General features: G+C 37.1%; 126 protein-coding genes (2 of these 126 only partly in view). 43 read left to right on the top strand and 83 right to left on the bottom strand.

What is annotated here, in order from left to right; genetic code table 11:
• The 9 genes from purL to rpmH form a co-directional block, all read right to left on the bottom strand.
• On the bottom strand, positions 1-1,500 hold the 5' portion of the coding sequence (gene purL / locus U5B17_RS01795) for a phosphoribosylformylglycinamidine synthase subunit PurL (RefSeq protein ID WP_430803651.1). Its footprint begins 696 nt before the window's first position; the window shows 1,500 of its 2,196 coding nt (coding positions 1-1,500); the start codon lies at positions 1,498-1,500; its stop codon lies beyond the left edge, outside the window.
• Between the two features lie 143 nt (positions 1,501-1,643).
• Positions 1,644-2,354 (bottom strand): DUF8095 domain-containing protein, encoded by a 711-nt coding sequence (locus tag U5B17_RS01790; protein WP_430803650.1) that lies wholly within the window; start codon positions 2,352-2,354, stop codon positions 1,644-1,646.
• Positions 2,354-3,073, bottom strand: a complete 720-nt coding sequence (locus U5B17_RS01785; RefSeq protein WP_430803649.1) for a DUF8095 domain-containing protein — start codon at positions 3,071-3,073, stop codon at positions 2,354-2,356. Before U5B17_RS01785 ends, U5B17_RS01790 begins: the two co-directional genes overlap by 1 nt.
• 15 nt (positions 3,074-3,088) lie before the next feature.
• Positions 3,089-4,429 carry a tRNA uridine-5-carboxymethylaminomethyl(34) synthesis GTPase MnmE gene (gene mnmE / locus U5B17_RS01780; protein WP_430803648.1) on the bottom strand — a complete coding sequence of 447 codons (1,341 nt, stop codon included), beginning with the start codon at positions 4,427-4,429 and terminating at the stop codon, positions 3,089-3,091.
• Complete coding sequence (locus U5B17_RS01775; protein ID WP_430803647.1) at positions 4,410-5,495, bottom strand: Jag N-terminal domain-containing protein; 1,086 nt, start codon at positions 5,493-5,495, stop codon at positions 4,410-4,412. The genes mnmE and U5B17_RS01775 overlap by 20 nt, the downstream gene beginning before the upstream one ends.
• A complete protein-coding gene (gene yidC, locus U5B17_RS01770) occupies positions 5,495-7,051 on the bottom strand; it encodes a membrane protein insertase YidC (protein WP_430803646.1) in 1,557 nt (518 codons plus the stop codon). Before yidC ends, U5B17_RS01775 begins: the two co-directional genes overlap by 1 nt.
• A complete protein-coding gene (gene yidD / locus U5B17_RS01765; protein WP_430803645.1) occupies positions 7,052-7,384 on the bottom strand; it encodes a membrane protein insertion efficiency factor YidD in 333 nt (110 codons plus the stop codon). It lies immediately after the preceding gene.
• A complete protein-coding gene (gene rnpA, locus U5B17_RS01760; protein ID WP_430803858.1) occupies positions 7,381-7,716 on the bottom strand; it encodes a ribonuclease P protein component in 336 nt (111 codons plus the stop codon). Before rnpA ends, yidD begins: the two co-directional genes overlap by 4 nt.
• Positions 7,704-7,838, bottom strand: coding sequence for a 50S ribosomal protein L34 (gene rpmH, locus U5B17_RS01755; RefSeq protein WP_034969745.1), 135 nt, complete (start codon positions 7,836-7,838; stop codon positions 7,704-7,706). The genes rnpA and rpmH overlap by 13 nt, the downstream gene beginning before the upstream one ends.
• A gap of 138 nt (positions 7,839-7,976) precedes the next feature.
• On the opposite strand from rpmH, the gene U5B17_RS01750 reads away from it, so the two are divergent.
• Positions 7,977-8,582 carry a uracil-DNA glycosylase family protein gene (locus U5B17_RS01750; RefSeq protein ID WP_430803644.1) on the top strand — a complete coding sequence of 202 codons (606 nt, stop codon included), beginning with the start codon at positions 7,977-7,979 and terminating at the stop codon, positions 8,580-8,582.
• 1 nt (position 8,583) lies between these two features.
• Here U5B17_RS01750 and U5B17_RS01745 read toward each other — a convergent pair whose 3' ends face one another.
• The 9 genes from U5B17_RS01745 to U5B17_RS01705 form a co-directional block, all read right to left on the bottom strand.
• Complete coding sequence (locus tag U5B17_RS01745; protein WP_430803643.1) at positions 8,584-8,979, bottom strand: YbgC/FadM family acyl-CoA thioesterase; 396 nt, start codon at positions 8,977-8,979, stop codon at positions 8,584-8,586.
• Positions 8,976-9,500: a threonine/serine exporter family protein gene (locus tag U5B17_RS01740; protein ID WP_430803642.1), complete on the bottom strand. Its 525-nt coding sequence runs from the start codon at positions 9,498-9,500 to the stop codon at positions 8,976-8,978. The genes U5B17_RS01745 and U5B17_RS01740 overlap by 4 nt, the downstream gene beginning before the upstream one ends.
• Positions 9,493-10,272: a threonine/serine exporter family protein gene (locus tag U5B17_RS01735; protein WP_430803641.1), complete on the bottom strand. Its 780-nt coding sequence runs from the start codon at positions 10,270-10,272 to the stop codon at positions 9,493-9,495. Before U5B17_RS01735 ends, U5B17_RS01740 begins: the two co-directional genes overlap by 8 nt.
• A 95-nt stretch (positions 10,273-10,367) precedes the next feature.
• Entirely contained in the window at positions 10,368-10,844 is a 477-nt protein-coding gene (locus tag U5B17_RS01730) for a DUF4149 domain-containing protein (RefSeq protein WP_430803640.1), read from the bottom strand.
• Positions 10,845-10,917: 73 nt separating this feature from the next.
• Positions 10,918-11,730, bottom strand: a complete 813-nt coding sequence (gene prmC / locus U5B17_RS01725; protein WP_430803639.1) for a peptide chain release factor N(5)-glutamine methyltransferase — start codon at positions 11,728-11,730, stop codon at positions 10,918-10,920.
• The gene (locus U5B17_RS01720) at positions 11,717-12,922 is read right to left on the bottom strand and encodes a M48 family metallopeptidase (RefSeq protein ID WP_430803638.1); all 1,206 of its coding nucleotides are present in this window, start codon (positions 12,920-12,922) and stop codon (positions 11,717-11,719) included. The genes prmC and U5B17_RS01720 overlap by 14 nt, the downstream gene beginning before the upstream one ends.
• A 15-nt stretch (positions 12,923-12,937) precedes the next feature.
• Complete coding sequence (locus U5B17_RS01715) at positions 12,938-14,314, bottom strand: sodium-dependent transporter (protein ID WP_430803637.1); 1,377 nt, start codon at positions 14,312-14,314, stop codon at positions 12,938-12,940.
• A 122-nt stretch (positions 14,315-14,436) separates the two neighbouring features.
• On the bottom strand, positions 14,437-14,868 hold the full coding sequence (locus tag U5B17_RS01710; RefSeq protein ID WP_430803636.1) for a DUF302 domain-containing protein: 432 nt from the start codon (positions 14,866-14,868) through the stop codon (positions 14,437-14,439).
• A gap of 53 nt (positions 14,869-14,921) precedes the next feature.
• Positions 14,922-16,874: a BCCT family transporter gene (locus U5B17_RS01705; protein ID WP_430803635.1), complete on the bottom strand. Its 1,953-nt coding sequence runs from the start codon at positions 16,872-16,874 to the stop codon at positions 14,922-14,924.
• A gap of 236 nt (positions 16,875-17,110) precedes the next feature.
• Here U5B17_RS01705 and U5B17_RS01700 point away from each other — a divergent pair, with 236 nt between their 5' ends.
• From U5B17_RS01700 to U5B17_RS01685, 4 genes are all read left to right on the top strand, one after another.
• Positions 17,111-18,538: a catalase gene (locus tag U5B17_RS01700; protein ID WP_430803634.1), complete on the top strand. Its 1,428-nt coding sequence runs from the start codon at positions 17,111-17,113 to the stop codon at positions 18,536-18,538.
• A complete protein-coding gene (locus U5B17_RS01695) occupies positions 18,535-19,017 on the top strand; it encodes an ankyrin repeat domain-containing protein (RefSeq protein ID WP_430803633.1) in 483 nt (160 codons plus the stop codon). Before U5B17_RS01700 ends, U5B17_RS01695 begins: the two co-directional genes overlap by 4 nt.
• 122 nt (positions 19,018-19,139) lie before the next feature.
• Positions 19,140-19,523, top strand: a complete 384-nt coding sequence (locus U5B17_RS01690) for a RidA family protein (protein WP_430803632.1) — start codon at positions 19,140-19,142, stop codon at positions 19,521-19,523.
• A 2-nt stretch (positions 19,524-19,525) separates the two neighbouring features.
• Positions 19,526-20,611 (top strand): pyridoxal-phosphate dependent enzyme, encoded by a 1,086-nt coding sequence (locus U5B17_RS01685; RefSeq protein ID WP_430803631.1) that lies wholly within the window; start codon positions 19,526-19,528, stop codon positions 20,609-20,611.
• Positions 20,612-20,805: 194 nt separating this feature from the next.
• Here U5B17_RS01685 and abc-f read toward each other — a convergent pair whose 3' ends face one another.
• From abc-f to U5B17_RS01670, 3 genes are all read right to left on the bottom strand, one after another.
• On the bottom strand, positions 20,806-22,728 hold the full coding sequence (abc-f, locus tag U5B17_RS01680; RefSeq protein WP_430803630.1) for a ribosomal protection-like ABC-F family protein: 1,923 nt from the start codon (positions 22,726-22,728) through the stop codon (positions 20,806-20,808).
• 7 nt (positions 22,729-22,735) lie between these two features.
• On the bottom strand, positions 22,736-24,046 hold the full coding sequence (locus U5B17_RS01675) for a sodium-dependent transporter (protein WP_430803629.1): 1,311 nt from the start codon (positions 24,044-24,046) through the stop codon (positions 22,736-22,738).
• 75 nt (positions 24,047-24,121) lie between these two features.
• Positions 24,122-25,453 carry an MATE family efflux transporter gene (locus tag U5B17_RS01670; protein WP_430803628.1) on the bottom strand — a complete coding sequence of 444 codons (1,332 nt, stop codon included), beginning with the start codon at positions 25,451-25,453 and terminating at the stop codon, positions 24,122-24,124.
• Between the two features lie 190 nt (positions 25,454-25,643).
• Between U5B17_RS01670 and pgtP the strand changes: the two genes are divergently transcribed.
• The 3 genes from pgtP to U5B17_RS01655 are packed head-to-tail and all read left to right on the top strand — an operon-like array spanning position 25,644 to position 28,062.
• Complete coding sequence (gene pgtP, locus U5B17_RS01665) at positions 25,644-27,005, top strand: phosphoglycerate transporter protein PgtP (protein WP_430803627.1); 1,362 nt, start codon at positions 25,644-25,646, stop codon at positions 27,003-27,005.
• Positions 26,992-27,681, top strand: coding sequence for a M48 family metallopeptidase (locus U5B17_RS01660; protein ID WP_430803626.1), 690 nt, complete (start codon positions 26,992-26,994; stop codon positions 27,679-27,681). Before pgtP ends, U5B17_RS01660 begins: the two co-directional genes overlap by 14 nt.
• Positions 27,682-27,729: 48 nt before the next feature.
• Complete coding sequence (locus tag U5B17_RS01655; protein WP_430803625.1) at positions 27,730-28,062, top strand: SEL1-like repeat protein; 333 nt, start codon at positions 27,730-27,732, stop codon at positions 28,060-28,062.
• A gap of 26 nt (positions 28,063-28,088) precedes the next feature.
• Here the strand turns inward: U5B17_RS01655 and U5B17_RS01650 are convergent, their stop codons facing one another.
• The 6 genes from U5B17_RS01650 to U5B17_RS01625 all read right to left on the bottom strand — a co-directional run bounded on the left by U5B17_RS01650 (position 28,089) and on the right by U5B17_RS01625 (position 34,516).
• Positions 28,089-30,152 carry a TRAP transporter permease gene (locus tag U5B17_RS01650; protein WP_430803624.1) on the bottom strand — a complete coding sequence of 688 codons (2,064 nt, stop codon included), beginning with the start codon at positions 30,150-30,152 and terminating at the stop codon, positions 28,089-28,091.
• A gap of 81 nt (positions 30,153-30,233) precedes the next feature.
• Positions 30,234-31,172 carry a TAXI family TRAP transporter solute-binding subunit gene (locus U5B17_RS01645; RefSeq protein ID WP_430803623.1) on the bottom strand — a complete coding sequence of 313 codons (939 nt, stop codon included), beginning with the start codon at positions 31,170-31,172 and terminating at the stop codon, positions 30,234-30,236.
• 319 nt (positions 31,173-31,491) lie between these two features.
• A complete protein-coding gene (locus U5B17_RS01640) occupies positions 31,492-32,379 on the bottom strand; it encodes a carbon-nitrogen hydrolase (protein WP_430803622.1) in 888 nt (295 codons plus the stop codon).
• A gap of 35 nt (positions 32,380-32,414) precedes the next feature.
• Positions 32,415-33,290, bottom strand: coding sequence for a cation diffusion facilitator family transporter (locus U5B17_RS01635; protein ID WP_430803621.1), 876 nt, complete (start codon positions 33,288-33,290; stop codon positions 32,415-32,417).
• A gap of 7 nt (positions 33,291-33,297) precedes the next feature.
• The gene (locus tag U5B17_RS01630; RefSeq protein WP_430803857.1) at positions 33,298-34,266 is read right to left on the bottom strand and encodes an agmatine deiminase family protein; all 969 of its coding nucleotides are present in this window, start codon (positions 34,264-34,266) and stop codon (positions 33,298-33,300) included.
• Positions 34,262-34,516 carry a CBU_0592 family membrane protein gene (locus U5B17_RS01625; RefSeq protein WP_430803620.1) on the bottom strand — a complete coding sequence of 85 codons (255 nt, stop codon included), beginning with the start codon at positions 34,514-34,516 and terminating at the stop codon, positions 34,262-34,264. Before U5B17_RS01625 ends, U5B17_RS01630 begins: the two co-directional genes overlap by 5 nt.
• A gap of 576 nt (positions 34,517-35,092) precedes the next feature.
• On the opposite strand from U5B17_RS01625, the gene U5B17_RS01620 reads away from it, so the two are divergent.
• The 4 genes from U5B17_RS01620 to U5B17_RS01605 all read left to right on the top strand — a co-directional run bounded on the left by U5B17_RS01620 (position 35,093) and on the right by U5B17_RS01605 (position 37,413).
• A complete protein-coding gene (locus tag U5B17_RS01620; RefSeq protein WP_430803619.1) occupies positions 35,093-35,245 on the top strand; it encodes a hypothetical protein in 153 nt (50 codons plus the stop codon).
• A 115-nt stretch (positions 35,246-35,360) separates the two neighbouring features.
• A complete protein-coding gene (locus U5B17_RS01615; protein ID WP_430803618.1) occupies positions 35,361-36,014 on the top strand; it encodes an amino acid ABC transporter permease in 654 nt (217 codons plus the stop codon).
• Positions 36,001-36,669: an amino acid ABC transporter permease gene (locus U5B17_RS01610; protein ID WP_430803617.1), complete on the top strand. Its 669-nt coding sequence runs from the start codon at positions 36,001-36,003 to the stop codon at positions 36,667-36,669. Before U5B17_RS01615 ends, U5B17_RS01610 begins: the two co-directional genes overlap by 14 nt.
• Before the next feature lie 57 nt (positions 36,670-36,726).
• On the top strand, positions 36,727-37,413 hold the full coding sequence (locus U5B17_RS01605; RefSeq protein ID WP_430803856.1) for an amino acid ABC transporter ATP-binding protein: 687 nt from the start codon (positions 36,727-36,729) through the stop codon (positions 37,411-37,413).
• Positions 37,414-37,447: 34 nt separating this feature from the next.
• On the opposite strand, the gene U5B17_RS01600 is transcribed toward U5B17_RS01605, so the two are convergent.
• Both U5B17_RS01600 and U5B17_RS01595 read right to left on the bottom strand, forming a co-directional pair.
• On the bottom strand, positions 37,448-38,347 hold the full coding sequence (locus tag U5B17_RS01600; RefSeq protein ID WP_430803616.1) for a hypothetical protein: 900 nt from the start codon (positions 38,345-38,347) through the stop codon (positions 37,448-37,450).
• A 2-nt stretch (positions 38,348-38,349) separates the two neighbouring features.
• Positions 38,350-40,050 (bottom strand): hypothetical protein, encoded by a 1,701-nt coding sequence (locus U5B17_RS01595; RefSeq protein ID WP_430803615.1) that lies wholly within the window; start codon positions 40,048-40,050, stop codon positions 38,350-38,352.
• A 140-nt stretch (positions 40,051-40,190) separates the two neighbouring features.
• On the opposite strand from U5B17_RS01595, the gene U5B17_RS01590 reads away from it, so the two are divergent.
• A complete protein-coding gene (locus tag U5B17_RS01590; protein ID WP_430803614.1) occupies positions 40,191-40,520 on the top strand; it encodes a cupin domain-containing protein in 330 nt (109 codons plus the stop codon).
• A gap of 37 nt (positions 40,521-40,557) precedes the next feature.
• On the opposite strand, the gene U5B17_RS01585 is transcribed toward U5B17_RS01590, so the two are convergent.
• The 5 genes from U5B17_RS01585 to alaS are packed head-to-tail and all read right to left on the bottom strand — an operon-like array spanning position 40,558 to position 46,421.
• Positions 40,558-40,881, bottom strand: a complete 324-nt coding sequence (locus U5B17_RS01585) for a ComEA family DNA-binding protein (RefSeq protein ID WP_430803613.1) — start codon at positions 40,879-40,881, stop codon at positions 40,558-40,560.
• Positions 40,878-42,830 (bottom strand): transglycosylase domain-containing protein, encoded by a 1,953-nt coding sequence (locus U5B17_RS01580; protein WP_430803612.1) that lies wholly within the window; start codon positions 42,828-42,830, stop codon positions 40,878-40,880. Before U5B17_RS01580 ends, U5B17_RS01585 begins: the two co-directional genes overlap by 4 nt.
• Positions 42,827-43,372, bottom strand: a complete 546-nt coding sequence (gene maf / locus U5B17_RS01575) for a septum formation inhibitor Maf (protein WP_430803611.1) — start codon at positions 43,370-43,372, stop codon at positions 42,827-42,829. The genes U5B17_RS01580 and maf overlap by 4 nt, the downstream gene beginning before the upstream one ends.
• Positions 43,372-43,866, bottom strand: a complete 495-nt coding sequence (locus tag U5B17_RS01570; protein WP_430803610.1) for a hypothetical protein — start codon at positions 43,864-43,866, stop codon at positions 43,372-43,374. The genes maf and U5B17_RS01570 overlap by 1 nt, the downstream gene beginning before the upstream one ends.
• Complete coding sequence (gene alaS / locus U5B17_RS01565) at positions 43,866-46,421, bottom strand: alanine--tRNA ligase (RefSeq protein WP_430803609.1); 2,556 nt, start codon at positions 46,419-46,421, stop codon at positions 43,866-43,868. Before alaS ends, U5B17_RS01570 begins: the two co-directional genes overlap by 1 nt.
• A gap of 186 nt (positions 46,422-46,607) precedes the next feature.
• Here alaS and U5B17_RS01560 point away from each other — a divergent pair, with 186 nt between their 5' ends.
• From U5B17_RS01560 to U5B17_RS01545, 4 genes are all read left to right on the top strand, one after another.
• Complete coding sequence (locus U5B17_RS01560) at positions 46,608-47,084, top strand: glutathione peroxidase (protein WP_430803855.1); 477 nt, start codon at positions 46,608-46,610, stop codon at positions 47,082-47,084.
• A gap of 61 nt (positions 47,085-47,145) precedes the next feature.
• On the top strand, positions 47,146-48,018 hold the full coding sequence (locus U5B17_RS01555) for a Gfo/Idh/MocA family oxidoreductase (RefSeq protein ID WP_430803608.1): 873 nt from the start codon (positions 47,146-47,148) through the stop codon (positions 48,016-48,018).
• The gene (hemH, locus tag U5B17_RS01550; protein ID WP_430803607.1) at positions 48,015-48,947 is read left to right on the top strand and encodes a ferrochelatase; all 933 of its coding nucleotides are present in this window, start codon (positions 48,015-48,017) and stop codon (positions 48,945-48,947) included. The genes U5B17_RS01555 and hemH overlap by 4 nt, the downstream gene beginning before the upstream one ends.
• Positions 48,948-48,983: 36 nt before the next feature.
• Entirely contained in the window at positions 48,984-49,427 is a 444-nt protein-coding gene (locus U5B17_RS01545) for a hypothetical protein (RefSeq protein WP_430803606.1), read from the top strand.
• Here the strand turns inward: U5B17_RS01545 and U5B17_RS01540 are convergent.
• The 26 genes from U5B17_RS01540 to U5B17_RS01415 all read right to left on the bottom strand — a co-directional run bounded on the left by U5B17_RS01540 (position 49,424) and on the right by U5B17_RS01415 (position 68,940).
• Positions 49,424-51,250 (bottom strand): peptidoglycan D,D-transpeptidase FtsI family protein, encoded by a 1,827-nt coding sequence (locus U5B17_RS01540; RefSeq protein ID WP_430803605.1) that lies wholly within the window; start codon positions 51,248-51,250, stop codon positions 49,424-49,426. The genes U5B17_RS01545 and U5B17_RS01540 overlap by 4 nt on opposite strands.
• Before the next feature lie 6 nt (positions 51,251-51,256).
• Complete coding sequence (gene fliE / locus U5B17_RS01535) at positions 51,257-51,550, bottom strand: flagellar hook-basal body complex protein FliE (RefSeq protein ID WP_430803604.1); 294 nt, start codon at positions 51,548-51,550, stop codon at positions 51,257-51,259.
• Positions 51,550-52,053, bottom strand: a complete 504-nt coding sequence (gene flgC, locus U5B17_RS01530) for a flagellar basal body rod protein FlgC (RefSeq protein WP_430803603.1) — start codon at positions 52,051-52,053, stop codon at positions 51,550-51,552. Before flgC ends, fliE begins: the two co-directional genes overlap by 1 nt.
• Positions 52,054-52,062: 9 nt before the next feature.
• The gene (gene flgB, locus U5B17_RS01525; protein ID WP_230056136.1) at positions 52,063-52,497 is read right to left on the bottom strand and encodes a flagellar basal body rod protein FlgB; all 435 of its coding nucleotides are present in this window, start codon (positions 52,495-52,497) and stop codon (positions 52,063-52,065) included.
• A gap of 49 nt (positions 52,498-52,546) precedes the next feature.
• Complete coding sequence (locus tag U5B17_RS01520) at positions 52,547-53,152, bottom strand: thioredoxin domain-containing protein (protein ID WP_430803602.1); 606 nt, start codon at positions 53,150-53,152, stop codon at positions 52,547-52,549.
• Between the two features lie 21 nt (positions 53,153-53,173).
• Positions 53,174-53,629 carry an SsrA-binding protein SmpB gene (gene smpB, locus U5B17_RS01515; protein ID WP_430803601.1) on the bottom strand — a complete coding sequence of 152 codons (456 nt, stop codon included), beginning with the start codon at positions 53,627-53,629 and terminating at the stop codon, positions 53,174-53,176.
• Positions 53,630-53,636: 7 nt separating this feature from the next.
• The gene (locus U5B17_RS01510) at positions 53,637-54,377 is read right to left on the bottom strand and encodes a 4-(cytidine 5'-diphospho)-2-C-methyl-D-erythritol kinase (protein WP_430803600.1); all 741 of its coding nucleotides are present in this window, start codon (positions 54,375-54,377) and stop codon (positions 53,637-53,639) included.
• Positions 54,374-54,604: a carbon storage regulator CsrA gene (gene csrA / locus U5B17_RS01505; RefSeq protein ID WP_230056132.1), complete on the bottom strand. Its 231-nt coding sequence runs from the start codon at positions 54,602-54,604 to the stop codon at positions 54,374-54,376. Before csrA ends, U5B17_RS01510 begins: the two co-directional genes overlap by 4 nt.
• On the bottom strand, positions 54,598-55,416 hold the full coding sequence (gene truB / locus U5B17_RS01500) for a tRNA pseudouridine(55) synthase TruB (RefSeq protein WP_430803599.1): 819 nt from the start codon (positions 55,414-55,416) through the stop codon (positions 54,598-54,600). The genes csrA and truB overlap by 7 nt, the downstream gene beginning before the upstream one ends.
• A gap of 22 nt (positions 55,417-55,438) precedes the next feature.
• A complete protein-coding gene (locus U5B17_RS01495) occupies positions 55,439-57,505 on the bottom strand; it encodes an ATP-dependent helicase (protein ID WP_430803598.1) in 2,067 nt (688 codons plus the stop codon).
• A gap of 147 nt (positions 57,506-57,652) precedes the next feature.
• The gene (gene rplS / locus U5B17_RS01490) at positions 57,653-58,009 is read right to left on the bottom strand and encodes a 50S ribosomal protein L19 (RefSeq protein ID WP_230056129.1); all 357 of its coding nucleotides are present in this window, start codon (positions 58,007-58,009) and stop codon (positions 57,653-57,655) included.
• A gap of 14 nt (positions 58,010-58,023) precedes the next feature.
• Positions 58,024-58,707: a tRNA (guanosine(37)-N1)-methyltransferase TrmD gene (gene trmD / locus U5B17_RS01485; RefSeq protein ID WP_430803597.1), complete on the bottom strand. Its 684-nt coding sequence runs from the start codon at positions 58,705-58,707 to the stop codon at positions 58,024-58,026.
• Positions 58,704-59,234: a ribosome maturation factor RimM gene (gene rimM / locus U5B17_RS01480; RefSeq protein ID WP_430803596.1), complete on the bottom strand. Its 531-nt coding sequence runs from the start codon at positions 59,232-59,234 to the stop codon at positions 58,704-58,706. Before rimM ends, trmD begins: the two co-directional genes overlap by 4 nt.
• Entirely contained in the window at positions 59,224-59,469 is a 246-nt protein-coding gene (locus U5B17_RS01475; protein ID WP_430803595.1) for a KH domain-containing protein, read from the bottom strand. Before U5B17_RS01475 ends, rimM begins: the two co-directional genes overlap by 11 nt.
• Positions 59,470-59,474: 5 nt before the next feature.
• On the bottom strand, positions 59,475-59,705 hold the full coding sequence (gene rpsP / locus U5B17_RS01470; protein WP_430803594.1) for a 30S ribosomal protein S16: 231 nt from the start codon (positions 59,703-59,705) through the stop codon (positions 59,475-59,477).
• Positions 59,706-59,770: 65 nt separating this feature from the next.
• Positions 59,771-61,111, bottom strand: a complete 1,341-nt coding sequence (gene ffh / locus U5B17_RS01465) for a signal recognition particle protein (protein ID WP_430803593.1) — start codon at positions 61,109-61,111, stop codon at positions 59,771-59,773.
• A 65-nt stretch (positions 61,112-61,176) separates the two neighbouring features.
• A complete protein-coding gene (locus U5B17_RS01460) occupies positions 61,177-61,935 on the bottom strand; it encodes an RluA family pseudouridine synthase (protein ID WP_430803592.1) in 759 nt (252 codons plus the stop codon).
• Positions 61,913-63,067, bottom strand: coding sequence for a lipid IV(A) 3-deoxy-D-manno-octulosonic acid transferase (waaA, locus tag U5B17_RS01455; protein ID WP_430803591.1), 1,155 nt, complete (start codon positions 63,065-63,067; stop codon positions 61,913-61,915). The genes U5B17_RS01460 and waaA overlap by 23 nt, the downstream gene beginning before the upstream one ends.
• Before the next feature lie 12 nt (positions 63,068-63,079).
• On the bottom strand, positions 63,080-63,787 hold the full coding sequence (locus U5B17_RS01450) for a zinc ribbon domain-containing protein (RefSeq protein WP_430803590.1): 708 nt from the start codon (positions 63,785-63,787) through the stop codon (positions 63,080-63,082).
• Positions 63,788-63,796: 9 nt separating this feature from the next.
• Positions 63,797-64,519: a Nif3-like dinuclear metal center hexameric protein gene (locus U5B17_RS01445; protein WP_430803854.1), complete on the bottom strand. Its 723-nt coding sequence runs from the start codon at positions 64,517-64,519 to the stop codon at positions 63,797-63,799.
• Positions 64,519-65,373 carry a glycine--tRNA ligase subunit alpha gene (gene glyQ, locus U5B17_RS01440; RefSeq protein ID WP_430803589.1) on the bottom strand — a complete coding sequence of 285 codons (855 nt, stop codon included), beginning with the start codon at positions 65,371-65,373 and terminating at the stop codon, positions 64,519-64,521. The genes U5B17_RS01445 and glyQ overlap by 1 nt, the downstream gene beginning before the upstream one ends.
• A 213-nt stretch (positions 65,374-65,586) precedes the next feature.
• The gene (locus U5B17_RS01435; RefSeq protein WP_430803588.1) at positions 65,587-65,997 is read right to left on the bottom strand and encodes a hypothetical protein; all 411 of its coding nucleotides are present in this window, start codon (positions 65,995-65,997) and stop codon (positions 65,587-65,589) included.
• Positions 65,978-66,448 carry a DUF3972 domain-containing protein gene (locus U5B17_RS01430; protein ID WP_430803587.1) on the bottom strand — a complete coding sequence of 157 codons (471 nt, stop codon included), beginning with the start codon at positions 66,446-66,448 and terminating at the stop codon, positions 65,978-65,980. The genes U5B17_RS01435 and U5B17_RS01430 overlap by 20 nt, the downstream gene beginning before the upstream one ends.
• A 1-nt stretch (position 66,449) precedes the next feature.
• A complete protein-coding gene (purE, locus tag U5B17_RS01425) occupies positions 66,450-66,950 on the bottom strand; it encodes a 5-(carboxyamino)imidazole ribonucleotide mutase (RefSeq protein ID WP_430803586.1) in 501 nt (166 codons plus the stop codon).
• On the bottom strand, positions 66,947-68,209 hold the full coding sequence (locus U5B17_RS01420) for a peptidase U32 family protein (RefSeq protein WP_430803585.1): 1,263 nt from the start codon (positions 68,207-68,209) through the stop codon (positions 66,947-66,949). Before U5B17_RS01420 ends, purE begins: the two co-directional genes overlap by 4 nt.
• Complete coding sequence (locus U5B17_RS01415; RefSeq protein WP_430803584.1) at positions 68,209-68,940, bottom strand: chemotaxis protein; 732 nt, start codon at positions 68,938-68,940, stop codon at positions 68,209-68,211. Before U5B17_RS01415 ends, U5B17_RS01420 begins: the two co-directional genes overlap by 1 nt.
• Before the next feature lie 102 nt (positions 68,941-69,042).
• Between U5B17_RS01415 and U5B17_RS01410 the strand changes: the two genes are divergently transcribed.
• The 3 genes from U5B17_RS01410 to ydiJ all read left to right on the top strand — a co-directional run bounded on the left by U5B17_RS01410 (position 69,043) and on the right by ydiJ (position 74,416).
• Complete coding sequence (locus tag U5B17_RS01410; RefSeq protein WP_430803583.1) at positions 69,043-69,822, top strand: histidinol-phosphatase; 780 nt, start codon at positions 69,043-69,045, stop codon at positions 69,820-69,822.
• Positions 69,823-69,908: 86 nt separating this feature from the next.
• Positions 69,909-71,339 (top strand): type I glutamate--ammonia ligase, encoded by a 1,431-nt coding sequence (glnA, locus tag U5B17_RS01405; protein WP_430803582.1) that lies wholly within the window; start codon positions 69,909-69,911, stop codon positions 71,337-71,339.
• Positions 71,340-71,353: 14 nt separating this feature from the next.
• The gene (gene ydiJ / locus U5B17_RS01400; RefSeq protein ID WP_430803581.1) at positions 71,354-74,416 is read left to right on the top strand and encodes a D-2-hydroxyglutarate dehydrogenase YdiJ; all 3,063 of its coding nucleotides are present in this window, start codon (positions 71,354-71,356) and stop codon (positions 74,414-74,416) included.
• Positions 74,417-74,439: 23 nt separating this feature from the next.
• On the opposite strand, the gene U5B17_RS01395 is transcribed toward ydiJ, so the two are convergent.
• Genes U5B17_RS01395 through U5B17_RS01385 form a run of 3 tightly spaced genes read right to left on the bottom strand, consistent with a single transcriptional unit; the run spans position 74,440 to position 77,397 of the window.
• Complete coding sequence (locus U5B17_RS01395) at positions 74,440-74,811, bottom strand: cupin domain-containing protein (protein ID WP_430803580.1); 372 nt, start codon at positions 74,809-74,811, stop codon at positions 74,440-74,442.
• Positions 74,808-75,029, bottom strand: a complete 222-nt coding sequence (gene ccoS, locus U5B17_RS01390) for a cbb3-type cytochrome oxidase assembly protein CcoS (protein ID WP_430803579.1) — start codon at positions 75,027-75,029, stop codon at positions 74,808-74,810. Before ccoS ends, U5B17_RS01395 begins: the two co-directional genes overlap by 4 nt.
• Complete coding sequence (locus U5B17_RS01385; RefSeq protein WP_430803578.1) at positions 75,022-77,397, bottom strand: heavy metal translocating P-type ATPase; 2,376 nt, start codon at positions 77,395-77,397, stop codon at positions 75,022-75,024. The genes ccoS and U5B17_RS01385 overlap by 8 nt, the downstream gene beginning before the upstream one ends.
• Positions 77,398-77,533: 136 nt before the next feature.
• On the opposite strand from U5B17_RS01385, the gene waaC reads away from it, so the two are divergent.
• Positions 77,534-78,499, top strand: a complete 966-nt coding sequence (waaC, locus tag U5B17_RS01380) for a lipopolysaccharide heptosyltransferase I (RefSeq protein ID WP_430803577.1) — start codon at positions 77,534-77,536, stop codon at positions 78,497-78,499.
• On the opposite strand, the gene U5B17_RS01375 is transcribed toward waaC, so the two are convergent.
• On the bottom strand, positions 78,496-79,545 hold the full coding sequence (locus U5B17_RS01375; RefSeq protein WP_430803576.1) for a glycosyltransferase family 4 protein: 1,050 nt from the start codon (positions 79,543-79,545) through the stop codon (positions 78,496-78,498). The two genes, waaC and U5B17_RS01375, sit on opposite strands and share 4 nt — an antisense overlap.
• Positions 79,546-79,649: 104 nt before the next feature.
• Here U5B17_RS01375 and U5B17_RS01370 point away from each other — a divergent pair, with 104 nt between their 5' ends.
• The 10 genes from U5B17_RS01370 to U5B17_RS01325 all read left to right on the top strand — a co-directional run bounded on the left by U5B17_RS01370 (position 79,650) and on the right by U5B17_RS01325 (position 88,139).
• The gene (locus U5B17_RS01370) at positions 79,650-80,393 is read left to right on the top strand and encodes a lipopolysaccharide kinase InaA family protein (RefSeq protein ID WP_430803575.1); all 744 of its coding nucleotides are present in this window, start codon (positions 79,650-79,652) and stop codon (positions 80,391-80,393) included.
• Positions 80,387-81,112, top strand: a complete 726-nt coding sequence (locus U5B17_RS01365) for a polysaccharide deacetylase family protein (RefSeq protein WP_430803574.1) — start codon at positions 80,387-80,389, stop codon at positions 81,110-81,112. The genes U5B17_RS01370 and U5B17_RS01365 overlap by 7 nt, the downstream gene beginning before the upstream one ends.
• Entirely contained in the window at positions 81,109-81,855 is a 747-nt protein-coding gene (locus U5B17_RS01360) for a glycosyltransferase family 2 protein (RefSeq protein WP_430803573.1), read from the top strand. Before U5B17_RS01365 ends, U5B17_RS01360 begins: the two co-directional genes overlap by 4 nt.
• Positions 81,852-82,817: a glycosyltransferase family 9 protein gene (locus U5B17_RS01355; protein WP_430803572.1), complete on the top strand. Its 966-nt coding sequence runs from the start codon at positions 81,852-81,854 to the stop codon at positions 82,815-82,817. The genes U5B17_RS01360 and U5B17_RS01355 overlap by 4 nt, the downstream gene beginning before the upstream one ends.
• On the top strand, positions 82,810-83,865 hold the full coding sequence (locus U5B17_RS01350) for a hypothetical protein (protein WP_430803571.1): 1,056 nt from the start codon (positions 82,810-82,812) through the stop codon (positions 83,863-83,865). Before U5B17_RS01355 ends, U5B17_RS01350 begins: the two co-directional genes overlap by 8 nt.
• Complete coding sequence (waaF, locus tag U5B17_RS01345) at positions 83,849-84,790, top strand: lipopolysaccharide heptosyltransferase II (protein ID WP_430803570.1); 942 nt, start codon at positions 83,849-83,851, stop codon at positions 84,788-84,790. Before U5B17_RS01350 ends, waaF begins: the two co-directional genes overlap by 17 nt.
• A gap of 27 nt (positions 84,791-84,817) precedes the next feature.
• A complete protein-coding gene (locus tag U5B17_RS01340) occupies positions 84,818-85,723 on the top strand; it encodes an LpxL/LpxP family acyltransferase (RefSeq protein WP_430803569.1) in 906 nt (301 codons plus the stop codon).
• A 9-nt stretch (positions 85,724-85,732) separates the two neighbouring features.
• A complete protein-coding gene (locus U5B17_RS01335) occupies positions 85,733-86,506 on the top strand; it encodes a glycosyltransferase family 32 protein (protein WP_430803568.1) in 774 nt (257 codons plus the stop codon).
• 18 nt (positions 86,507-86,524) lie between these two features.
• Positions 86,525-87,763 carry an O-antigen ligase family protein gene (locus tag U5B17_RS01330; protein ID WP_430803567.1) on the top strand — a complete coding sequence of 413 codons (1,239 nt, stop codon included), beginning with the start codon at positions 86,525-86,527 and terminating at the stop codon, positions 87,761-87,763.
• 70 nt (positions 87,764-87,833) lie between these two features.
• Positions 87,834-88,139 carry a c-type cytochrome gene (locus U5B17_RS01325; RefSeq protein ID WP_430803566.1) on the top strand — a complete coding sequence of 102 codons (306 nt, stop codon included), beginning with the start codon at positions 87,834-87,836 and terminating at the stop codon, positions 88,137-88,139.
• A 53-nt stretch (positions 88,140-88,192) separates the two neighbouring features.
• Here the strand turns inward: U5B17_RS01325 and U5B17_RS01320 are convergent, their stop codons facing one another.
• A complete protein-coding gene (locus U5B17_RS01320) occupies positions 88,193-89,302 on the bottom strand; it encodes a cation diffusion facilitator family transporter (protein ID WP_430803565.1) in 1,110 nt (369 codons plus the stop codon).
• A gap of 139 nt (positions 89,303-89,441) precedes the next feature.
• Between U5B17_RS01320 and rho the strand changes: the two genes are divergently transcribed.
• Both rho and U5B17_RS01310 read left to right on the top strand, forming a co-directional pair.
• The gene (gene rho, locus U5B17_RS01315; RefSeq protein ID WP_430803563.1) at positions 89,442-90,788 is read left to right on the top strand and encodes a transcription termination factor Rho; all 1,347 of its coding nucleotides are present in this window, start codon (positions 89,442-89,444) and stop codon (positions 90,786-90,788) included.
• A gap of 211 nt (positions 90,789-90,999) precedes the next feature.
• Positions 91,000-92,616 carry a DNA polymerase III subunit gamma/tau gene (locus U5B17_RS01310; protein WP_430803562.1) on the top strand — a complete coding sequence of 539 codons (1,617 nt, stop codon included), beginning with the start codon at positions 91,000-91,002 and terminating at the stop codon, positions 92,614-92,616.
• 23 nt (positions 92,617-92,639) lie between these two features.
• Here the strand turns inward: U5B17_RS01310 and U5B17_RS01305 are convergent, their stop codons facing one another.
• From U5B17_RS01305 to mscL, 5 genes are all read right to left on the bottom strand, one after another.
• Positions 92,640-92,990, bottom strand: a complete 351-nt coding sequence (locus U5B17_RS01305) for a hypothetical protein (RefSeq protein WP_430803561.1) — start codon at positions 92,988-92,990, stop codon at positions 92,640-92,642.
• A 1-nt stretch (position 92,991) separates the two neighbouring features.
• Positions 92,992-93,801, bottom strand: coding sequence for a phosphatidylserine decarboxylase (locus U5B17_RS01300; protein ID WP_430803560.1), 810 nt, complete (start codon positions 93,799-93,801; stop codon positions 92,992-92,994).
• Positions 93,798-94,910, bottom strand: a complete 1,113-nt coding sequence (locus U5B17_RS01295; RefSeq protein WP_430803559.1) for a metallophosphoesterase — start codon at positions 94,908-94,910, stop codon at positions 93,798-93,800. Before U5B17_RS01295 ends, U5B17_RS01300 begins: the two co-directional genes overlap by 4 nt.
• 33 nt (positions 94,911-94,943) lie before the next feature.
• Complete coding sequence (locus tag U5B17_RS01290; RefSeq protein WP_430803558.1) at positions 94,944-95,579, bottom strand: Crp/Fnr family transcriptional regulator; 636 nt, start codon at positions 95,577-95,579, stop codon at positions 94,944-94,946.
• Between the two features lie 102 nt (positions 95,580-95,681).
• Entirely contained in the window at positions 95,682-96,080 is a 399-nt protein-coding gene (gene mscL, locus U5B17_RS01285) for a large-conductance mechanosensitive channel protein MscL (RefSeq protein WP_430803557.1), read from the bottom strand.
• A 139-nt stretch (positions 96,081-96,219) separates the two neighbouring features.
• Between mscL and gltX the strand changes: the two genes are divergently transcribed.
• From gltX to U5B17_RS01270, 3 genes are read left to right on the top strand one after another with little or no spacing between them, the layout of a single operon-like run.
• Positions 96,220-97,515, top strand: coding sequence for a glutamate--tRNA ligase (gltX, locus tag U5B17_RS01280; RefSeq protein ID WP_430803556.1), 1,296 nt, complete (start codon positions 96,220-96,222; stop codon positions 97,513-97,515).
• Positions 97,512-97,805, top strand: a complete 294-nt coding sequence (locus U5B17_RS01275) for a YggT family protein (RefSeq protein ID WP_230056086.1) — start codon at positions 97,512-97,514, stop codon at positions 97,803-97,805. The genes gltX and U5B17_RS01275 overlap by 4 nt, the downstream gene beginning before the upstream one ends.
• Positions 97,786-99,423, top strand: a complete 1,638-nt coding sequence (locus U5B17_RS01270; protein WP_430803555.1) for a lytic transglycosylase domain-containing protein — start codon at positions 97,786-97,788, stop codon at positions 99,421-99,423. Before U5B17_RS01275 ends, U5B17_RS01270 begins: the two co-directional genes overlap by 20 nt.
• Here U5B17_RS01270 and U5B17_RS01265 read toward each other — a convergent pair.
• Complete coding sequence (locus U5B17_RS01265) at positions 99,344-99,826, bottom strand: hypothetical protein (RefSeq protein WP_430803554.1); 483 nt, start codon at positions 99,824-99,826, stop codon at positions 99,344-99,346. The genes U5B17_RS01270 and U5B17_RS01265 overlap by 80 nt on opposite strands.
• Before the next feature lie 120 nt (positions 99,827-99,946).
• On the opposite strand from U5B17_RS01265, the gene mobB reads away from it, so the two are divergent.
• The 5 genes from mobB to U5B17_RS01240 are packed head-to-tail and all read left to right on the top strand — an operon-like array spanning position 99,947 to position 104,410.
• Complete coding sequence (gene mobB, locus U5B17_RS01260; protein WP_430803553.1) at positions 99,947-100,429, top strand: molybdopterin-guanine dinucleotide biosynthesis protein B; 483 nt, start codon at positions 99,947-99,949, stop codon at positions 100,427-100,429.
• Positions 100,426-101,289 carry a class 1 fructose-bisphosphatase gene (locus tag U5B17_RS01255; RefSeq protein ID WP_430803552.1) on the top strand — a complete coding sequence of 288 codons (864 nt, stop codon included), beginning with the start codon at positions 100,426-100,428 and terminating at the stop codon, positions 101,287-101,289. The genes mobB and U5B17_RS01255 overlap by 4 nt, the downstream gene beginning before the upstream one ends.
• Positions 101,289-101,498, top strand: coding sequence for a hypothetical protein (locus tag U5B17_RS01250; protein ID WP_430803551.1), 210 nt, complete (start codon positions 101,289-101,291; stop codon positions 101,496-101,498). Before U5B17_RS01255 ends, U5B17_RS01250 begins: the two co-directional genes overlap by 1 nt.
• Before the next feature lie 10 nt (positions 101,499-101,508).
• Entirely contained in the window at positions 101,509-103,419 is a 1,911-nt protein-coding gene (gene metG, locus U5B17_RS01245; RefSeq protein WP_430803550.1) for a methionine--tRNA ligase, read from the top strand.
• Position 103,420: 1 nt separating this feature from the next.
• Positions 103,421-104,410 (top strand): ferrochelatase, encoded by a 990-nt coding sequence (locus tag U5B17_RS01240; protein ID WP_430803549.1) that lies wholly within the window; start codon positions 103,421-103,423, stop codon positions 104,408-104,410.
• Positions 104,411-104,450: 40 nt separating this feature from the next.
• Here the strand turns inward: U5B17_RS01240 and hcp are convergent, their stop codons facing one another.
• Entirely contained in the window at positions 104,451-105,809 is a 1,359-nt protein-coding gene (gene hcp, locus U5B17_RS01235) for a hydroxylamine reductase (protein ID WP_430803548.1), read from the bottom strand.
• Positions 105,810-105,962: 153 nt separating this feature from the next.
• Here hcp and U5B17_RS01230 point away from each other — a divergent pair, with 153 nt between their 5' ends.
• A complete protein-coding gene (locus U5B17_RS01230; protein ID WP_430803547.1) occupies positions 105,963-106,397 on the top strand; it encodes a hypothetical protein in 435 nt (144 codons plus the stop codon).
• Positions 106,398-107,000: 603 nt separating this feature from the next.
• Here the strand turns inward: U5B17_RS01230 and queC are convergent.
• Complete coding sequence (gene queC / locus U5B17_RS01225) at positions 107,001-107,669, bottom strand: 7-cyano-7-deazaguanine synthase QueC (protein WP_430803546.1); 669 nt, start codon at positions 107,667-107,669, stop codon at positions 107,001-107,003.
• A gap of 74 nt (positions 107,670-107,743) precedes the next feature.
• Between queC and ybeY the strand changes: the two genes are divergently transcribed.
• Positions 107,744-108,154: an rRNA maturation RNase YbeY gene (gene ybeY, locus U5B17_RS01220; RefSeq protein WP_430803545.1), complete on the top strand. Its 411-nt coding sequence runs from the start codon at positions 107,744-107,746 to the stop codon at positions 108,152-108,154.
• Between the two features lies 1 nt (position 108,155).
• Here the strand turns inward: ybeY and mrdA are convergent, their stop codons facing one another.
• The 10 genes in view from mrdA to U5B17_RS01170 are tightly spaced (at most 11 nt apart) and all read right to left on the bottom strand, a layout consistent with a single transcriptional unit that may run on beyond the window.
• A complete protein-coding gene (mrdA, locus tag U5B17_RS01215) occupies positions 108,156-109,976 on the bottom strand; it encodes a penicillin-binding protein 2 (RefSeq protein ID WP_430803544.1) in 1,821 nt (606 codons plus the stop codon).
• Entirely contained in the window at positions 109,973-110,461 is a 489-nt protein-coding gene (locus tag U5B17_RS01210) for a hypothetical protein (RefSeq protein WP_430803543.1), read from the bottom strand. Before U5B17_RS01210 ends, mrdA begins: the two co-directional genes overlap by 4 nt.
• Positions 110,462-110,464: 3 nt before the next feature.
• A complete protein-coding gene (yihA, locus tag U5B17_RS01205; protein WP_430803542.1) occupies positions 110,465-111,079 on the bottom strand; it encodes a ribosome biogenesis GTP-binding protein YihA/YsxC in 615 nt (204 codons plus the stop codon).
• Entirely contained in the window at positions 111,076-111,558 is a 483-nt protein-coding gene (gene lptA, locus U5B17_RS01200; protein WP_430803541.1) for a lipopolysaccharide transport periplasmic protein LptA, read from the bottom strand. The genes yihA and lptA overlap by 4 nt, the downstream gene beginning before the upstream one ends.
• Positions 111,537-112,070, bottom strand: coding sequence for an LptA/OstA family protein (locus U5B17_RS01195; protein ID WP_430803540.1), 534 nt, complete (start codon positions 112,068-112,070; stop codon positions 111,537-111,539). Before U5B17_RS01195 ends, lptA begins: the two co-directional genes overlap by 22 nt.
• Positions 112,049-112,537 carry a KdsC family phosphatase gene (locus U5B17_RS01190; RefSeq protein WP_430803539.1) on the bottom strand — a complete coding sequence of 163 codons (489 nt, stop codon included), beginning with the start codon at positions 112,535-112,537 and terminating at the stop codon, positions 112,049-112,051. The genes U5B17_RS01195 and U5B17_RS01190 overlap by 22 nt, the downstream gene beginning before the upstream one ends.
• On the bottom strand, positions 112,534-113,109 hold the full coding sequence (gene hisB, locus U5B17_RS01185) for an imidazoleglycerol-phosphate dehydratase HisB (RefSeq protein WP_430803538.1): 576 nt from the start codon (positions 113,107-113,109) through the stop codon (positions 112,534-112,536). The genes U5B17_RS01190 and hisB overlap by 4 nt, the downstream gene beginning before the upstream one ends.
• Before the next feature lies 1 nt (position 113,110).
• Positions 113,111-113,956: a septal ring lytic transglycosylase RlpA family protein gene (locus U5B17_RS01180; protein WP_430803537.1), complete on the bottom strand. Its 846-nt coding sequence runs from the start codon at positions 113,954-113,956 to the stop codon at positions 113,111-113,113.
• On the bottom strand, positions 113,943-115,157 hold the full coding sequence (locus U5B17_RS01175; RefSeq protein WP_430803536.1) for a lytic transglycosylase domain-containing protein: 1,215 nt from the start codon (positions 115,155-115,157) through the stop codon (positions 113,943-113,945). Before U5B17_RS01175 ends, U5B17_RS01180 begins: the two co-directional genes overlap by 14 nt.
• 11 nt (positions 115,158-115,168) lie before the next feature.
• Positions 115,169-115,343, bottom strand: partial view of a TatD family hydrolase gene (locus tag U5B17_RS01170; RefSeq protein WP_430803535.1) — the 3' end only. It continues 611 nt past the right edge of the window; 175 of the gene's 786 nt are visible here — the last part of the coding sequence; its start codon lies beyond the right edge, outside the window — the gene reads right to left on this strand; the stop codon is at positions 115,169-115,171.

Here is a 115,343-nt window from a genome sequence, read left to right as displayed (position 1 = left end):
GCTTCCGTAATTTAGGCAGTCAGTTATCGCCAAAGGCACAGCACCGCTCATCGCGACCTTTCGACCACTTGCTGCTACAGCCATCGCTGCACCGATTTTAGGATCGACATAGTTGTGACGAGAACTGCACTCCATACCCATGGCTACGGCTTTTCCAGTCTGTTTTATGCGAATAACCGCTGCACCCAAATGCCCCGGCTGTTTTATCGTGTTTGTTTGGATATTTGCGTCGTATTGATCGTAGATGAAGCTTTTATTTAAAATGTGTGGATTGTGTAAAAGCTTCTCAAAAGCCTCTTGATTAGGCACTTTTGCGAAAGAATTTAAGCTGATACTTTTGATCTCATCAAGATATTTTGGTCGTGCGGCTGGACGATCTAGGATTGGTGCCGCCTCGCTAAGTGGCTCAATCGGTATTTCGCCTACAAGCTCATTATGCCAGAAAAGCTCCATTTTACCACTATCTGTTACTTCGCCGATGACTTCTGCGTCAAGATCCCATTTAGCAAAAATTTCTTTTATCTTGCCCTCATAGCCCTTTTTAGCGCATATTAGCATTCGCTCCTGGCTCTCGCTAAGCATTAGCTCATATGGCGTCATACCACTCTCTCTCATCGGCACTTTATCAAGGTGCATACGCATGCCGCTACCGCTTCGCCCTGCCATCTCAAAGCTACTTGATGTAAGTCCAGCCGCACCCATATCCTGAATTCCCACGATATAATCAGTCTTAAACAGCTCCAAACAAGCTTCCATAAGAAGCTTCTCGGCAAATGGATCGCCTACTTGCACGGTTGGACGAAGGCTTTTGTTTTCGTCATTAAAGCTATCGCTTGCCATGACTGCACCACCTAGTCCGTCGCGCCCCGTTTTTGAGCCGACATACATTACTAGATTACCTACGCCTTCGGCCTTGGCGTAGAAAATTTCATCACTTTTGCAAAGCCCAAGCGCAAAGGCATTTACTAAGATATTGCCATTAAAGCTCTCATCAAATCCCACTTCACCGCCAACGGTTGGTATCCCCATGCAGTTGCCGTAGTGTCCGATACCAGCGACGCTTCCCTTGATAAGATGTCTTTGGTATTTAGCAACTTTATCAGAGCCGATGAAATTTCCAAAACGAAGAGAGTTCATATTTGCCACAACCCTTGCACCCATCGTGAAAACATCGCGAAGTATCCCACCAACGCCAGTTGTTGCACCTTGATACGGCTCGATAAAGCTTGGATGGTTGTGGCTTTCCATCTTAAACACAGCTGCGTATCCACCCCCAACATCAATGACACCAGCATTCTCACCCGGTCCTTGTATGACCCAAGGTGCTTTGGTCGGAAATCCGTTTAGGTATTTTTTGCTTGATTTATACGAGCAGTGTTCGCTCCACATCGCTGAAAACACGCCAAGCTCTAATAAATTTGGCTCACGACCTAGAATTTTAAGTATATTTTCATACTCGCCGTCGCTTATTTTGTGTGCTTTGATAGTAGCCTTATCCATTTTTAACCTTGCTTTGAAATTTTTAAAGATAGTATCAAAACTTGGCTAAATTTATGATAATTTTACTATTTATATCGTGTGCGTATTTTACATAAATTAAAGACTTTTCATATTTAAATGACTAGCTAGCAAGATCTATAAATTTACTCAAAAAATGAGTAACAAAGGAAATTTAGCAAAAATCTGCCTTGCTTTTTTAAATCCTCGCCGATGACATCATCTTTAAATTTTGGATGATTTATCGTATTTAAAACATCATTTTTTAAAGTTTTGTTAGCGTAGATCTGATAATCTATGCTATCTATCTCATAGCCTTCATTAATGCGAAGTTTTGCCTCAGTAATAGTGGTAAAAAACTCATCACCCGAGCCTATCATATAGTTTGTCACACTTCGTGACGCAACTTGCTTTTTGTCTTTAAAACTTTGACAAACCGAGCCATCTTTTACGCTAAAAACCACAGTCTCTACGATACCCAAGCCAAACTCATAAAGCTTGAAATTGCCTGAGTTTTGCACTAGCTCAAAGTCGCTTTTTAAGGCAAGGTCTATGCTTTTACCGCTTTTTAAATCTATCAAAATTATACTTTTGCTGGCTGGCATAGCAAAGATAGGACCGATGCTCTTACTGGTTTGCATACCAAAAGCATTTACTCTCATTACAGCCTCGCCGATGTGCTCACCCACTTTCTGCTTATTAGCACCTGCTATAGCGTAAAACGATATGTATTCAAGGCTTGCGTTATTTTCAACATACGCCTGCCACTCTCTCACATCTTTTTTGGCTATATCACTCATAATCCCAGCACAACCCATAAATACAAGCATAGTAAGCGCAAGCAGTAATATTCTCATTATTTAATCCCTTCAATGCAAACAAAATTTCCCAAAATTCGTTTTTGCTTTTGTAAATCTTTTAAGAGAATTTTTGTAAAATTTTCACTTCTTATAGCATCATTAAACTCACCCAAACTGACCTCATTTGGATATGATACATAGCTTACTTTTGGTAGTTTTATATCGTCATCTTTTGCGATCGAAACACTCATCATAGTGGCCACAAATTTGTCGTTTGCTTTGGAGTTAAAGCCATAATAGTTTGTTACAATCTTTGTTAGAATTTCTTTATTTTCATGGTAGCTTTGACACACTGAAGCATCACCGGAACGGTAAGTAACGCTTGCTAAAACACCGCCACCAAACTGATAAAATTTAACATTTTTTGATAGATAAAGCGCTTGTAAATCGATCTTATCATGCATATTTACATAGTGATGTCCATCCGCCCTATCTTCATCAATTATGATAAAACTAAGCCCATTTATCGCATACATATCGCCGATCTTAACGGCTTTTTCGCCACTCTTTCTAAGTGCCATACCGATAATCTCACCGTCTTTTAACTCTTTAGTTTTTCTTAAATTTTCAGAGTAAAAAGCGATCTGCGATAATGTGCCATTATTTTCTATAAAATTACTCCAATCTGAGTTAAGCAACCCAGAAGTGGCTTGAGTAAAATTTGTAGCGCAACCAGTCAAAAACAACAATGCAATAATTACAAGATACTTTTTCACATTTTCCTCCTAAATTTACTTTCCAAGACAGAAATTACTAAACATTTCATCTAAAATTTCATTCCTCTCAAATGGGCGGGTAATATGTGAGATATGAGCTATGCATAAGTTTATCTCATATGCAAACAGTTCAAGCTCACTCTCATTAAGAAGCTCGAGCGCCTTTTTTATGGCATTTGCAGCGTTTTGACACGCATTTATCTGCGTGTTTGAGTTTAGTATGAGCTCATCGCTGTCTTGCGTATTTAGATACTCCTCAAGCACACTCACTAACTTTTGAGTGCTATTTTTAGCAGAAATTTTTAAAGGCTCATCTGGCAAGCAAAGTGTAAATTTTTGAGCTAGATCGCACTTGTTTATAACAAAAAATAGCTTCTTTTCACACTCTTTTAAAAGCTCTAAAATTTTTGCGTCTTGCTCATCAGCCTCGCTTGATCCATCAAAAACAGCAAGGATAATGTCCGCCTCATCAATCGCCTTTAATGAGTAACTAATGCCTATATTTTCAACATTCCCAGCATTTTTACGAATGCCAGCAGTATCAATGATACGCACTAAATGCGTGCCGATATTTAAGCTCTCTTCAACCCTATCACGAGTGGTGCCAGCCTCATCGCTAACTATCGCTCTTTCATAGCTTAAAAGCGAGTTTAAAACTGAGCTTTTGCCAACATTTGGCTTACCAATGATGGCTATTTTAAAGCCCTCTATTAGCCCAGCTCTGCTTTGACTAAGACTCACTATGCGCGATAGTTTAGCATAATTATAGCTCAAAAGCTCTGAAATTTGAGCTAACAAATCACTTGGTAAATCATCATCTGCATAATCAATGCTAGTCTCAACAAATGCCAAAGTTCGCACTAGTTCAGCCCTTAGCTCATCTACATATCGCCCTAGGTCGCCCCTCATCTGACGGGCTAAAATTTTTACCGCGCCCTCACTTTTTGCATTTATGAGCGCACTTATGGCATTTGCCTTGCTAAGATCCATCTTTTGGTTTAAAAATGCCCTCTGACTAAACTCGCCAGCTCTAGCAAGCCTAGCTCCAGCCTTTAAAAGCTCAGCTAAAATCATACGCGCAACCATAAAACCACCGTGCGTTTGAAACTCAACAACATCCTCGCCCGTAAAGCTTGCTGGCGCCTTAAAATAAAGCATTATCGCCTCATCTAAAAACTCATCATCAAAAGAGTAAATTTTTGTAAGTGTGGCGTGGCGTGGCGTAAGAGTTTGACGTTTGGTAAGTTTAAGTGCGGTATTTAGAGCATCAGCTCCGCTAAGGCGTATGATACCTATGGAGCCGATGCCATTTGCCGTGGCTATGGCGGCGATTGTGTCACTTTTTGAAGAAGTCATTTACAACTACAAATTTTTCATTTCCGTTTGATTTTATGCCGACATACTTCTCTGGAAACTTCTCGCGTAGTTTTTCAAGTGCAATTTTTACCAAAACCCCATCAAGTGGCTTAGTTTGAGCCTTTCCGTTAGTCTCTATGCGTTCTATAACGCTAAGTAAATACTGTTCTATCATTGCTTCTTGATTTTTCAAAAACTCAGCGACCTCAAGGCGGATAGATAGACCATATCTTGCATTTAGCCAGTTATGAAGCAAGTATGAGATAGCCTTATAACGATAGCCCTCTTTACCTATTAAAAGTGCCGCATCCTCTCCATCAAGCTCGACAAGAACACACTCATCATTAAATTTACTAACTTCTATTTTACTGATACTAAAACAGCTTGTATTTAAAAGCCTTGCGAGATCGATCTTTATAACTGGCAAAATTTCATCAAAATTCACAAGCTCTTTTGCTTTTTTACTATCTTTTTCTTGTACTTTTTCATCACTATCATTAGTGTTAAAGTTATCGATAATGGATGTATCTAAAATATTTTTTTTCTCATGTTTTTTTAACGCTACATCAGGTACATCAAGTTGCTTTATAACATACTCAGGTTTTGGCTCATCTAAAGTATCTTGCATATCTCCAAACGCTCCATGAGCGAGAGTGTCATTTTTTTCACTTAGGGTTTGTTTTGGTAAATTTTGATGTGACTTTTTCTTGTTTTTATTGCGGCTTCTTTTTTTCTCATCTTTTAATCTATCATGACTTTCATCTTTTTGACCACCATATTTGTCTTCTGATTGCTTTTTTTCTAAATTTTGCTCGCGCTTTTCGTGCTTATGCTCTTTTTTGTGTTCATTTTTTTCATGCTTGTTGTCTTGTTTGCGCTCATTTTTTTCAAAATTTTTATTTTTATCCTCTATTTCGGCTTCAATTATTGCATTTTTTTTAAAAAATCCAAGAAAACCAGAGCTTGGGTGCTGGATAACCTTTATATCAAGCTGTGTTACTGAGCAACCAAGCTTTTGTGCTGCCTGCTCAAAGGCATATTGCAGATTACTTGCTTCAATACGCATTATGCCTTTACCTCCGCCTTTTTATGCTTTTCAAATAGTTTGTTTACGAAAATTTGCTGAATGACCGAACAAACATTGTTAACAAACCAGTAAAGAGTAAGACCAGCTGGGAATGTTACAAAGAAAAATGTAAAAATAAGTGGCAAATACTTCATAATCTTCTCTTGCATTGGATCAGTAAATGTAGTTGGTGTAAGTTTTTGCTGTAAAAACATAGTAACACCCATAAGTACTGGTAGTATAAAATATGGATCCATAACAGAAAGGTCTTTTATCCATAGTATCCACTCAGCACCCTTTAGCTCGATCGCATTTAAAAGTACCCGATATATCGCAAAGAAAATAGGTATTTGCATAAGTATCGGCAAACATCCGCCCATAGGGTTTGCGCCATGCTTTTTATAAAGCTCCATCATATGCATATTTAGTTTTTGCGGATCACCTTTGTATTTGACCTGAAGCTCTTTCATCTTTGGAGAAAGCTCCTTAAGCTTGTTCATAGAGAGCATACCTTTGTATGTCAGCGGGAATAAAATAATCCTTATAACAAGCGTCAAAACTACAATCGCCCAGCCCCAGTTGCCAATATGATCATGCAAAAAATTTAAAAACTTAAACATTGGCTTTGCAATAAAACTAAACCAGCCATACTCAATAACATCAACAAGGCGCTCATCTATGGCTTTTAGTGCAGCATTATCCTTTGCGCCGATATATCCACTAGCCTTAAAATCCCCATCTGATCTAACGAATATAACTGAATTTTTAGCAGCATCAGCGCTCATATACACATTTAAATTTTTATCAAAACTATAAAAAAGTGTCGTATAATAGCGATCAGACGCAGCCGCGATATTTATGTCACTATATACTTCATTTGTATCTAGGTCGCCATCTTCAATTATACTAAGCTTTGAGTCTGCATGACGCAAAAGTGCTCCGTGGACAGTATAGCTATCAATCGCAACACTTGGTCTAAAGCCAGGAGATATAAAATACTCTGCATTTGTGCTTAGCTTTACATCTAAGTCGTATTTTCCATTTTCAAAGAATGTTATCCTTTTAACAACATCCAAATTTGAAAGTTTTTGCGTTAGAGTAACTGTTTTTGAGCCACTTTCCACATTTAACTCACTCACATCAGCAGTATAGTTTGTCTTAAACGCCTCATCGTTTATCACTGTATCGCTAAATCTTATCTCAAGACCAAGTGGTACACCGCCTGCGAGATTAGTGCGAGAACCATCTTCTAGCTTAAATTTTTCATCATTTAAGTAAAATTTGCTCACGCGACCAAGAGTATCAATATGAGCCTCATAGCCTTTTGACTTTACGACAACCAAAGTTTGACCTTGCGAAACCACCGTACTTGGAGCTACACTTGAGCTAGCAGCAAGCTGACTGACATTACTTTGAGGTGCTTGATTTTGTGTAATAGTTTGATTTTGCTCGCTTAAAACTTGTTTTGGTATAAAAAAATAGTCATATATAACAAAAAAAACAAAAGATAATAGGGTTGCTAGCAACACCCGTTTTTGAGTAGAAAGTTTTTCCATTTATTTTTCCTTCGACACAATGGCCTTAATAACATAAAATTTACCCACCGAATGGGGAACAAACCAAAAATTTATATTATTTTTGTTGGTTTTTGAGTATATAAATTTTGGTTTTTTTCTATAAACAATAGGATAGTCAATACCACCCTTAAAAAACTGGTTGCATCTTAGAATTCTCAAAAAAGTAGCAAAAAAAGCTAGAAAGAAGTTGTTATACTTAAACTGCCATATGGCATACTCTGAACAGGTCGGATAGTATCTGCATGAGCTTGGAGTAAATTTTGAGATATATTTTTGGTAAAATTTAAGAACAAAAAGTACGATACCTTTCATTTTAAACAGTCCAACTTTTTTAGTGACCAGCGCAAGCTCTTGTTAATTTTATCAAATGAAAGATCATTTAGCCCACTTTTTGCCACCATTATATATACACCGCTACGAAGCTCATCTGAAACATTTACAAAAATAGCTCGCAAAAGTCTTTTTGCCCTATTGCGAACGACTGCTTTGCCAACCTTTTTGCTAGCAACTACGGCTACTTTTTTCTCTGTACAAGGCTTATAAAAAAGGACGCAAACATCGCAATGCCACTTTTTTGCGTCTTTATAAACCGCCGAAAATTCTTTTGAGTCACCAAGCGACTCAAATCCTACTAAGCTGCCAATCTTTTTCTACCTTTAGCGCGTCTTGCACTAAGAACTTTACGACCATTTTTTGTTTTCATTCTAACGCGAAAGCCGTGAGTGCGTTTTTTTGGGGTCTTATGAGGCTGATAGGTTCTTTTCATTTTATTCCTTAAATTTAATATAAAAGCGTGATTTTATCAAAGCTATACTTAAATTCCTTTGAAGAAGTTTATCTGAGTTTAATTTGCATTTGATATAATCACGCCTGCTATTTTAAAATTTTTAGGATTTTTTAACTAATGCAAAACTCATTTGCGCTTGATAAGCTACTATTTTTAAAAGCCATAGGATACAAATTTATAGATCATTCAAGCCTAAATCTGGCACAAAATTTTATATTTCAAAATCTAGATGAGCTAAAAAAAGAGATAAGCTCTTGCTCGCTTTGCTACTTAAAAAATGGCTCAGATAGTGCATTTGCAGGCGATGGAGAAATCGGTGCAAAAATTTTACTGATAAGTTTTTCAAGCTCACAAATTAAAAACGAAACAGAGGCTATAAAAAGTGAGCTAAATCTTAGCAAAGATGAAATTTATGCAAGCTGTATTTTGCGATGTGAAAACAATAAAAATACACCAAATGAATGCATACAAATGTGTAAGCCATATCTTTTTCAAGAGATAAATTTATTAAAACCAAAGCTTATTATTGCACTTGGAGCAAATACACTTTTTAGTTTAATGCCAGAACTTAAAAATAGAGATATAAACTCTATACGTGGCAGTTTATTAAAATTTGCAAATACAAATTTAATCCCCACTTTTTCAACAGTTTGGCTAAGTAAAAATCCAAGTTTTAAAGCTGATTTTCAAAATGATTTGAAAAAAATAAAAACAATGCTCTAGCTTACTGCGTTACCTTAAAAAATTCTACAACATTTGATGGCATACGAACAGGCTTTGAACCGGACATAAAAGCAACCTTTATTTTGGCGCTAAAAACTAGCTCATTTTCTATCTTGCCATCTAAATTTTCACCCCTATAAATTTCTTGAAGCAATGTCGCACTCGCATTTTTACACTCAATAGTTTTAGTGCTAATGTGCAATATATCGCCTAAAAATGATGGTTTTAAAAATTTAGCATTTATCTCTGAAACCACAAAATGACCTGCGTTATCAAATGTTTTAATTCCTGCTTTAAACAAAAGTTCACTTCTTGCTCGTTCGCAAAATTTTATGTAGTTTGAGTGATAAACAATACCGCCAGCATCGGTATCTTCGTAATAAACCCTTACTTTCATCTGTATTCCTTTTTTGTTTTTAAATCACATCTAGCACCGCGCGTGGTCATGAGTGATTGCTCATAAAAGAGCAAAAGCGTAACAGAAACACCAACGCCAAGCGCGATAGCCACACCAGCAGTTGTTAGAGCATTATCAAAAAACATCATCAAAAAACCCATTTTTTCTGCACCATCTTCGCTTTTAATAAAAGAAAATAACGCAAGTATGCTCCTATAAGCATAAATTCCCGGCACCATAGGCAAAAGCGCTGGAAAGGCTATAATCTCTGCTGGCACCTTTAGTCTTTTTGCAAAAAACATACCTAAAATTCCAGCCAAAAAAGAGGCGATAAGCGTTGCTATAGTTATGTTTAAAATATTAGCCTCTATCATCAAAAAACGACTTGCGTGAGCTATAGCTGCTATTAGTGCGGAAAATACTAAAGTTCTAGCTGGCGGAGAGCTAGCATAAGCAAAGCCAAATCCAGCCACAGCAGCAAAAATGGCATCTAATATAGTACAAATGAGCAGATCAACCACCAATAACTCCTATATTTGAGATAGAAAGCGTCATATAAAAGCCAATCGCGATACACAATATCAAAATTCCCGTACTAGTAGCGCGGCTCATGCCAACTAAAATATTTTCATTTAAAATATCAAAGATCGAATTTATCATATAAATTCCTGGCATTAAAAACAAAACACTTGAACCAATGGTTGCATCAGGCGTAGATGAAAAACCAAAAAATACCCCAAGATATGCAATAAATGAGGCTAAAAAAGATACTATTATGTATTGAAGTTTGAGATTTATTTTAAATTTTGTAAGCACAAATCTAGCATAAAAACCTATAAAAGTCGCCAAAAAAACTGCTATAACACCACCAATATCTCCGCCAAAAAGACGACAAAATGCCGAATTTGCAAGGCTTATAAGAATAAGAGTTTTTATAAATTCATTATTTTTATAAGATGTTATCTCTGCAAAATGCTCTATGGCAGTTTCAAGATCAAACCTCTCATCATGGATTTGCCAACTAAGAGCACTAAGCTCAGAAATAATATGAAAATTTATAGGAAGCGGCAAACTAGTCTTTACGTATGTTCGCCTTATCGAGTTATCAAGCGGATCCATCACACTAATGGTAAAATGTTTTACAAAAATAGTCAAGCTAACATCGTATCCATAGGCTTTTGCTATCCTAGAAACACATCTATCTATGCGTGCAGTGTATGTGCCTATGCTTAGCATTTTTGCTGTGTAGTCTATCAAAAAGTTAGTTAGTGGCTGTATGTGTGGCTTTTGCATTTATAATCCAAAACTTACACTCATACTGTTTGCACAGCCTAAAAACATGGTAAAAATCATAAAAAATAGAGTAACTTTTAATACTTTTGCCATATTCACATCTCACTTTTACCTTTAAAACTCCTAACAAAAAAGAGCAAAAACTGTGCCAACATCATAAGCTTCATAACATATTCACTCGCCTTATGCATTGCATCAAATTCGGCATTTCCCTTAGTCATCGCCTCGCCAAGTGCTTGAGCTTCGATGATAAATGGGGTAAAATAATAAACAAAACTAAGCGCAAGAGACAAATTTATAGCGCTTAGCGCAAAAGCTGAAATCTTAATATGAAAGCACTCTTTAAATTTAAGCCCAACAATATCATGCAAAAATACAAATGCACTCACGCTAAGCAAGATGTAATTATACTTTACAAAAATTTGACTAATCAAAATGCCACTTTGAAAGTGCGTCAAAACGCCCTCGCCTATAAGCGATGATGGGTAAAATATCACAGGTGCGACAAACACCCCAAGCGCGATCTCGATGCCAACAAGTGCTGCCAGTAAAAATAGATAAATACTTCTCATTTTGCTCCTTTAAATTTATTAATCCGCAAAAGCTTTGCTTAATTAGTCTTTGTGTTAAAATTATCAAACTTGACTAAATCGCTCTTGCTACAAAGCCCCTATCAAGCCCAGCCAAATCCTTGTAAAACTCCGCTTTAAAACCAAATTTTACAAGCTCTTCTTGCATACTTTGCCTTTGATCATAACCCATTTCACAGGCTAAAATTTTAACGCCACGATAAGCAGACAAAGCGATAATTTGCTTTAAAATTTCATCGCCCTTTTCGCCGCCAAAAAGCGCGTTGTGTGGCTCGTTTAGCACAAAATTATCAAGCTTATAATCCATTGCGATATACGGCGGATTTGATATTATCACATCAAATTCGCCCAAAACTTCGTCCATCAAGCTTGTCTTTACAAGCTTTAGCCTATCACTCACACCAAATTTCAAGGCATTTTTTCTTGAAAGCTCGAGTGCTTTTTCGTTTATATCGGTTGCACTCATATGTAGATTAGGAAATTTTAAAAGCAAACTCACGCTTATCGCACCGCTTCCAATACCTATTTCACATACTTTTGGGTTGCTTAAGACAGATAGAATTTCAATCGCTTTTTCGACTAAAATTTCAGTCTCAGGACGAGGTATTAATACACCACTTTCACACTCAAACTCAAGCGAATAAAATACAGCCTTTCCAGTAATATATTCAAGCGGTTCGTTTTGCTTAAATCTATCTACAAGCTTAAAATACTCACTAGCATCTCTAAGCTCATCGCCACCTTTAAGATAAATTTGCTCCTTGCTTAAGCCACAAAAATGCTGCATCAAAGCACGAGCCACAAAAGCTGCACTTTCGTGAAATTTAAGCTCACTTTTGGCGTGATTTAATGCTTCATTTATCGTCATTTTCAAGCTTTGTTATACGCTCAAAAAGGCTTGGATGACTATGATAGACAAAGGCATAAAGTGGGTGCGATTTTGGGAAAGCTTTGTTCTCACTGCCTAACTTTTTAAGAGCGTTTATCATGTCGATTTTACTCTTTGTTTTAGCGCCAAACTCATCCGCACCAAACTCATTTTTTCGGCTTACAAAAGAGATAAAAGGGCTAAAAAACAGGCTAAAAATCGGTGCAAAAATCAGCATAAAAACGATAACTCCAGAGCCATTTTGTGGCAATCCCACAGCAACATAAAACTCAGCAGGAATGTTGCCAAAAACCGCAAACATCGCAAACATCATCATTGCACTCATTGCTATCATCTTAAATATATCGCCATGTTTAAAATGCCCAAGCTCATGCCCTAAAACAGCAATTATCTCATCAAGGCTAAGCTTTTTTATAAGCGTGTCAAAAAGCACAACTCTCTTCGTCGCTCCAAGTCCGCCAAAATAGGCGTTTAGGCGGTTATCACGCTTGCTAGCATCCATCACAAACACACCACTGCTCTTAAACCCAAGTCCGTCTAGTAAATTCTCAATACTGCTCTTTAATTCGCCATCTTCAAGCGGTTTTACCTTGTTAAAAAGCGGAGCGATGATGGTCGGATATATCAAATTTATAAGCAAAATAATCGCAAAACTGACACAAAACGCCCAAAACCACCAAAGTGTCCCAAGCTGCTCAATACAAAATAAGATCAGCCAAACAAAAGCCGAGCCAAAAACAAGTGTTAAGCCAAGAGTTTTTAGCGTGTCGATGATGAAAATTTTAGCCGTTACATTTGAAAAGCCGTGTCGTTTATCTTTGATAAATTTCTCATAAATCCCAAACGGAAGCTCAATGAGCGATGAGATAATGATAAAACTCATCACAAATGCGATATTTTCAGCTGTTGTGCCATTTTTAATGACTAAATTTTGCAAAATTTCAAGCCCACCGCAAACCCAAAACAAAAAGACAAAAAAGCCAAAAATCGTAGTTATGATTTCAAATTTGTGATTTACTATCTTTATTAAAGCGGCACTTTCATACTCATTTTGTGCCAAAACGACCGCAGGTTTAGTGCTTTGCATCTGTGTAAAACGCATATCAAGCACCACAAGCATAAGCTTGATAAAAAGATAAGCAATATATAAAGTTATTAAAATATTTAACATCTAAAACCTTAAAATTTATTTTAAAAAATTATCATAAAACGAGCTTACAAAAACAATCAAAATGATAAATGGTATCACAAATTTAACATACCAAAACCAAATTTCAACTACTTTTTTGTGCCTTTCACTGCCTTGTAAAATTTCTCGCTTAGCCTCTTCGCCAAGCACCCAACCAACAAATATCGCACATCCTAGTGAGGTTAGAACAAAAAATATCGTCGCACTTATCGCATCATACGCATCAAAAATATTTTTGCCAAAGATAGTAACATCTGAAAGTAAATTTGTAGCCATTAGGCTTGGTAAGTTACCTATAAAAAATATCCCACCAAGCACGATAAATATCGCCTTTTTTCGGCGAATTTTAAACTTTTCTTGAATGGTCGTGATAATAACTTCATAAATCGGTAGAGAAGTTGTAAGTGCCGCGATCATCAAAAGTGTAAAAAACGCTACCGCAAAAAGCTCGCCTGCCCACATATTTGAAAACACTATCGGCAAAGACTTAAACACAAGGCTTGGACCGCTATTTGGTTCGATACCAAATGTAAAAAGCGACGGAAATATCATAAAACCTGCAAGAACTGCGATAGCAGTGTTTAACACGCCTGTGATGAGTGAAATTTTAACTAGTCCCTCATCCTTTTTCACAAAGCTTGAAAGTGTGATCATCACGCCAAATCCAAGCGAAAGTGCAAAAAATACCTGCCCTAAAACATCGACAAAAAGTTTTGCGTTTATCTTTGAAAAATCAGGCGTTAGATAAAATTTCACGCCTTCAGCCACGCCGTCAAGGGTTAAATTTTTAGCCACCATGGTTAGCATCAGCAAAAACAGCAGTGGCATTAGGTATTTTGCTGATTTTTCGATACCCTTAACCGCCCCTTGAACCAAAACTATGTAGTTTATAAGCACAAAAACAAGAGTTGCAAAGCTGATAGAAAGTGGGTTATTTACGATATTTTGCTCGTAAAACTCACTAGTTGTTTTAAAATCAACAACCTGCGACAAGTCAAGCATACCAAAGCCAATCTGAGCGATGTAGTTTAGTACCCAACCACCAATAACCATATAGTAAGCCATAATGCCAAACGCACCCAAAATGCCCATCCAGCCAAGCAATTTCCAGCTTTTGTGAATTTTCTTACCATTTGCACTGCCACCAAAGGCATCAACTGCATTTACTTTTAGGCGTCTGCCGATGGCGTTTTCAACCAAGATCATAGGAATTCCTATCACGATCATTGCCAAACAAAATGTCAAAACATACGCTCCACCGCCATTTTGCCCCACAAGATAGGGAAAACGCCAAGTCGCGCCAAAGCCAACCGTCGCCCCTGCGATAGCTAAGATGTATGTGAGCCTTGAACTCCACGAATTTCGTTGATGCATGATAATCCTTAGTTGCGCGTTTTAAAAAGGGCAGATTATAGCAAAATAGCCTTTAAATTTAGGTTATAGCAGATAAAAAAACGGCAAAATGGGCGAGAATTTTGCTTACTCGCCAAACAAATTTACTTCGTAACAGCCTTGAAAAATTTAGTCTGAGCCTTACTTAGCATATCGATCACTTCGCATTTATCGGCGTTATGACGAGCGGCGATCTGCTTGATATCTTCATATGCCACGATCGTTTTGCCATTTTGCTCACTTATTAAAAATTTAAGTGGCAGATCAATAGCCACATCTGGCGCACACTGCATTAGCAAAGTGCCTACTTTTGGCGCTCCAAATACCACAACCTTAGTGTTTGGCATATCCAAACCAGCCTCTTTTGCAAGAGTGCTATGATCAAACACACTAAAAACTTTAACCCCAGCCTCACTGATAACGCTTTGCAACTTCTGTGCAGTTTCATCTGTACCAAGTGTGCTTTCGCCCTTTGTCAAACCAGCTGCAAACATCGAAGTTGCAAGCACAAACGAAGCCAAAATAACCTTTTTCATATCTATCCTTTTTAAAAATTTTAGCGATTATAGCTTTAAATTTTAAATAATCTTTATCCATTTCGCAAAGTTTGTAAAAACTGCATATGACGACGATACTGCTCGATGACATCATTAATTATCGTAGCCTCACTCCATCCTAAGATATCGTAATCTTGTCCGCCCTCATTTAAAAACACCTCTGCTCGGTAGTAAATATCGCTATTATCAAGGGCTTGAGTGTAATCAGGTGTATTTCTGCGAACAAGCTTTACACCATAAACAAAGTCAAGCTCCTCGCCAAGCCCTACGACTAAACGCATAAATTTCGTACTTTCATCGTGTAAAACGCTTGCCCTTAAACCATTTTGCTCAAACTCCAAGCGCAAATTTTCAAACGCCTCAGCGACAACTGAGTTTAAAAATTTATCGGCGTGTTTTTTGTTTGGAAGTGCTATGATAGCACGCAAGCGATCCTGCCATGGCTTTGAAAGCTCAGAAAGCGGCATATTTGAGATAACCTCTCTGGTTTCGCGCTTGATCATATCCACGCGAAGCGCACGAAATAGCCCAAATATAGCAAATAAAAGTGCTATCGTAAATGGCAACGCCGCAGCTATCGTCATCGCCTGCAAGCTCGCAAGCCCTCCGCCAAGCATAAGCGCACACGAAACTACGCCAATCATCACGCCCCAGAAAATTTTCTGCCAAAGTGCGGTGTTGTCCGAGCCATTTGACGAAAGCATATTTAAAATCATTGCCGCAGAATCGGCCGAAGTAACAAAAAATATCGTAACCATCAAAACTGCAATGATGCTAAGAAATTTTGCAAATGAAAATTTGCTTAAAAAGACAAAAATTGCCATCGCCGTATCGTTATTTACAGCTTGTGCAAGCTCTAAGAAGCCGCCAGAAACTAGCGAAATGGCGCTATTTCCAAAAAATGTCATCCACATAAAAGTAAAGCCAGTCGGCACAAAAAGCGCACCCACGACAAACTCTCCAATCGTCCTGCCTTTTGAAATTTTAGCGATAAAAAGCCCTACAAATGGCGACCAGCTAAGCCACCATGCCCAGTAAAGTAGCGTCCAGCCACCAAGCCATCCATCATTTGCCTTGTTATAAGCGTAAAGGTTAAATGTGTTTGAAATAAGCGTAGAGACATACTCTCCACTATTTTGCATTAGTAGCTTTAAAAGCGTTGTCGTATCACCCAAAAATAGTATAAAAAACACAAAAACGATCGCAATAGCAATATTTGTATTTGATAAAATTTTAATCCCTTTATCAACCCCAGACGCCGCTGAGATCGTAGCTAACGCACACAAAACAACCAAAAGCAAAACATGCATTGTAGGCAAACCAAAAGTATAACTAAGCCCAGCATTTACCTGAACTACACCGTATCCAAGTGATGTCGCCACACCAAAAAGCGTGGCCACGGTCGCAAAAGTATCGATCATATCGCCAATTTTGCCGTAAATTTTATCACCTATAAGCGGATAAAATGCCGATCGAAGCGTAAGCGGCAAGTTATGTCTGTAAGCAAAAAATGCCAAAATCATCGCCACGATCGCATAAACAGCCCACGCACTTATACCCCAGTGAAAAAATGTGATATTCATCGCTTGACGCGCTGCCTGTGCACTTTGCGGATCACCAGTTGGAGGATTTAGATAGTGCATAAGTGGCTCTGAAACACCAAAAAACACAAGTCCAATACCCATACCAGCAGCAAAAAGCATCGCAAACCAAGAAAGATTTGAATACTGTGGTCGCGAGTGATCGGCACCAAGCTTGATGTGTGAAAATTTTGAAAGCCCAAGTCCAAGCACACAAAGTACGATAATAGCAATCGCTAAAACATAAAACCAACCAAATTTTTCTGTGATAAAATTTTGCATATCTTTAAAGACTGCGGCTGAAAATTCTGGCGAAACTAGAGCAAACGCCGTTACTGAAAATATGATAAAAATCGATGGATAAAAGACACAAGGATTGTATTTTACCTGTTTTGTCTTAGTCATTTTGATTCCTTTTTAAGTTTATTTTTAGCTAAAAAACTCCTTTTAGATTAGCCAAAAAATAAAAATAAGTCAAATTATGCTTAAAATTTTAATATTGTTTTATAATTATAAGTTGTATAATTATAAAAAATGGTTAGATTTGATAGTTTTATTAAGAATTTTTATTATTTAAGAATATTTTTAGTCAAAAGTTTGTATAATTCACAAATAATAAAATTTATTAAAAAGGAAAAAGTATGAAACAACTTACCACCACTTCTGGCAACCCAATTGCCGATAACCAAAACTCTCTAACCGCTGGCGCACGCGGTCCAGTGTTAATGCAAGACTATCAGCTAATCGAGAAATTAGCCCACCAAAACAGAGAGCGTATCCCTGAAAGAGCTGTTCACGCGAAGGGTTCAGCAGCTTATGGCGAGCTTGAAATCACTAACGACATATCACAATACACAAAGGCAAAAGTTTTAAGCAAAGGCGAGAAAACTAAGCTTATTTTGCGATTTTCAACGGTTGCTGGCGAGGCTGGTGCAGCTGATGCAGAGCGCGATGTTCGCGGATTTGCGATCAAATTTTACACAAGAGAGGGTAACTGGGACTTGGTTGGCAACAACACTCCGGTATTTTTCCTACGCGATCCATATAAATTCCCTGATTTTATCCACACACAAAAGCGTGATCCACGCACTCATTTGCGTTCGGCAAATGCAGCTTGGGACTTTTGGTCACTAAGCCCTGAAACACTTCATCAAGTTACTATTTTGATGAGCGATCGTGGCATACCAGCGAGTTACCGCCATATGCACGGTTTTGGCAGTCACACTTACAGCCTTATAAATGAAAAAGGCGAGAGGTTTTATGTAAAATTTCACTTCAAAACACGCCAAGGTATCAAAAATTTAACCAATGAAGAGGCTGGAAAGATCATCGCAAATGATAGAGAGAGCCACCAAAGAGATCTTTATGAAAATATCGAAAAGGGCAACTTTCCAAAATGGGACTTTAAGATCCAAGTGATGAGCGAAGCACAAGCTGCAAGCGTAAATTTCAACCCATTTGACCTAACAAAAACCTGGTCTCACAAAGAGTTCCCGCTCATCGATGTAGGCGTGATGACACTAAATGAAAATCCAAAAAATTATTTCAACGAAGTTGAGCAAGCGGCATTTAGCCCAAGCAACATCGTTCCGGGTATCGGATTTAGCCCTGATAAAATGCTACAAGCTAGAATTTTCAGCTATCCAGACGCTCAACGCTATCGCATCGGCACACACTACGCACAGCTGAAAGTAAATGCTCCAAAAAGCGAAGTTAATACCTATGTCGTTGGTGGTAGCCTAAATAACGGCATGTATGATATGCCTGCAAACGCATACTACGAGCCAAACAGCTACGGCGGACACGCTGAAAACAAGACATTTTTAGAGCCTGATCTAGCCGTTGGTAGCGTAGCTCAGAGATTTAACCACCGCGAAGATGAGGATTATTACTCACAGCCAAGAGCTCTGTTTAACCTAATGAATACGGAGCAAAAAGAGGCGTTGTTTAACAACTTAGCAGCTAGCATGCAAGGCGTTGAGCGTTTCATCATCGATCGCGCACTAGGACACTTTGAGAAAATTTGCCCTGAGTATGCAAATGGCGTAAAAAAGGCACTTAAAATATGATAACCCAGCAAGAGCAAGCTCGATACAATGAGCTTTGCTTAATGGCTCTTGATTTTGCTAGACACGACGATGTAGGCTCGCTTGAGCCTATGATCGCCGCTGGTTTAAGCGTAAATTTAAAGTCTGCCAAGGGCGACACGCTTTTGATGCTTGCATCTTATAATAACGCAAAGGAGTGCGTAAAGATGCTACTCTCGCGTGGTGCCGATGTGGATCTGCGAAATGATAAAGGGCAAACACCCCTTGCTGGAGCTGCGTTTAAGGGACATCTAGAAGTAGTAAAAATGCTTGTTGAAGCTGGTGCGGATATCAACGCAAGCAACGGCATGGGTGCTACGCCATACACTTTTGCGCTGATGTTTGGACGCCGTGATGTGGCTTTGTTTTTAAAGTCACAAATGCCAAACCAAAAACAAAGCTTGTTTGAAAAAATAGCCCAAATTTTTTACAAAATTTTACCAAAAGCCACAAAGGTATAGATTTAGGCTCATTCTAAATCTATACACTTTATATAATAATTAATTTTAAATTTTAAGTTTTTATAATATTTCAAAAACTTTCTTGCTATAATGCTCTTTTATCTCAAAACAAAGGAGAAGCGATGAAAATTTTTGAAACCGAACTTTCAAAACATAGGAAGGCACACTATTCACCAGCGGTTCAGTACGGCGATGTGCTATACATCTCAGGACAGCTTAGCATAGATCCAGCAACCATGCAGCTACCACAAGGCGGAGCAAGAGAGCACGCCAAGCAAGCCCTTAAAAACCTAGAAGCCGTCATGCAACTAGCAGGCACAAAAAAAGAAGATGTCATAATGTGTAGAGTTTATACGCCGGATGTGGCATTTTGGGATGACATAGATGATGAGTACGCGAAATTTTTTGGCGCGCACAAGCCAGCTCGCGTCGTCGTGCCGACATCTGGTCTTCACTTTGGTTGCCTGGTCGAAATAGAGGCACAAGTAGCGATAAAAAAGGAGTAAAAATGAGCCATTTTGTATGTAATGAGTGTGGTAAAACAGCACCGCTTGAAAGTCTAAGCTATAAGTGCGAGTGCGGAGGGCTTTATAACCTTAACTTTACTGCACCAAAATTTTCACTAGATCTTGTTGATAAGAGCGAGTTTAGCCTATTTCGCTACCGAGCATTTTTCCCTCTTCAAAATGAGCTTTGGCGCGGTATAAGCCTTGGCGAGGGTATGAGCGCAAGCGTGAATTTTGATGATAAACTATACTTTAAGCTTGATTATGCGATGCCAACACTATCATTTAAGGATAGGGGCGCGGTTATACTTATATGGCTTTGTAAGAGTATCGGCGTTAAAAAAGTCTTGCAAGATAGCAGTGGTAATGCCGGAAACTCGGTCGCTGCATACGCCGCACGCGCTGGCATAGAGTGTGAAATTTTTGTCCCAAAAGGCACGAGCGAGAAGAAGATAAATATGATAAAAGCCTTTGGTGCTACTGCGACTGTTTTTGATGGCACAAGAGATGACACGGCTGATGCGTGCCGAAAAAAGGCACTTGATGAGGGGATTTACTATGCAAATCACGTCTATAACCCACTCTTTTACCAAGGTACAAAGACCTATGTTTATGAAATTTATGAACAGCTTGGCAGAGTGCCTGATAACTTCTTCTTGCCAGTTGGCAACGGCACGCTACTTTTGGGCTGTGAGATGGCTCTTGCCGAGCTTTACGAAGCTGGACTTATCAAAAAGCTACCAAAAATTTTCATCGTCCAAAGCGAAAACTGTGCTCCGTTCTTTGGTGCAAAAGACGCTCCTATCGATATAGTCGCAAATCCGACCGAAGCTGAGGGTATAGCCATCGCAAGACCTATGCGAGGCAAGCAAATTCTATCTAGCTCATACGCAGGCGAGCGCGAAGTCATAACGATACCAGAAAGCGGTATACTCCCAGCAAGAGCTAAGCTAGCAAGGCAAGGCTTTTATGTCGAGCATACCACAGCGGCGGTATATGCAGCGTATGAAGCATATAAAAACACTCACACTATCCACGGCGATAGTATCATCTCACTTTGTGGAGCTGGTCTAAAAAGCGAACACTAAGCACACTTTGGCTCTTTTGAGCCAAAGTCTAAACTATATACTTTGCGTTTTTGTTATTAAAATTTATAGGATTTTATAAGCTTACACCACCTCCCATAACAGTAAGGCATATTTTTCTATATTTTATTTTATTATAAAGAGTGTTTAAATTTCTAGTATCTTAAGACTGAAAAATGAGATAGTTTTGCTATTTCTTACCCAAAACTCTCAGCCACTTCAAGCACTTCAAAATACTCATTTTCAAGCATTTCAAGCCTTGATTTTGCCTTTTGTAGATCATCACTTATCTTAGAAATGCCGATTTCTTGATAAATTTTTGGATCACCCAAAGCTCTTTCAAGTTCCCTTATCTCGCTCTCTACGCTCTCTATCAAAGCTGGATGTTCGTTTAAAATTTTACTTTGTTTATAGCTTAGTTTTGCGCCAGTTTTTTGCTTTTGAGCCTGTGTACTTTCAAGTTCTCGCTCAAATTTATCAAGCTCTTTTAACTCGTCTTCAAGCTCCAAAAAAACACTGTATTCTAGGTGCTCGACGCTAATTTGTGAACCTTTAAAAGCCCAGAGTTTTTGTGCGATCTTATCGACAAAGTATCGATCGTGGCTTACGAGCAGTATTGCACCCTCAAAGCTTTGCAAATACTCTTCTAAAATGTTGATTGTAGCTATATCTAGGTCGTTTGTCGGCTCGTCAAGCACCAAGATATCATAACTTTGCGCAAACAAAAGCGCAAGTGCGACGCGGTTTTTCTCGCCACCACTTAAAACACCGATCTTTTTATCTAGAAATTCTTTCGGAAAAAGGAAATTTTTAAGATAGCCATAAACATGCATATTTCGCCCACGCACCATCACGCGGTCGCCACCATTTGGGCAAAATGTCTCAATCAAGCTCTTTTCATCATCAAGAACACTTCTACCTTGATCAAAGTAGCCGATCGCCACATCCCCACGCTTGATCTCGCCACTACTTTGCTTTTCAAGTCCGAGTAAAATTTTAAGCAAGGTACTTTTGCCACTGCCGTTTCGTCCGACGATAGCGATACGCTCGCCCTGCAAAACGCGTGCATTAAAATTTTCAAACAGGCGTTTTTCGCCCATGGTTTTGGTTAAATTTTTAAACTCAAAAAGCATTTTTTTGCGGTTTAAACTCTGCGTTTGGTTGAAATTTTTACTCGCTCTTTCAAGCTCAAGCTTTACTCGCCTTATCACGCCTGGATTTTTCTTAGCTTCCTCACGCATGGCAAGCACTCGTTCTTTTCGCCCTTCGTTGCGTTTTAGACGCGCTTTTACACCACGACGCAGCCACTCCTCTTCGCTTTTTAGTTGTTTGACAAGGGTTTCGTGGCTTTTTGCAAGGCTTTCTAAAATTTCTTGCTTTTTAGCCAGATAGTAAGCATATCCGCCGTCAAAACTGCGGATTTTCGCCTCTTCTATCTCGATGCTTCTAGTGGCTAGCGAGTCAATAAAATAGCGATCGTGGCTTATAAACACGATGGTTTGCTTCGAGTTTTTCAGCATATCTTCAAGAAATTTCACCATATACACATCAAGGTGGTTTGTCGGCTCATCAAGCAGCAAAACATCGGACTTTTTAAGTATCAAAGCTCCAAGCGCCACGCGTCTTACTTCACCACCGCTAAGCGAGCTAATAAGGCGGTTTTCATACTCTTTTAGGCTAAAATACTCAAGCACAAGCTCAATACTTCTCTCGATGTTCCAGCCGTCCTTGGCTTCGATAAATTTAAAAAGTTCATCTGATTTGGTTTGAATTTCTCGGTTATTTGGCTCATGAGCTAAAATTTCAAGCGTTTTTGCATACTCATCACGAGCATCAAAAATATCTTTAAGCTCCAAATTTAAAGCATCTTTGACACTCAGCCCATCATCAAATTTTGGAGACTGCGCTAGCATCTCGACATTTATGCCATTTTGCGTTATCACTCGTCCGCTATCGGGCTCGTAAATGCCACAAAGTAGCTTCATAATGGTGCTTTTACCGCCACCATTTTTGCCGATGATAGCGATACGCTCACGCTCATTTACACTAAAATCTATCTCTTTTAAAACCTCATTTGCCCCAAATTTTTTACTAACGCCGATTAAGTCGATAAGTGCCATTTTAGCCCTAAAATGCGATATTCATACTAAGTGCTATCACACAAAGTGTAAGCGCAAGTGGCACATAAATATACCTGCCAACCCCATACCAAAATTCACCCTGTTTTTTGTTCGCACCTGTGTTTATCTCGTCCATTATCTCATCTTTTTTTATCACCCAAAACCACGACACCGCACCGATTACTGCGCCGATCGGGATGATATAAATGCTTACAAAATCCATCCACGGACCCCAGCTAGAAATCATCTCCATATGCACACCAACACCAAGACATATCACGCAAAGCCCTACCAAAACGGCACTTCGTTTAAGATTTGGAAATTTATGTAAGACTGATTCGGCTACCACTTCGAACATATTTTGAAGTGAGCTTATACCACCAAAAATCACCGCAGTAAATAAAATAATGGCAAAAATTTGCCCACCCGGCATATCTTGTAAAATTTTAGGCAGCGTTACGAAAAGTAGCTTTGGACCAGCCGCTGGATCCATCGAGTAAGCAAATACCGCTGGTATCATCACAAATGCTGCAACGATCGCTGCAAGAGTATCAAAAACAGCTGTTTTTTTAGCGCTTGATACGATATCTTCGCTCTTTGACAAATACGCTCCATAAACGATCATTCCAGAGCCAGTTATAGAGAGTGAAAAAAACGCCTGCCCCATCGCCGATACCCAAACCATCGGATCGGTAAGCTTTGAAAAATCAGAGCTAAATATAAAATCATACCCCTTAAACGCGCCGTCTAAAAACGCCACTCGCACTGCTAAAATCAAAAATAGTATAAAAAACAATGGCATCATAATTTTGTTCGTTTTTTCAATGCTTTTTGCACCAAAAAACAGCGTCAAAAGCGTGCCAACGACAACGATAACATGAAACGGAATAACTGAGTAATCCGTAAGTGCAAAGCTTTCAAACCAAGTGTTTGTATCCACGCTCATCAAAGAGCCGTCAATCGCTTGAAAAAGGGCCTTTAAAACATAAGCGATGATGACAGCATAACCAATAGCGATGCACATCGATCCGGCCAGCGGTATCCAGCCTAAAATTTTACCCAAAGCACCTAAATTTCGCGTTTTAAAGACGTATTCATATGAGCCAAGTGTGCCAGTTTTTGCTCGTCTGCCGATCGCATACTCAGCTGAAAGCCCCACATAAGAAAAGAGTGCGATGAAAAATAGATAGACGATAAGAAATGCACCGCCGCCGTTTGAGCCCATTTTGTAAGGAAAGCCCCAGACATTTGCCATGCCCACCGCAGAGCCTACACAAGCTAGGATGAACGCCCATTTTGATGAAAAATTTCTACTCATAAGTCCCCTTTAACTTTATTAAATTTCATTTGCAAATCCAAAACCTAACCATGCAAAAGCTGTCTGTAAATTTCATTAAACAAGCCTTTTTGACTGCCATTTTCGACTTTTCCAGCGAAGCGTATTTACAAGCCCCCTGACCCACTCATCAGCCGTAAAGCCGATCCACACGCCCAAAATCCCCCAGCCAAGATAGATTCCTAAAAAATATCCAAGTGGCAGACTTAGTCCCCACATAAAAATAAGCCCTGTCAGCAATGGAAATTTCGCATCTCCGCTGGCACGCAGAGCATTTACCATCACGATGTTAAATGTCCGCCCAGTTTCAAGCACGATAGAAAGGGCAAATAGCGGCAACATTACAGACTTTAACTCATCACTTAAACTAAGCTCATCCATGATCTCAAACCGCCCAAGATACGCCACCAAAACCACAATGATCGTGGCAAAAAGTCCCCACCAAAGTGCCCTAAACGCCATTTTATAAGCCTCGTCAAATTTCATCGCACCCACCAGATGTCCGACGATAACTTCATTTGCCACGCTAATACTCGCCCCACAAAGCATAATAAGAAGCGAAATCTGAAAATATATCGTCTGCACCGAAAGGCTAGCCTCGCCCATGCTCGAAACAAAGCCAAAAGCGACCATATACTGCGCCATCCAGAGCAGGTTTTCCCCTGCACTTGGCAGTCCGACAGATAAAATTTTATTTAAAACCGCAAAATCAAGGCTAAAAAGACGCTTGATGTAAATTTTAATATTTGCAAATTTAATAAGCAAAAATGCAAGAACCAAAACGCCCACAAATCGCCCAATTATCGTGCTTATCGCAACACCGTAAAGTCCGTAGTTTGGCAAGCCAAACCAGCCAAAAAGTGCTACGGCGTTACCAAAAAGCGTTATGACATTCATAAGTAGCGACACGAGCATAACTTGCGTGGCAAGCCCATAAACCCTTAAAATCGCTGCCAAAACCATGCCAACGCCATCAAAAACAAGCGCAATACCTAGCATATGCAAATAGATAAAGCTCTGCCCTTGAAGCTCCTTTGGCACCTGTAAAAGCTCTAAAATTTCATATCCAAAAAAATATATAAAAATTGCCGAAACAGATCCAAGAAGGGCGTTAAAGCTTAAACTTGCGTGGATGATTTTCTTGGCTAGTCTTGAATTTTTCGCCCCCAAAGCCTGTGCGACCACGATCGAGCAACCCACACTAAGAAAGCTAAATATCGTCATAAAAAGATCCATAACTTGATTGCCAGCACCCATTGCACCTACTAGATGAAGGCTCACGCGAGTAACCATATATGTGTTAATAATGAGCGTGATAAAGTGTAAAAACATATCAATAAATATTGGTATGGTAAGCCTTTTAAGGCTCAAATTTTGGCTTTCGTTCATTAACTTCCTTCAATAAAAGCTAGATTTTAGCCAAATTTTATTTAAACTCTTATATCGTTTTTAAAATCTTTGGTTTAATTGGTGTTAAATCTGCATTTTTGTAAAAAATTACAAAAATTTTAAAAATTTAATTTACTTTACAACCAAAGATATGTTAAAATCGCATCTTTATAAATTTAAAGGAGTTTTTATGTTTAAATTTTTAAAAGCATCTGCACCAAGCGAGACAAAAGTTCCCGATCGTGAAATAGATGCACACTACAAAAAGCTTCGCTGGCAAGTTTTTGCAGGCGTTTTTATAGGCTACGCTGCCTACTATCTCATCCGCAAAAATTTCTCACTAGCCATTCCGTATCTTACGGATAAAACAGGCGAATACGCCACCTACGCCTACACAAAGGCCGACCTTGGTATCGTTATGTCCGTGCTTGGACTAGCATATGGTATCTCAAAATTTGTCATGGGTAATGTCTCCGATCGAAGTAACCCAAAATACTTCATCACCATCGGGCTGGTTCTTTCTGCTATCGTAACACTGATATTTGGTCTCGTGCCTGGCGTATTTACAAGCATCACGGCAATGGTTGTACTTGGCGCACTTAATGGCTGGTTTCAAGGTATGGGCTATCCGCCAGGTGCTAAAACGATGACAAACTGGTTTAGCACCTCTGAGCGCGGAGTTTGGTGGAGCTGGTGGAATGTCTCACACAACCTTGGTGGCGGACTTATCGGACCGCTTGCGCTTTTAGGTCTTGCTATATTTGGCGCATGGCAGTCGCTTTTTTACTTTCCTGCTATTATCGCGCTTTTAGCCGCTGTTGTGATGTATTTTTTGATGCACGATACGCCAGAGTCAAAGGGCTTGCCAGCAGTTGAAGAGTATAAAGGTGAAAAACACATCAAAAAGGTAGAGTCTGCACATACTTTAAGCGCCATGGATATTTTCAAAAAATATATTCTTGGCAATAAATTTCTTTGGGCGATCGCCATTGCTAATATATTTGTGTATTTCATCCGTTACGGCATAATTGACTGGGCGCCAACATACCTAAAAGAGGTTAAGCATTTCACGGTAGATAAGCAAAGTTGGGCGTATTTTATGTATGAGTATGCTGGAATTTTCGGTATGCTGGCTAGTGGATACTTAAGCGATAAGGTCTTTAAGGGACACCGCGCACCTCCTATGCTTATATTTATGGTTGGTGTTTTGATAGCCATTATTGTTTATTGGACAAATCCAGCTGGAAATGAGTGGGTAGATTACGCTTGTTTGATCGCCATTGGCTTTTTAATTTACGGTCCAGTCATGATGATAGGACTTCAAGCGGCTGACCTCGTTCCGCGCGTAGCGACTGGCACTGCAACTGGTCTAACGGGGCTTTTTGGCTATCTTCTTGGTACCGTAAGCGCTGGCTGGGTTATGGGCAAACTAGTTGATTTGTTTGGCTGGGATGGTGGATTTTACGCACTTATCATCGCGTGCTTCCTTGCATTTACATTTATAGCCTTTACCCTACTTCACAAGACATCTCGTCAGCTTGAAAGCTACTAAAAATTGGGGCGTTTTTACTCGCCCCAAACCACTAAAACACAGGCAAATTCTGCTAAATTTCAGCGATCTTGATGTAACTTTAAATTTTAAAAGCAATGTTAAAAATATGCGTCTGCGTGTCGGCAAAGACGCTAAAATTTCACTCTCACTTCCATTTTACGCTACACAAAAAAGTGCGGTTGAATTTTTACAAACGCACAAAGACTGGCTTATAAAAACTCACGAAAAAGCAAAAGATATGCTGTCAAAAGATGATGAATTTGTCTTTTTGGGTCAAGTATATAAAATAAAATTTGATGAAAATTTAAAAGAAGTTTTTATAAAAAACAATGAAATTTGGATAAAAGATACAAATATGCTTGAAAAGTTTAAAAAGAGCAAAGCAAAAGAAATTTTTATAAATTTCATAGATAAATTTAGACCAAAAATAAAAAAAGATATAAATCACATAAGCATTAAAAACATGCAAACTCGCTGGGGTAGTTGTAATAGCAAAAAAGGCTACATCAACCTAAATCTAAATCTCATACAAAAGCCGCCTATCTTGATAGAGTATGTCATATTGCATGAGCTGTCACACCTTATATATCCACATCATAAAAGCGAATTTTATGACTTTATAAGAAGTATTATGCCAGATTTTAGACAAAGAGAGATAGCACTAAACAAAAAATAATTTTTAATATGCTAAAATAGAATAAATCTCAAAGACAAAAGGATAAAAATGAGAAATTTTATGATTTTGGCTATATTTTGCGTATCTGCGCTGATGGCTCAAAATTTACAACAGCATATCAAAGAGTGTGAAAATAAAGTAGCAAAAAGTTGCTCTGAGGTAGCGGCAAAGCTCATGCAAGATGATAAAGTAAAAGCCTTTGAGTTATTTAAAAAAGCATGCAAGTTAAATGATGCAAATGCTTGCAGTGTGGCTGGTTCGTTTTTAATTGATACTCAAAATTTCAAAGAAGCAAAGATATTTTTTGATAAATCATGCGAACTTAAAGATAAACTAGGATGTGAATTTGCGCTAGATTTGGAGCGTTCTAAAAAACTATGAGAAATAGTAGCCAAAAAGCTACTATTTTAAGCTATCTCTTTTGCTTTATCACTTTTATTTTTAATCCACTGAGTCATAAAAATAAAGGCATATATACTCGCACCCATCATGTACCCTATATACTCATTTGGTATAACTGAATACTTAGCGCAAATATTTGGCACTAGCGATAGTGGAACTACTGGAATTAAAAGCAGTCTTTCCCAAAGACGAATTTTCGTAACAAAATATCCTTGCAAGATACTTGAAAAAGCAAACATACCAATGATAGCCATTGCAAATACAAGCAACATCTCAAAGGGGTTGCTCATCCAAACTATACCTTTTGCGTCAAGCGGATTTGAAGCATCAATACTTTCAATAAGCATAAGTTTATTATTAAAGAAAAATGCAAATGGCAATATAGCCGTACGAAGGTCGTAAAAAAAGCCTTGCAAGCCAACAGTTACAGGGTTTGCCTTAGCTATACCCGCTGCAGCATAGGCTGCGATACCAACTGGTGGTGTATCATCAGCCAAAATTCCAAAATAAAACACAAACATATGTGCTGCGATAGCTGGCACCAAAAAGCCGTTTTTATAGGCAAGCATTAAGATAACTGGCGCAACAAGACTTGAAACAACGATGTAGTTTGCCGTCGTTGGAAGCCCCATTCCAAGGATTAAAGACATAAGTGCAGTCAGCATTAAAATAAGCACGATATTGTTACCAGCAAGGTTTTCTACAACCTCTGAAAGAACCTGACCAAGTCCAGTAAGCGATATAGAGCCTACTATAATACCAGCAAGACCAGTTGCAATAGCGATTGTCGCCATACTTTTTGCCGCTGTTACCATTGCCCAGAAAATATCACTAAACCCAACCAAAACATCAGCTCTACTTATCTTTTGTCCTTGAGTTAATTTTTTAGTTGGTTCTTGAAAGATCATTATTAAAAACAAAAATCCAATAGCATTAAATGCTGCCGATATAGCAGACTCTTTAGCTATTAAAAGTGTATACATAAGCACAAAAATAGGAGTTAAGTAGTGGATGCCGCTTAGAAAAATTTTAAGTTTTGACTCATATTCACTATTTTTAATACCTTTAAGCCCAAGCTTGCAGCTTTCTAAATGAACGATAAAAAATAAAGATATATAACAAGCAAATGCTGGTATAACCGCAGCAACCATAACATTAGTATATGTCATGCCCAAAAACTCAGCGATTATAAATGCTGCTGCTCCCATAATAGGTGGCATAAGCTGACCATTAACCCCAGCCGCAACCTCTATCGCACCAGCCTTGGTTCTACTAAGTCCTGCTTGTTTCATTAATGGTATTGTAAAAGTGCCAACTGTTACGACATTTGCAGTTGAGCTACCACTTACCATGCCAGTTAATCCACTGGCAATAACCGAAGCTTTAGCTGGTCCTCCACGAAATTTACCAAGCAAACTAAATGCTAAATTTATAAAATACTGTCCCGCTCCAGCTCGCTCCAAAAGCGATCCAAACAAAACAAACAGATAAATGAAACTTACACTAACACCAATCGGAACACCAAAAACACCTTCAGTAGTTAAAAACATATGCCCTGCTAGTTTTTGTATACTCGCGCCTTGATGAGCTATAATGTCTGGCATATACTGACCAAAATAATCATACACCAAAAACAAAATTCCTATAATACCAAGAGCAGGCCCTAGCACACGCCTTCCAGCCTCAAGAAGTAAAAATACGGCAACACAAGCAATAATAATATCACGCTGCAAATAATCCCCTGGTCTATTTGCCAAAGCATAAAATTCTATCGCAGGATAAAGCACTGCAAGAGCAGCTATAACACAAAATACAATGTCATAAAACGGCATACCAACATGAGCTTTTTTGTGAAATTTAACAGGATATAGCAAATACACGAGCGCTATAGCAAAGCCTAAATGTAGTGAGCGAGCTATCGTGGTATTTAGTGGAAAATAGGCAATATAAAGCTGAAAAGCAGACCAAGAAAAACACAAAAATACAACCAAGTAGTTGTAAAAGCCGCCCTTTATCTCTCTGGTTTTTACTTCGACAAACTGCTCTTCATTTTCATTTATCTCTTTCATTTTGCCCCTTAAAATTTTAGAAGTAGCTCCGATTATAGCTATTTTTAAATTTTACTTCGCTTACATCGGAGCTTTTAAGTTTTATTTTAATATACCAACTTCTTTAAATACAGCTTCAGCAGCTGGATGAAGTGGCGCAGAAAGTCCCTCTACAAGGCTCTCTTTTGTGATAGCGCCAAGTGCTGGGTGAAGCGTTTTGTACTCATCAAAGTTATCAACTATCGCTTTTACAACAGCCCTAACAACAGTATCGCTTACACTTTTATCTGCAACCAAAACAGCCTTCACGCCAATAGTGTTTGTATCATGTTCAACACCCTCATAAAGACCTTTTGGTATCACACCTTTTGCAAAATATGGAAAGTCAGCAAGCATTTTGTCAATCTCTGGACCATCAACATTTAAAATATCGATCGATAGAGAATTTGCCGCATCTGTGATGTTGGCAGTTGGATGTCCTACCATATATGTATAGCCGTCTATCTTCTTATCTTTTAGCGCATGTGGGCACTCTTGAGCAGTTAAAACACCGCGGTGAGCAAGAGAATTTACATCTACGCCTTTTGCCTTAAGAACTTCAAGAGTAGTTAGTTCATTACCACTGCCAGGGTTTCCGACATTAAATTTCTTGCCAACGATACCTGTTATATCTTTAATACCGCTATCTTTTGAAACAACAAAAGCCAAAAGCTCAGGGTAGATAGACACTACAGCGCGTAAATTTGTATCAGCTGCGCCATCAAATTTATCTTTACCATTATACTTGTCAAAAACAACATCACTTTGTGAGAAGCCAAATGTTAGCTCTTTTTTCAGGACATTGTTAACATTATAAACTGAACCACCAGTTGATTGTACTGAGCACTTCATGTTTGGATCTTTATTTACCAAGCGACAAATCGCACCACCGATAGGATAGTAAGTACCGGTCATACCGCCTGTTCCTATACTAACAAACTCCTTTGCGCCAAGTGTTGAAGCCAGTAGCAAACCTGAAAGTATCAATGAACTTTTCTTCATTTTCTTCTCCTTATTTTGAAGTTGTTTCATTTTGACATTTTTATGATTTTTTTGCAAGAGCTTTTATGAAAATTTTTAAATTTTTTATAAAAATGTGTAAAAAAGTAACTTGCTTATAATTTTTTTTTATTTAAGAAAATTTTTATATTATTTTTTAAATCAACTAATTTTTTATCTAAAATATCAAAATTTAGCCACTTATAGAGTATTTTTGTTGTTTTTGATAATTTATTTTTGTGAGAAATAGATGATGTTTTTGATTGTAAGCATTTTCATACTCTTTAAGAAAAAGCTATTTTAAAGAGTATGAAATTTATTTTTAGTCTATAAATCTTTTTGTAAGCCCATTGTACGCATCAATCCTGCGATCTCGCAAGAAGGGCCAAATTCTACGCACCTCTTCGCTTCGTTTCATATCAATATCTACTAAAAAGCACTGCTCACTTTGGCTATCTGCACGCAAAATTTGCTCACCCTGAGCCCCAAAAACAAAGCTATTTCCCCAAAATCTTATGCCATCAGCCACACCAGAGCTATCAGGCTCAAAGCCCACACGATTTACAGCCACAACTGGCAGACCGTTTGCTACGGCATGACCTCTTTGCACCGCTACCCACGCTTCAAGCTGACGAGATTTTTCATCGTCGCTATCGCCATCAAACCAGCCTATCGCCGTTGGATAGATTAAAATTTCAGCCCCTTTAAGTGCCATAAGCCTAGCCGCCTCTGGATACCACTGATCCCAGCACACCAAAACACCTAATTTGCCTACGCTCGTTTGTATCGGCTCAAAGCCAATATCGCCTGGCGTAAAGTAAAATTTCTCATAAAAAAGCGGATCATCAGGGATATGCATCTTGCGGTATTTTCCAGCCACACTGCCGTCTTTTTCAAAGACAAAAGCCGTGTTGTGATAAAGCCCAGCCGTTCGCTTCTCAAAGAGTGAAGTTACCAGTACCACGCTGTTTTGCTTAGCTACTTTGCCCCAAAAAGCAACATCGCTCTCCCACTCATTTGCCAGGTCAAAAAACGCTGTATCTTCGCTCTGACAAAAATACTGCGTTTGATGAAGCTCCTGACATACCACAAGCTCGGCACCACCTTGCTTTGCCTGGTTTATTAGCTCGATCGTTTTAGCATTTGTAGTCTCTTTTGTGCCGTGAAATTTTTGCTGGATTAATGCTATTTTTAAACTATCATTTTTCATTTTTTCTCCTAAGTTTTTTTGATTATAACAAATTTTTAACTCTCATCATACGGATCAAGATGTATCGTTATTTCCCATGCAAACTCGCTAAATTTCGCCCTTATTTCATCTTCAATCTCATTTGAAACAGAGTGTGCGTCAATGAGTAAAATTTGAGAATCAAAGACCAGATGAACGCTTAAATAGCAGGTCTGTCCACTTTTTCGGCTCATAAGCGAGTGAAAGCTAGAAATTTCACTTTTTGCGTTTATCATATCCTTTATCTGTGTGGTTTTTTCGCTCTCAAGTGCCTCATCGAGCAAAACAAAAACGCTGTTTTTCATAAGAGATATGGCTTGATTTGCAATATATCCGCTAATTAGCACTCCAAAAATCGCATCAATTATCATAAATCCTGTAAATTTGACAACAATTAGTGCGACAATAACTGCTAGATTTGTATAAAAATCACTCTTATAATGAAGTGCATCAGCTTGCAAAATCAAGCTTTGAGTGCGTTTTGCATTTTGACCTAGATAATAGCTTAGCGCTCCAGTTACTATAAGCGAAAAAAACATAACGCAAAGGCTTAAATCTGTGTCTATCTCGATATTTTCGGCACCAAATTTCATCACGCTTTCATAAAATATAAACCCAGCCACACCAACTATCAAAAGCCCTTCAAACAACGCTGCTAAGGCTTCAAGCTTGGCAAAACCGAAGTTAAATTTCTCATTTGGCTTTTGCTTTGATTTTTTATAAGCTATGAAATTTAAAGCAGAAACGAGCAGATCGAGCAAAGAGTCAATCGCTGAGCTAAGCAGTAAAATAGAGCCACTAAAAACCCCAGCAATAAATTTTACCACAGCCAAGCAAAACGCCGTGATAGCGGCTATCACGATAGGTTTTGTGGATGTGTTTTGTGATTTCATCTAATCTCTATTTACATAAAAATTTATTTTGGCTTGAGCAGTGAAGCGAACCGTTTTGTCGTACGAAAACGAGCGAATTTACGCCCACTACCTTTCTATCTGGCAAGGACGCCTTAAGGCGAGAAAGCACGATCTCATCGTTATCATCGCCGTATGTTGGCACGATGAGCGCGTCATTTACAAAGATGAAATTTGTATAAGTGCAGCCGAGTCTAGAGCCATCATAAAATTTCGCCTTTGGTATCGGCAACGCAACTAGCTTAAATCCCAAGTTTTCAAGCTCTTGCCTCATCAAATTTAGCTCCTCATAATGCTCATCAGTTTCATCATCACAGCTTGCATAAGCGATGGTATCGGATGTGATGAAACGCGCTAAAGTATCGATGTGATGATCGGTATCATCACCCTTTATAAAGCCATGCTTTAGCCAGACTACTCGTTTTAAGCCAAAAAGTTCGCGTAGTTTTTGCTCGATCTCATCTTTGCTTAAATGAGCGTTTCTGTTTTCATTTAGCAAACAATGCTCAGTCGTTAAAAGCACTCCATCGCCGTTAAAATCAACACTTCCGCCCTCCAAAACAAAGTCAATTTGCTTTAAGTTTGTCGGTATGATTTTTGCGATTTGAGTATTTACGCCATCATCTTTACTGCTCTCAAATTTTCCGCCCCAAGCATTAAATTTAAAATCATAGCTCAAAATCTCATCATCTTTTTTTACATCGATAAACCCGTAATCACGCACCCAAGTATCGTTTGTATCTATCTTTAAAGCAACCGTATTAGGAAATTTTGAAAATCTAGCCAAAATTTTCTCATCAGGGCATATCAAAGCCACCTTTTGAAACGGTACAACAGCATTAACTAGCTCCTCATAACTATCTAAAATTTCATCTAAATATGGCTTCCAGTCAGTATTTTCGTGTGGTAAAGATACAAAAAGCAACTCTTGCCTTTCCCACTCTGCAAATGCTCTAATTTTCATTATTTTTACCTTTTCTTAAAATTTTATAAATCCCATAAATCGTAATACCTATCCAAAAAATTTCTATCAAAAATGAGCCTAGATTAAAATGAACACAAAGCGAGATGATAAGTAGCACAGCACCGACTAAATTTATAAGCTGAAAGCCCATAGTATCGCTATTTACTTGTCCAACTTGAAGCAAAAAATACCCACCTACAACACAAATCATACCCAAAAATCCGATAAACTGAAAAATATCCATACACTTCCTAAATTTTATATATAATTTCTCAAATTTTATACAATACAAGCTTAAATCTTATTTTAAAGGAGATTGTATGAAAAAATTGCATTTGTAGTCACTGTTGTGCTAATGAATATATATTGTTTTGGTCTTGATTATGCTAAAAATGCGGTAAAATTAGCTGCTTTATGAGTCAAAAACACAAGAGTTTAAGCTTCAAAAAAATATTGATGAAAACGGCGTTATAGATGAGAAAATTTTAGGCGACTCGCCTTTTGTAAAGACCGTAATTTTTGGCTCAAAGCTTGTAAATGAAACTTTTAAATATATTAACCCAAATGCAAAAGATAAAAAACGCTTTGCAGGCAATAACCACTCATGTTCAAGCTATCATACTTACGGCTGAGTTATGCTAAACCACTCGCCACATGCCAAGTTACACATCTTGTCACGGAGCAAATCAAGAAGGTATTGTAAATATAGATTTTGCTTGCAAAAAGATAGCTATAATACAAAAGCTAACATATATAAGGCTACTGAATATAAAATCAACAATACCAAAAGGCGATGAAACGCTAAGCTTGGAGGATAGCTTTGATGTGGCAGCCTATTATAAATTCTCACGAACGACCAATAAAAAGCGACCGAGAAAAGGATTTTCCAGATCTTGATATAAAGCCTATGGATATGGATCTAGCTCCTTATAGTGATGGATTTAATGAAAAAACTCATCGTTTTGGTCCATAAACAGATGATAAAAGATAAATTTTATCCCAAAAACTTGTATTAATACTAGATTTGTCTTTAAATTTAGTATTAATACGCTAAAATCTCGCAAAATTTAAATAACAAATAGGAAAATATGGATTTTGAGTTTATAAAGCAGTTTTATCCTGTGTATGTTGATGCTGGAATTTTAACACTCAAGCTTGCATTTTTGGGGATAGTGCTATCTATTATAATCGGTGCTTTTTGTACAGCAGCTCGCTATTTTAATGTAAAATTTGCCTTGCCATTTATCGATGCTTATATAGAGCTAAGTCGCAATACGCCGCTTTTAATACAACTTTTTTTCTTATACTACGCCCTGCCAAAGATAGGTATATCAATGAGCGGATTTACCTGTGCAGTCGTCGGACTTGCGTTTTTGGGTGGTAGTTATATGGCTGAGAGTTTTAGGCTAGGATATGAGTCAGTGCGTCGCTCGCAGATAGAAGCTGGCATGAGTATTGGACTAAGCAAATCGCAAATTTTATACCATGTCGTAAGCCCTCAAGCATTTGCAGTCTCACTGCCATCTGTGAGCGCAAATATTATATTTTTATTAAAAGAAACTAGTATTGTTAGCATTGTAGCTTTAGCGGATTTGGTTTATGTAGCAAAGGATATTATCGGTCTTTATTATATGACAGACGAGGCGCTTTTTATGCTAGTAGTAAGCTATCTGGCTATCATACTTCCTATATCTTTAGGACTAACTTGGCTTGAAAAAAAGGTAACTCATGCAAGGGGCTGAAATTTTACTAAATCCGCAAGTGCTGTGGCGATTGTTTGAAGGTCTTGTTGTGAGTCTTGAAATTTCAGTTATTTCAATACTCATCTCGCTTGTTGGCGGAGTAATATTTGGTGTTGCAATGAGTCTTAAAAACAAAATAGTCTATGCTGTTTTAAAAATTTGCCTTGAGCTTGTACGAATTATGCCTACTATCGTATGGCTTTTTATATTTTATTTTGGCATACCAAGAGCAACAGGCATTCACATCTCTGCATTTGCAGCATCACTTTTAGTGTTTAGTATCTGGGGTATTTTTGAGATGATGGATATAGTTAGAGGAGCGGTTGTATCTATACCAAAACATCAGTTTGAAAGCGCCTCATCACTTGGGCTTAGCAAGGTTAAAATTTATCGCTATGTCATCATACCACTTGCATTTAGAAGACTGGTTCCAGGTGCTGTAAATTTGCTAAGTAGAATGATAAAAACCACTTCGATAGTTGTTTTAATAGGCGTTGTAGAGGTTGTTAAAGTTGGTCAGCAGATCATTGAAACCTATGTTTTTTCAAATAATATGGTTCAGTTTTGGGTGTATAGCTTTATATTCTTTTTGTATTTTATAATCTGCTATCCTATATCAAAATTTTCAAAAAAACTAGAGAAGCGCTGGAGCTAAGGAGTAAATTTGAGTTATATTTTAGAGCTAAAAAATGTTAATAAATTTTATGGACAAATGCATGCCTTAAAAGATATAAATCTACAAGTAAAACAGGGTGAAGTAGTCGTTTTTTTAGGTCCTTCAGGATGTGGAAAGTCAACAACATTACGCTGCATAAACGGACTTGAAAACATAGCTAGCGGCGAGATAGTAATAAACTCAGATATCGTAACAAAAGAGTATAAAAACTGGAATAAAATGCGCCAACGCGTTGGTATGGTCTTTCAAAACTATGAGCTTTTTGAGCATATGAATGTACTTGAAAATATCCTGCTAGGTCCTGTAAAAGCGCAGGGCAGAGAGCGCAAAGATGTTGAAAAAGAGGCTGATATGTGGCTTGAAAAAGTGGGTCTTACAAATAAAAAATTTGCCTATCCAAAAGAGCTTTCAGGCGGTCAAAAACAACGCATAGCCATTGTCAGGGCACTTTGTATGAAGCCAGATCTGATGTTATTTGACGAAGTTACAGCCGCACTTGATCCAGAGATAGTGCGCGAGGTTTTGGATGTTATTTTGGGGCTTGCAAAAGATGGCATGACTATGCTAATAGTAACTCACGAGATGGAATTTGCACAAAAGGTGGCTGATAGGATAGTTTTTATGGATGCTGGCGAGATAGTCGAGCAAAGCAGACCTAATGAGTTTTTCTCAAATCCAAAAAGCGAACGTGCAAAAAAATTTCTAAATCTTTTTCATTTTTAAAAGTAGCAATATCGTGGAAAGCCACGATATTTAGCTAAAATTTTACAAAATGCATCGCAAGGCTAGCCAGTGCGATGACAAGTGCAGCTACAGCAATAATTTTGCTTATACTATCGTTTTTGCCTTGAAGCTCATGTAAAATTTCAGAATTTTGTGCGATAACTTGCGCATTGTCGGCTATTGCCTGAGCGTTTTTTGCAATTTGCTCCTCTTGTTTGCTATCTAGCTCGTGTTTTTGGTCTAAATTTGCAAGAATATTTTCTATATTTTTGGCATTTTCTCCGATGGCTTTTTCTTGGCTTTCGTCGATTTTATACTTGCTTTGCAGGGCTTCGTTTAGCTCGTCTATTTGCCTTGTTTGAAGCTTACTTATCTGCTCTTGCTCCGATATAAGCTGTTTTAGCTCATCATGAGTTTGCTCAAGCTTTACGTGATTTGCAGCAAATCTATCAGCTGCATCAATGATACTAGAAAAAGTCTGCGCACTTTCGCCACTAAGTTTAACAATCTTGCCATTTGCATTTTTTAAGCCATTTTTTAAAACAAAAGCCATTGCGCTACTAAGATATCGTGAAAATTTGCCAGTGAGTTGTGTAAATTTAACAGATTCTTGCACTATATTGTTAAGCTCTGCTACTGCTTCATTTGTTTTTATTAGGGCAGTATTTGTGGCCTTTTGCGCATCTCGCAATTTATCTTCTGCACTTTTACCTGCATAACCAAAAGTCAATAAATTACTCCAATCAGAACCGCCAGTGTCAATATCATTAGCCTTTTCTGCAAGCTCTTGCGCATCTTTTATCTTTAAGCTAGCAGAGTGAATGTTTCTTAAAATTTCACTTGCCTTTTTCTTTGCTAGTTTTTCAAGCTCACTATCAGAAATTTTATCCAAAACCTCTACTGAATACACTTCATCTTTTACCAAATTTGGCATTTTTACTCCTTTGTGATTTTACTTAATCTATCTCTTAAATTTTGCATCTTGCTTATAGAGTCAGAAACTGCAGCACTTGTCTCACGGCTACTTTGTTCTATCTCGTCTTTTGTTTGTTGCAGCTCTAAAGCATTCTGCCTAGCATCAGCAAAAAACTCGTCATAAGCATTACCAAGCACGCACCAAGTTTGCGCTACTTTTAGATGAACTATCACGCCACTTTTTGTCATGAGCTGAATTTGTAGCCTGCTCTCCTTTTTCTCGCTTTGCACTTTATCCATAAAATAAAGCGCAATGGTCGTAAGCAAACCACCACATAACGCACTCATAGTTACAGCTATAGCATCGCCCACCGTCTGTTCGCCAAATGGCAAAGGTAACGACATTATCGATCCAAGAAGCGGAACGGAGAGTAAAAGCTTTTCTATAGCCTCAGTAAGACCGAGCGAAAGCGCACCTATAAGCCCAGCCATTAGTACCTTTAACGCTTGGTAGCTTACCTCATCTTGTGGCATATCAGCTGGTGGATTTGCTAAAATTTTAATCGCTTGTACCAAAGAGACAAAACCAGCCCTTATTATTGCGACAAATCTTTTAAGTGTCGTGGCAAATAAATTTATTACAAACACAACGATATTTGATAGAAATGCTGTTATGCCAGCCTCTAGTGATCCGGTAAAAATATCTTTCCATTTCTCTTTAACCTGTGCTAAAATTTCACCAAGTCTGGCTTTAAACCTATTAAACATCTCTTTTAGAGTTTCGTCACCCTTTTTCTCAAAAGTTATGCGAAGTTCTATCATAATGCCTTGAACTAAGTCACGCATAATAACGCCGATTGCCGTGTAAGCCGCCATTTTAGCCGCATCTTTGCCACCAGTTTGCAAAAGCTCTTTAGAATATTTTTTCACTGCTTTTAAATTAATCTCTTTATTTATAAATTTTCTTGCTTCTTCATCTTTTTGTCTTGCCCTATCTTTGTCGATTTCAAACCGCTCCGCATTACTTTTGCCACTTTTTTTGTCCTTTTTATCAAGCCACTCATCCATTTTTTGTGCACCCTTTGACTGGTTTGCGCTTGCATTAGTCCAAGCTAAATTTTGCTCACTTGTTGCCATTTTTGCACGTTCTTCTGGCGTTGAAAATAAATGATTTTTTGAGCTGCTTTCTATCTCTTTGGCTGAAACTACATGGTCTAAATGCGCTCTGCCATCTTTTGGTAGCTCCTTACCAGTATAAGCATCTATTATTTTATCTTGGCTTTTAAAAGCCTCCTTTCGCATTTGGGGAAGCGGTTCGTCATAGCCTACTTTGCCTCTTACTTTTTCCCATTTTTCATTTTGGTTTTGCCTAAATTCTTGGTATTTTTTTGCATCAGCTTCGTTTGATGTGATACCTTTATCAAAGTTGTGTGCAGTCGTTACGCTGCCACCATCACTAGCATCTATAAACAAGCTAGCTAGTCCAAACTGCGATGTAATAGTATTTATGACATTATCTTTGCAAAGCTCAAGAAGTGTCGCGCTCTGCTCTTTTGGCAGCTGAGCTTTTAAATTTTCAAATTCACTCAAAGCTTGGTTTAAATGCTCATTTATCTGTATCTCGTGCGCTTTTATGGCTGAAATTTTATCCATCTCATCAAGCTCTTGCTCAAACATTGTAAAATCACTATTTAGATAATCAATCTGCTGTATATTTTGCATAACAACCTCCAATAATAAACCTAAACATATTTTACCCCCCCTAATTAATTTCAACTTAAAGACAAAATCTATCTTAATTTATATCAATGAAAATTTTGCGTGGAAATTTTATAATAACGAAAAATTTCAAAGGATGAAATATGGAAAAACTAGTTTGGAAAGATGAAAAATTTAACGGCGTTACAGTTACAAAAATGCACGAAATGAACGGCACAAAAGAGATACGCATAAACCTGGAGAAAGGTGCTGTTATGAAAGAACATCAAGCTCCAGGCGCCATTAGTGTACAAATTTTAAAAGGACAGATAGAATTTGGAGTAAATCAAGAAAGTATAGAGCTAAATGAGCTTGATATGATAACGCTTGACGCAAATGTCCCTCACTCGCTCACAGCCTTACAAAACTCAATCGTTCGCCTAAGCCTTAGCAAAAATGACGATATAAGCCGTGTTTTTAGCGTTTTAAAATAAACACAAAAGGGGCAGGCAAACTTGCCCCTACTCTTTTTTAACTCTTTTTTGAATACTTTTTAGATTTTAGCTTTTTATCGCTCTTCGTATCTTTTTTAGGCGACCTTTTTGACACTTTTTTACTGACAACTGCTACTTTATCTATTATCTTATTTGCCTTTTCGTTACTTAATCCACGCACCTTAAAAAGCTCATTAGTACTAGTAAATTTTCTTACTTTTCGATATTTTATGACATTTAATGCTTCAGTTTTACTGAGTCCAAGTGACATTAACTCTTTACTGCTTGCTGTATTTAAATCTAACGCAAGAGAGTAAGCTGTTAAAAATGCAGTTAAGGCTAAAATTTTAAAGATTTTCAAAATATCATCTCCTCATTTACATCGCCATCACCTTGTGGCACATCTGACATATCAACTGGAATTTCAGGCATCATACTCTTTGGCAAAGGTGAGTCATTTGTATAAAACTCATCTTTACCTTCAAAATTTGCCTTAAAAACACCATCAGGCTGTATAAAATTTCGTCTTAAATTTGGATACTGCTTTGCATAAAGTTGCATAAAATGCTTAAACACAGGTGCTGCTGTCCTACCACCGCCTTCAACCTTTTTCATCGGAGTGTTATCATCATTTCCATACCATATGACAGCCTGAACATCTGGGCTATATCCAGCAAACCACGCATCTATGTTGTTGTTTGTCGTACCAGTTTTGCCAGCTATTTGTATGCCAGATGTTTTAGCGTTTTTACCGGTGCCGTTTTCTACAACATTTTGCATAAGTGTAGTCATCAAAAACGCCTGCTCAGGCTTTGTTACTTGATAGCGATTTGGCTCAAATTTTATAAAATGGCCAAATCTATTTTCTACACTTTTTATAAGAGTTGGTTCAACAACTTCACCCTCATTTGGAAACATAGAGTAAGCTTTAGCAAACTCAACAAGAGAGATACCAAAGCTGCCAAGAGCGATAGATAAATTTTCAGGAATTCCATTAAAGCCCATGCGTTCAAGTTCGTTTTTAACTCTACTTAAACCAAGATCGCTTAGCATGTTGATGGTAGCTAAATTTCGTGACTTTGTAAGAGCTTCTTTGATACTTATAAACCCACTAAAGCCGCCACCATAGTTTTTTGGTGTCCATTCTTCACCATTTCCCATGCTAAAGCTCCTTGCTATATCAGCAATCTGAGAGACTACAGAGTAACCACTATCAAGAGCTATTTGATAGATAAATGGCTTAAAGCTAGAGCCTGGCTGGCGGCGACTTTGGGTAGCGCGGTTATAGTTGCTCTTTGTATAATCGACTCCGCCAACAAGTGCAAGTATCTCGCCAGTTTGTGGGCGAGTGACGACTATTGCGCCATTTAGCACATTTGCATTTGCCTTTTTATCGCGCTTTAAAATTTCTTTATAACCAAACACAAGTGAGTCGTTTGCTATCTTTTGCACATCAAGATCAACCGTACTTACAATCTTATATCCACCAGTTTTTATATCATCGACTCTTTTTGAAAGCTCTTTTATAATCTCATCAACCACATAAGGAGCCTTGTTACGACTTAGAGTGTCATCAAAAACAGCTGGCTCTTCAAGCATGCTTTTTCTATACTCATCCTCATTTATCCAACCTATATTATACATACGCTCAAGCACTCTGTTTGCGCGCCCCAAAGATAGATCAAGGTGCTTTGTCGGATCATATGAGCTTGGTGCTTTTGGCAAGCCAACAAGTATTGCCATCTCTTTTAAGCTTAGCTGATCAAGCTCTTTTCGAAAATATCCTTGCGCGGCAGTTTTAACACCGTAATATCCGTGCCCAAAATAGACATGATTTAAATACCGCTCTATAACTTCCTCTTTTGTGAGTTCGTTATCAATTTTTATAGCCAAAACTATCTCTTTTAGCTTTCGCATTATCTTTTTTTCACTTGAAAGGGCTAAATTTTTTACAAGTTGCTGAGTTAATGTACTTGCCCCCTCAACAAATTTACCAGCCTTAATGTCTTTTATAAGTGCCCGCATAATAGCCTCGGCATTTATTCCACCATGCTCAAAATAGCTCGTATCCTCGATCGCCACAAGGGCCTCTATGAGCCTAGCTGGGATATTATCGTACGCTACATATACGCGGTTTTCCTCAAAGACATTTGCTATAAGTTCGTTGTTTGTATCATAAATTTGAGTGGCAAGTTTTGGTTTATAATCAATCACATCAAACGCATCAAAACGAACATGCGAATAAATATAGACAAATCCGCCAGCAAGCACAGCACAACCCAAAAAAAATAGAGTCAAAATATATCTCATAAAAATGCCTTTAAAATTTCTACATTTAGTCCGCGAGCGGTGCTTGTATTACCTACCTGAGAGATGATATAACGCTTATTAAACCCTTCAACCATCATGGCTCCAGCCTTATCCATGCAAAGCCCACTGGCGATATAGTTATCAACTTCAGTTTCATCAAATTTTGCAAACTTATAAGTCGTACAGCTTACATTTATAAGCTCAAATTTTTTAGAATAAAATATCATACCAGTAACGACACTAGCGCTATTTTCACTCTGTATATCAAGTAATCTTCTTGCATCATCTTTATCTTTTGGTTTTCCTAAAATTTTGCCATCACACACAACGCAACTATCAGCAAAAAGCACATCAAAAATATCTGCATAAGCATTTAAAAACTGCTTCTTTTTAGAATTTACAACAGCTAAAACATAGGCACTTGGGCTTAAATCTTTAGCATCCAAACTCTCATCATAATCAAACGAAATCTGCCTAAAATCAATGCTGGCTTCAGTTAAAATTTTTGCTCTAGTTTGCGAACTTGATGCAAGAACTATCACTAAAAACACCTATACGCAACGCCAAGATAGACAGTGCCAATACAAATAACAACACTAAAAGGCATAAAATATTTTAAGATAATTATCAAATTTTCATGTGCTTCTATCATATCTCCAGCATTTAATGCCTTTAAACTCTTTAAGCGAACAAAACCGATATAAACGGTATTTACAAGTATTAACCCAGACAAAAAATGCTTTGTTGCAAGTATAGCATTTGCCATTGGGTCAGCACTTTTTATAGTGTCTGTGTTACCTAGCATAAAGCCTGTAATAAAGACAACAATAATAAGAAAGACACTTACATAACCAAAAAATTTTATAGCCCTTAATATCTCTTCATAGAGTTTTCGCTCCAAAAATTCCTTCATAAAAAAGCGAAATATCACCCAGAAGCTAGCCTGAATCCCCATCAAAAGAGCGACCGCCACCATGTGCAAAAATGGTATAAAATGTCCGAGCCTAGCAAATGCTATATTGTAACCTGGTTCCATTACGCTAGTTTTTCTTTTGCAAACTCAATTGCTGATTTGATAGCGTTTTCTATTTCAAGCACATTTGATCCGCCAGCCGTGGCAAAATCATCCTTACCGCCGCCATTTCCGCCTAGAATTTGTGCTGCCATCTTTACCCACTCGCTAGCTTTTATTGCGGTATTTTTCACCCCAGCTGCAAGTGAAATTTTGCCATTTTCTCCCACTTGCATTAGCATTATGGCGGCTTTTTCGTGCTGATTTTTAAACTCATCGATCATCGTTTTAATATCGCCAGTATCGATCGCAGCTACACAAAGCTTGGTTTCATTTATCGTTAAAAACGCAAGAGCATGGGAATTTCCAGCGTTTTTGGCTTTTTCTTTTAGTGATTTTATCTCATCTTTTAGCTTTTTTATCGCCACAAGCGGCTCTATACTTTTTAGTTCGGTTTTTATCTCGTCAAGCTCAGAGCGTAAATTTTTAGCATACGCTAACGCAGAGCTTGAGCAAATCGCCTCAATTCGCCTAACACCAGCACTTACACCGCTCTCTTTGATGATAAAAAACGAGCCGATTTCGTTGATATTTTTCACATGCGTTCCGCCACAAAGCTCCTTGCTAACATCGCCAAAGCTCAAAACACGGACATTTTCATCATATTTCTCGCCAAAAAGTGCGATCGCACCGCTGTTTTTAGCATCATCAATGCCCATTATCTCAGTCTTTGCCACTGCTCCGTTTGCGATAGCGTTATTTACAAAGCTTTCGATTTTATCGAGTTCTTCGGCGCTCACGGCTTTTGGATGAGAAAAGTCAAATCGTAACTTCGTCGCTTCTACGCTAGATCCAGCTTGAGCTACATGTGTGCCTAAAATTTTCCTTAAAGCCGAGTGTAAAAGGTGCGTTGCACTATGATGACGAGCGATCTCGCTTCGCTCATTGCTTACTTTTACGCTTACTTCATCGCCTACTTTTAGCTCTTTATATGTTTCAATAAATGATAAATTTAGCCCGTGAAATTTCTGTGTATCTAAGATATGAGCTATGCCCACGATCTCGCCGCTGTCGCCACACTGACCACCACTTTGTGCATAAAACGGCGTTTTATCAAGCATTATCCAGCCACGCTCGTTTGTTTTTAGGCTTTGTGTTCTTTTATATTCGCTATCAAGTAAGGCTAAAATTTTACTTTTACTCTCTAAGCTTTCGTAGCCGATAAATTCATTCTCGCCGCATTCTTCTAAAAGCTCTTTAAAATCGCCCTTTGCACTCTTGTCCCCGCTACCTTTCCAAGCAGCCTTTGCACGAGCCTTTTGCTCTGCCATCAGCTCATCAAATCTAGCTTCATCGACCTTTAAGCCCTTATCCCTTAGCATATCAGCCGTTAGATCAAGCGGAAAGCCATAAGTATCGTAAAGTTTAAACGCCACTTCACCGCTAAATACGCCCTTTGTCTTTGCTAGTTCGTCATTAAACAGCTCAAGTCCGCTCGCGATAGTAGCAAAAAACCTCTCCTCTTCAAGCCTTATCTGCTCTTTTACGCTTTGTTGTTTTTCAGCTAGATAGGTGTAGTGTGAGCCCATTTGAGCGACTACAACATCTACAAGCTTATGCATAAACGGCTCTTTTATGCCAAGCAGATATCCATGCCTTACCGCACGGCGTAAAATACGGCGAAGCACATATCCACGCCCCTCTTTGTCAAAATTTACACCCTGAGCTAGTAAAAATGTAACAGAGCGGATATGATCGCTTATCACGCGGTAACTCGCCCCACTCTCATACTCATACTTCTTACCGCAAAGCTTAGCCACTGCGTCAATGTAAGGCATAAAAAGATCACTATCGTAGTTGCTAAACTTGCCTTGCATTATCGCACTAACCCTCTCAAGCCCCATACCAGTATCAATACTTGGCTTTGGAAGCGGACTCATAGTGCCATCCTCGCTTCTTTCAAACTGCATAAAGACTAAGTTCCAGATCTCCAAAAAGCGGTCCCCATCTCCGCCCATATAATCTTCACTCGTGTTAAAATGCTCCGCGCCCTGATCGTAAAATATCTCGCTACACGGACCACACGGACCAGTATCGCCCATCTGCCAGAAGTTATCTTTATCGCCAAATTTATAAATTCTCTCTCTTCCAATGTGCTTTTGCCATATCTCATAAGCCTCATCATCGTTTTCATGCACGGTTACATAAAGGCGGTCTTTTGGCAGTTTTAGCACCTCAGTCACAAACTCCCAAGCGTAAGCTATCGCGTCCGTTTTAAAATACTCGCCAAAGCTGAAATTTCCAAGCATTTCAAAAAATGTATGATGGCGTGCAGTGTAGCCGACATTATCAAGGTCGTTGTGCTTTCCGCCAGCTCTTATGCAGGTCTGACAGCTAGTGCGAATAGGTGGCGTTGAGCGTGGGACTTCGCCTGTAAAAATGCTCTTAAACGGCACCATTCCAGCGTTTGTAAAAAGAAGTGTCGCATCGTTTGGCACGAGCGGAGCTGAGGCTATGACCTCGTGTCCTTTGTTTTTAAAAAAATCTAAATAAGCTTGTCTAACATCAAAATTTGCCATTGTGTTTCCTATTTTTAGTTTAAAATGCTAGATTTTAGCGAAAATTTGTTTTTAATTTTATAAAACTGGTGCTATAATGATAAAAATCATGAAATGGAGCAAAAAAATGGAAATTTACAACTTTAAAGTTAGGACAATAAACGGCGCAGACAAGTATCTAAGTGATTATAAGGGCAAGGTTTACTAATCGTAAATACCGCTAGCCTTTGTGGCTTTACTCCGCAATATGACGAACTGCAGATGCTTTATAGTAAGTTTAAGAACAGAGGGCTTTGTATACTTGGCTTTCCTTGCAATCAATTCATGGATCAAGAGCCAGATAGCGATGCTGAAATTTTAGACAAATGTGAGCTAAATTTTGGCATAAAATTTGATATGTTTTCTAAGTGCGATGTTAGGGGTGAAAATGCCATACCACTATTTAAGTACCTTACGAGCAAACAGCCATTTAAGGGGCTAGATCCAAACCATCCACTTACATCTGCAGTCGTTGAGCTTATAAAGCAGTATTATCCAGAGCTTTTAAAGCCCGGAAACAACGAAGTAAAATGGAATTTCACAAAATTTATAGTTGATCAAAATGGCAATGTAGTAGCGCGTTTTGAACCTACTGCGCCCATGAAAGAAATAGTATCATTTGTTGAAAAACTACTTAAAAACTAATATTTAGCTTTTTAAAAGATTTTTGTAAATATAATACTAGCAAAATTCTCAAAGGAGCGTGATGAAACCACGAGTTGGCATCGTTGGCTATAATACTGGCGGAAAAGCACACTATAGCGAGCTTCGGCGCTCTGATAAATTTGAGGTTTGCGGTGTGTTTGAAAGCGATAGCGTGGATGAGTATTGCCGTGCTGAAATTTACACAAATTTTAAAATTTTTATCGAAAATACTGCTCCAAACGCCATAATCATTAGCCTTGAAGAAAAAGATGTTTTTGAAGCTTTTTGTGAGTGTGTAAAATATTGCAAAAACATTCTTTTATGTTTGCCTATTTGCAAAAGCATGGATGAGCTTGCACAGATGAAATATCTAGCTCACAAACACGATGTAAGGGTAGCACTGTGCTTTAGCTCAAGATTTAACCCCACTATATTTTCGCTATTAAAAGAGCTTAAAAAAGAGGAAGAAGTTTATAGTATTGAAATTTTTCACTCCACTCTTGGCAGAGATCTAAATATCATAAATGAGTTGCTTTTAAAAGATATTGATATCGCAAAAATCATCGCAGCAAGCGATATAGTAGAGCTAAATTCATCTTTTACAAATAGAGAAAACTCAAAAAGCTCTGACAATGCAACCATAAAAATCAAATTTAAAAATCAAATTTTAACAAACATCACAAGCTCTTTAACTGGCTCGCTGGATAGGTATTTTGTAAATGTCCATGCAAGAAGCGGACTTTACTTTTGCGATCTTTTAAACAACAAACTTTATAAGCAAAATAATGAGGGTCAGATAAATTTAAAAGTAAATGCCGAAACCAGCGAACTAAGAATGCTTTATGATGAGTTTTTTGACCTTATACAAGCTGGTGGCAGCGACAAACTAGCCCTTCTTGATGATGCAATAAAAATAAAAGGACTTTTGGCTTGAAACTTATTTTACTACTAAATATGGGCGGAGCAAATAGCCTTGATGATGTGGAAATTTTTCTTAAAAATATGTTTAATGATCCATGCATTTTGGGGATAAAAAATAATTTTTTTAGAAAAATTTTAGCTAGCTTTATAGTAAAAATGAGACTTCGACCAGCACAAGAAAACTATAAACAAATAGGTGGCAAGTCGCCGATTGGCGAGCTGACCAAAAGTCTTTGCAATAAACTAAACTCACTAGCACAAAGTGATGTAAAATTTGAATATGCAATGAACTATACCGCGCCTTTTTGCAAAGATGTGTTGGCTAGATACACTAATGTTGATGAGATTATCGTATTTGCACTATATCCTCATCACTCCATAACAACGATAACATCAAGTTTAAAAGACTTTTATAAAGCATATAATGAGCTAAATTTAAAAGCGAAAGTGCGTGAAATTTCTGAGTTTTATGAGTGCAATGAATATAATGAGCTTATCATAAATGACATAAAACAAAAGATAGCAAATGCGCAAGCAAGTGAAATTTCTTTGATATTTTCGGCACACTCTTTACCACAAAAAACTATAGATAGAGGCGATAAATACGAGAAACATATAAATGAGCATGTTAAAATTTTAACTTCAATGCTTAGCAAAAAAGATATAAATTTTAAAGAGATAAAGCTAGCCTATCAGTCACGGTTAGGACCTGTAAAGTGGTTAGAGCCAAATTTAAGTGATGTTTTAAAAAATTTACAGAACAAAAAAGCACTCATCTATCCTCTGTCATTTTGTGTGGATAACTCAGAGACCGTTTTTGAGCTTGATATAGAGTATAGACATATCGCAAAAGAGCTAAATTTTGATTTTTATGAAGTTTGTAAATGCCCAAATGATAGTGATGGGTTTGTAAATTTTATACAAAATCAAATAAAGGAATAGTTTTTGCTTGCCCTTTAAAAAATAAAGGAGAGCAAGATGAAAATTACTGAAAATTCTCAACTTTTAAATACACTTTCAAATGATAAAAGGGTCGCAAAAAGTAGCGACTTTGGCGATATTTTAAGCTCAAACATTAAAATTCTTCAAAGCAAACAAGAGACGCAAGAGAGTATAGATAAATTCAAAAAAGATCTTACAAAATACGGAGCCTACGCATTTTTAGCAAAACTTAATGAAGAAAAGATAGAAGAAAAAGTTGCAAAGAAAAAAGCTGAGCTTATAGAAACTTTTGGGCTAAATGACCCAGCCAAGGCTAAGCAAAAAGAGCAAATAACAAAACTCATACAAGATATGCTAGCAGAATACAAAAAAGAGCTTATGCTAAAAAATCAAAGTAATACACTTCTTGAAAGATCCCAAAATTTATCAGGCAGCAAACAAATGGGCATAACATTAGCATCGCTACTTTCTGGGATCTAATCCCTAACTATGCCGTCATCTTTATTTTTTGTGTCCTTTGAGACTGAGTATTCTGTTGGACTTGGTATTAAGTAACCTTCTCTTACAAGTAGCTCAACAGCCTCTCTAAAAGCTGGCAAGGCACTAAGCGAACCAAAGTGATAATATGGTCTTTTAGGCTCTCTAGTCAAAACTCCTATCGTGTAGCTGTGTCCATGAGTATCATTTACAAAGCCAAAAAATGAGCCATTATAAAGCCTAGCGTAACCGCCACGAGAAGCTATGTGTGCCGTGCCAGTCTTTCCGCCTATCTCAAGACCTGGGATATATGCTCGCTTTCCAGTACCGCCCTCAACCACACGCACCAAAACGCGTTTCATTTGCTTGACAACTTCAGGCGAAAGTATCTCTTGCTTTGATACTGTCGGAGAAATTTCTCCACTTCTGCCATTTCGCTCAAAATATTCGCCAAACATCGGAGTTATCAAATTTCCTTTATTATTAAAGACATTATAAGCTTTCATCATCTGCATAAATGTTGCGCTCATACCATAACCATAACTAACAGTAGCTTTATAAGTTTCTGAGTCTAGCTTATTTGCAGTCGGAAGTATGCCAACTTGTTCATAAGGCATATCTATACCAGTTTTTTGAGAAAATCCAAATTTTGTTAGTCCGTTATAAAACTCAATGCCGCTGAGTCGCTTTGAAAGCATTATCATACCGATATTTGAGCTTTTTGCTATAACATCTTCAGCACTCATCCTTAGCTCAGCTTTCGTGTCTCTAATGATCCTACCTTTTAGCTCATATCTACCGTTAAAAGTTTCAATCATCTCACCAAGCCCTCTTATCTTATTTTCATTAAGTAAGATAGCAAAGACAAACGGCTTTATAACTGAACCAACCTCATAAGCATACTCGGTAGCAGTAGAATTTAATGCTCTATAATCACCCTTTGTGATATTTGCAGGATCATATCTTGAGCTTGAAGCAAGGGCTAAAAATTTACCTGTACTACTTTCCATAACGCCGATTAATATCTCTGTTGCATCAAGATACTCACGCTTTTGATCGGCTATCTTTTCAAGCATGCTTTGAAATTTTAGTGAAACGCTAATATGCAAATTTAGCCCATCCACACGATTTGCTATATTTGACTCGCTGGTTAAAACGATATTATTTTTAACATCTCTTGGACCTAAAAGTTTGGCGTCTTGAACGGGAGCTAGATACTCATCATAACTCTTTTCAAGCCCTTTTACACCTGAACGCCTAGTCTTTTTATTATCCTCTTGCTTTCTTGAGTAGCCTATAACTGGAGTTAAAACCTGCCCAGTAATATACGACCGGTTTTGCCCGCTCTCTACCACATCAAGACGGTTTAGCCTCATATTTCCATTTCCAACATCATAAGCGATAAAAACATTTTTACTTGAAAGCTTACGACTAAGCTCTTTTAGGTATATCGCATCTTTTGCATCTACAGCATTTGAAAGCTGGACATAGCCCTTTTTTTCATTTAAAATTTTACGTATCTCTTTTTGGTCTTGATCTGTATAAAGAGAATAAAGCTTGATAAAAAGTTCCTTTTTTTCAGGGTCGATGCTACGCGTATCTATCATAACCTTATAAAGTTTTTGACTAAATGCGACACTAAAACCATCTTTTGTGATGATGGAGCCCCTAATAGCTGTGTTTTCCTCACTAGTAACCAACTTTGGAAATTTCCTATCTGTCACAACACGAAAAACCATCACAGCTGAAAAAAGTAAAATTCCAAGCAAGATAAGTATAAAAATGATAGTTATCTTAGCTTGTCTTGGATTTGTTGAATTTGACATAAATGGTTAAATTTGCGTTCTTGAGATCTCTTTATATGCGCTTATAGCTTTGTTGCGTATTTCAAGCATAAGCTTCATGCTAGTCTCAGCTTTGCCAATGGCAAGCGCAGCTTGATGGAGGTCTTTAACTTCACCGGTAGCAAGATCAGCAATAACCTTATCGGCATTTTCTTGAACCTGATTTAGCTCCCTTAAAGAGTTATCAAGTATGCTTGCAAAATCATTTGAAGCAGAGCTCTTTTGAGCTTTTTCAATGCTACCGATAGAGCCTATTTTGCCTATTTTGCCTATTTCCGTCATTATGATTGTCCTCCGATTAGTTGTATCGCGCTTTGAGCGATACTTTTTGCACTTTGAAAGGCAGCGACATTTGCCTGATATGCCCTAGTAGCTTCAATAAGATTACTCATCTCGATAACTGGATTAACATTTGGATATGCTACATAGCCGTCAGCATTTGCGTCTGGATGGCTTGGATCATATTTTAAGATAAAATCCTTATCATTCCTGACAATTTTATCAACTACAACACCCATTACAGGAGGGAAAGCATTTTGTGGGGCATCTGGATCATCGATAGGATTTTGATATTCAGCCAAATTTGAACGCTCTTTAAGTTCTTTATTTAAAATTTTATTAAAATCAAATGCTTTAAAAACTACATCTTGACGGCGATAAGGTCCGCCCTCAGCTGTACGCGCAGTGTTTGCATTTGCGATATTTGCACTAATTACATTCATTCTAAAACGCTGAGCGCTTAGTCCGTACCCGCTTATATCAAAGTCGCTTAAGTATGTTCTCACTATTTTTCCTTACATCTTAGAGCTAGCTTCTATCACGCTTTTATAGATAGAACTGCTTCTTTTATATGCGTTATCAAGCGCGCTTAGTGCTGTATAATTTTTACTAAGCTCACTTGTTTCAACATCAAGATCAACGCTATTTGCGTCATTTCTAGCTGTATGCCCATCGCGGATAAATATGCTATTTAAGTCAGCTCTTGGAAAGTCAAGTGCAGCAAAATGCGCATCATCTGTTTGAGCTAATTTAAGGGTTTTTGCTTCGGATTTTTTAAAAATTTCATCAGCCTTTTGTCTAAGGGCTGATTCAAAATTTATATCCCTTGCCTTATAAAATGGTGTATCGATATTTGCTATATTGCCAGATATAAGCTTTTGACGCATCTCTCGTGCCGCCATCGCTTCAGCCATTAATGGTGATGCTTTCCAAGGTTGCAAAACAAACATCATAACTCCTTAAATTTTCTACTTTTTGTAAGCAAAATTTGTTCCAAAACTACTTCATCTCGTAAATTTTTTGCAAATCACTCTTCATATTTGGCATTTTAATACCACCAAGATAGTATTTTACCCCAAATGCGCCACTATCTACATCTGTTAAATTTTGATACTCTCCATTTTTTAACACAACCTTAAATGGAAGTGCTATCTCTCGCTGATAGCCAATGTCTAAGACTATCTGCTCAGCCAAGCGGTCATTTATCTTTTGATCATTTGTGATATAGTAAAAGGCATTGTATTTTTGCATAAAATCGCTAACAACATATTCATCTGTCACATTTTCAAAATGCGTCAGACCTATAATCATAAAATTTTCAATATTATCAAGCTGATATTGCATTATCTCGTGTGCCTCTTTTTGGCACGGAGGACAAAATGTGCCAAAAATATCAAGCATAAGTACCTTACCCTCATCGCCTTTTATCACAAAGCCTTTTTCTTTGCGAATCAAAGTCACGGGCTTGCCATTTACACTTTTTAGTGCTATTTCTTCGCCTGTTTTAAATGGCTCAAATTTCACTCTGCCAACAGTTTGCTTTCCATCATCGCCACACCCCGCTATAAAAAGCAAAGCAAAAAATGTAAGTAAAAATTTTCTCATAAATTTCCTTTGTATATAAATTTAAAAACGATCTTTCATAGCAGCTCTTGCTTCAAGATCGGCTTGTTTGCGCTTTAGAGCCTCACGCTTGTCGTGCAAATTTTTACCCTTTGCAAGTGCCACACGAGCTTTTATGATATTTTTATCATTTAGATAAAGAGAGAGGGCAACCATAGTTAAACCATCGCGAGTTACCGAACCAAAAAGTCTATCTATTTGCTTTCTGTGCATCAATAACTTACGAGGAGCTCGCTCATCTGGACGAAAACTAGCATGAGTAGTCTCAAGGTGTCCTATATGGGCATTTAACAAAAACATCTCGCCCTTTGTTATGCGAACAAAGCTATCTTTTAAATTTGCCCTACCTGCACGCAAAGCCTTTACTTCGCTACCTTTTAAAACTACGCCCGCCTCAAAAGTCTCTAAAATTTCAAAGTCATGTAAAGCTTTTTTGTTTTTTGCTATATCTTTTATCATTTTACCTCTATTTTAAGAAAAACAGGCTGCTTCCGCTACCGCTTAAAAACATATCTTTATACTCTTGCATATCTTTATAAAGCGTAAAACAAGGCATATAAAGATCGTTTAGCTCATAGTTTTTGAAATTTTTAAGTAGATCAAAACTACTTATATCAAGCATAGATCTTGCTTGTTTAACATTTATATTTTGCATAAAATTTTTTCTAAACTCAGCATAAACAGCTGGTGTAGAACAAAAAATTTCTGGTGTAAAAATACAAATTTCAGGCACATTATCATCTATCTCATGTATTACTTCGCCTATACCACTAACATTTGCAGCGCCTACTTGGCTTATAAAAAAAGGAACATCAGCCCCTATCTTTGAGCCTATTTGCATAAGTTTTTGTGTTGAAATTTTAAGATTTAAACTCTCGTTTGCAAGAAGTAAAAATGTAGCAGCGTTTGAGCTTCCTCCACCAAGTCCAGCCCCCATAGGTATACGCTTTTTAAGCTCGATCTTATGGTTTTTAAAAAACTCGTTAAGCTCATTTTTAAACCCAGCATTTTCAAGCTCAAGCTTTGCTTTTAGAATGATGTTGTCTTTTATTTGAGAATCTGTATCGATACTAAACCCATCAGATGAAACGAAATTTAACTCATCAAAAAGTGCGTCATATCTAACAAATCTTGACAAAATCTCATGATAATCGCCACGAGTTCCAATAATTTTTAAAAAAATATTAAGCTTTGCGTAACTTTTCATTTCTTAAATTTTGACGATAGTTCAGCCAAGCTCTCATTTGAAACGGCTGCGGTTGCTTGTGTATTTTTCTCTTTTATCTCTTTTGCAAGCTCGCTTCTAAGGATCATCATATTTTTTGGTGCCTCTATGCCAAGCTTTACAACACCCTTGTTTATGCCAACAACTATGATCTTAACATCATTTCCTAGCAATATCTCTTCATTTTCTTTTCTTGATAATATTAACATATCTCAACCTTATTTAAACAATATTTTACTTCATCATCAATCTCAATAATGCTCATAAATTTATCGTATTTTAGCAAATATTTCCCTTTTTCTTGCTTTTTAAATTTTAAAAGATCAAGCTTTTTTCCATCAAGTAACTCAGAAATTTCTCCAAAGTACTCATTTTTTTCTAAATCTAGAATTTTATCTGGTTCTAAAAATCGCTCATTCTCATAAACAAACCTGCCTTCACTTATGCGTTTTAGTGCAGTTAAAGTTGCATCAAAACCAAGTTTTTTAGCAAAAATTTCAGCATAAGAACGCACATATCCGCCCTCACTTAATGAAATTTTAAATGTTAAAAACGGATGACAATAATGCAAAATTTCCATCTCAAAAACCTGCATAACTTGCCTTTTAAGCTCAAAATCTACGCCGCGCTTTGCAAGATTATAAGCGCGCTCACCATTGATATTTTTAGCACTGTATCTAGGTGGCACAAACGAAACTTCGCCAAGCAAACTTTTACGAACTATATCAAGCGAGCTTGGTGCAAAGGGTAAAATTTTCTGCACGCTAGTAATATTTTTATTATCAAGGCTGGCGCTGCTAGCTCCAAGCCACATGGTTGCCTTATAAGTTTTTGGCGACTTATCAAGAAACTGAAAAAGCCTTGTGAAATTTCCAAAAGCCACTATAAGCGCGCCACTTGCAAACGGATCAAGAGTGCCAGAATAGCCTGCCTTTTTTACGCCGTATTTGCGCTTTAGGTGACTTAGAAATTGATTTGAGCTGAGTCCAGATGGTTTGTTTGCAACAAATATAGCATTCATCTATCTTGCTTTGTAAAATTTATCATACGGCTCTTTCGACAAAGCTTGACATTATCTCACGCACACTACCACCAAAATTTATCGTGAGTTTAAACTCTTTTTTTATCTTAGTAACCGCCGTAACTCTGCCGATACCAAAAATTTTATGCTTTACCAAATCGCCCTTTTTATACTCATTACTTTGCTCTATCACAAGCGAGCCTTGAGTGATACCGCTTTCACTTAAAAAGCGACTTTTATTTAGTCTAGCTCTTGCGCCTTTGTGAAAACGAGAATTTGCAAAGCTTAAAGTAAGGTCACGCTTTGCACGAGTTATAGCTACATAAGCAAGTCTGCGCTCCTCTTCTATATCGCTACCATCGCCAATAAGAGGAAAAAAGCCCTCCTCAAGACCTATCACAAAAAGGTGCTCAAATTCAAGACCTTTGCTCGCATGAACGCTCATGATACTAATCATCTCATCACTGATGCCATCTTGCTCACTAGTTAATGTAAGTTCATTTAAAAACTCTTCCAAGTTAAAAGATGGGTTTTGCCTCACTTGATCTTTTAGCATAGCGTAAAATTCATCGATGTTTGCCACGCGCTCTGTTCCATCAGGTAAAGCTTGATAGTACTTTTTGATACCAAAAGAGCTCTCCATATCATCTATGAGTTCATATAAATTTTCGCTACTTTGTAACTCTTTTAAATTTTTGGCAAATTCTATAAGTGCTGTTTTTATCTTTTTGCCAAAGGCTTCATCTCGTTCATCTATAGCTAAAATCGCATCAAAAACCGAAGTCTTAGCCTCAAATGCTATCTTTTCAAGCTTTTCTAAACTAACCTTGCCAAGCCCGCGCTTTGGGCGATTTATAATGCGTCTGATAGAAAAATCATCATGCTCGTTAGTCACAAGCCTAAGATAGGCTATGACATCCTTTATCTCGGCACGCTCGTAAAATTTCACGCCACCCACCATCTTGTAAGGAATTTTCTCTTTATTTAGTCCATCTTCAAGTGAGCGAGAAAGGGCATTTATACGATAAAGTATCGCTATATCGGCGGCTTTTGCGCCACTTGCAAGCAACTCTTTTATCGCCTTTGCTATCTTTGCTGCCTCAAGTTGTTCATCAAGACTTTCCATCAAAACTATCTCACTAGCATCGCCTTTGACACTAATTAAATTTTTACCCAAACGCCCGCGGTTGTGATCTATGAGCTCATTTGCTGCTTTTAAAATTTGCGAACTTGAGCGGTAGTTTTGCTCTAGGCGAATAACTTTTGTATCCTTAAACTGATCTTTAAAATTTAGTATATTTTCAACCCTAGCACCACGCCAACCATATATGCTCTGATCATCATCTCCAACTACACAGATGTTTTCGTGAGCTACGCAGAGTTTGCGTAGTAGCTTATACTGCAAGTCGTTTGTATCTTGGTATTCATCAACCATAATGTAGCGGTATCGATTTGAAATCTCTTGTGCCAAATTTGCATCAGCGTCTAAAATTTTATACGCAAGCACCAGCAGATCATCAAAATCCACCAAGTTGTTTGAGATTAAGTACTCTTCATATTTTTTGTATATTAAAGCTACTTTTTGACTGTATTCGCTTGAATTTACTGAAATATTGGTGCTAAAATTTAAAAAGTTAGCTGCATCTTTTGGCTCTACTAGCATATTTTTTAAATTTGAAATTTCATTTGAAAGAACTGATGTTTGGATAGGACTTTCAAAACTTTTTATGATACGCTTTTTATCATCTGTATCTATAATAATAAAGTTATTTTTGCGATCCAAACGATTAATATAAAATTTTAAAAACAGCAGCCCAAATTTATGGAATGTACAAAGTAGCGGTGCGTGGATTTTTGAGCCAAGCATTGCTAAGGCTCTGTTTCTCATCTCATTTGCGGCTTTATTTGTAAATGTAAGCGTCAAAGTGTTAACTGGATCAATGCCCACTTCTCCGATAAGATAAGCAAGGCGAGTTGTGATAGTTTTTGTCTTTCCGCTACCAGCACCAGCAAGTATCAGCATAGCACCATCTATGTGCGTTGCAGCCTCTCGCTGAGCGTCATTTAATTCATCTAGTAAATTTTTCATCTTTATCTTTTTATATAAATTTATATATAGATTTTATCTAAAAATAGTTTAAAAATGCGTAAATCAGGAAATGGGGTAGAAATTTTAAATTTTTGAGTTATTTAGAAGTAGAGAAAGTCGCCATTTAGGCGACTTAGAATGGATATATTATTTTCTTAGCTCGCGAATTTTAGCAGCTTTACCGCGTAAGTTGCGTAGGTAAAATAATTTAGCACGGCGAACACGGCCTTTTCTAAGAACAACGATCTCTTCAATGCTTTCACTATAAATAGGGAAAATTCTTTCTACTCCAACACTATTTGCACCGATTTTTCTTATAATGAAAGTCTCGCCAACACCAGTTCCGCGTCTAGCTATGCAAACACCTTCAAAGTTTTGAACTCTAGTCTTATCACCCTCTTTAATGCGAATAGCTACACGCAATGTGTCACCCGCACGAAATTCAGGAACTGTCTTTTGTGCTATTTGAGCATTCTCAAATGCTTCAATGTATTTATTTCTCATAGTTTTTCCTTAAATTATGTCAAGTTTTTGTATAAATCAGGTCGGAAGAACATTGTTTTACAGTGTGCCATCCTATTTTTTAAAGACTGGATTTTACCATGATTTCCCTTTAAAAAGTCTGAAACCAAAAAATTACCTTCAAAAGAGTCTGGCTTTGTAAAAGATGGAGCCTCAAGCATACCAAGCTCAAAACTCTCAATATCCAAACTGTCTCTATTTCCAAGTACTCCATCTATATTTCTTGCTATCGCATCACTGAGGCAAAGGGCTCCAAGCTCACCACCCGTTAAGATAAAATCACCAATACAAAAAAGCTCATCAGCCCACTTTTCTATCACACGCTCATCTATACCCTCATATCTCCCACAAACAAAACAGATGTGCTGTTTTTTTGAAAGCCTTTTGGCATCATTTTGTGTAAATTTTTTACCAACAGGAGTTAAAAAAACTATATGGACACTACTATCATTTTGCTTCAAATTTGAAAGTGCATCATTAAGTGGCTGTGGCATCATCAAAAGCCCAGCACCACCCCCAACCATGTACTCATCAACTTTTAGATGTTTACTGGTAGTAAAATCTCTGGGATTTATAAAATTTGCCGATATTTTTTTGTTATTTACTGCTTTTTTAAGTATAGAAGCACTGAAGTATGAAGAGATAAGCTCTGGGAAAAGGGTAATAAAACTAAAATTCATGAACTTTCAAGCAGAGCTTTTGCATTTATGGCTAAAATTTCTTTACTTTGCAAATCAATACTTTTAACAAAATTATCAATATATGGTAAGTAAAAACTTTTTGCAAAACCATTTTGAGTGAGTTTTTCATCTGTTTTAACAAGAAGCAAGCTATCTTTTGATACTTGTTCTATATCATCTACAACACCTAAAATTTCGTTATTTTCCACTACTTTTAAGCCAATAATATCAAAATAAAAGTATTCGTCTTTTTTAAGCTTACAATCTTTGCGTGTCTGCTCTATAGTTGTATAAAGCATTCGGTTTGTAAGCTCTTTTGCAAGTTCAACACTCTCAAAGTCTTCAAACAGCACTTCGCCACGAACTTTATTATAGTGTTTTATTACAAGCTGGGTGCCGCTTTTATCAAAAAATTTTGCGCCCTTTTTGAATTGTTCAGGGAAATCGCTGCGATTATGAAGCTTGACATATCCCTTTAAGCCAACACTCTTACCAAGCTGCGCAACCTCTAAAATATCACTCTTCAAGTGCTTTTACCGTTACTCGGTAACTTGTTGCATCTTTTGCTTTAAAGCCAATTATTACAGTTTTTATGGCATTTATCATTTTGCCATCTTTGCCGATAAGTTTTCCAGTATCAACCTTATCAGCATAGACAATTATCTCAGCAAAATTTTCACCAAGCTCCACACGCTCAACTTTTATCTTATCTGGAAAATCAGCTATAAGCTTAGCGTATTCGTATAAAAAATTTTCAACCATAAAGATTATTTGCTTGTTATTTTAGCTACTCTGTCGCTTAGTTTTGCGCCTACGCTCTTCCAGTACGCAAGTCTTTCAGTATCAAATTTTACAACTTCTGGTTCAACCATTGGGTTATAGTATCCAATGCTTTCTATCCAACCACTATCGCGTCTTTTTCTACTATCTGTTACAACTATACGATAAAATGGTCTTTTTTTGCGTCCCATTCTTGTTAGTCTTACTACGGTTGCCATTATATTTCTCCTTAAAATTTTTTAATAATGCTTAAATTTAGGCACAAAATGCACAAATTTAAACCTTATCTAGGCCTATTCATATTTGCTTGACTTAGCATATTTGCAAGTCCTTTAGCCCCACCTTTGCCAGAAAATTTCTTAGCAAGCTTTGAGGCATTTTCAAACTGCTTTAAAAAGCGATTAACTTCCATTTGACTAAGTCCAGCGCCAGCTGCCAGACGACGCTTACGAGAGTTATTTAATAAGTCAGGATTTTCACGCTCTTTTTGTGTCATTGAGTTTATAAGAGCCTTAATGTGTAAAATTTCCTTTGAGTTATCAAGGTCGATGTCTTTTATCTGATTTGCCACATTTGACATCCCTGGTATCATACCGATGAGTGATTTCATCGAGCCAAGCTTTTTTACACTCTCCATTTGCTCCAAAAAGTCATTAAAGTTAAACTGACCTTTTTTTATCTTTTGATTTAGTCTTTTTGCTTCTTTTTCATCTATAATAGAGCTAGTCTTTTCAACTAAAGTTGCAAGGTCACCCTCGCCCATTATGCGACTTACAATACGATCAGGTATAAACGCTTCAAGATCGGCAACCTTTTCACCATTGCCAACAAATCTTAGTGGAATTCCAAGCTGTTTTGCGATGCTTATAGCCACACCACCTTTGCTGTCTGAGTCAAATTTCGAAAGGATAACACCACTTATCTTAAGTGCTTCGTTAAATGCTGCGGCACTTCGCACACCATCTTGTCCGCTCATCGCATCAGCAACATAGAAAATTTCATGCGGATTAAGCTCAGATTTCACATCTTTTAGCTCATTCATTAAAGTTTCATCTATCGCAAGGCGTCCTGCGGTATCCACCAAAAGCACATCATAAAGTCCATCTTTTGCCTTTTTTAGGGCAAATTTTGCAACATTTAAAGGATTTTTTTCATTTTCTATAAAAAACAGATCTATATCATTTGCTTCACAAAGTTGTCTAAGTTGTTCAACTGCCGCCAAACGCTGTAAGTCACACGCTGCAACAAGAACTTTTTTCTTTTTTAGCTTAAGATAATTTGCAAGTTTTATAGTACTCGTGGTCTTTCCGGAACCCTGCAAGCCAGACATAAGTACCACTGTTGGCGCGACTGGCGCATAAACAAAGCCTTGATTGCCAGGAGCGGTTAAAATTTCAGTCAAATTTGCCTTTATAGCATCTAAAAACTGCTTTTGACCGACACCACTTTGCTTTAGATCAAACTCTATTTTTTCTAATAATTCTTTGGTAACCTTATGATAAACATCAGCTTTTAAAAGCGCCTTTTTTAGCACATCTAAAGCATTTTTAAGTGCCTTTTCATCATCAACAAAACGGATTTTGCTAACTGCTAATCTAAAAGACTCGCTAATTTGTTCAAACACAATTTTACCTTTCTTAAAATTTACTATAAAGCGCGTATTTTACTAAATTTTTTCTTTATTGCTCTTTAAATCTCAAATTTTCTTGAAATTTCAAAACCAAAATCACTAAACTCACTAGGCAAATCCGCACGGAATTTATACCCCAAAAATTCTACCAAATAGCTATGCAAATACATTCTGTTTGCTCGATTTTTACCATACTTTTCATCTCCTACGATGGGATGGTTAAAAGCTGCTAGATGCACGCGAATTTGATGAGTTCTGCCAGTGTCTATGGCTACTTTTACAAGCGATTTTTTACCAACAACCATAAGTGGAGCAACATGACTGATCGCCTCTTTACCATTTTTTGAAATTTTTGAGTAGGCTCCACCTTTAGTTTTTAGCGTTAAAATAGGCTCATTTATCGTTATTTCCTCACTTGCTATACCTTTAACTATTGCTAAATAGACCTTTTTAACGCGCATTTTTTTAAACTCTTCAATTGCAGCTTTTTGAAATTCATAATTTTTTACCAACATCAAAACACCACTTGTATCTTTATCAAGTCTGTGCAAGAGTGGAAATTTATACATTTGGCTTATTTTTTCGCTAGTTATAAAAGCTGGTTTATTAATCACTAAAAGATTTTCATCCTCAAGGATAACATTTGGTTTTGGCTGTTTTTGCACCAAAAATTTAGTAGTATCACTCATTAAACCACGAGCTATCAATACTTTTTGACCTTTAGCAAAAACAAGTCCATCGTCTATTAGCGCCTTTGCTTCGTTGTTTGAAATGTTTTCTTGAAGTGCAAGTAGTTTATAAGCTTTTTCCTGCGCCACAGCCTCTCCTTATCTCATCGATTATTATATTTACATCGCCTTTTTGGGCGATCTGGCAAATTTCTAGCTCACTTTTTAATAAACTATCAACTTCGCTTGCATCTACATTATAAACGCCTTTTAAAAGAGCAAACAAGCTTTTTTGGTTAAATATATGCTTCCCACTAATTATAGCATTTTTAAACTGTGCTGCTTCAATCGGATTATGTCCTCCAACATTTGGCACAAAACTACCACCAAGAACTACTATATCACTAACAGCATACAAATTTACAAGCTCTCCAAGCGTATCAAGCAAGATCACATCAGCTTTTAAATCTTGATTTTCGCTAAATTTCTCAAAGCTCTTTTTATGTTTTTGCGCCCAAGTTTTTGCAAGCCCTCCAACTACACTAAAACGCTCTGGATGGCGTGGTGCGATTATAAATTTGTCATTTTGCGATGGCAAAATACTATCAAGTAAAATTTTCTCCTCACCCTCGTGTGTGCTAGCTAGGACGATCATTCTCTCTTTTGGTTTGGTAAAATTTCTGCTTGGCTGAGTCAAAAATGCTGATTTTATATTGCCATTTACGATTATATTTTTTGCACCAAGCTTAGCTAGTCGCTCTTTGTCAAGCTCGCTTTGAGCATAAACAACATCAATAAAGCTAAAAATTTTTCTATAAAAAAATGCAAATTTTAAATACCTTGCATAGCTTCGATCCGAAATTCTCGCATTCACAAGCAAAATTTTTACACCCTTTGCTTTGGCAACTGCAACTAGCATCAGCCACAGTTCTGCTTCAAATATTACTAAAACCTTAGCTGGTTTTAGCCAAAATGGTAAGAAAATTTCAAATGGCAAAAAGCGAGTATTGGCAGAAATTTTACTTGCCGCATCAAAGCCAGTGTTTGTAACAACACTAATAGCCTTATCTTCAAACATTTGCATAATGGGCTTTAAAGCTTGAATTTCACCAAAACTACATGCATGAAAATGAATCTGAGCCTCTTTAAAACTTGGATTTTTAAAAAGAAAAAATCTTGCAGGGATAGAGTGTTTGTATTTACTTTTAAAACTAAAAATAAGTAAAAAAATAGCCCCAAAGATCCAAACTATCAGGGCTAAAATGTAGTAAATCACAACCACGAGGGCAGAGTCTTAAGCGTTTTCTTTATATAAAATTCTACCACAATGCGGACATGTAACGATATCATCGCCATGCACAACAGCTGCAAAAGTCTTATCATTTATCTGCATAAAACAGCCATAACAAGCTTGTTTTTTAACAGGAACAACAGCTGTATTGCGTGCCCATTTACGAATTTTTTCATAAAATGTAAGAATTTTTTGGTTCATTTCGCCAACAAGTTTTGTTTTTTTATTATAAACCTCTTCACGCTCTTTTTCTATCGCTTCAAGCTCACTTGAAATTTCATTTTGAATCTGTGTTTGTTTTTCGCTAAGTTCGGCTTGTTTTTCGCTAAGTTCGGTTTTGCTAGCTGCTTTGTTTTCGATAATTTTTTCAAGTCTTGCTATCTCTTCGTTTGCCGCTTCAAGTTGCTCTCTTGCTATCTCTTCTTCCAAATTTAAAGCTTTAACTTCTTTTTCACTCTTTGCCGATCCGCTTTTTTTAGCAACATCTTTTATCTTTGCCGAAAACTCAGCAATATGGGCATCTGTTAATGACTTTTGGTTTTTCATCTCTTTTATGTCTGTATCAAGTTGCTCAATCTTTGCGTTAATCTCATCAAGCTCATCTTGAACGGCTTTAAAAGATTTTTGTACGCTCTCAATGCGTGGAGTAAATGCGTCGATCTCTTTATCAAATTTTGACAGCTCAACGACTTGTTGTAGATATTTATTCATAAATTTTCCTTAATAATGCGTGAATGGATTTTTAAAATCGCTTATTATAACTTCTATTTTAAAATTTTGCAAATATTTTGCCAAAGATGCCCCAAAATACCGCTCGCTCTCATAATGTCCGATATCTATTAAATTTAGTAAATTTTCCTTTGCTTCAAGAGCTTGATGATATTTTAGATCGCCAGTTAAAAAGGCGTCGGCCTTAACTAAATTTATCATATCCCCACCACTGCCAGTGCAAACTGCTATGCGTTTTACTCGCTCTTTTGCCCTTACACAGCGTAAAATTTCTAAGTTCATTTTTGCTTTTACAAACTTTACTAGTTCATCAAAGCTCATATCAACATCAGTGTAAGCCAAAAACTCATCTTTTTGCGTGATTTTAAGTCCTAAAACTTCACTTACAAAATACTCATTTAGCACGGCTTTATCGTAGTTTGTGTGAGCTGCAATTAAGCTTATATTTTTTTTAATCATTAAATTTATAAGATTGCTTGGGTAGCGAGTAAAATCAAGCGACTTTAAGCCCTTAAAAATTAGCGGATGATGTGCGATGATAAGTGAGTTTGGCATGGCATTTTGCAAAAACTCACTATCAATATCAAGTGCAAGATAAATACGCTCAATCTCATCATCAAATGAGCCCACCAAAAGCCCGCTATTATCCCAGCTCTCTTGACTTGCAAACGCAGCTATCTCGTCTAAAAATTTATAAATTTCACCAATTTTTATCATTTTTCTTGACTTTTTAAATAGGTCATCGCACACGACTTGGCAAGTTCGCGAATTTTTAGGATGTAGTCTTGACGCTGTGTTACGCTAATCGCCCCACGCGCATCAAGGACATTAAAAGTGTGAGCCGCAAGCATACAATAATCATACGCAGGTAGTGAAATCTCAGTCTCTAAGCAGCGTTTGCACTCATTAAATGCATTTTCAAACTGAGCAAAAAGCATATTTACATCAGCCACTTCAAAATTGTATTTGCTCCACTCAAACTCGCCTTGTTTATGCACATCGCCGTAGGTTACAACTCCGTTTTTATCATCCCAAACGATGTCATAAACGCTATCAATATCTTGCAAATACATAGCAAGTCGCTCCAAACCATAAGTGATCTCGCCACTTATTAGCTCACACGCTATACCACCAACTTGCTGAAAATAGGTAAATTGTGTCACTTCCATGCCATCTAGCCAGACCTCCCATCCAAGCCCCCAAGCACCCAAAGTTGGGCTTTCCCAGTTATCTTCGACAAAGCGAATGTCGTGCTTTTTAAGATCAAGTCCAAGCCGCTCTAAGCTTTTTAGATAAAGCTCTTGGATATTTTCTGGACTTGGTTTGATTAAAACTTGAAATTGATAATACGCACCCAAGCGGTTTGGATTCTCGCCATATCTGCCATCAGTTGGGCGGCGAGAAGGTGCAACATAGGCAGTCGCCCATGGCTTAGATCCAAGACTTCGTAAAAATGTCGCTTGATGGTAAGTCCCTGCACCAGCTGGCATATCGTAAGGCTGAACTATCACGCAACCTTGCTCGCGCCAGTAATTTTGTAGGGTTAAAATAATCTCTGAAAATGTCATCTTTTTCCTTTTTGGCTTTTTGCGAGTATCTTAAAAGAACTTGAAATTTACGCCACAGACCATAAGTCTAGCATTTTATCTCATCACAACTTCTAAATTCTTGCAATAATTTGCCCTATTTTTAATTTAAATTTACTAGACCATCTGTCTAGCATTGGTTTTATTTAAGAAATTTAAATTTTGCCTTGCCTAACCAGCAATTTATCTCAAACTCTAAATTTTATAAATATAATTTGCCACGCCCACACGCAAGCAATCATCAAAATTCTCAGGCTTTGCTCCGCCGTAAATGCTTTGAATAATTAGCCCTTTGTCATAAATTTCATTAAAACTAATCTGAAAGCCACTTCCAGCCCACTCATTGCCCATATTTTCTATAGCAGCTATCTTTAATCCCTCAAACTGAGCTATCATTGGCATTCTTCTAAGCTCCAAATCAAGCGTGATAGGATCAGTACTTGGGATAAATTCTACACTCTCGCCACCTTTTTTGCCGACGACCACAAACCAATCGCCACCGATTTGTAAAAATACCTGATTTATCTCATCGCTAACGGCTTGGACAAACGAGCTTTCAAGCTCTTTACCGTATAAATTTACCAAACTAGCCATTGAAATTTTCAACCGCCTTGTTCCACATTAATTTATATTTTCGTTTTAAAAACTCAATCTCTTCTTGCGAATGCTTAAGCTGTGCCGTTAGTGTATCTATAGTCTTTCGGTCTTCATCGTAAAGCTCTTGCATCGAGTAAAGTGCCTCTTTTAAAAATTTATTCTCATTGCGTAAAACATCAAGCGTTTCATCCTTGGCATCAAGCACCTTTTCATGCAAATTTAATATCGTACCGATCGTTTTTTCAACGAAGCTCTCGCCCACGACTGCGTTCATATTTACGCTTAGATCGCTGCTTGTGGTTGGCACAACACTCATCGTGCCTTGACTGGCTTCGATTAAAATTTCGCCGTCCTCTTCGATCTTGGTATTTAGCACGCCACGATCGATCATGCCCTCGATCACTTCTCGTTCTAAATGCACCAACTTGCAAAACTCATCAATCTTTAAAAAAGTCTGCATCTTACCCCCTTAGTATCACTTCTACCTTTGCCGAATCAGCCTTTAAAGCCTCTTGTTTTTCTTTTCTATTATCTTTTAATTTTGTCGCAAGCTCACTATCTTGTAGGGCTAAAATTTGCATAGCGAGATAGGCTGAATTTAAAGCTCCAGCCTTACCGATAGCAACTGTTGCCACAGGCATACCACTTGGCATTTGAACAGTTGAGTAAAGCGCATCCACACCGTTTAGTGCTGAGCCTCCCATAGGAATTCCAATGACTGGCTTCGTTGTATTTGCAGCTATAGCTCCAGCAAGATGAGCCGCCATACCAGCTGCTGCGATAAACACTTGCGCGCCCTTTGCTTCAGCTGCCTTTACATACTCATGAGTTCGCTCTGGACTGCGGTGTGCGGAACTAATGATAAGCTCGTATTTGACATTAAATTTTTCAAGTAGCTTCGCAGCCTCATTTACGACCTCATAATCGCTTCTGCTGCCCATTATAATAGATACAAATTTCATTTAAATGCCTTTCTTAAAAAACTAAATTTACAAAGTCGCGCTGGTGATTTAAACTCATTTTCATTGCCGCTGTGAATCTCAGTTAAAATTTTACCTTTTTTGGTTTCGATTTTATGAAATTTCAGCCATATTTTACCATCTTGTGCGAAAATCTCGCCGATCTCGTTTGAGCAAGGCTTAATATCAAACCCAAGTGGCGTAACGATCTCATAAGCTTCGTTTGGAATGATTTTAAATTTACACTTAAACCACTTGCCATCATCGCTGATCGCATGAACTTGATGAGTACCCTCTTCTAACGAGCTTAAGTGATTTTGCGTGTCGGTGCGTTCAAATGGACGATGCACCAAGTATCCATCGGTAAATCCACGATTTTTCAGCGTATTTAGCTCATTAGCATAAATTTTAGCATCAAATTTACCTGCTATCGTGTCATCAACCGCCATCTTATAGGCCCTAGTCGCACACGCTACATAATACTCACTCTTCGTTCTGCCTTCAATTTTTAGGCTATCAATAACGCCTGCGTCTATGATATCCTTGATGTGAGCACTTAAATTTAAATCCTTTGAGTTCATGATGTGAGTGCCACCCTCAGGGTCTTCTTCTAAGCGAAAAAGTGTGTTACTTTCAGGGTTTTTAGCATAAAGCTCATACTTAAAACGACAGTCATTTGCACAACTTCCACGGTTTGACTGGCGACCAGTCTGTACAGCAGAGATCAAACAGCGACCAGAATAAGCAAAGCACATAGAACCATGAATAAAAATTTCTATATCAAGGGTCGGCACTAACTCTTTTATCTTTATCACATCTTTTAGGTTCATTTCACGAGCCACAACGATGCGTTTTGCGCCCATATCGTGGTAGAGCTTAGCGTCAAGGTAGTTCATGACATTTGCCTGAGTAGAAAGGTGTATCTCAATCTCAGGCGCTATCTCTTTTGCTAGACTCATAACACCCGGAGTTGCTATAATAAAAGCGTCTGGCTTAAATTTGCTGATAGTTTGGATATGGCGCCTTAACGGCTCGATCTGTCCATTAAAAGGAAAGGCATTAATGGTAGCGTAAAATTTCTTACCTTTCTCATGTGTATATGCGATAGCTTCTTCAAAACTAGCCAGATCAAATTCGCGTGCCGAGCGTGTGCGAAGTGAAAAGCTAGCCACACTGGCATAGACTGCGTCGGCTCCGTATTCTAACGCTATACGAAGCTTTGTAGGATCGCCTGCTGGGGATAAAATTTCAGGTCTAAGCACTATTTTTTGCCCAAGCTTTCTATAAGAGCCTCAATATCGTCATTACTTACAAGATTTTCAGTCGATGTATCTCCAGCGATATGCACTGCCGAGCTAACACGCTTCTCATCATCTATCCTACCTTCAAAAAGACTACTCATGTACTTGCTAAGAGCACGCATTACATTTATAACACGCTCTATTTTTTGGCGATGTATATCTTGATACTGCATCATATCCATAGCCATCATAATCTCATCTTGACCCATTTGCAAATCACCGATGGTGTTTTCCATACTTTTTTTCATCTTTTTGTTACGCTCAAGAGACTCAGCAAATGCCTCGATAGCTGGGAATTTTTCACTTAAAGTGGTAAAAATTTCAATATTTTTATCAATATCTTTTTTTGCTGCATTGCAAGCACTTTCACTGTCCATAAAAAAGTTATTTATGGTATCAAGCTTATCAAGAAGCTCAGTTGCTTTTTTTTCACTATCACGCGTTACATCATCAAGCTGATTTACCATCTTATGATCATCTGTTGGCGGTGGAGGTGGCCACGCAGTCTCAGGGCTTACCCTATAATTTTTAGCTAGATCTTCATCTATCTTTGCAGCAGCAACTGGTTTTGCTGGCGCTTCTTCAGCCAGAATTTCCTCCTTGATAGATACCTGCTCTAACTCATTTGGCGTATCATCAACAATATCATCAAGATCACCAGCCATTAAGGCATCAAGTTCCTCTTGGGTCATAAAAGCTCCTAATTTAAAATTACTGCGATTATACTATCACTTCTTTTAAAGCTAACTTTAACACTTTGTGATACAATAACAAAAACGCAAAAAAGGCAGCTCATGAAAGTTGATCTACACAACCACACAACCCTTTGCAAACACGCAACTAAAGAGCAGACTGAGTACATAAAGCAAGCTTTATCCATAGGATGTGAAATTTATGGTATCAGCGACCATGCACCAATGGACTTTGATGAGGCTTATCGAATGAGTTTTGATCAGATGGATGAGTATGAAAATTTGGTTAAAAATTTGCAAGAAATTTACAAAAGTGACATAAAAATTTTACTTGGTTATGAGGTTGATTTTTTGGATGGCTTTATGGATGAGCGAGTTTTTACAAGAAAAGTTGACTACCTGATAGGCTCTGTTCATTTTATAGGCGGCTGGGGATTTGACAACCCTGAGTTTATCGGCGAATACAAAAATAAAGATATAGATAAAATTTGGCAAGATTATTTTCTTTGCATAAAAGAGCTTGCAAAGTACGGTAAATTTGATATTGTGGGGCATATTGATCTTATGAAAATATTTAAATTTTTACCAAAAACTGATATAAGAATTTTAGCAAAAGATGCCTTAAATGCCATAAAAAAAGCAAATTTGGTAGTTGAGATAAACTCAGCTGGACTAAGAAAACCAGTTTGCGAACAGTATCCAAGCCGTGAAATTCTACAAATGATTTATGAACTTGACATACCTATAACCTTTGGCTCAGACGCCCACGCTCCAGAGCAAGTAGGCTTTGAGGGTGCAAAATGTGAAAATTTAGCCCGAGAAATAGGCTTTAGTAAGTGTGCATTTTTTGAGCAACGAAATAGGCATTTTGTAAAATTTTAAATTGCTAGTGATTTTTAAATAAAATTAAGCTTAAATATAAAAAATTATGATACAATACAAAAATTAAAAACCCAAAGGAGAAAATTATGGGAAAATTTGTAAATAGTGTTGATGAGTTCTTCTCTTTTTGCAAAGAGCATGAAGTGAAATTTGTGGATTTTAGATTTACTGATATGAATGGAGGATGGCATACTTTAACATATAATTTTAAAGTCATAAATAAAGAAAATTTTGAAGTTGGTATCCCTTTTGATGCAAGCTCTGCAGGTGGCTGGCAACCGATAGATAGATCAGATATGATACTTATGCCAGATGCTATTAGCACATTTTTAGACCCTTTTACATCAGATATTACAGCTGTGGTTTTTTGTGATGTTTATGACATTTACAAAGGTCAGATGTATGAAAAATGCCCACGATCGATAGCCAAAAAAGCTATGGCTTATGTAAAGGAAAGTGGCATGGGTGATGTGGCGTATTTTGGTCCTGAGAATGAATTTTTTATATTTGATAATGTTAAAATCATAGACAAAACCAATTGTGCCATGTATGAAGTAGATAGTGAAGAGGGCGAATGGAACGACGCTAGAGAGTTTAAAGACAGCTACAACACAGGTCATCGCCCTCGTACAAAAGGAGGCTACTTGGCAACTGGACCTATCGATAGTATGGTTGATATAAGGTCTGAGATGGTAAATGTACTTGAGCAAGTTGGGCTTGAGCCGTTTGTTGTACATCACGAAGTGGCACAAGCACAAGGTGAGATAGGGGTAAAATTTGGCACTTTGGTTGAAGCTGCTGATAATGTGCAAATTTATAAATATGTTGTAAAAATGGTAGCTCACCTAAACGGCAAGAGTGCGACTTTCATGCCAAAACCACTTTATGGCGATAACGGAAGTGGCATGCATGTACATCAATCAATCTGGAAAGATGGGAAAAATCTATTTTTCGGTGCTGGCAACTACTCAAACTTAAGTGATTTTGCGCGCTGGTATATAGGTGGAATTTTAAAGCATGCAAGAAGTGTCGCAGCATTTACAAACCCAAGCACAAATAGCTATAAGCGCCTAATTCCGGGATTTGAAGCGCCGTCTATCCTTACTTATTCAAGCCAAAACCGCTCTGCTTCCATAAGAATACCTTATGGTTCGGGAGAAAAATCAGTTCGTGCAGAGATGCGTTTTCCTGATAGCACGGCAAACCCTTATCTAGCCTTTGCAGCGATGCTTATGGCTGGTCTTGATGGTGTTAAAAACAGATACGAGCCAGTGGGTCCGATGGATGAAAATTTATTCAAGCTTCACCTTGATGAGATTAGAGAGCGTGGCATAGAGCAGCTTCCGCACACTCTTCGTGGAAGCCTTGAGGCACTTATCCGCGATAATGACTATCTAAGCCCTATCATGACGCCGAAATTTATAGATGACTATCAGCATTTTAAATTTGAGACTCAAGTTTGGCCTTATGAGGCGCGTCCAACAGCTTACGAGTTTAAGACTTGTTACTCGTGTTAATATAAAGGATTAGCATGTTGCCACGACTTTCTGATGTACCGCAAACTTCTGCCATAGTGTTGGAGTTTTTGCAGGCTTTAGACTCTCAAAATTTTAGTGGCGACATCGCCAAAACTTACTCTGAACGCCTTAGTATGGCGACTGATAATAGCGTTTATCAGCTACTTCCTGAGGCGATTTTATACCCAAAAGATACAAATGATGTAACACTTATAGCAAAACTTGCAAATTTGCCAAAATTTAACACTCTTAGCTTTACGCCAAGGGGTGGTGGCACAGGCACAAACGGACAAGCTTTAAATAAAAATATCATCGTTGATATGTCTAGGTATATGAATAAAATTTTACACTTTGACGAAAATGCTAAAAAAGTAACCGTTCAAGCAGGCATAGTTAAAGATGAACTAAACGCCTTTTTAAAACCTTATGGATTATTTTTCTCGCCAGAGCTTTCAACAAGCAACCGAGCAACCATCGGAGGCATGATAAACACAGATGCATCAGGTCAAGGCTCGATAAGGTACGGCAAAACATCAGATCATACGCTTGGACTAAAAGTGGTCTTAATAAACGGTGAAGAGCTTGAAACAAGAGCTATAAAATGTGAAAATTTTGAGCAAAATTTAAGCGAGTTTAGCCCTACCTGTAAGCATTTACATCTTGAGATTTTTAATCGCTGCAAGCAAAAAAGAGAGCAAATTTTAAAAGATCTGCCGCAGCTTAATAGATTTTTAACTGGTTATGACCTAAAAAATGTCTTTAATGATGATGAAAGCGAGTTTAATCTCACTCGCATTATAACTGGTAGCGAAGGCACCCTTGCATTTGTTACAGAGGCTACGCTAAATTTGCTGCCAATCCCTAATTTTAGAACTCTTATAAATGTAAAATACCGCTCATTTGACGCGGCATTACGCAACGCTCCTTTTATGGTAAGCGCAAACGCCCTTTCTGTTGAGACTGTTGATTCAAAAGTACTAAATTTAGCCAAAAGTGATATAGTTTGGCACTCAGTAAGCGAGCTTTTAAGCGAAGAAAAAGAGCCTATTTTGGGGCTAAATATCGTAGAGTTTGCAGGAGATGACGATAGCGTTATTAATGCTAAAGTAAGCGAACTTTGTCAAAAACTAGACACTAAAATTTTACATAATGAAGATGGGATCATAGGCTATCAAGTATGCAAGAATCTAGCCTCGATACTAAAAATTTATGCAATGCGCAAAAAAGCTGTTGGGCTACTTGGAAAGACTAAGGGTGATGCAAAACCACTTGCATTTGTTGAAGATACCTGTGTGCCTCCTGAAAATTTGGCAGATTATATCGCTGAGTTTAGAGGACTGCTTGATGGTTATGGGGTTAGCTATGGTATGTTTGGGCATGTTGATGCAGGAGTGCTTCATGTGCGCCCAGCACTTAATCTTTACGATAAAGAGCAAGTAAAACTTTTTAGGCAAATTTCAGATAGCGTGGCTGAACTAACAACAAAATACGGTGGTCTTTTGTGGGGCGAGCATGGAAAAGGGATTCGCTCATGTTACGCAGAGAAATTTTTCACACCAGAGCTTTGGAGTGAGCTTAGATATGTCAAGTTTTTGTTTGATCCTACAAACCGCCTAAATCCAGGCAAAATTTGCGCTCCGCAAGATAGCACCGATGAGCTTTACGACATCCTTTCTCCTATGCGAGCCGATAGCGACAGGCTAATACCAGAACAAACAAGAGCTCAGTACAAAGGTGCGCTAGAATGCAACGGAAATGGACTTTGCTTTAACTTTGATGCCGATAGTACTATGTGCCCGTCAATGAAAGTCATGCGCTCCCGTTTGCACTCACCAAAAGGAAGAGCTGGTATAATAAGAGAGTGGCTAACACTACTTAGTAAAAACGGCATAAACCCCGAGAACTTAGACTTTCGTACTGCAGCACCAAACCTAAGTGACTTAGCACAGAAATTTACCAACACTATAGGTAAATGGCAGGGCAAATACGACTTCTCACACGAAGTAAAAGATACCATGGACACATGCCTAGCATGCAAAGCCTGTGCTAGTCAGTGCCCTATAAAGATCGATGTCGCAAGCTTTCGCTCAAAATTTTTCTATTTTTATCATTCACGATATTTAAGAGAGCCAAAAGATTATGTTGTAGCAAATTTAGAAAGTGTCGCTCCGTTTTTAGCAAAAAAGCCAGAGTTTTTTAATGCCATTACAAATATGAAATTTATACAAACTCTAGCAGAAAAAACCATAGGTATGACCGCCCTACCATCACTTTCTAAGCCAAATTTAAAAGATGAGCTTGGGCAAAACTATGAAAAGACGCTTGATGAACTTGAAGCATTAAGTAAAGACGAGCTAAAAGATATGATATTTATCGTACAAGACCCATTTACATCATACTATGATGCAAAAGTAGTGGCTGATTTTGTGCGACTTTGTGCCAGCATGGGTTTTAAACCAGTACTTTTGCCATTTAAGCCAAACGGCAAAGCCCAACACATCAAAGGCTTTTTGCGTCAGTTTGCACGAACTGCCAAAAATGCAGCAAATATGCTCTCACGCATAGCAAAGCTTGAAGTGCCTTTAGTTGGTGTAGACCCTGCAATAGTGCTTTGTTATCGCGATGAATACGCTGAAATTTTAGGCGAAAACTTAGGCAATTTTCATGTCCTAACAGCTCATGAATGGCTAAAAACCAGTGTAAAAAGTGAGAATTTTATCTCGGTAAAAAATGGTTTAAATTTCAAAAACTCAGCAAAATGGCACCTTTTCCCTCACTGTACAGAGCAAACTGAAATGCCAAACAGCCCAAAAGAGTGGCAAGAAATTTTTACAGCCTTTAACCAAGAGCTAAGCGTTGAGAGTGTCGGCTGTTGTGGTATGGCTGGTGTTTTTGGACATGAAGTGAAAAACCAAAAAATTTCAAAAGAAATTTATGACAGCTCATGGGGCGCAAAACTTAAACTAAGAGATGTTTCACGCTGTTTAGTCACAGGCTACTCTTGCAGAAGTCAAGTTGCTAGATTTGAAGGTGTAAAGCCAAAGCACCCCGTGCAAGCACTTGCGAGCTTGTTTTAAGACGGGCTCGGCTTTATTTTATATTATTGATTTTTTGCAAAAACACAAAGCCAAAAACAACCTTTAGAGGTATAACTAACTCTGTGTTTTGCACCAGCTGGGATAAAGAGAGTATCGCCCTTTTGCAGCAAAATCTCAATGCTTTTTTCTTTAACCGTCTTATCTTGTAAATTTAAAAAACAAAGAGCAGTCTGCTTGCCAAGCTCTCCTTCAAACAAGATCCTAGCCTTGCCATCTATCACGCAAACCCACTCATCTTCGTCCTGCTCTTGCCAATTTGTTGTTTGTCCGTATGAAAGCATCCGCTCAATACGAAAATTTTTACCCCGAAAAACATCACAAACAAGCTCATTTTGAGGGGAGAAATTAAGATCTTCAAAGATGTTTTTTATCATGACTCAAATTTGTTTTTACGCTCTAGCGCCTCTTTTTTGCGTCTTTCAAGCTCATAAGCATCATTTAACGCATCTTCATCGTCAAAATGTGCTCCGTCTAGAAATTTGCGGTAGTCATCAAACTGGCGATTTTTCACACCCCATATCACTCCAAAAAGCACACAAGCTCCTAAAAATAGCGACACCGCAAGCATTATCATCAAAACCGAACTATCCATTTTTCTCCTTAAATTCTCGCCTTAACGCAAGAGAGTTTAAAACAACTACAAGCGAGCTAAGCGACATTGATATAGCAGCAAATAGCGGTATGATAAACCCCATAACCGCAAGTGGTAGCGTAAATGCGTTGTAGCATAGACTAAAAAAGAGATTTTGCTTTATTTTTCTAAGGGTTGCTCTTGAAAGCTTCATAGCACTTGTAAATGCCGCAAGATCGTTATTTAAAAGCGCCACATCACTTCTTTCTAAGCTCACATCTGCTCCGCCCCTCATACAAACACCAATCTGGGCCAAGCTCATAGCTATGCTGTCATTTATACCATCGCCAACAAAAGCAACTTGATGAGAATTTAGCACAAGCTCGCTTATAAATTCCGCCTTTTCATCAGGCAAAACACCAGCCCAAAACTCAATGCCAAGCTCATCTGCGACTTTTTTTACATTTTGCTGCGTATCCCCACTTAAGATAAGTGAGCGAATACCAAGGGATTTTAGCGTATCCACACACTCTTTTGCACCCTGTCTTAGCTCATCCTTTAGGATAAATTTTGCCACCAACTCACCGTTAAAAGCGACAAAATACTGAGCATCATCACTATCGCATGAAACTTGATTTTCTCGCATAAATCTAGCGCTTCCACCAAGCAAAATTTTATCATCTAAACTAGCGCTAACTCCCTTTGCCATAAACTCTTTTGCATTTGTTAGCACTACTGGCTGATTCTTACAAAGAAATTTTGCCACAGCCATGCTTACTGGGTGGCTTGAAGCATTTGCAAGAGCAAGTATCACGCCATCATCAAATTCTTTAAATTTCACAAACTCACTAACTACAAGAGCTGAATTTGTGAGTGTACCAGTCTTATCAAAAACCACAGTATCGCACTTTGCAAGACTTTCTATAAATTTTGCCTCTTTAAATATCACACCCTTTTTTAGCCCTACTCCAAGAGCACAAAGCGTTGCAACAGGCGTTGCAAGAGCAAGAGCACACGGGCAAGCTATAACTATAACAGAGATAGCTATGATAAGGGCATTTTGAAAGCTTGTAGTTGATAAATAATAAAAAAATGTAGCCAAAGCTATACCAAGGACAATGAGTGAAAATTTTGGCGAAATTTCATTGGCAAACTGTTCTATTTTTGGCTTTTTGAGTGTTGCATTTTCAAGCATAGCGATGATCTTGCTTAAAAGCGAGCTTTCAAAATTTGCACTTGCGGTATAATAAACCAAACCATCTAAGCATATCGAGCCACTTTTTACACTCTCATCTTTAGCTAAAACAACAGGGATACTCTCGCCATTTAAGCTTGATAGATCAAAGCTAGCTTCGCCACTCTTTATGATACCGTCTATTAAAACCTTATCGCCAGCTTTTAAAACGATAGTTTCTCCAGCCACGACATCGCGGGCATTTTTTTGCTCTAAATTTTCTCCATTTAAAACGCAAACCTCACTTAAGGTAAGCAAATTTAGCCCATCAATAGTATCACTGGCTCGTTTTTTGCTTAAAATTTCTAAAAATTTACCCACAAATACAAAAGTTATAATCATCGCCACCGAGTCAAAATACACTTCTCCAGTACGGCTAAACATCGCATAAATCGAATAAACATAAGCCAAACTAGCGCCAGTTATAACCAGCAAGTCCATATTTGGCGTTTTAGTCTTTAAGGCTATCTTTGCACCACTAAAAAATGCACTTCCTGTATAAAAAAGCACAGGGGTTGCGAGCAAAAACTCAGCAAAATTTAATATATCTCGCACACTTGCATCTATCCCGCTAAAATAGCCCGCATACTGTGATACGGCAATCCACATTATATTCATCACGCAAAAAATGCCAACCAAAAGCTTCATGTAAAACTCACGCCTTTTTGACGCCATACGCTCCTCTTCACGGCTTATATCATAAGCGTAAGCACGATATCCAACAGCATTAAGTCCAGCTAAAATTTCATCCAAACCTATAAGCTCCTCATCCCAAATAACAGTGGCTTTGTTATTTGTAGCATTTACACTAGCCTCAATCACACCCGGCATAGAGTGTAAAACCTTTTCATTTAGCCAGATACAAGCCGAACAGTGAATGCCCTCTATGACAAGGTTTATCTTATTAAATCCATCTTCGCTTTTAACAAATTCCTTATACAAACTTTGAACGCTTTGTTTTGTTATATTTAGGCTATTTTGCGGACTTAGAGTGGATTTACCAAGTCTTGAGTAAAACTCATCAAAGCCGCTTTCGTGTAAAAGTTCATAAACATTTTTACATCCACTACAACAAAATTTTTGACCACTATCGTTTGTTATAGCTGAATTTTCATCAAATACAAGCTGGCAATGTGAACACTTAAATTTTGACATAAAATTACATTTTTCTTTCAAATTTATTTTTTCAATTATACGATTAAAAATTTAAAATAAATCTTAGCGATTTAATGTTTTTTTAGAAAAATCTTTGTAAAATGCGACTAAATTTCAAAATTTATAAGCGAGAAAAATGAATAAAACTCTTAATATCGCCATCGTTAGACTATCTGCCATCGGCGATATTGTGCACTCTTGTATCGTTTTACAATTTATAAAAAGAAATCTTTTAGATGTTAAAATCACATGGATAGCAGATGAAAAATTTGGTGAAATTTTAGATGGGCACGAGCATATAGACCGCCTTGTTTTAGTTCCACTAAAAGATAAAAAATTTAAAAAAACTTTTCAGATAGTGCGCTCACTTGGTAAATTTGATGTTGCTATTGACTTGCAAGGATTGATAAAATCAGCCATCATTACAAAATTGCTTAGTAAAAATAGCTATGGATTTGACAAAAAAAGCATAAAAGAGCCGCTTGCTAGCCTTTTTTACACCACCAAACTTACATGCAATTATAATGAAAATATTATATTAAGAAACCTAAAACTTGCATCTTTTGCACTAAATTTTAACTTCTTAAAAAAAGAAATTTTAACCAAAACTCCATGTCTAAAAAACTATATAAAACAGCAAGAAAACTCGCCAAAACGCATACTCATAGCACCATTTGCAAGTGAGACTGATAAATGTTATGATAAGTTTAAGGATGTTATCTTAGGGCTTAGCGAGTATGAAATTTTAGTCTGCTACGCAAATGAAAAAGAGCGCATTCAAGCACTTGCTCTTACGCAAGGAACGCACGCAAAGCTACTTGATAAGATGAGCCTTAACCAACTTGTGGACTTTATAAATGGCTGTGAGCTAGTTATCGGTAACGATAGTGGGGTTACACACATCGCTTGGGCGCAAAATGTCGCCTCCATAACACTTTTTGGAAATCGTCCAAGCCACAGAAATGCCTATACCACTAGCCAAAATTTAGTCATTGACGCCGGCAAGAAGATAGACGCTAAAAAGATAGATAAAAATGACCTTTGCATAAATGAAATCTTACCGCAAAGCATTACACAAACAGCAAAAAAGCTCTTGTCTTAAATTTCATTTAGTATAGCTACAAGCTCTGCAAAATGCGTGATTTCGTTAAATTTATTATCTGCTTTTTCCTTACCATTTCTAGCCAGCGTCTGTCTAAAATTTTCATCATCTATAACAAGCTTTAGCTTTCTGGCAAGTTCCTTACTATTAAACGCTTCAAACAAAAGCCCATTTTTGCTATCATCTATAATCTCAAGAGGGCCTCCGCTATCGCTGGCTAAAACACACACACCAGCTCGCATAGCCTCAGCCAAAACAAGTCCAAAAGTCTCTTTTTTTGTAGCCAGCACGACGCAATCACAAATTTGCATATATTCGCTTGCATTTTGAACATGCCCAAGAAATATATCATCCTTGTGTTTCTCCTTAAGGGCATTTAAGTACCTCTCATCCATGCACCCACCAACAACTAAAACACGCAAATTTATATTTAAATCTCTTAAAATTTTAGCTGCATTTAAAACGATGTGCTGCCCTTTTGCCTCTTCAACTCTGCCAACTATACCTATCACAAACTCATTTTCAATCCCCAAACTGCCCCTTAACTTAAGCTTTTTATCTTTATCAAGTGATGCTATCTCTTTTACGCCAAGGTAGCAAACCTTTACCTTTGGGCGTATATTGCTTGGGATAAATTTATTTATCTGCTCTTGCAAAAGCTCAGTAACTGCGATAATCATATCGATATTTTTATATAAAAATTTATGGTAAAAGTCATTTTTAAAGCGCGTCATATGCATGTGTCTGGTTTGGACTATCTTTGGTTTTTTGCGTGATAGTTTTTTTGCCAAAACAGCAGTTAAAATGTCTTTTGTCCAGTGGATATGCAAGACATCAATATTTTGACTATCGATAATATTAGCAAGATGAAAAACCGCAAACCTATCCATCTCATAAAATGCTAAATTTTCAGCCTCAAAAGCTGCTTTAAGCTTTGAGTTTTTGCCTATTACAGCAGTTGAGTTTAAATTTTTAGTCGCATTTTTCATATATAGCTCAAGCCCACCAAGATCAGGTGACAGACAAAGCTCTAAAATTTTGGCCATATTTTTCCCTCATAAAATATCTAAACTTGCAAATATACCACTAAATGCTTAAAAGGCTATTAAGCTGATTTTGGTTAAAATCTATATAAACTTATGGATGGGAAATGAAACAATACAAGCTTACCCTAAATGAAAATTTTAATTGGCTAAAAGAGTTTTTGCTAGATATAAAAGATAAGTTTCAAAGCTCACAAAACTCGCTACATAAAGCACGAAACGAGATAAAGCTCATTAGTCAAAATGGCACAGAAGTGGTTGTAAAAAGTTTTAAAATTCCAAACATTTTTAATAAAATTTTATACTTTTTTGGCAAAAAAACAAAAGCACAAAAGTCATATGAGCATGCTTTAAGGATTGAAAATTTCACACCAAAACCTATAGGATATATCGAGTTTTACGAACATAAATTACTTTACGAGAGTTTTTTTGTAAGTGAAAATTTTGCATATGATTTTACTATAAGAGAAGTTTTACTAGACGATGAGTTTTTAAACAAAGATAGCATTTTAAAACAATTTGTAGCATTTACATATGCACTTCACGAGCAAGAAATTTTACATCTTGACTACAGTCCTGGAAACATCTTAATAAAACAAAGCGGCAACCGATACGAGTTTAAAATAGTTGATATAAATAGAATGAAATTTAAAAAATTAAAGTTAAAAGATAGGCTTAAAAATTTCTCTATGCTTTGGGCTACAAATGAGGATATGAAGTCTATCGCTGTTGAATACGCAAAACTCTCAAACGCCGATGAGAGCAGATGTATCGATATGGCAATGAAATATTCGCATAGACTAAAAGCAAGAAAAAATTTAAAAAAACGACTAAAAGGACAAAAGTGCTAATAAGCATAATGTATCATCATCTAAATAGCGACAGGTGTTCTAATGATGTTGAAATTTTTAAGCAGCATTTAAAATACATAAAACAAAATTTTACAACTATTTTTGCAGGAGAAAGCGTGCAAGGAAAGTGCGTTCACATAACATTTGATGATGCTTATGCAGACTTTTATCTACTTGTTTTCCCGCTTTTAAAAAAATACAACCTAAAAGCTACACTCGCAGTCCCTAGCAAATTTATCCTAGACGACACACAAACCCCATCAAACGAACGACTAAGTTTTGAACACAACGATCTTTTTGAAAATTTTAAAAAAGCAACATTTTGCACCTATAAAGAGCTAAAAGAGATGATAGATAGTGGTCTTATTCAAATCGCCTCACATTCGCACTCTCATGTAGTTTTAACCAACGATGGCGTCGATTTAGATAGTGAAATTCGTGGCTCAAAAGAAATTTTAGAAAACAAGTTAGATATAAAGGTAGATAGTTTGTTTTTTCCCTACGGCAAATATAACGATGAAGTTTTAAAATTTACAAAAAAGCATTACAAATACGCTTTTCGTATCGGCAATGCGATTCAGGCTGATTTTAGTGGCATAAATGGCGTAATATACAGAATAAATGGCGATGCACTAAGCTCACCAGATGCGATATTTAAACCATTATCCATGTTAAAATACAGACTAAAAGCACTTGCAAAAAGGATACTTAAAAAATGATAAGCGGCGTAGTTTTGGTCAAAAATAACGAAAAAACTCTTGATAAAACTCTAAAAAGCCTTGAATTTTTAGATGATGTCGTAGTTTTTGATAACGGCTCTACCGACAACTCACTACAAATCGCAAGCTCATACAAAAATATAAATTTGATACAAGGCGAGTTTGTGGGTTTTGGGCGTACAAAAAATAAAGCCGCAAGCTATGCAAAAAATGACTGGATACTAATCATCGATAGCGATGAGGTCGTAGATAGCGAACTAAGAAACATTTTACAAAACAAAACGCTTGATGAAAACTGCGTTTATAAGCTAAATTTTATCGCATTTTATAAAGAAATTCAGATAAAATACTGTGGATGGAATAACCAAAAGATAAAACGCCTATACAATAAAAAAATCACACACTATAACGATAACGATGTGCACGAAGATATCATAACGCAAGGTCTTAGAACTGAAATTTTGGGTGGAAATATCAGGCATTACAGCTACTCTAGTATCGAGCAGTTTGTCCAAAAAGCAAACACCTACTCAACACTCTTTGCCAAAAACAACGCAGGCAAAAAGCACTCAAGCCCAGCCAAAGCTTTTTTAAACGCTGCGTACTCTTTTTTTAAAACCTATATATTTAAAAAAGGCTTTTTAGACGGCTATGTCGGTCTTATTATCGCCGTTTCACACGCTGTAACAAATTTTTATAAATACATAAAACTTTATGAGCTAAACCAAGAAGCAAAAAAATGAACATACTCATAACCAGACACGATAAGATCGGCGACTTTGTGCTAGCTTTACCTATGATAAAGCTAGCAAAAGAGCAAATTTTAGATGCAAAAATTTCAGTGCTAGTTTCAAAAGTAAATTATGACTTTGCTAAAAATATCGATTTCATCGATGAAGTTTTACTTTATGAGGAGAGCGTTTTTGCTCTATCAAAAAAGATAAAACAAGGACGATTTGACATTGCCATTAGTGCCTTTACAGATACAAAACTAGCACTTGCTCTGCTTTTAGCTGGGATAAAAAAGCGAGCAGCACCAGCTACAAAAATAGCTCAAATTTTTGCAAATATCCGTATAAAGCAGCGTAGAAGTGAAGTAAAAATGCGTGAGTTTGAGTATAATATCGAGCTTTTACGCTCAGTTTTTAGTGAAATTTCACCAGATTTTAAAAGACCAGTTTTAGAATTTAGCGAACCTGAAAAAAGGGCTATTTTTAAGAATTTTTTAGATGAAAACAAGATAGAAAAAGGACTTAATATCGTTGCTTTTCACCCAGGATTTGGCGGTAGTAGTGATGGAAATTTAAGCCTTGATGATTATATCTTATTTGCTAAAATCACAAGTCAAAAACCAAACACAAAGGCTGTTTTTAGCTTTGGTCCAGACGATGATACTGCTTACAGATATATAAGCTCAAAGCTTGATTTTGACGCTGTTTTATGGCGCTCAAATTTAAGCTTGATAGATTTTTGTAAGCTTTTGTCAAATTTTAGACTTTTTGTAAGCACCTCAACTGGTCCAATGCACCTTGCAGCAGCGGTAAATACACCCACTTTTTCATTTTTTGGAAACTCACTTTTTGCAAGCTTTAAGCGCTGGGGCAGCATAAATGAAAGTCAGCAAAATTTTTGCATATCAAAGGAGTACTCAAGACAAGAGTTTGAAACGATAAAATCAGCATTTATAAAGGCACTAGATGCTTAAAAAGCCGTTTGTTTGGGACTTTTACTCAGATCAACCAAGCGTGATAACCGATAAAGAATATAAAAAAAATATGCGTAAAAATTTTAAACTTGACTATGCGAAAATGGCTCTTTTGTCACTATTTATCTTGCCATTTGCTACGATTTGTATGAAAATTTTTAAAGGCTCACAAAAGCTAGTAAAGAGCGATTTTTACGGCATAGGCATAAATTTAGACAAAGGAGACGAACAAGTTTGGCTAGTAGATGAACTTGGAGTTAAAAATTTACTTATAAGACTGCCGCTTTGGGATATGCAAAATTTAGATGAATACATAAAATTTGCTTTAAAATTTAAAGGCAAAAATATACTCATAGCCATCATGCAAGATAGGGATAATATCGAAAATTTAGAGCTTTTTAGAGAAAATTTAAGGCAGATTTTTACCAAATTTCAAGGCATTGCAAATGAGTTTCAGATAGGCATAGCTATAAATCGCTTAAAATGGGGCTTTTTTGCACCTTGTGAGTATCTAAATTTTTACCAAACAGCTCAAAATTTAAGAGATGAGAGCTTTAAATATATAAAACTTATTGGCCCAAGTGTAATTGACTTTGAGTTTCACCACAATGTAGCTACGCTTTTTAGCCTAAAAAATGTTAAATTTGATAAACTTTCAAGCCTGCTTTATGTAGATAGGCGTGGCGATCCGCAAAACTCGCAATACGGCATATTTGACCTAAAAAATAAGATAAACTTGCTATTTGCTCTAGTAAAATTTTCACCAAAAACTAGCAATGAAATTTATATAACTGAAACAAATTACCCACTTAAAAACACTGCTCCGTACGCACCCACTAGTGAAAAAGAGTGCGTGAGCGTGAATGAATATGCACATTTTATGCGAAAATATCACGATATAGCCCTAAAAACAGGCAAAATAAAGCGGATTTACTGGCATCAGCTTATAGCTCCTGGATACGGACTAGTGGATAATAAAGATGGCAAACTTATTAAAATGCCACAATTTTACGAATACAAAAAGATGATAAATGAAGATATTTATTGAGATACCTGTGTGGCTTGGAGATGCGGTGATGGTGACACCAGCAGTGCAAAATATCATAAAAGCATACCCACACGCAAGCCTTATCATACTTGGCTCATCGGTTTCAAACCATGTTTTTAAGGGATATGAAAATATCCAACGCTTTATAGTAAATGAGACAAAAAAAAGCAGAAATAGATATATAAATCTAATAAATTTAGCTAAAAACATTGGCGAAGTTGATATAGCGATATCATTTAGGCGTAGCTTTTCATCAAAATTTATGATGTTTTTTATAAAAGCAAAAAAAAAGTTGCAATACCGCCGTTTAAGTAAAAACGAAACGCATTTAGTCGTTAGATACAACGACTTTATAAATAAATTTTTAGGACTTAACTTAAATGCAAAAGAGCAAAAGCTATATCACAAGCCGTTTTTTTATGAGCGAAAAACTCTGGGCATAAATCCCGGTGCAACATATGGAAGCGCCAAAAGATGGTATCCAAAAGAGTTTGCCGATGTTGCTATGGCTTTGGCTGATAAATTTGACATCGTTATATTTGGCGGACCTAGCGAAATACAAATAGCCGCAGATATACAACAGATACTAAAACAAAACAATATCAAAAACTATCAAAACCTAGCTGGTAAAACAAGCGTAGATGAGCTAATCTCTCGCGTTGGCGGACTTAGTCTTTTTATAACAAACGATAGTGGTCCTATGCATATAGCAGCGGCTTTTAAAGTGCCTACTGTAGCCATCTTTGGTCCTACAAAATTTAATGAAACCAGCCCATGGATGAATCAAAATGCCCATATCATCAGCAAAAACCTAGCGTGCGCGCCATGCATGAAGCGCACCTGCCCACTCTCTCATCATGACTGTATGAGACTTATCACTGCCAAAGATGTGCTGAATCTAGTTCAAAATTTAGGTTTATTTTAGTAAAATAAAAGACAAAAAAGGGCAAAAGTGAGCATAACAAAAAAGTTACAATATAAATTTCTTTATCATCTTTATATCGTCTTTAACGGCATCTTTATGCTTGTGCCAAAGCCAGTTTCAAAAAAGATCCTTGAAATTTTTGCATTTTTAGTCTATAAACTAAACTCTCACTACCGCAAAATAGCAATCTCAAATTTAAAATTAGTTTTTAATAACTCAAAAAGTGAGCAAGAACTACAAAAGATAGCACTAAATTCATACAAAAGCCTTGCGTTTAATATATTTGAGCTACTTGAAAATCAAAATTTGCCAAAAGATGAAATTTTAAAAAAGATGAGTGTTGTTGGCGGTGAATTTATCGCAAATGCCCTTAATAGCGGTCGTAAAATCATATTTGTTACCGCGCACTATGGTGGGTGGGAGCTTACCTTGCCAGGAATTGCACTAGCTTTTGACATGAAAGTTGGTGTGGTAAATAAAAAGATGCAAAACCCATACATACAAGAAATTTATGCCGCTGCAAGAGCCAAGAATAACATCACAATGATAGAAAAACACTCGGCAGCAAAAGGCATGCTACAAACCCTAAATAAAGGCAACCAAGTAGCTATCGTTATCGACCAGCACACAGACGCTGGCTGTGAGATAGAATTTTTAGGCAAAAAGGTTATCGCCACCGATGCTGTAGCAAGGCTTGCTATAAAACTTGACGCACTTATCGTTCCAATACTAACCACCAAAAGTAAATTTAGAAAGCACGAAGTGACGGTCTTTGAGCCTATTGATGTAAGGCAAATTTTAGATGAAGATAAAATTTTTACACTAACTAAGCTTCAAAACGATATAATCTCAGCACAAATTCTTAAAAATCCAGACCTTTGGCTCTGGCAACACAAACGCTTTAAGGCGTTTTATAATGAAATTTATGAGTAAGGACAGGCATTGCAGACATTAGCACTTTTTATCAATAGAACAAGTAAAATTTTAGGCACTCTTGTTAAGGGTTTTGGCTATATATTTCATTTTATTTTTCCTAAAATGAGGTTTAACATACCGCGTTATAGCGAAGCAAAACTTACGCCAAAAAAACAGACCAATATCCCAAAAACCATCTGGCAGATAAACTATACTTACAAAGTCTCTCTACCAGTATATATAAACTATCTTTTTAACAGACTTTTATCACTAGATTGGGAGTATAGGCATTTTAGCAATGACGATGCGACAAAATTTATAAAAGAGTTGTGCGATGAGGATACTTTTAATGCTTATGACCAGCTAAATGATGGAGCAGCAAAAGCTGACTTTTTTAGACTTTTTGTGCTGAATAAATTTGGCGGGGTATATCTTGATATAGATGCTTGCTTTTGTCTGCCGCCAAGCATGCTTATAGATGAGAAGCAAAGTGAGCTATTTTTAATGACAAAACATCGCTTTAGCAACTACTTTATGGCAAGTACGCCCGATAATAAATTTATCAAAAAAACTATAGAAATTATAGTACAAAATATCAAAGATAAAAACACGAGCAATGGCGTATATGCACTTACTGGACCAACCGTTTTAAACGCAGCCATCACTGATGAAAATAGCGTTACACATCGTCACAATCGCTTTACATGCGTACAAGGCAGTTTTACGAATGAGCATTTTCAATACATCGATAAACCACGCGGCAAATGGACACATATAAGCCCAGATAGTATTTTAAAATAATAAGAAAGAATTAAAAAAATGACAACTTTAATAAAAAACAAAAACATTAATTACGAAAAAATATATTTTTATTCAGTTATTATATTTGCCTTTACTATGCCTTTTGCAAGAGGTGCGATTAGTTTTTTTAGTATTTTTTTTCCAATAATTTGGCTACTAGAGGGAGATTTTAAGAGAAAATTTGCAGAAATAAAAGCATCAAAAATTCTTATAATATTTTTAATATTTTATACAGTTATAGCACTTAGTGCTATTTTATCTGATAATACAAAAACTGCATTAAAATTTTTTAGGCTTTATGCTTATTGGTTTACTCTTATAGTACTTGCAACATCTGTTAAAAAAGAATGGGCACAAAAGATAATAACGGCATTTTTATATGGTATGTTTGTTAGCGAGTTAGTGGCTTATGGTATATATTTTGAAATTTGGGAGTATGGAGTTGGTTCAAAGACAAATCCAAGCCCATTTATGTTTCATATAGATTATAGTATATACTTAGCCTTCACATCTATCTTGCTTTTTAGCAGAATAATATCAAAAGGCTACTCTCTTAAAGACAAAATTTTCATGAGTTTGTTTTTTATAAGCACTACAAGCAATCTATTTTTACAAACTGGAAGAACGGGTCAAGTGGCGTATATAGCAGCTATTATAGTTATGTTTTTCCTTGTTTTTAAAATCAATTTTAAAAGTATATTATACTCACTATTTTCATTAATAGTAATCTATGCGTTGGCTTTTAATTTTAGCAACTCTTTTAAAATGAGAGTTGAACATACAATAGCCGACATAAAAAGTATAAGTAGTGGAAATCTACATACATCATGGGGTCAAAGGCTTGCTTTTTTTGCCATAACATATGAAACTTTAAAAAAATATCCTATTTTTGGTATAGGTCTTGGTGACTTTGAAGAAGAAGCAGCCATAGCCCTACAAAATCCAAAATTTGACAACTATCCAGCAAAAATGAAAGCTTTCATGAGCTCAAATCACTTTCATAACCAATTTTTAATGTCAGCAATGCAGATGGGGATAATAGGCTTAGCCTTTACGATTGCTATTTATTTTTTAGCTTTTAAAAAAGCATTTCAAACAAATAGTAGCGAATACAAAAATATTTTTACACTTTTTATGGTTATTTATACTATAGGAAGTTTTGCTGATCCGCTTTGGAATAAGCAATTTACAGTTTTTATTTGGATACTTATTATGTCACTTATGATTGCTCTTAACAAGCCAGATAAAAAAGACTAAATAATAAAAATTATTTAATAAATATTTCAAAACACACCCTATAATGGCTAAAATTTTCAAAGGATTTTATATGAAAAGACTAGCCATTTTGGGGATTGCGTCTGTTTTTAGTGTTTTGGCATTTGCTGTTGATGGGGCTGAAATTTACAAAAAATGTGTTGGCTGTCATGGCGTAGATGGTACGCAAAAGTATCATCCTAAAGCAAGCCCTATCGTTACCCTACGAAAAGACCGCAGACTACGCGCTCTTGAAGGATACAAAGAGGGAAATAACAACAAATACGGAATGGGTTCAGCTATGAGAGCGCAGGTGCAAAACCTAAACCAACTCGAGCTTGAAGCCGTAAATGAGTATATAGAGTCACTAAAAAAGTAACTCTTGTCATAATTCAAGCACAAAACAGACCGCCAAAACTAAAATTTGGCGGTTTAGCTAAATTCCCTATCAATTACTATAAAAACTTCAAAATCAGGATAGTTTTGCTCAACTCTTTGCTCTATCTGAGCTCTAAGCCAAGCCAAATCACGCTCTTTATAATCAACCACAACATCAAATCGTATGCGCTTTTGCTTTAAATTTATAAAAAATGCGTGAATTTCCTTTATGCTTTCTAAGTCAGAAAGGCTGTTTGTTATGCACTCTTTTGCGCTATTTTGACCCAAATTTATACTGTAAATCCCAAAAACTAGATAAACACGAAATTTATTATAAATTGAAATTTGTAGCTCATTTAACTTTTGCGAAACATCACAAAGTGGCAAATGCTCATCTACCTCAACATTTGCCGAGCCCACATATCGCTCTACACCATAATTATGCAGTACGAGGTCATAAGCGCCATGCACTATATCGCATGAATTTATCGCAGCATAAATTTCATCGCTTATCTGCTTTTCAACCCTTTGCCCCACAATCTTATCAAATGTTTCTTTTATCAAAATCACACCATTATAGATAATAAACAACGATGCACAAGCCCCTGCATAGCCATCAACTTGAATGTTAGCAAAGTATGAAAGTGCAGCTGAGATTAAGATTATCGTGGCTATTATCGCATCTCCTAAAGCCTCTTGTCCAACTGCTTTTAGTGAGATAGATTTTGTCTCTTTGCCAACTTTTTGGTAGTAAAACCCTACCCCAAATTTTACAAAAATGGCTATAAAAAGTATAAGTAAAAGTGGTGGCGTAAAGCTTGTAGCCACTGGCTTAATAATATTTTGAATAGAAGTTTGCAAAAACTCAATGCCAAGCATGAGAACGATGATTGAAACTATTAAACCACCAATATATTCGACCCTACCATAACCGTATGGGTGGTTTTCATCTGGTAGCTTTTGAGCTAACTTTGAGCCAAATATCGTTATTAAACTTGAGAATGCATCACTTAGATTGTTTATAGCATCTGAAATTATGGCTACTGAATTTGAAACAAGAGCGATAAAAATTTTAACACTTGCTAAAATTACATTTATGATAATCCCTAAAATAGCCGTTTTGATGATCTTTTTCTCGCGACTTCCGTCCTTAAAATCCATCATTTTAAAAATCCTTATCAAAAATAAATCTCAATTATATCATTTCTTGACATTAAAGCAAAATTTTTATAAAATCACAACTTTAAAAACTTCAATGTGAAAAACTTCTATCGATATTATTCGCAAATTTTAAAGAGGAAATATGGAAAATAACGAAACCCAACAGCAAAATGACCAAAAAGAAAACACAAAACCCACTAAAAAACACCAAAACACCCGCACTCATACTCCAGTTGATGGACATAAAATCGAAGAGCTAAGAACACTTGATCTAGAAAATTTAGTTCAGATAGCAAATGCCGTAGGTGTGGAAAATCCACGAGAATTTCGCCGACAAGATTTAATATTTGAAATTTTAAAAACACAAACATCACAGGGCGGCTTCATACTTTTTACAGGAATTTTAGAGATAACAAACGAAGGCTACGGCTTTTTACGATCTGTTGATGCAAATATTAGTGATAGCTCAAATGACGCTTATGTTTCAAACTCACAAATACGCAAATTTGCACTTCGTGTTGGCGACATAGTTACAGGGCAAGTTAGAGAACCAAAAGATCAGGAAAAATACTATGCTTTATTAAAAATAGAAGCCATAAACTATATGCCCCTTGCTGAAGCAAAAGAGCGTCCACTTTTTGACAATCTAACTCCACTTTTTCCAACTGAAAAAATAAAACTTGAATATGACGCCATGAAACTTACAGGACGGGTTTTAGACCTTTTTACGCCACTTGGCAAAGGTCAGCGTGGGCTTATCGTGGCGCCTCCAAGAAGCGGAAAAACAGAGCTTATGAAAGAGCTTGCTCATGGTATTGCCAAAAACCACCCAGAGGCTCAGCTCATGGTGCTTTTAGTCGATGAGCGTCCAGAGGAAGTGACTGATATGCAACGTTGTGTAAAAGGCGAAGTGTATAGCTCTACTTTTGACCTTCCAGCACAAAACCATGTGCGCGTGGCAGAGCTTGTCATCGAAAAAGCAAAACGCCTTGTAGAGATGGGAAAAGATGTTATCATACTTCTTGACAGCATTACTCGTTTAGCTCGTGCTTATAACACCGTAACTCCACCAAGCGGCAAGGTGCTAACTGGTGGTGTTGACGCAAATGCTCTACACAAGCCAAAGCGCTTCTTTGGTGCAGCTAGAAATATCGAAGGTGGCGGCAGTCTAACGATAATCGCAACTGCTCTTATTGACACTGGCTCACGCATGGATGAGGTGATATTTGAGGAATTTAAAGGCACAGGAAACAGTGAAGTTGTGTTAGATCGCAATATCTCAGATAGAAGAATTTATCCAGCCATAAGTGTCTTAAAGTCGGGTACAAGAAAAGAGGAGCTACTTCAAAAACCAGATGAACTTCAGAAAATTTGGGCTATACGCACAGCTATTGCGAGTATGGATGATGTTGAAGCTTTAAAATTTTTATATGCAAAAATGTTAAAAACAAAAGATAACGCAGAGTTATTATCTATCCTCAATGAGTAGTTGGAGAGCCTCTCCAACTCAGCCACCTTTATTGGCTCTATGCATCGGATGTTGGTAGTCGTTGCGCTCACATCCCATAAAACTACAAATGCCAGCTGCAAGCAAAGCTAAAACCAAAATTTTTCTCATATTCTCCCTTTTTGTTTGGTTATATGAGAAATTTATCCAAATTTTAGTAAAATAAACATAAATTCACAACAAGGAATGCGCCTTGCAAGCACTAGCACTAAAATATCGACCCAAAAATTTTGACGAGCTCATCGGTCAAGAAGCAGTCAGCAAAAGTCTTAGCCACGCACTAAATGAAGGTCGCATAAGCCACGCATACCTTTTTTCAGGACTTCGCGGAAGTGGCAAAACATCAAGTGCTAGAATTTTTTCAAAAGCCCTAGTTTGTGAGCATGGTCCAAGCTCTCGTCCGTGTGAAATTTGCCCTCACTGCCAGATGGCAAACGAGAACAGACATATGGACATAATAGAGATGGATGCTGCTAGCCACCGCAAGATAGATGACATAAGAGAACTTATAGAACAAACCAAGTACGCCCCAGCCAGTGCACGCTATAAAATTTTCATCATTGATGAAGTACATATGCTTACAAAAGAAGCGTTTAATGCGCTCTTAAAGACACTTGAAGAGCCACCAAGCTATGTTAAATTTATCCTTGCTACGACAGATCCTTTAAAGCTTCCAGCCACGGTTCTTTCGCGTACACAGCATTTTAGATTTAAACAGATAAGTCGTTTAAATATTATAAAACATCTACAATTTATCCTAAGCAAAGAGGGCATAAGCTACGAAAATGAAGCGCTTGAAATTCTAGCTCGCAGTGGCTCTGGATCACTTCGCGACACTCTTACTTTACTTGATCAAGCCATTATCTTTAGTGAGCAAAAACTCACGCAAAGCTCGGTAGCATCTATGCTTGGTCTTCTTGATCCAAGCAGGATAGAGCAAATTTTAGATACTATCTTAGCAAAAGATAAAGAGACATTAAGAGCGCTTATATCTGAGTTTGAAAGCTATGAGCCAGAGATGATAATAGACGAACTTATAGCGAATTTAAAAGAGAAATTTCTAGCTGGAGATAGTAAATTTTCACTGCTTGTTTATGAGAGATTTTTGCGGATTTTAGCTCAAGCAAAAAGTATGTTAACCACTACTAGCGACAACGGCTTTGTACTTTGTGTAATGTTTTTTATGATGCTTGAGGCATTAAATTTACAAAGCATAGATGACGCTATTGCTATTAGTCAAGCAACACAAATTTCTCAAACACCAAAACCACAGCAAAACATCGCTAGCCAACCTGTAAAACAAATACCACAAGCTCAGCCTATACTAAAGCAAGCACCGCAAAAAAGCCAGTATGAAGTTTTCACATCAAGGCTTTATGACAGAGATTATGATCTTGGGGAGTGTTTTAAGCGAAGTGTGGAGTTTGTATCCTTTGAAAGTGATATTTTAACACTTGCAACACCACAAGATGGTAATGATAGACAGATGCTTGTTGATAAATTTAAGATCATAAATCAAATTTGCAAAGAGGTATTTGGTGCAAATACAAAAATAGACGCCCAGAAAAAACAGATACAAAAGCCAAAAAGTAGCCTTGATGAGATGATGAGCAAAGAGCTTGAAAATATCAAAGCAACCTCATTATCACAAACACCAGACACACAGCCAGTCATACAAAAAGAGCCAAAAGAAAAACCAAGCTTGCTATCTATAAACTCAAACAAAAGCGAGGCTGAGCGCGAAGCGATAAGACAAAACTCTATCTTGCAAGAAGCACAAAATCTATTTGGAACGCCACGGATAGAGTAGCTAAATTTATCTTTTTTGATAATTTAAATTTTACCCATTATAAGCATGCCTATTATAAAGCCAATAGCACAGGTTAAAGCACCTAAAACAAAGGCTATGGCGCTTGTTTTTTTCTGCTTTTTTATCAGCTCGTCAAGCTCTTTTTCATGGCGCTTTTTAACACCCTCAAATGTCATGCTCAGAATTTGCTCGTTATTTTTTTGTAAATTTTGAGCAAATTCTCTTATCTGCTCCTCATTTATAAAACGCATCGTTTCAACTGTCGTAAGCGCTAGCTTATCAAAGTCCGCCTCATCTTGCCAATACTGCACAACGGTATTGTTTTTAATATGATCGCTTAAGCTCTGCTCAGTTTTTGCTAGTTCATTTGCCATTTTAAAGCCTTACTAAGCCGATAGTTTCAGCCTGTTTTATTTGTTTTTCTTCACTTAGATTATACTCTATCGCATTTTTTTCATTTATGATAAGTATCGTTGAGCCAAGCTCGAAATTTCCAAGCCTTTCGCCCTTTTTTACATATAAATTTTCATATCCATAAACCTGAACTTGACTGGCGTTAGCATTTGTTTGTATCCGATCATCAAAAGCAAATTTCATCTTACCAACATTTAATGCCCCCACAAACACAAGCCACATCAGCTTGCCATTGCTCATCTGACATCTAAGCGCAACACGCTCATTTTTAGCATAAAGCCCATCAACTTTTTCAAGCCATTTTTTAGCTACACTATAAAGCTTACCGCCCATATGTACGGCTTTTAAAATTTTAAGATCGCACGGAGCATGATAGTGATGGTAGTCTTTTGGGCTTAGGTAGATATTAGCAAAATCATACTCATTTTTTAACTCGACTTCACTTATGCTTTGCTCCAAAAGCTCTTTTAGACTGTAAGTTTTACCCTTTACACTAAAAGCCATACCATCTTTTGTTGTACCGCTACTTAGACATGTGCCATCGCACGGACTTATAAAAATTTGCCTATCCTTATCAAATTCACGCTCTTTTAGAAAATTTCTTGTAAAAAGAGCATTTAGACTTTCATATTCGCTTGCTTTATCAAACTCGCTCATATCAAGCTTAAAATACTTTATATACTGTTCGTTTATAAAAGTTTGTACCGCTTTTGGAAATTTTATCTTACCAAAAAGTCCAAAATATCTAGAAAACACTCTATCCATACTCACTCTCCATATAAATTTAATATCGCTATCTCGCTTGGTGCGAGTATACGAACTGGTGGACCCCAAAAGCCAGCACCAGAGCTAACATAAACTTGCATTTTATCATTATGTTTATAAAGTCCGTATAAATATGGCTGATCTATCATCACAAGTAGCTGAAAAGGGAAAATTTGCCCAGCATGGGTATGACCACAAAGAACAAGATCTACATCTTTTTGCATAGTTTTTATAAATTTTGGCTGATGCGATAGTAAAACTGTAGGCAAACTCTCATCCTTACCAGCCAACGCTTGCTCTAAATCTGGTTCAAAATGTTTAAATCTAAAACCAGCCAGATCATAAACTCCAGCTAAATTTATACCGCCCACAGAGATACTTTCATTACCTAAAATTTTAATACCAAGTTCTGAAATTTTTACCATTATATCCCTTACTCCGTGATAATACTCGTGATTACCCGGGACATAAAATGTACCATAAGTGGAACGCAAATCTTTTAGAGGATCTAAACTATCACCTATCTTTTGTGCATCAAAGTCGATAAGATCGCCTACTATCACAACCATATCTGGGCGCTGCTCATTTATTTGAAAAACCAGTGTTGCCATAAATTCTTTTTGTAAAAACTCACCTATATGAACATCTGAAATAAGTGCTATCCTAAGTCCAGAAGCTAGCCCTTTTATTTTTATATTAGTGTGTTTTACCTTTGGGGGAGTAAGCGCACAAAAAACCCCTTTTAAAAAATAGCTCGCAAAAAGTACAACAAAAGTCACATCAAAACAAAATTTGATAAATTTTCGGCGATTTGAGTTATATTTGCTCTTTTTTAATATACTTTTTGTAATATCATAAATAAGACTTATAAAAAGCAAAAACCAGCTAAAAGCTACCATTGTACCTGCGATTAAATAGCCTTGTAAGTTTAAAATATCAAAGCGAATTTGTAAGAAAAATATAATCTCAAATGGCACTATGATAAAAAACGCTATGCGTATAAATTTCAAATATGGTTGCAAGAAATCAACTTTGCTAATAAAACGCTTATACGCATAAAAATTTGCGCACACAGAAAATAAAATAGCAACCAAAAATATAGTTAAAAGTCTCAAATTTTACCTTTTTAGAGTGTTATTATTGATATTTTAAGAACAAATAGCTTCTAAAAGCTCAACATTTTTTTCAGAAATTTGGTTTTTCTCATCAAGTTTTACCAAATTTTGAGCCTTAAATTTGTTTAAAATTCTTGAAAAAGTCTCTGGCGTAATGTTTAAAATAGAAGCTATTTTAGTGTGTTTTAGCTCATTAAATACATCTTCATGCGAAAGGATAAACTGCGCTACTTTGGCTTCTGAGCTTAGTATAAGCTCTTGGTGCAAAAGGTTACTTGTAATACGAAGTTTTTCGGACATTGAGCGTATTATAGCCATGCAAATTTCTGGGTCTGTCATAAATTTACTATGAAATTTTTCATAATTTATCTTTACTACCTCCCCAGAGATGACAAACACGGCACTTGCTGGATATGTGATATTTTCAAAATTTACAACTTCAGCAACAAAATTCATAGGAGGCAGCTGATGAAGGAAAATTTCCTTTCCATTTGGTGTCGTTTTATAAAGCTTAACAGAGCCTGAAAGCAAGTATATAAGCCACTTTGGCTCTTCACCTTCAAGGAACAAAAACTCACCTTTTTTATAGCTTTTTGTTACCACAATCTCCTCAAGCTCTCTTAGCTTTTCTGGGCTTAGTGTTTTAAAAATAGGTATCTTTTTAAGCACAAATTTCTCCTACAAACTCATTCTTAAAGTAGGATATTTTAGCAACTTTTAGTAAATATTGAATCAAGCGCAGGGGGCAAATTCCCCTGCATGAGAGTAAAATTATTTTTTAAGAAGATCTCTTATCTCAGTTAAGAGTGCGATATCTGCTGGAGTTTCAGCTGGCGCTTCAGGAGCTGGCTCCTCTTTCTTTTTAAGTGAATTTAGTGCTTTAATAACGCAAAAAATACAAAATGCGATGATGATAAAATCAACTGCTGTTTGGATAAAACTACCGTAGTTTATAGTCACTGCTGGAACCTCGCCAACAGCTTCTTTTAGCGTAAATTTTAGATCTGTAAAATTTACACCGCCCGTTAAAACACCGACTATTGGCATAATAACATCAGCAACGAGTGAAGAAACTATCTTTCCAAATGCTCCGCCGATAACAACACCAACTGCCATATCAACAACATTACCCTTCATGGCAAAATCTTTAAATTCACTAATAAAACTCATTTTACTCCCCTGATTAAAAATTAAAATCCGAAATGTTACTTAAAATATGCTTTACAATATATAAATTAAAAAATCTAACTTTAAATTTATCATCAAAGTGTTATAATCTAGCCCTAAAAATAACTAAAGGATCTTTAAAATGTATCGTTTTGCACCCTCACCAACGGGTGACATGCACATCGGAAATTTACGAGCTGCCATCTTTAACTATATCTGCTCATTACAAGATAAGAGTGGGTTTATTTTGCGTATAGAAGACACTGATAGTGAGCGAAATATAGATGGAAAAGAGAAAGAAATAGTAGAAATTTTAGCAAAATTTGGCATCGTTGCAAAGCAAATTTATATCCAAAGTAAAAATCTAAAATTCCACCGCCAACTAGCAAGCAAGCTACTCATAGACAAAAAGGCATTTGCCTGCTTTTGCACAGAAGATGAACTAGATGGCAAAAAACAAAAAGCAAAAGAAAATGGCGTAGCATACAGATATGATGGTACTTGTGAGAATATGAGCGATGATGAAGTTTTGGCATGTGAAAAACCATTTGTCATACGCATGAAAAAGCCGGCACATACGATGAGTTTTACCGATGCGATAAAAGGAGAATTAAGTTTTGAGCCAGACGCTGTTGATAGCTTTGTTATTATGAGAGCAGATAAAACACCTACATATAACTTTGCTTGTGCTGTTGATGATATGCTTGAGGGTGTGAGTTTTGTAATACGCGGTGAAGATCATGTTAGCAATACACCAAAACAAGACCTCATCCGCGAAGGGCTTGGTTACACAGGCACGATGCGTTATGCTCACTTGCCAATCATCTTAAACGGCGATGGCAAAAAAATGAGCAAAAGAGATAATGCAAGTAGCGTAAAATGGATGCTTGAAACAGGATTTATGCCTGAAGCTATAGCAAACTATCTCATACTTCTTGGCAATAAAACGCCTGTTGAAATTTTTACCATCAAAAAGGCTGCACAGTGGTTTGATATTAGCAAAATATCGCGTTCTCCAGCAAAATTTGACATAGCCAAGCTAGAGCATATTAACCGAGAGCACATCAAACTTGCTAGCGATGAGCGACTTAGCGAGCTATTAGGGGTTGATAAAAAATTTGCAAATTTAGCTCGCTTTTATACCCAAGAAAGCTCGCTTTTGCCACAAATAAAAGAAAAAATAGAAAAAATCTATACACCCAAATCTGCACCAAGTGAATTTGCTAACGAGTTTGAGGCTATAAAAAACGCGGCAAAAACTCTAAAAGAGTGCGAAACTTACGATGAGTTTAAAACAGAATTCATGAATGCCACAAGCCTAAAAGGCAAAAGCTTTTTCATGCCACTTCGTTATGCCATAACGGGCGACTTTAAGGGACCAGAGCTTGGCGAGCTTTATCCGCTGATAAAAGCCGATATTAAGGAGATTATTAGATGATATTTTCAACATTTTTAAGCGCAGTTGCTAGCATTTTACATACTGTTATAGAAATTTACACCTGGGTGATTATCATCGCAGCTATCGTAAGTTGGGTTAGACCCGATCCGTCAAACCAAGTAGTTCAACTTCTTTACAGACTAACTGAGCCAGCTTATAGTTTTGTTAGACGCTTTATACCAACAGTTTTTGGTGGGATAGATCTAGCGCCCATCATCATCATCTTAGCGTTAAAATTTATAGATTTATTTCTTGTAAGGCTACTTATAAATGTTGCTGCGTCTATTTAGTGTAAGCCTTGGGCTAGTTTGTTTTTTAGAGGCACATGTTTTAAGCTATGAAGAGCTAAAAGACAAACCAAAAGGACTCGCAAAAGACTACTACATACACCGGCTTATAAATGAAGGTGACTACACAAAAGAGCAGGTAAAAAACCTCTCAAAAGATATCTTTAGAAAGTCAGGTCTTGTCACAAAAAGCATAAATAAAGTTGTTCCACCAATATCCACACCAAACCCTTGCGCAAAAATAAATGAAAAAAATATACTTCAAGCAAGCACAAGCTGCCAAAATTCTCTAACAACGATAGCTTTTAGCAAAAAACTAAGCTCACAAACTAGAGAAAATTTAGCAAAAAAACTAGAAAAAACTCATCCACAAAAGGCAAAAATTTTACTTACTCTAAATACTAAAAATCCAGCCAAAGAATTTGCTAAAAATATGCAAACTGCGCAGTTTTTAGCTTTTTTTAATTCAAGTAGCAATGCAGAAAAAGATAAATTTTTTACCGAAAATTTTGGTCAAAATTTCTTTAATGCCCTTTATAACGAAAAAGGCTTTTCTCAACTTTTAAACAATCTTGTTATGGGGCGAAATTTTAATGAATTTAGAAAAAATTTCCTAAACATTACACCAGAAATAACAAGCCAAAATGACGCCTTTTTTCTTGCTTTAAATGCTGTAACTCTAGGCGAAAAAAGTATAGCGCAAAAGTTTTTTGAGCGGGCAAAGGCTAGTTTTGACAGGGCATGGCAACGCGATAATGCCACCCATTGGCTTTATCTTTTGACAAATGATGATAAATTTTTAAACGAGCTAGCGCAAAGCAAAGATGCAAATATGTACTCACTTTATGCTAGAGATTTTATACAAAATAGCCAACCTATCGAGGTTATAGTACCAAAACCAACGAAAAAATATGTAGAAAATTTTGACCTTACAGATCCATTTTTATGGCAAGAGCAAGCAGAGCTAGCAAAAACTATGAGTCCAGAACAAGCAAGAGAGCATGCAAAACGCTTTTATGCAAACGATAGTCTTGGCGCCTATGCTTACTTTATGCAAAAAGCTAGTGGCTGGGAACATCAGTATTTTTTAATGCCACAAAATAGTGAGCTTGAAGGTCTAAGCGTGCAAAGAAAGTCGCTCATATACGCTCTTGCACGCCAAGAAAGTCTTTTTATACCAGCAGTCATCTCAACATCTTATGCGCTTGGAACTATGCAATTTATGCCATTTTTAGCAAATGCTATTGGAAAAAAAGAGCTAAAAATAGAAAATTTTGACCAAGATGATATGTTTAAGCAAGATGTAGCATATCGTTTTGCAAATCATCATCTTGATTATCTTGAGAAATTTCTTTACCATCCACTCTTTATAGCCTATGCATACAACGGCGGTATCGGCTTTACAAAAAGACTTATAACTCGCGACGATATGTTTAAAGATACAGAGTACGAACCGTTTTTATCTATTGAGCTAGTACCAGTGACAGAGACTAGAAACTACGGCAAAAAGGTGCTGTCAAATTTTGTGATCTATAACTCGCTTATGGGTACCAATATAAAGATTTCGACACTTTTAGAAAGTCTAACGAAACCTTCTTTGACGGATAAATTTCGAAACTAAGATTTAGGTTATCCGTCTCTTTACTTGGGGCTGAAATTTCATAATAAATGCCCCAAGGCATGTTAAATCCTGTAAGTTTTAAAAGCTCATCATCTTGCTCCAAAACTCTAGCTCTTGTGCCATTTGTATCGCCATTTAGTGCGATAGTTTGTGGATTTATCTCATGTTCTTTTGGATTTATAGCAACTAAAAATTTCTCCTCATTTTTTATGGCGACTTTGCTTTGGTATATTGGGTTTAAGTAAGTTGCAGTGATTAAAGTATTGCCATTTTTATCTATTATCTCATCTTTACTTGTGTAAGCTAAAAGCTCGTTTTTTAGGGGTTCATGTACGATGACTTTTTTATTAGAACAGCCTTGTATAAATGCTAAAATAGCAAGAAATATTAGAAATTTTTTCATATTTTACCTTTAATTTTATATGTATTTTAGCATTTCTTTTTTAATTTATTTTTTAATCACTCATAAATTCTAAAGGCAAATTTGGCTATAATCTGCCCAAAATCAAGCAAAAGGCAAAAATTGAAACAGCTAGCCATCGCTTTTTCTGGTCCGTCAAATAGCGGAAAGACAACAACGATTTTAAAGGTTTTAGATAAATTTATAGCACAAGGATTAAAATGCGTCGTTATCAAGCATGACCCAGGCGACAAGGCTCGCTTTGATGTTGCTGGCAAAGATAGCTTTAAATTTAGCGAAGCTGGCGCTGATGTAGTGGTGCTTAGTCCAACAAGAACTACATATTTTAGCAAAACAAAATCTGAGCTTGACGAAGTTATCGCTATGCTTGGCGAATTTGACCTACTTATAGTTGAAGGGCTTAAGACTTTGCCTTTGCCACGCATAAGTGTATTTAAAGACAGCATAAATGAAGAGTATCTAGCATTTTCAAATGCTATTGCAAGCTACGAAACGCACAAAGACTATGGCTTGCCACATATAAATTTAGACGACATTGATGCCATTTGCGAATGGATAATAAAAAATGCAAAGGTTGTAAAATGAGAGACTTGGAACAAATTTTTGATGCTATAAAAGATGTCAGCAAACGCATCAGTGAAGAGATAAAATACACCGATCTTGGCTATACATCGCACGAAAATGCCACTGGCGACACACAGCTAAAACTAGATGTTTTAAGCGATGAGATTATTACAGAAAAATTTAAAGAGCTTGAGTGTGTAAAAGCACTTGTGAGCGAAGAAAAGGACGAAGAGCTTTGTATAAATGATGAGGCAAATCTCATTGTTGCCTACGATCCTCTTGATGGCTCGAGTCTTGTTGATGTAAATTTTGCGGTGGGATCGATATTTGCCATTTATGAAAATGAGCTAAAGCCGCAAAATTTAATCGCTGCAGCCTACAGTGTCTATGGGCCGCGCCTAGAGCTTGTTATAGCCGATAAAAATGACACACTACCAAAACTATATAGGCTAAACAGATTAGGCGAATTTGCATTTATAAAAGAACTTTCGCTAAAAGAAAAAGGCAAACTAAATGCAACTGGCGCGACACAAAGTGGCTGGAGCAAGACTCATCAAGAATTTGTAAGAGAGCTTTTTATGCAAGGCTATAGACTTCGCTACTCTGGTGCGATGGTTGCGGATCTTCATCAAATTTTACTTAAAGGTGGCGGACTTTTTAGCTATCCAGACACCACCGATCATCCAAACGGCAAGCTTAGAGTGCTGTTTGAGGTACTTCCATTTGCATTTATCTATGAAAATGCTGGTGGCGCGACAAGTAATGGCAAAAGCTCAACACTATTTGACATAACGATAGAAAAAACACACCAAAGCACGCCTTGCTTTTTTGGCTCAAAATTTGAGCTAAATTTACTTCACGAATTCTACGGAAAAGCCTAATGTCAGAGCAAAATAGCATGCCAGATAGATTTGATATAGCGCTTACTCAAAGCTCACAAAGCCTACTTGAGTGTCAAAGCAAAAAAGGTCTTGCCAGCTGTATGAAATGCGATGAGTTTTTTAGCTGTAAAATTCGACAAGAGTATGTTGATAGCGCCTATAAATCAATGTCAAAAAGCGACAGCGATGATGGTGGATTTGACTTTTAAAAGGAAAAAAATGAGAGAAAAAACTTATATAACAACGCCTATTTACTATGTAAATGATGTCCCACATATAGGACATGCTTACACTACTATAATCGCAGATACAATGGCGCGCTTTGCTAGGCTTAGAGGACAAGATACATTTTTCATGACTGGAACAGATGAGCATGGTCAAAAGATAGAACAAGCAGCACAGCAACGAAACAAAACACCTCAAGCATATGCGGACGAGATAAGTGCGAAATTTCGCAAACTTTGGGATGAATTTGAGATAAGTTATGATCATTTTATCCGAACAACTAATAAAGAGCATAAACTAACTGTTCAAAATGCTTTTGAAAAAATGCAAGCAAATGGCGATATTTATAAAGGTGAATACGAAGGCTTTTATTGTGTTAGCTGTGAAACATTTTTTACTCAAACACAGCTAGTAAATGAAGAGTGCTGCCCTGATTGTGGTCGCAAAACTAGCATAGTAAAAGAAGAAAGCTACTTTTTTGCTCTATCAAAATATCAAGACGCGCTACTAAAATGGTATGAACAAAATGAGCAGTGTATAATGCCAAAAGGCAAAAAAAACGAAGTAATAAGCTTTGTAAAGAGCGGTCTAAAAGATCTTTCTATCACACGCACAAGCTTTGATTGGGGCGTAAAACTGCCAGCATCAGCAAATGATGCAAAACATGTGATGTATGTATGGCTTGACGCACTTTTAAACTACCTAACAACTCTTGGGTACACAAGAGATGAAAAAAACATGTCTTATTGGCAAAATACAACACACATCGTTGGCAAGGATATTTTACGCTTTCATGCTATCTACTGGCCAGCATTTTTACTAAGTCTTGGATTGCCACTTCCAAAGCATGTAGCAGCGCATGGCTGGTGGACTCGAGATGGAGAAAAAATGAGCAAAAGCAAGGGCAATGTAGTTGATCCTCGCGAAGTTGCAAATGCTTACGGACTTGAAAATTTTAGATACTTCTTGCTTAGAGAAGTTCCGTTTGGGCAAGATGGAGACTTTAGCCAAAAAGCCCTAATAGAGCGCATAAACTCAGAGCTTGGAAATGGACTTGGAAATTTACTAAGCCGAATAGTTGGCATGAGCTCAAAATATAGTGATTTTAGGATAAACTCAGAAAATATAGCTAAATTTTACCAAAATGAGCTAGATGAGGCAAAAATTTATCTAAAAAATGCAGTTGAAAATCTAGAAAATTTTGCCACAAATCGCTATTTGGAGGAGCTGTGGAAGGTTGTATTTTTAGCAAATGCCTCTATAGCAAAGTACGAGCCTTGGGCCATGATAAAAGCTGGAGAAACCGATAAAGCTAACGCGCTTGTGGCACTTTGCGCAAATTTATTAGCAAAAGTAGCCATACTTTTAAGTCCAGCCATGCCAAAAACATGCGCCAAGATAGCAAATACTCTTGGTTTTGAAATTTCAACCACAAATTATGAAAAAATAGTGCAAAATGATGAAATTTTAGACTGTATAACTAAGCCTACCGAGCCGCTATTTCCGCGAATAGAGGGCGAGTTAATGGCTAAAGTAAGCCAAACACAAGAAAAACAAGAGCAAAAAACAAGCAATGATGAAACTATAAGTATCGATGACTTTGCAAAGATTGTGATTAAAGTAGGCACGGTACTTGAATGCGAAAAGATCGAAGGTAGCGATAAATTGTTAAAATTTATCATAGATCTTGGTGAAAAAAAACCTAGACAAATTCTTTCTGGTATCGCAAAATACTACGATCCAGCCACTCTTATCGGACAGCAAATTTGCGTGCTGGCAAACCTAAAGCCTCGAACTATGATGAAAAAATATGTCAGCGAAGGCATGATACTAAGTGCTAGCGATGGCTCACTCACGCTTCTTGGCACACACGCAAAGGTCGCAAATGGAGCGGTCGTAGGATAAAATGCGCATTATCGACCTTACAAGGCTTTTAAAGGGCGCACTACTTAACCGTCCGACCGTATCTGAAATTTACGGCTTTGCATTTGAGGCAAAACGCATAAAGCAAGGATTTGCTTTTATCGCCGATGAAACTGATGATACAGAGCTTATGCTAGCTATAAAAAATGGCGCATATGCTATAATATCAAGCAAAGAGATACAAATTTTAGATAGCGAAGTAGCCTATATCAAAGTCGATGATCTGCGCTCATCTTTGCTTCGTCTAATGCGATATGAAGCTAGCCAAAAAGGGATAAGATTTTTTTATGTAAATCCTGTGCAAATGGCGATATTATCGCGTCTTAGTCTTACTAAAAATGCAAATATAATGAGCGAAAATATATCTGAGCTTTTTTATAAAATTTTGCGTGCAAACTCTGGTGAGTACTTTTTTAGCTCAAACACAAGAGCACTTGAGCGCATAGCACCATTTTATGACCAAGTCTTTAGCGACACAAAAGTTAGCCCAATAAACCCAAGCTCGATATTTTTTTCAAATGTTATTTGTGATGATATTTTCTATCAAAATTTAGGAGTTCCAAGGGTATTTTTGCCAACTTTTTGTGGATTATTAAAATTTTTAAGGCAAAATGACATAACTTTTAGAGTTAATGATACTAAAAATTTAGGACATTTTGAGCCGATATTTATCGATAAAAACTTCAAGCCAACAAATTTTGGCTCTACTTTTAGGGCTATAATATCCGAAAGCGATGAAGAGCTTTTTAAGGTTGAACTAGCTTTTTTACAAAAGCATTTTGATAAAAATGAGATAAAATTTTGCATACCAAAAAGTGCTGATTTTAAAATCACAGATGCAATATATATCGATGATTTAACCCAGATAAAAGAGCTTAGAAATTTTCGCTATGCCCTAGTTTTTGGCACAAAAAGTGAAATTTTAAACGCCTTACAAGAAAGCGAAGCGCAAATTTCACTATTTGATTTTTAATTTTTCCGCACAAAAACTTTTCTTGTGCGGAATTTTAGGCTTACACGCTTACTTTGTTTGGATCTTTACCCTCACCTAAGAAAAATTTCATATCAGCTTTTGCATCACCGCTTATTAGGCGTAGGTTAAAATTCTCAACCAAGAAATTCGTAATCTCTTCGTTAAAGAATTTTGGAACACTTGGTCCAACATTTATATTTTTCACACCAAGACTAAATAGCGCAAGCAGGATAATGACCGCCTTTTGCTCCATCCACATAAGCACGATCGAAACTGGCAGGTCGTTTATAGCGATACCTGTGGCTTCACTAAGCGCGATTGCTATCTTAACAGCGCCATTTGAGTCGTTGCACTGACCAAGATCAAGGTAGCGCGGAATCTGCGTGCCCGGTACCACACCAAAGTCGATGTCGTTAAAGCGGAATTTGCCGCAACTTGACGTTAAGATCACGCAGTCTTGAGGCAACGCAAGCGCAAGCTCGCGATAATATTCGCGGTCTTTGCCCGGAGCGTCACAGCCAGCGATAACGAAAAATCGGCGAATTTTGCCTGTGTTTATAGCATCTAAAATTTGTGGCGCAAGGCTTAGGATGGTCTTATAGTGCGCACCTGTTACAAGCGTATCATCAGCGCTAAAACCATCAACATCGCCACATTTTAGCGCGCACTCTATAAGTGGAGTAAAGTCATCATTTTCAATATGCGTAACTCCGTTTGTGCCAGCTATCGAGTAGCCAAAAAGGCGGTCTGAGTATGTGCAGTTTGATTTTAACGGAACGATACAGTTTGTAGTCATAAGTATCGCGCCTTTAAATTCGTTAAATAACTTAGTTTGGTCAAACCATGCTTTGCCGACATTGCCCTTTAGATGCGGATACTTGCGTAACTCTGGGTATCCGTGCGCTGGAAGCATCTCTGAGTGAGTATAGATGTTTATGCCCTTGCCTTCGGTAGCCTTTAGTAGCAGATCAAGCGCGTGCAGGTTGTGCCCACTAACCAGTATTGCTTTGCCTTCAACCTTGTTTTGGCTAACTTTCACTGGCGTTGGCACGCCAAATTTAGCTGTGTGTGCCTCGCTAAGTAAGTTCATACACTCAACGCCAGCCGAACCAACTGCCATAAGCTGTTTGATATGCTCATCAAAGTTAAAATTTGAGTTTGTAAGCGTAAAATAAAGCGTATCAGCCATCACGCGATCAACATTGCTCGTATCTGCGCCAAGCTCTTCTGCGTGGTGTCGATACGCACTAAGCCCCTTTAAACCAAAAACCATAGTATCTTGAAGGCGCGCAAGAGTGGCATCCTTGCCACAGGTGCCCATCGGCTGACCTTTTGCGCCACATCCATCTGGTGCGCTCATCTCGCATTGATGACAAAACATTTGAAGTTCTTTTTCCATCTTTTTTCCTTGAAATAAAATTAAAATTGTATTTTAATATTTTTTTGAAATTTTTTTGTTGATTAATATCAAGATTAATATTAAATTGATAATAAATATTAAAAAATATGGAACATTTATTGCTTGTAATTACTAAAATTTATAAGGAAAAACATGCAAGATAAAGACTATCTTTTTAGGATCGATCCAGCAGCAAGCGCAAGCTACAATATGTACAAAGCATCGCAAAAAGATGGCGAGGGTAGCTTTTTAGACTTTTTGCTAAAGTACGATAGCAACGCAGCAAATGAAGGCGATTTCTCAAGCGTTCTTGGTAAAGGCGAAAATGCAAAGATGATAAGCTCGCTCATGTCAAACTCATCAGTAAACCCAAAGGCTCTTTCAAGTGCAATAAAAAACAGCACACAAGATAAAGCAGATGACCTACTTTCAGGGCTTTTAAATAGCTCGATTAAAAATTTAGATATGCTAAATTCAAAGGCTCACGAGATCATAAATGACGCCCTAAACTCAAAACTTATAACAGATGAACAAAAACAACTCATAACATCAAAGTATGCTGAATTTAGCAAAGAAAAAGATATATAACATTAGTAAAAATCATCAGTAAATTTAAAGATTTTTATGATCATACGGTGATTAAGTATGGCATCGATGAGCGACTAGTTTATGAAAGAAATACCCAGACATTAGCTTTATTGTAAACGCACACAAAATGAAGTCGTGGAATTTAAATTTAGAATAGTATTTGTTTTACAGCTTTAAATCATCCGCCACACTTACGCTAACCTTAATCTTGTCTTGTCAAGCAAAAAGAGCCGTTTTCATGGCTAAATATAAAACCACTGAAATTTCAAACTTTTATCTACTCACAAAATAAAATTACTAACAGATCGCTATACAAATAAGCTATTAAAAACAGCTAAAATTTTGGTAAAAGTCTTACAAATGAGTATATACATATACGCTATTAAGCCGAGCAAAACAGTAAATTCATGCCAACAATCATGACAAATCCAAACCTAAACAAATTTGGCTTTTCATAGATCCTGAGTTTATCTGGCAAAGTTTGGTTGAGTTTTTATCAAAACAAAAGAGCCAAGATTAAATTTTACGCCCGCTAAGTGACAAGCGTAAAGGCACAAAGTCATGACTTTGATAAAAATGCTCATTTTGCCCAAAGGTAAAGAGCTAGACCTTATATCTTATCCTATCTTTTGTGCCAGCTAGCTCAAAACCACGCAGTCTTAAGCGACAGCTATCACAAAGCCCACACGCCTCATCATTGCTTTCATAACAGCTCCATGTAAGATGGATTGGAGAGGCGACTTCAAGTGACTTTTCTACGATTTGAGCCTTGTTTAACGAAACAAGTGGCGTTATGATTTTGGTATTAAAATTTGGCGAAGTGCCTAAATTAATCGCCCTGTTTATACTTTCTACAAACACATCCGAGCAGTCTGGATAGCCACTGCTGTCCTCCTCTACAACGCCGATGTATATCGCCTCAGCGCCCTCTTTTTCGGCAAGTGCTGCTGCGATCGAGATAAAAATTCCATTTCTAAATGGCACATAAGTGTTTGGGATATCAGCCCTTACGCCATCTTTACGAATTTGCAAGCTTGTATCCGTAAGCGCATTACCACCAATATTTGCGATAAAACTTACATCTAAGCTTAGACGATTTTTCACACCCAAAAAATCACAAATTTCATCAAACGCTCGCTTTTCTCGCGCCATAGTCCGCTGGTTGTAGTCAAAGTGAAGCGCTACGATCTCATATCCTGCATCTTGCGCCAGCTTCGCACACAAAGCACTATCCATGCCTCCGCTCATTATGCAAACTGCTTTTTTAGCCATTTTATTCCTTTTTATCCGCAAATAATAAATTTTGGCTAAAATTATACAAAATTTTTTATAAGAAAGCACAAAAAATGATACTTTGCGAAGAAGATTATCCTAAAATTTTAGACCAAATTTGCGAGTTTTTAACAAAAGGCGATGTAGAGCTTAGCTTTGTTGATAGTAAGCAAATGAAGCAGATAAACAAAGAACATCGCAAGATAGACAAAACAACTGATGTGCTAAGCTTTCCATTTGAGTTTATGCTGCATGCACCACTTGGATGTATCGTGATAAATCACGACATAGCCCAGCAAAAAGCGGATGAGCTTGGACATAAAAAAGATGAAGAGATAGCGCTGCTTTTTATCCATGGTTTACTTCATGTCTTAGGATATGATCATGAAGTTGATAGCGGAGAAATGAGAGAAAAAGAGGAGGAGATGATAGCAAAATTTAACCTACCTAAAAGTCTTATCGTCCGCACAATGGATGAAATTTAAGCTACTTTTTGCCCTTTTTTTGGCTTATGTTTTGCATATTAATGTAGCCCATTTCTAGAAGTTTGTTATAAATTTGTGTAACTTTTGGTCCTGCAGCACTTCCCCCGTGCCCACCATGCTCAATAATCATCGTAACCACAAACTGTGGATCCTCATAAGGTGCATATGTCGTAAGCCAAGCATGAGAGCGCTGCAAATACGCCATGTCTTCTTCACGCATACGCTTTTTTTCACTTTGGGAGATACCAACAACTTGCGCGGTGCCAGTTTTTGCAGCGATATTCATCTTTGCGCCAGTAAAGTGTTTGCTAGCGGTTCCTTTTTGATGATGCGCAACCTCATACATTGCATTTCTAATATAAGGCAACTGCAATTTTTCAAACGGTGTAAATACATCATCTTTTGGCGTAAAATCAACTGGCTCATTATCAATGCTCTCTAAAAAGTGTGGGACTACATTTAGTCCTGTTGCTATCATCGCAGTATGCCTAGCTACTTGCATAGGGGTAACTAAGAAATTTCCTTGACCTATGGAAGTGATCAGAGTTTCTCCTTGATACCATGGTTTGCCGTATTTTCGCATCTTCCACTCACGACTTGGCATGATACCTATAAACTCATTTGGCAAATCAACACCAGTTGGCACTCCAAAACCATAGCGTTCTAGTATCGGAGCTATGGCGTCTATGCCTATCTTTTGACTAGCTTTATAAAAATAATCATCACAACTCTCTCTAATGGCTGAGTTTAAATTTACAAAGCCATGTCCATAAACATTCCAGCACCTAAATTTACGACCACCAAGCTCGTAAGATCCTGAGCAATGAAACCCATCATTACGGCTCATGCCGTTATTTAAAAAGGCAAGCCCCATACCCATCTTAACAACTGAACCAGGCGGATAAAGTCCGTTTACTAGTTTATTTGTAAAAGGATGATCTATATCGTTTATAAGCTCGTTCCATTTTTCTTGTGAAATGCCCGTAACAAACTGATTTAAATCATACTCTGGAAAGCTTCCAGCTCCTATAATAGCGCCATCTTTTAGACTCATGACTATGACACTTCCAGCATCTTTTCCAAACACCTCTTCAAGAAATTCTTGTACCTCAAGGTCAAGACTTAATCGTATGTTTTTGCTACTTGGTTTGGTTATGCCAAGGTTTTGTATCTCTTCGTTTAAAGCATTTACCTTTGTCTTTTTAAAACCTTCAACCCCTTGCAAAATAGAGTTATAATAACGCTCAATACCGCTTCTACCAGTATAGTTTGTAAGCTTTGTAAGCGGATCATTTTGTATATCTTGCTGGTTTGCCCTACCCACATAGCCTATGATATGCGAAGCGAGCTTTCCATAGGGGTAGTGGCGCTTACTAGCTGGGATGATTTGCAAATTTGGTCTTAAGCTAAGTGCTGAAAAGTGAGGTATAAATGCGTCATACTCTATAAATTCAACAACACTGATAAACTCTTGATTGTAAGGTGAATCATTTTTTACATACTCTCGTTTTAACTTTGTTGCGTTTAAATCAGTAAAAATCTGCGTTATATGCTCAAGCTCGCTCTCTAAAATTTTAACATTTGCTTTTGAGCTAAGGTGCGGCTTTATAGCAATAGAAAAACCAAGCCTATTTACTGCAAGAGGGCGACTTTTAGTATCAAAAACTATACCCCGCGTAGGTGCGATATAGTGAGTTTTTATAACATTTTGTTCAGCAATACTTTCATAATACTCATTTGAATTTACGCTTAAATGATATATTCTAGTAAGCAACATTATCCAAAAAGCAAGGATGATAGCATAGACGATACGAAGTCTCATGTCACACGCTCACGCAAAAATACAAATGCCAAAAAAGACTCAACCACAATAAAAGCAACATACTCATAACTAAGATACATAGATGGTAAATTTAGCATATAGTTTATAAGATTACTAACTCCATAAGTACCTAAATATCCAGCACTTACAAAGATAACAAGCAAAAATTTTCGGTGTTTTAATGTAGCAAAAAGCCAATCCACCATAAAATAAAAAAAGACAAAAAATGCCACGATGCTTGAAAAAAGATAAAAGCCATTAACCTGCTCAGCAAAAAGCAAGAAAGCTATACTTAGATACCAGCCAAAACCAAGCTCTGTATAGCTCTTTTGCCATCTTGCATACTCTAGCACCATATATGTAAAAAATAGCCCTATTAGCGGTGGCAAAAATATAAAAATTGTCGTAGCTATCTCGTAGACAAAAAGAGCTAGCACTCCTAGCGCATAGCCTATAATTTGCAAGTCAGAGCTGTTTCGTCGCATATTTTAAAAAGTGTTTGAAAGTCCCAAAGTTGTGCTTACTATCCGCTCTAATGCCTTATCGATACCCTTTTTATTTAAAGTAGAAACTAGCATTCCACTTGGATCAAATTTTAGCAAAGCTGAGCGCTCACTTTGATTGAGCTTATCTGCTTTTGTGTATAAATTTATAATCATCTGATCGGCACGAACAAAGCTTTTTAGATATTCGCTCACATCTGCGTCTATATTAAGGTTAAAATGTCTAGCGTCTATAAGATGTACAAAAAGTTTAATACTCGTGCGTGCTTTTAAAAATTCATCCAAATTTCGCTTCCACTCATAGTGCATGCTTTTTGCGACCTTTGCGTACCCAAAGCCAGGTAAATCGACAAATAAAATATTAAATTTTTCATCGTTCTCATCATTTTTAAAACCAACTTCAAAGAAATTTATAAGCTGTGTTTTACCCGGAGTAGATGAGCTCTTGGCTAGTGAATTATGGTTTGTAAGTGCGTTTATAAGGCTACTTTTACCAACATTTGAGCGACCCAAAAACACAACTTCACTAATACCAAATTCAGGCGCTTCTTTAATCCTAGGTGCTGATGTTATAAATTTAGCACTTACTGCTCTAATCACTTTTTATCACCCTTATCTTCTATCTGAAAGATAAATTTTACTGGCTTTTTTTCGCCACTATTTACATTGTATGTGCCAGTTGATTGATTAACAACAATTTTTTCACCATAAACTCTTTTATCGGTATCTATCTCGTGCAAAAAAGCATTTGTTGTAAGAGTATAAAGCTGCTGTGCTGGCTCATATGTTAGCACCTCGCCGTTTCCTTCATAGTGTTTTTCGCGCATGAAAATTTTAAACTTTGCATTTCCTGTAGCTATGTATTTTATAGGCTGTCGATTTTTATCAAAATGTACATCAACTTTTGTAGCTCTTAACTCATCATAACTACCCTTTTTTATATAAACATTACCCTTAAATTCTGTAACTTGCTTATTTTCATCTGCAAAAAAACTATCTGCACTTATCTCAATTTGTTCTGCTTTTACACAAAGCAAAGCAAGTGCCACGAATAAGGCTACTTTTGATGCTTGACCCACGCTTTTATCTCCTTAGCTTGCATTTGTTTATTTTGCGTATTATAAACTACGCTTTTGCCAATAGCTCTATCCACGCCATGAAACATCTCAAAGGGCACTTCTGAGCTTAAAATTTTACTTTTTGTATCATAAATTATCTCTTGAGAGAGAAATTTCATACTTTCATTGTTTTCATATTTTGCATTTTTTTGAAATTTAATTAAATTTTTCTCTAAAATCGCCTTGTCTGAACTTAAAAAATGAGTCTGATCTGAGCGTAAAGATGTTGAACGAAATTTTAGAGCTTCATCTTTATTGCTATATCGATTTATCTCGTCTGCTTCATATATGGCAATAACATTTGTAGCATTTACTTCATAGTCTATAACCTCGTTTGCTTGCATATTTGAAACTCTAAGATCTTGTTTAAACTGCTCTGCAAAATATGGGTCAGACGAAAACAAAAATACCAAAGTCACGCTAAAAATAGCTACAACAAAGTAGAAAATTTTTATAACCAACGCTTCGACCACTCATCAAAGAGATCTTCTTTTTTGATTATAATCTCGATCATTTCGCGCACCGCTCCAGCGCCGCCCTTGTGCTTTAGCTTAATATCAACATCAAGCTCTTTTATCGCATCTTTTGGCTTAAAGCTCATAGCAACAGCATTTAAAATTTTATAGTCATTATAATCATCGCCTATGGCTGCGGCATTTTCAAAACTTAAACCTTCAAATTTTAGTATCTCTTTTGCAACTTCGAATTTATCATGCACGCCTTGATAGACATGCGTTATTTTAAGATCTTCCGCGCGCCGCTCAACTATCTCAGAGCTTCTACCTGTAATTATAGCAACCTTCTTACCAAGCTTTAGCCAACTCTCGATAGCATACCCATCTTTCACATCAAAAGCCTTTAAAAGCTCGCCATTCACACCATAAACTATCTTACCATCAGTCATGCAGCCATCAATATCTAAAAATATTATCTCTATCATAAAACACCCTTTGTACTTGGTGTATTTATGCGTAAATTTTCTTTAAGAGCCCTTCTTAAGGCTAGCGCAAAGGCTTTAAATGTAGCTTCGATGATATGATGAGTATTTTTGCCACGAACTTTGCTAAGATGCAAAGTTATGTTTGCATTAAAGGCAACTGCACGAAAAAACTCCTCAATCAACTCTACATCAAACTCTCCGACTTTACCAGTTTGGCTAAAATTTTCATATATTAAAAACGCTCTATTGCCTAGATCAAGGGCACAGCTTACTGCTGATTCATCCATCACGACAACACTATCTCCAAATCTCTCAACCCCATGAACTGGATAGATGGTCTCTTTTAAAAGGGTGCCGATAACTATGCCGACATCCTCAACACTATGGTGAAAATCAACCTCTAAATCACCCTTGCATACAAGTTTTAAGTCAATCAACGAGTGTTTTGTTAGTGCTTCAAGCATATGGTCAAAAAAGCCTATGCCAGTTGAAATCTGTGCTATCCCACTACCATAAATTTCTAGCTCAGCGCTTATATCGGTCTCTTTTGTTTTTCTGTTTAAAATTTTCATCCTAGTTCCTAACTATGAAAGCACCGCTAAATTTACCACTTCTTGCAAAGTCTCTAGCCTCATCTTCACTCCTAAAGCCAGTTAAAAATACACGATACATCATAACGCCATTATCATCAATCATCGACTTTACAGTACTTTTATAACCCATGATACTTTCATGCTCTTTTTTATAGCTGTTTGCGCCATTTTGATTTTTAAATGCTCCGATTTGGACCATAAAATCACCGCCAACATAACTTTGTGAGCCTTGAGCTATGTTACCACTTTGAGAGCCTGAACCTTGTTGTGGTCTAAAAATTTGACCATTTGATGCACTAGTGATTGGTTGTTTAAAGCTAGCAGCCGTTACATCACCAGCAAAACCTATAACCTCCATAGCAACTGGTGCAGTACCTGGACCAATCACACCAAGCTGAGTGGCGGCGGCTTTTGAAAGATCTATAACGCGGTTTGCAACAAATGGACCACGGTCATTTATACGAACGACAGCAGTTTTGTTGTTGTTTAAATTTGTTACTTTTACTATCGTATTCATAGGTAGAGTTTTATGTGCGGCAGTCATGTTATGCATGTTATAAATTTCGCCATTTGATGTCTTTTTGCCATGAAAATTTGGTCCGTACCAGCTTGCTATTCCGCTTGCCTTATCGCCAACATTTACAACAGTAGGATAGTAGGTTTTACCATTTATGGTATATGGTCTCATGGTTGCTTTTGTTATAGCTGGAGAGCTGTTTGGCTTTACTTTAGTTGGACCACTAGGAGCAAACGGAGCACCACCCCAAGAACAACCACTTACAAATACTGCTATTAGAAAAAAATATAAAATTTTAAGGTATGACAATATTATCTCCAACCGTTAATACACTTGACATTGCAAGAGAATTTGCGTCCGCTAAGTCTTTATGCTCAACATTAAATTTCTTTGACAAGATAGCCAAAGTATCGCCATTTTGAACTGTGTAAGTTTGAAATTTATTTTTACTTGAGCTAGGGATTATTATCTTTTGATTTATAGCAACTTTATTTGTTTTTAGCTCGTTATAGTCTTTTATAGCCCTATGGCTTACCCCCTCTTTTTTAGCTATGCCAAGAAGTGTATCGCCCTTTTTAACAGTATAGGTATAAAAGTTGTTTTTGCCAGTAAAGGGCTTAAAATTTTGGGCAAAAAGCTCAGTTTTTGTCTCTGGTATATATATATAGTACTTTTTAACAGTTGGTGGAGTAAATACAAAATTTAAATGTGCATTATCGTTTTTTAGCTTAGCAACACCTATACCTATACTATCACCTACTTGCATAAGTGTTGTGCCTCCTGGTACTTCAACTTTTGCAAGTTTTAATCCACCGCTTGATCTAAGAAGCTTTGCATCTTTTGACATTAAAAATTCAGAATCTTTTGCGATAAACGATGCTCTTAAAATTTTAATAATAAAATTTCTAGTCTCTGCTGGTAGATAGTTTTTGTTGGGATTAAGTAATGTAGCAAGATCATCTGTGCCAGCCATCTTTATACCCTTTCGCATCCTACCTTCGCCACAGTTATACGCCATAAGTGCCAGATACCACTTGCCAAACTGCCCCTTAAGATCCTTTAAATATGTCGAAGCGGCTTTGGTCGAAGCTATCGGATCACGGCGCTCATCGACATATTTATCTATCTTTAATCCATGGATACGAGCTGTTTTTTCCATAAATTGCCACATACCAACAGCCTTTGCGCTTGAGACCACATGATTTGAAAAACCTGACTCTATCATCGCTAGATAAAGTATAGAGTCTGGAACTCCTATCTCTTTAATAGTTGCTTTTAGATTTGGGATATAACTATATCCTTGTTTAATTATATTTGAAAAAGCTTTTATTTGATTTGTCTGTATGCTTTTTTTCATATTTTGATAGTATGAAGTTTTAATAAAGTTTAGATCTATATCAAGATCTTTGAGAGTTTTTGCCCGAAATTCGTATGAATTTTCGGCAACGCCTGCAAACATAAAGCTCACACAGGCAGTAAGTATAAGAAATATCTTAGATATCGCTTTCATTTTTATCCTTATTATGTGTCAAAACACTTAAATAATCTTTTGGCATTGTTTGAAGTAAGTTTACAAACCTCTTCAAACTCAAGGCTTAGAATTTCAGCTATCTTCTGAGCAACATTTTTCGTAAAAGCAGGCTCGTTGCGCTCTCCACGAAATGGCTCGGGAGTAAGATATGGAGCGTCTGTTTCT

The organism is Campylobacter australis (genome assembly GCF_050586305.1).
Classification (GTDB): domain Bacteria; phylum Campylobacterota; class Campylobacteria; order Campylobacterales; family Campylobacteraceae; genus Campylobacter_A.
The sequence above is the reverse complement of the archived record's forward strand: the minus strand, read 5'-3'. Positions and strand labels throughout refer to the sequence as shown.

Bases quoted from the DNA above. Each gene is read 5' to 3' on its own strand.
- U5B17_RS01790 (WP_430803650.1), bottom strand. From the start codon at position 2,354: ATGAGAATATTACTGCTTGCGCTTACTATGCTTGTATTTATGGGTTGT.
- mnmE (WP_430803648.1), bottom strand. From the start codon at position 4,429: ATGACTTCTTCAAAAAGTGACACAATCGCCGCCATAGCCACGGCAAAT.
- U5B17_RS01775 (WP_430803647.1), bottom strand. From the start codon at position 5,495: ATGCGTATTGAAGCAAGTAATCTGCAATATGCCTTTGAGCAGGCAGCA.
- yidC (WP_430803646.1), bottom strand. From the start codon at position 7,051: ATGGAAAAACTTTCTACTCAAAAACGGGTGTTGCTAGCAACCCTATTA.
- yidD (WP_430803645.1), bottom strand. From the start codon at position 7,384: ATGAAAGGTATCGTACTTTTTGTTCTTAAATTTTACCAAAAATATATC.
- rpmH (WP_034969745.1), bottom strand. From the start codon at position 7,838: ATGAAAAGAACCTATCAGCCTCATAAGACCCCAAAAAAACGCACTCAC.
- U5B17_RS01750 (WP_430803644.1), top strand. From the start codon at position 7,977: ATGCAAAACTCATTTGCGCTTGATAAGCTACTATTTTTAAAAGCCATA.
- U5B17_RS01745 (WP_430803643.1), bottom strand. From the start codon at position 8,979: ATGAAAGTAAGGGTTTATTACGAAGATACCGATGCTGGCGGTATTGTT.
- U5B17_RS01735 (WP_430803641.1), bottom strand. From the start codon at position 10,272: ATGCAAAAGCCACACATACAGCCACTAACTAACTTTTTGATAGACTAC.
- U5B17_RS01730 (WP_430803640.1), bottom strand. From the start codon at position 10,844: ATGAGAAGTATTTATCTATTTTTACTGGCAGCACTTGTTGGCATCGAG.
- prmC (WP_430803639.1), bottom strand. From the start codon at position 11,730: ATGACGATAAATGAAGCATTAAATCACGCCAAAAGTGAGCTTAAATTT.
- U5B17_RS01720 (WP_430803638.1), bottom strand. From the start codon at position 12,922: ATGTTAAATATTTTAATAACTTTATATATTGCTTATCTTTTTATCAAG.
- U5B17_RS01715 (WP_430803637.1), bottom strand. From the start codon at position 14,314: ATGCATCAACGAAATTCGTGGAGTTCAAGGCTCACATACATCTTAGCT.
- U5B17_RS01710 (WP_430803636.1), bottom strand. From the start codon at position 14,868: ATGAAAAAGGTTATTTTGGCTTCGTTTGTGCTTGCAACTTCGATGTTT.
- U5B17_RS01705 (WP_430803635.1), bottom strand. From the start codon at position 16,874: ATGACTAAGACAAAACAGGTAAAATACAATCCTTGTGTCTTTTATCCA.
- U5B17_RS01700 (WP_430803634.1), top strand. From the start codon at position 17,111: ATGAAACAACTTACCACCACTTCTGGCAACCCAATTGCCGATAACCAA.
- U5B17_RS01695 (WP_430803633.1), top strand. From the start codon at position 18,535: ATGATAACCCAGCAAGAGCAAGCTCGATACAATGAGCTTTGCTTAATG.
- U5B17_RS01690 (WP_430803632.1), top strand. From the start codon at position 19,140: ATGAAAATTTTTGAAACCGAACTTTCAAAACATAGGAAGGCACACTAT.
- U5B17_RS01685 (WP_430803631.1), top strand. From the start codon at position 19,526: ATGAGCCATTTTGTATGTAATGAGTGTGGTAAAACAGCACCGCTTGAA.
- abc-f (WP_430803630.1), bottom strand. From the start codon at position 22,728: ATGGCACTTATCGACTTAATCGGCGTTAGTAAAAAATTTGGGGCAAAT.
- U5B17_RS01675 (WP_430803629.1), bottom strand. From the start codon at position 24,046: ATGAGTAGAAATTTTTCATCAAAATGGGCGTTCATCCTAGCTTGTGTA.
- U5B17_RS01670 (WP_430803628.1), bottom strand. From the start codon at position 25,453: ATGAACGAAAGCCAAAATTTGAGCCTTAAAAGGCTTACCATACCAATA.
- pgtP (WP_430803627.1), top strand. From the start codon at position 25,644: ATGTTTAAATTTTTAAAAGCATCTGCACCAAGCGAGACAAAAGTTCCC.
- U5B17_RS01655 (WP_430803625.1), top strand. From the start codon at position 27,730: ATGAGAAATTTTATGATTTTGGCTATATTTTGCGTATCTGCGCTGATG.
- U5B17_RS01650 (WP_430803624.1), bottom strand. From the start codon at position 30,152: ATGAAAGAGATAAATGAAAATGAAGAGCAGTTTGTCGAAGTAAAAACC.
- U5B17_RS01645 (WP_430803623.1), bottom strand. From the start codon at position 31,172: ATGAAGAAAAGTTCATTGATACTTTCAGGTTTGCTACTGGCTTCAACA.
- U5B17_RS01640 (WP_430803622.1), bottom strand. From the start codon at position 32,379: ATGAAAAATGATAGTTTAAAAATAGCATTAATCCAGCAAAAATTTCAC.
- U5B17_RS01635 (WP_430803621.1), bottom strand. From the start codon at position 33,290: ATGAAATCACAAAACACATCCACAAAACCTATCGTGATAGCCGCTATC.
- U5B17_RS01625 (WP_430803620.1), bottom strand. From the start codon at position 34,516: ATGGATATTTTTCAGTTTATCGGATTTTTGGGTATGATTTGTGTTGTA.
- U5B17_RS01615 (WP_430803618.1), top strand. From the start codon at position 35,361: ATGGATTTTGAGTTTATAAAGCAGTTTTATCCTGTGTATGTTGATGCT.
- U5B17_RS01610 (WP_430803617.1), top strand. From the start codon at position 36,001: ATGCAAGGGGCTGAAATTTTACTAAATCCGCAAGTGCTGTGGCGATTG.
- U5B17_RS01605 (WP_430803856.1), top strand. From the start codon at position 36,727: ATGCATGCCTTAAAAGATATAAATCTACAAGTAAAACAGGGTGAAGTA.
- U5B17_RS01600 (WP_430803616.1), bottom strand. From the start codon at position 38,347: ATGCCAAATTTGGTAAAAGATGAAGTGTATTCAGTAGAGGTTTTGGAT.
- U5B17_RS01595 (WP_430803615.1), bottom strand. From the start codon at position 40,050: ATGCAAAATATACAGCAGATTGATTATCTAAATAGTGATTTTACAATG.
- U5B17_RS01590 (WP_430803614.1), top strand. From the start codon at position 40,191: ATGGAAAAACTAGTTTGGAAAGATGAAAAATTTAACGGCGTTACAGTT.
- U5B17_RS01580 (WP_430803612.1), bottom strand. From the start codon at position 42,830: ATGAGATATATTTTGACTCTATTTTTTTTGGGTTGTGCTGTGCTTGCT.
- U5B17_RS01570 (WP_430803610.1), bottom strand. From the start codon at position 43,866: ATGGAACCAGGTTACAATATAGCATTTGCTAGGCTCGGACATTTTATA.
- alaS (WP_430803609.1), bottom strand. From the start codon at position 46,421: ATGGCAAATTTTGATGTTAGACAAGCTTATTTAGATTTTTTTAAAAAC.
- U5B17_RS01555 (WP_430803608.1), top strand. From the start codon at position 47,146: ATGAAACCACGAGTTGGCATCGTTGGCTATAATACTGGCGGAAAAGCA.
- U5B17_RS01545 (WP_430803606.1), top strand. From the start codon at position 48,984: ATGAAAATTACTGAAAATTCTCAACTTTTAAATACACTTTCAAATGAT.
- U5B17_RS01540 (WP_430803605.1), bottom strand. From the start codon at position 51,250: ATGTCAAATTCAACAAATCCAAGACAAGCTAAGATAACTATCATTTTT.
- fliE (WP_430803604.1), bottom strand. From the start codon at position 51,550: ATGACGGAAATAGGCAAAATAGGCAAAATAGGCTCTATCGGTAGCATT.
- flgB (WP_230056136.1), bottom strand. From the start codon at position 52,497: ATGTTTGTTTTGCAACCTTGGAAAGCATCACCATTAATGGCTGAAGCG.
- U5B17_RS01520 (WP_430803602.1), bottom strand. From the start codon at position 53,152: ATGAGAAAATTTTTACTTACATTTTTTGCTTTGCTTTTTATAGCGGGG.
- smpB (WP_430803601.1), bottom strand. From the start codon at position 53,629: ATGATAAAAGATATAGCAAAAAACAAAAAAGCTTTACATGACTTTGAA.
- U5B17_RS01510 (WP_430803600.1), bottom strand. From the start codon at position 54,377: ATGAAAAGTTACGCAAAGCTTAATATTTTTTTAAAAATTATTGGAACT.
- csrA (WP_230056132.1), bottom strand. From the start codon at position 54,604: ATGTTAATATTATCAAGAAAAGAAAATGAAGAGATATTGCTAGGAAAT.
- truB (WP_430803599.1), bottom strand. From the start codon at position 55,416: ATGAATGCTATATTTGTTGCAAACAAACCATCTGGACTCAGCTCAAAT.
- U5B17_RS01495 (WP_430803598.1), bottom strand. From the start codon at position 57,505: ATGAAAAATTTACTAGATGAATTAAATGACGCTCAGCGAGAGGCTGCA.
- rplS (WP_230056129.1), bottom strand. From the start codon at position 58,009: ATGAGAAATAAATACATTGAAGCATTTGAGAATGCTCAAATAGCACAA.
- trmD (WP_430803597.1), bottom strand. From the start codon at position 58,707: ATGAATTTTAGTTTTATTACCCTTTTCCCAGAGCTTATCTCTTCATAC.
- U5B17_RS01475 (WP_430803595.1), bottom strand. From the start codon at position 59,469: ATGGTTGAAAATTTTTTATACGAATACGCTAAGCTTATAGCTGATTTT.
- rpsP (WP_430803594.1), bottom strand. From the start codon at position 59,705: ATGGCAACCGTAGTAAGACTAACAAGAATGGGACGCAAAAAAAGACCA.
- U5B17_RS01450 (WP_430803590.1), bottom strand. From the start codon at position 63,787: ATGAATAAATATCTACAACAAGTCGTTGAGCTGTCAAAATTTGATAAA.
- glyQ (WP_430803589.1), bottom strand. From the start codon at position 65,373: ATGACATTTTCAGAGATTATTTTAACCCTACAAAATTACTGGCGCGAG.
- U5B17_RS01430 (WP_430803587.1), bottom strand. From the start codon at position 66,448: ATGCAGACTTTTTTAAAGATTGATGAGTTTTGCAAGTTGGTGCATTTA.
- purE (WP_430803586.1), bottom strand. From the start codon at position 66,950: ATGAAATTTGTATCTATTATAATGGGCAGCAGAAGCGATTATGAGGTC.
- U5B17_RS01415 (WP_430803584.1), bottom strand. From the start codon at position 68,940: ATGACCCAAGAGGAACTTGATGCCTTAATGGCTGGTGATCTTGATGAT.
- U5B17_RS01410 (WP_430803583.1), top strand. From the start codon at position 69,043: ATGAAAGTTGATCTACACAACCACACAACCCTTTGCAAACACGCAACT.
- glnA (WP_430803582.1), top strand. From the start codon at position 69,909: ATGGGAAAATTTGTAAATAGTGTTGATGAGTTCTTCTCTTTTTGCAAA.
- ydiJ (WP_430803581.1), top strand. From the start codon at position 71,354: ATGTTGCCACGACTTTCTGATGTACCGCAAACTTCTGCCATAGTGTTG.
- U5B17_RS01395 (WP_430803580.1), bottom strand. From the start codon at position 74,811: ATGATAAAAAACATCTTTGAAGATCTTAATTTCTCCCCTCAAAATGAG.
- ccoS (WP_430803579.1), bottom strand. From the start codon at position 75,029: ATGGATAGTTCGGTTTTGATGATAATGCTTGCGGTGTCGCTATTTTTA.
- U5B17_RS01385 (WP_430803578.1), bottom strand. From the start codon at position 77,397: ATGTCAAAATTTAAGTGTTCACATTGCCAGCTTGTATTTGATGAAAAT.
- waaC (WP_430803577.1), top strand. From the start codon at position 77,534: ATGAATAAAACTCTTAATATCGCCATCGTTAGACTATCTGCCATCGGC.
- U5B17_RS01375 (WP_430803576.1), bottom strand. From the start codon at position 79,545: ATGGCCAAAATTTTAGAGCTTTGTCTGTCACCTGATCTTGGTGGGCTT.
- U5B17_RS01370 (WP_430803575.1), top strand. From the start codon at position 79,650: ATGAAACAATACAAGCTTACCCTAAATGAAAATTTTAATTGGCTAAAA.
- U5B17_RS01360 (WP_430803573.1), top strand. From the start codon at position 81,109: ATGATAAGCGGCGTAGTTTTGGTCAAAAATAACGAAAAAACTCTTGAT.
- U5B17_RS01355 (WP_430803572.1), top strand. From the start codon at position 81,852: ATGAACATACTCATAACCAGACACGATAAGATCGGCGACTTTGTGCTA.
- U5B17_RS01350 (WP_430803571.1), top strand. From the start codon at position 82,810: ATGCTTAAAAAGCCGTTTGTTTGGGACTTTTACTCAGATCAACCAAGC.
- waaF (WP_430803570.1), top strand. From the start codon at position 83,849: ATGAAGATATTTATTGAGATACCTGTGTGGCTTGGAGATGCGGTGATG.
- U5B17_RS01330 (WP_430803567.1), top strand. From the start codon at position 86,525: ATGACAACTTTAATAAAAAACAAAAACATTAATTACGAAAAAATATAT.
- U5B17_RS01325 (WP_430803566.1), top strand. From the start codon at position 87,834: ATGAAAAGACTAGCCATTTTGGGGATTGCGTCTGTTTTTAGTGTTTTG.
- U5B17_RS01320 (WP_430803565.1), bottom strand. From the start codon at position 89,302: ATGATGGATTTTAAGGACGGAAGTCGCGAGAAAAAGATCATCAAAACG.
- rho (WP_430803563.1), top strand. From the start codon at position 89,442: ATGGAAAATAACGAAACCCAACAGCAAAATGACCAAAAAGAAAACACA.
- U5B17_RS01305 (WP_430803561.1), bottom strand. From the start codon at position 92,990: ATGGCAAATGAACTAGCAAAAACTGAGCAGAGCTTAAGCGATCATATT.
- mscL (WP_430803557.1), bottom strand. From the start codon at position 96,080: ATGAGTTTTATTAGTGAATTTAAAGATTTTGCCATGAAGGGTAATGTT.
- gltX (WP_430803556.1), top strand. From the start codon at position 96,220: ATGTATCGTTTTGCACCCTCACCAACGGGTGACATGCACATCGGAAAT.
- U5B17_RS01275 (WP_230056086.1), top strand. From the start codon at position 97,512: ATGATATTTTCAACATTTTTAAGCGCAGTTGCTAGCATTTTACATACT.
- U5B17_RS01270 (WP_430803555.1), top strand. From the start codon at position 97,786: ATGTTGCTGCGTCTATTTAGTGTAAGCCTTGGGCTAGTTTGTTTTTTA.
- U5B17_RS01265 (WP_430803554.1), bottom strand. From the start codon at position 99,826: ATGAAAAAATTTCTAATATTTCTTGCTATTTTAGCATTTATACAAGGC.
- U5B17_RS01255 (WP_430803552.1), top strand. From the start codon at position 100,426: ATGAGAGACTTGGAACAAATTTTTGATGCTATAAAAGATGTCAGCAAA.
- U5B17_RS01250 (WP_430803551.1), top strand. From the start codon at position 101,289: ATGTCAGAGCAAAATAGCATGCCAGATAGATTTGATATAGCGCTTACT.
- metG (WP_430803550.1), top strand. From the start codon at position 101,509: ATGAGAGAAAAAACTTATATAACAACGCCTATTTACTATGTAAATGAT.
- U5B17_RS01240 (WP_430803549.1), top strand. From the start codon at position 103,421: ATGCGCATTATCGACCTTACAAGGCTTTTAAAGGGCGCACTACTTAAC.
- hcp (WP_430803548.1), bottom strand. From the start codon at position 105,809: ATGGAAAAAGAACTTCAAATGTTTTGTCATCAATGCGAGATGAGCGCA.
- U5B17_RS01230 (WP_430803547.1), top strand. From the start codon at position 105,963: ATGCAAGATAAAGACTATCTTTTTAGGATCGATCCAGCAGCAAGCGCA.
- queC (WP_430803546.1), bottom strand. From the start codon at position 107,669: ATGGCTAAAAAAGCAGTTTGCATAATGAGCGGAGGCATGGATAGTGCT.
- ybeY (WP_430803545.1), top strand. From the start codon at position 107,744: ATGATACTTTGCGAAGAAGATTATCCTAAAATTTTAGACCAAATTTGC.
- mrdA (WP_430803544.1), bottom strand. From the start codon at position 109,976: ATGAGACTTCGTATCGTCTATGCTATCATCCTTGCTTTTTGGATAATG.
- U5B17_RS01210 (WP_430803543.1), bottom strand. From the start codon at position 110,461: ATGCGACGAAACAGCTCTGACTTGCAAATTATAGGCTATGCGCTAGGA.
- U5B17_RS01190 (WP_430803539.1), bottom strand. From the start codon at position 112,537: ATGATAGAGATAATATTTTTAGATATTGATGGCTGCATGACTGATGGT.
- hisB (WP_430803538.1), bottom strand. From the start codon at position 113,109: ATGAAAATTTTAAACAGAAAAACAAAAGAGACCGATATAAGCGCTGAG.
- U5B17_RS01175 (WP_430803536.1), bottom strand. From the start codon at position 115,157: ATGAAAGCGATATCTAAGATATTTCTTATACTTACTGCCTGTGTGAGC.